The following is a 108830-nucleotide window of genomic DNA, read 5'->3' as shown; positions in this document are numbered from 1 at the left end:
CGATGATCGCCATCCGCGCGGAGATCGACCGGGTCGGCTCGGGGGCGTGGCCCAAGGACGACAACCCGCTGCGCAACGCGCCGCACACGGCGGCCGCGCTGGGCGGGGAGTGGAAGCACTCCTACACGCGCGAGGAGGCGGTGTTCCCGGCCGGCGTGTCGGCCGCGGACAAGTACTGGCCGCCGGTGCGCCGCATCGACGGCGCCTTCGGCGACCGCAACCTGGTCTGCTCCTGCCCGCCGCTGGACGAGTACGACGCGTAGTGCGACCGGGCCCGGAGACCGGGCCGGGGACTCACAAGGGTCGGCCCCGCTGTTCGCCGGCGGGGTCGGCCCTTTTCTTGCACTTCACGCCGTTCGTGTGCCTGCGGTGCTGCGGTGCTGCGGCGCCGCGGTGCCGCGGTTCATCGGGGTTATGCGGCGGTGACGACGTGCTCGCTGCCGAGCGGGCGGTGCGGGGCGATGATCTGGCCGTCGGGGAGCAGTTCACCGGTGTCCTCGAAGAGCAGGACGCCGTTGCACAGCAGGCTCCACCCCTGCTCGGGGTGGCTGACGACGATGTGCGCGGCCTCCCGGTCGGAGTTGGCGGCGGACGGACAATGCGGCTGGTGCGGGCACATGGACGATGTCTTTCGCTGCGAGTGGTGTGACACACGGCTTGATTGGGTAGGAACCTCAGTCATGGCCGTTCCCCCGTTCGTCGGTCGGTCCCAGTGTTGCTCTACTGACGGTTTTCCGCAGGGATTTCGCGCGAGCTGTGCTCGATAGTTGGTGACGCTTTCACTCTGGCGGGCGGTTGCCGGGACAATGCAACGCCTCCGTGACCGGCCGGTCACGGAGGCGTACGAGCACCGCCCCTGAGGGGAACGTCAAGCGGTCGTGCCGAGCAGCGGCGGGGGCGCCAGCCGCAGGGTGAGCACGGGCACCAGGTCGGAGAGCCGGTGCACGCGGTGCGCCGCGATTCCCGGAGGCGCCGGTGCGAGGGGGATCAGCAGGTCCGAAGCGGCCGGCTGGGCCGTTCCGGCGTCGGCGCCGGTGTCGCCGTGCAGCCACAGGGTCAGCATGTACAGGCCCGGCACCGAGAGCAGGTGCGGCTGGTAGGACGCGGTCAGGGCGTCCGCCTGGAGGAGCGCCCGCTCGGTCGAGGCCAGGTACGGCCCTTCGCAGAAGTGCGAGAACGCCCATCCGTCCGGCGTGTGGACGGTCTCTCCGGCGGCGACCACCCGCCCGCGGCTCTCCTGCGGCGGGACCGCCGCGTCGTTGCGTTCCCCGGCGTGGATGTGGAAGCGCCAGCCGGTCAGCCGCGCCCGCGGCAGCCCGTCGGGTCCGGCGATCACGGGGTCGAGCACGTGCAGCGGCAGCGGGTGCTCGGCGGTGAGCAGCCCGGTCGCGGTGCGCAGTGAGGGCGTGCGGGCCTCGCGGACGGCGGTGGGCGAGCTGAGTGCGGCGAGAACGCTCCGCAGAGCGGGAGCGGGGGCTGGAGCTACCTGCAGCGGCATGGTGGGCGGCCTCTCATGGGGAGACACGGGGTGCTCAGTGGGTGCTAACAGCGCTGTCAGCGATGAAACGGCAGGCCAGGGCAGGCCCAGCACATGGGGCGCCGGTGGGTGGCGGCGTGCGGAATCAGCGGGGGCATGCGGATCCCTTTCCCGTGGCCGGAGCGTCGCGGGCGCGCGGCGGATCGCGGAGGCTCTGCCTGTGAACAGAGGATATACGAGGTGTGTTCTGGCAGTGTTTCACCTAGCCGCCGGCGATATTGAGCGCAAGGCGGAACCAGGACATCCTGGGTGGCCGGAACATCCCTATTCGAACCGGCTCCCCGGCCGGCGAACTGCGCCTTTTCCGCCACCACGGATGGCCGAATCTCGTCGGCGTTTTTCACGAGGGTGCCGCCGATGGCAAATGAATGATGTGCCATGCCACCGGAATGTGCCGGAAGACGGTGCTCCCGCCAGCTTACCGGGTCGTGTGCGTCACAGGGGGCGTTATCGATCTCATCGCTGGGCATGCTGTGATCACGGCCCACGCGAGAAGGGACCTTCGATGGGGGAAAAGGTCGCGGCCACGGGGTTCGACCTCTCCGACCGCCAGCGCTACCGCAGGAAGCTGAAGCAGTGCCTCCTGGGACTGGAGCGGCTGCTGGAGGAGAAACGTTTCGACCGTCCCCGGAATCTCATGGGTCTGGAGATCGAACTCAATCTCACGGACCGCGACGGCCTGCCGCGCATGATGAACGAGGAGGTGCTGGAGCGCATCGCGAGCCGTGATTTCCAGACGGAGCTCGCGCAGTTCAACATCGAAGTGAACATCGCTCCGCACCGGCTTTCCGGACGTGTCCTGGACCGCCTCGCCGAAGAGTTGCGCATGGCACTGGGATATGCCGACAGAAAGGCCCGGGAGGTCGGCGCGCAGATCGTGATGGTGGGAATCCTGCCCACGCTCGGAGCGCAGGACCTGGTGGGTGCGAATCTTTCCCGCGTCGACCGCTACACCCTGCTCAACGACCGCATCCTGGCGGCCCGCGGTGAGGACATCACCCTCGACATCGCCGGCGTGGAACGCCTGACCAGCACGTCGGGCTCCATCGCGCCCGAGGCCGCGTGCACCTCGATGCAGATGCACCTGCAGGTCACCCCGGCACGCTTCGCCGCCGTGTGGAACGCCGCGCAGGTGGTCGCCGGGCCGCAGGTCGCGCTCGGCGCCAACTCACCGTTCCTGTTCGGCCGGGAGCTGTGGCGGGAGACCCGCCCGACGCTCTTCCAGCAGGCGACGGACACCCGCCCCGAGGAGCACCGCGCCCAGGGCGTCCGCCCGTTGACCTGGTTCGGCGAGCGCTGGATCGACTCCGCCTACGACCTGTTCGCCGAGAACGTGCGCTACTTCCCGTCCCTGCTGCCGATCTGCGAGGACGAGGACCCGCTGCACGTCCTGGACGAGGGCGGGGTGCCGCAGTTGAAGGAACTCACCCTGCACAACGGCACGATCTACCGCTGGAACCGCCCGGTCTACGCGGTCGTCGACGGCGTCCCCCACCTGCGGGTGGAGAACCGGGTGATGCCCGCCGGGCCCACGGTCGCCGACGTCGTCGCCAACACCGCCTTCTACTACGGCCTCGTGCGGGCGCTGGCGGAGGCGTCCCGCCCGGTCTGGACGCGCCTGCCGTTCGCGGCCGCGGCGGCCAACTTCGACGAGGCCTGCCGCCACGGCATCGAGGCCGTGCTGCGCTGGCCCCGGTCCTCGCGCGGCAGCGGGACGATCGAAGTGCCCGTCGTGGAACTCGTGCTGGAGGAGCTGCTGCCGATGGCCGCCGCCGGCCTGGACGGCTGGGGCATCGACCCGGTCGACCGGGACCGCTACCTGGGGATCATCGAGGGCCGCTGCCGCAAGCGGACGAACGGCGCCGAGTGGCAGGCCGCGGTCTTCCACCGCGAGCTGGACCGCGGGCTCGACCGGCAGCGCGCGCTGGCCGCGATGACCGTGCGCTACTGCGAGCTGATGCAGGACGGGGCGCCCGTCCACGAGTGGCCCGTGGAGCCCTGAGCCGGGCCCGCGCGCCGTCCGCCGGGCCGATGAGGCAGGATGGCGCGCGTGGAGGCCTCGGAGAACGGCAGGACGATCGACGCGGGCGGCGCGGGAACCGGCGACGCCCGCGCACTGGAGCCGCGCACGCTGCGCAGTGAGACCTTGCTGGTGCTCGCGCTGTCGCTCGGCGCCAGCGCGCTCTCGGCGCTCATCAGCTTCATCGGTTCCGTCACCAAGCCCGGCGGGCTGAAGGACCAGGCCGCGACGCTGGTCGGCACGCACGCCCCGGGGCGTCCCTGGCTGGACCTGGCCTGGCAGCTGTTCGGGATCGCCACCGCGCTGGTCCCCGTCGCGCTCGTCGCGCATCTGCTGGCGCGCGAGGGCACCGGCATGCCGGTGATCGGCTTCGACCTGCGGCGCCCGCGCTCGGACGTACTGCGCGGAGCGGTGGTGGCCGCCGTGATCGGCGGCACGGGGCTGCTGTTCTACCTGGGGGCGCGGGCCTCGGGGGCCAACCTCACCGTGGTGCCCGAGTCCCTGCCGGACGTGTGGTGGAAGATCCCGGTCCTCATCGCCTCTGCGATCCAGAACGCCGTGCTCGAAGAAGTGATCGTCGTCGGCTATCTGCTGCGCCGGCTGGGCCAGTTGGGCTGGACGCCGATGGGGGCGCTGGTGGCGAGCAGTGTGCTGCGCGGCTCCTACCACCTGTACCAGGGCATCGGCGGGCTGCTCGGCAACATGGCGATGGGCGTCGTCTTCGTGCTGCTCTACCGCCGCTGGGGGCGGGTGGGCCCGCTGGTGGCGGCCCACTCGCTCATCGACATCGTGGCGTTCGTCGGGTACGCGGTGCTGGCGGGCAAGGTGGGCTGGCTGCCCACCGCGTGAGCGCGCGCCGGGTCAGGGGAGCGCGTGCAGCGCTCCGTCGACCACCGTCACCGCCCGGCCGGTGAGCAGCACCCGGTCCGCCCGGAGCACCGTCCGCACCAGGCCGCCGCGGGCGGAGGCCTGCAGTCCGGTCAGTTCGCCGCGGCCCAGCCGCGCCGCCCAGAAGGGGGCGAGGGCGGTGTGCGCGCTGCCCGTCACCGGGTCCTCGGGGATGCCGAGGGCGGGGAAGAAGCACCGCGAGACGAAGTCGTACTCCGCCGTCGCGGACTCGGCCCGCGCCGTGACGATCAGGCCCCGCTCCGACGGCAGCGCGGCCACCTTCGCCATGTCGGGGGCGAGTGCCCGTACCGTCTTCTCGTCGGCCACCTCGACCATCAGGTCGCCCACGTCCTCACCGGTTCCGTGGGCCGACAGCACGTCGGCGCCGATCGCCGGGGCGACGCCGGCGGGCACCTCGACGGGTGTCAGCGGAGCGGCCGGGAAGTCCATCGTGATCGTGCCGTCCGCGCCCGTGCTTGTCGTCAGCACCCCGCAGCGGGCACTGAACCGCACGGTGCCGGTGGCGGCGCCACTGGAGTGCAGGGCGTGGGCCGTGGCCAGTGTGGCGTGCCCGCACATGTTCACCTCCGCCGCCGGGGTGAACCAGCGCAGCGCCCAGTCCGCGTCGGCGGCGCCGGGCGTGGGGTGCGCGAAGGCGGTCTCGGAGAGGTTGAGCTCCGCGGCGACGGACTGGAGCCACTCGTCCGGGGGGAAGGCGTCGGCGTCGGGCAGCAGCAGCACGCCCGCGGGATTGCCCCCGAAGGGGAGGTCGGTGAAGGCGTCGACGATTCGAATCCGCATGCACATGAGCCTAGGCCGGGTGTGAAGCCGCAGGCCAGGGCCAATCCGGCGGTCGTGGACCCGGGGACTGAACGGGGTCTCAGACGAAGAAGGCGTTCACGCCGTCGACGTCGGACAGGAAGCTCTCGATGCGGGCCACCTTGCCGTCCCGCAGCGCCAGGACCGTCGCCACGTGCTCGTCGAGCACGGAGTCGTCGCGGCGGGCGGTGTTGTGCAGGGACAGGGCCACATTGTCCCGGCTCACCAGGATGTGGAGCAGTTCGAAGCGCAGGCCGTACCCGGCGATGCGGCGGGCGAGCCCCGCGACCTCGTCGGGGCCCCGGGCGGTCCCGGAGATCGCGCTGTCGCCGGGGAGCGTCCAGGCCACGTCGTCGTGCAGCAGGGCCCGCAGACCGCCCCAGTCGGCCTCGGCGAGCGCGGAGTGGAACGCCTTCCCGACGGCGTACTGCCTGCTGGTCCCACTCATGTCGCACCTCTTGCCGAGCCGGTTCAGGCCTCCGCTGGCCCCGACTCCGACGATCGCGGGCCCTCGGGAAGTGCACAAGTCGGGACAGGGATGATCCGCGTCCACCGGGGTAGCCGCCCCTCAGGGACGAAATGTGGTGAAAGAGGTGATTTCGATGACCGCACGGTCGCGCGGTACGCCGGAACGGCGGGACAGGCACCTCGGCGACCTGCACAGAACTCGGGCGATCGCCGGTGACGCGACGGAGCGAGGGCCGCTCGCACCGTGCGGAATCGGGCGTCGTGACCTCGGCCAACGGAGGACATCATGATCGTACTCGGCGTCATCCTGCTGATCATCGGATTCCTGGCAGGCATATCGATCCTGTGGACCATCGGGATCATCCTCGTGGTCATCGGGCTCGTGCTCTGGGTGCTGGGCGCCCTGGGACACGCCGTCGGTGGCCGTCGCCACTACTACTAGACGACCCGGGCAGACCCGGGCAGACCCGGGCAGACCCGGGCAGACCCGGGCAGAGCCGGGGGGAACGCCAACGGCGCGCACGGAGCGCGCCGTTCGGCGTGTGCGGGGCCGGCTCAGGCGCAGGCCGGGCAGAGTCCGCGGTAGGTGACCTCGACGGCGGACACCGTGAAGCCGAAGCGTTCCTCCGCGGGGAGGTCGCCGAGCGGATCGCCGGCCGGGTGGACGTCGCGGACGGTGCCGCAGCCGGAGCACACCAGATGCTGGTGCGGGCGGTGCGCGTTGGGGTCGTAGCGCTTCGCGCGGCCGTCCGTGGCGACCTCGATGACCTCGCCCAGGGAGACCAGTTCGCCGAGGGTGTTGTAGACGGTCGCGCGCGAGATCTCGGGCAGCCGCTGCGACGCCCGGGCGTGCACCTCGTCGGCCGTGAGATGCACGTGGTCGCCGTCGAGGACCTCCGCGACCACACGCCGCTGGGAGGTCATCCGCCAGCCGCGCCCTCGCAGTCGCTCCAGAAGGTCACTCATGTCGGTTCACCTGTTCAGGTTCGATGGGATACCCGAAATTTACCAGTGGACGTCCCGGAGCCGGTGCGATCGGCGGTAGGGGGTTGGCACGCTTCTTGACTTGGACTGCGTCCATCGTAGGATCGGTTCCGGCAACAGCCAAGGGACTGGAAGCCCTCAGCGCGGCAGGAGACAGGGACGTGACGGGATCACCGCGGGCGTTCTGCGCGGTGCCGGCCCTGCCGAGTCGTGGCTGAGGCCCCTTCCGCGCGCGTCGCGGCGCGTCCCGTGCGCCGCGCCCGGCCCCCGTCGTACGAGCGCCGAGGCCCCCTGCCCCCGCTGTCCCGCCGCCCGCAGTGCCTGAGCACCGTGATCCGCCTGGTCCGGAAGGATTCCCATGTCTGAGAACCATGACGCCATCGTCGTCGACGCCAAGACGGAGGGCGGAGGTGGCTGCCCGGTCGCCCATGGACGTGCTCCGCACCCGACGCAGGGCGGCGGCAACCGCCAGTGGTGGCCGGAGCGGCTCAACCTGAAGATCCTCGCCAAGAACCCGGCCGTGGCCAACCCCCTCGGCGGCGACTTCGACTACGCCGAGGCCTTCCTGGGCCTGGACCTCCCCGCGGTGAAGCGCGACATCGCCGAGGCCCTGACGACCTCCCAGGACTGGTGGCCCGCGGACTTCGGCCACTACGGCCCGTTCATCATCCGCATGGCCTGGCACAGCGCCGGCACCTACCGCATCAGCGACGGCCGCGGCGGCGCCGGCGCCGGGCAGCAGCGCTTCGCGCCCCTCAACAGCTGGCCGGACAACGGCAACCTCGACAAGGCCCGCCGTCTGCTGTGGCCGGTCAAGAAGAAGTACGGCCAGAACCTCTCGTGGGCCGACCTCATGATCCTCGCCGGCAACGTCGCCCTGGAGTCGATGGGCTTCGAGACCTTCGGCTTCGCCGGTGGCCGCGCGGACGTGTGGGAGCCCGACGAGGACGTCTACTGGGGCCCGGAGACCACCTGGCTCGGCGACGAGCGCTACACCGGCGACCGCGTGCTGGAGAACCCGCTCGGCGCCGTCCAGATGGGCCTCATCTACGTCAACCCCGAGGGCCCCAACGGGACCCCGGACCCGCTGGCCGCGGCTCGCGACATCCGTGAGACGTTCCGCCGGATGGCGATGAACGACGAGGAGACGGTCGCCCTGATCGCGGGCGGTCACACCTTCGGCAAGACCCACGGCGCGGGCCCGGCCGACAGCGTCGGCGCCGACCCGGAGGGCGCGTCGCTCGAGGAGCAGGGCCTCGGCTGGAAGAACAGCTTCGGCACCGGCAAGGGTGGTGACGCCATCACCAGCGGTCTGGAGGGCATCTGGACCAACACGCCGATCACCTGGGACAACAGCTTCTTCGAGATCCTCTTCGGTTACGAGTGGGAGCTGTTCCAGAGCCCCGCCGGTGCCAACCAGTGGCGGCCGAAGGACGGCGCCGGCGCGGGCACCGTCCCGGACGCCCACGACGCGTCGAAGTCGCACGCGCCGACGATGCTGACGACCGACCTGTCGCTGCGCGTCGACCCGGCCTATGAGCAGATCTCGCGGCGCTTCCTGGAGAACCCCGCCGAGTTCGCGGACGCCTTCGCGCGCGCCTGGTACAAGCTGACGCACCGCGACATGGGCCCGGTCGTCCGCTACCTCGGCTCCGAGGTCCCGGACGAGGTCCTGCTCTGGCAGGACCCGCTGCCGGCCGTGACGCACCCGCTCGTGGAGGCCGGCGACGTCGCCGCCCTCAAGGGCCTCATCCGCGACTCCGGCCTGACGGTCGCCCAGCTCGTCTCCACCGCGTGGGCGTCGGCCTCATCCTTCCGCGGCAGCGACAAGCGCGGCGGCGCCAACGGCGCGCGCATCCGCCTCCAGCCGCAGGCCGGCTGGGAGGTCAACGAGCCGGACGAGCTCGCGACGGTGCTGCGCACCCTGGAGGGCGTGCAGCAGTCCTTCAACGCCGGCCGCACCGACGGCAAGGAGGTCTCGTTCGCCGACCTGGTCGTCCTCGCCGGCGGCGTGGGCGTCGAGCAGGCCGCCAAGGAGGCGGGCTTCGAGGTCGAGGTGCCCTTCACCCCGGGCCGCGCGGACGCCACGCAGGACCAGACCGACACGGAGTCCTTCGCCGCGCTGGAGCCGGCGGCCGACGGCTTCCGCAACTACCTCGGCAAGGGCAACCGCCTGCCGGCCGAGTACCTGCTGATCGACCGGGCGAACCTGCTGACCCTCAGCGCCCCCGAGCTGACCGTCCTCGTCGGCGGCCTGCGCGTCCTGGGCGCCAACTACCAGCAGTCGTCCCTCGGTGTCCTCACCACGACCCCCGGGTCGCTGACCAACGACTTCTACGTCAACCTGCTCGACATGGGCACGGTGTGGAAGGCGACGTCGGAGGACGCGAACACCTTCGAGGGCCGCGACAGCGCCACGGGCGAGGTCAAGTGGACCGGCAGCCGTGCCGACCTGGTCTTCGGGTCCAACTCCGAGCTGCGTGCGCTCGCGGAGGTCTACGCGAGCGACGACGCGAAGGAGAAGTTCGTGCGCGACTTCGTCGCGGCGTGGACCAAGGTCATGGACCTCGACCGGTTCGACCTCGTCTGACGGTCCGACCGTGTGACTGTCTGACCGTGTGACGCCCCGGCGTCCTGGCCGGCCCCGTCGGGCCGGCCGGGACGCCGGTGTTTTTTTGCGGTACGCGCGCCTAGGCTCAGGGCCATGGGACCGCTCCTGCCGTACGTGGCCCTCGCCGCCTGCCTGGCCGCGGTCATGGGCCTCTTCGCGTGGCTGGCGACGGTGATCCGCCGCAGGGGCGTGGCCGGTTCCGCCGTCCGGGCGGCGATGGCCTCCTACGAGGAGGCCTTCCAGGTGACGGCCCACGACGCGCATTACGAGATCCAGGCGCAGGCGGAGCGGAAGACGCCCGTGACGGCGCCCGGCGATCCGTGGCGGCCGGTGCGCGAGGAGGGCGCCTCCCGCCGCGTTTCCCCGACGAGGCGGCCGCGTTGGCGGTTCGGCGCCCGGTGGCGGGCGCGCCGGCGCCGATGACGTACTGATCCTGCTGATGTCAGCGGCGCCGCAGCGACGGGTCGAGCAGGGCGGGCGGCGTGTCGAACTTCTCGTGCGCGGCGAGGTCGGCGCCCGGCGGGACGATCGCGTCGATCGCGTCGAGCACATCGGCGGAGAGCGTGATGTCCGCGGCGGCCAGCTGCGCGTGCAGGTGCTCCGGCGTGCGGGGGCCGATGATCGCGCCGGTCACGGCGGGGTGCGCGGTCACGAATCCGAGGGCGAGCTGGATCATGGTCAGACCGGCCTCGTCGGCGACCGCGGCAAGGCGCTCCACCGCGTCGAGCCGGGCGCGGTTGGAGGGTACGGACAGGTCGAAACGCTGCGGCAGGAGCGCCGAGCGGTGGGTGGTGATCTCCCGGCCCGCGCGGACCGCCCCCGACAGCCAGCCGGAGGCCAGCGGGCTCCACACCAGCACGCCGAGGCCGTACTCCTCGGTCACCGGCAGGACGTGGGCCTCGGCACCGCGCTGCAGGATCGAGTAGCTGGGCTGCTCGGTGACGTACCGGCCCACGTGGTGCTCCCGGGCGGCCCACTGGGCCTGGACGAGGCGGTGGGCCGGGAAGGTCGAGGAGCCGAAGTAACGGATCTTTCCCGCGCGTTGCAGGTCGGTCAGGGCCGACAGCGTCTCCTCGTCGCTGGTCGCCGGGTCCCACCGGTGGATCTGGTAGAGATCGACGTGATCGACGCCGAGTCGGCGCAGGCTGTCGTCGAGGGCGGTGACCAGCCAGCGGCGGGAACCGCCCCGGTGGTTGCGTTCGTCGCCCATCGGCATGGCCGCCTTCGTGGCCAGCACGATGTCGTCACGGCGGCCGGCGACGGCCTTGCCGACCATCTCCTCCGACTGCCCGTCGCCGTACATGTCGGCGGTGTCGATGACGTTGATCCCGCCCTCCAGGGCGGCGTCGACGATCGCGGTGGCCTCGTCCTGGGTGGTGCGTCCGATCGGGCCGAAGTTCATCGCGCCGAGCGCGAGGGAGCTGACCTGCACACCGGTGCGGCCCAAGGTGCGGTACTGCATGACCGTGTCTCCTCTGGAACTGCTTGGTCGTAGGCCCCCTGCTCTGGCATCATGAGCAAGCGGAACCTTGTTCCGTTAACGATACGGAACGACGTTCCGTTTAGCAAGCGCGATTCGGCAGTGGAGGCACGCCGCGGTGAACGACAGCGACGCGGGCGCGGTGGGCGCGGCCCGGCCCAAGCGGGCGGACGCCCGGCGCAACAAGGAGACCCTGCTCGAAGCGGCCGCCGCGAGCTTCGTCGCGGCGGGCGTCGAAGCGCCGGTGCGCGACATCGCGGCCAGGGCCGGCGTCGGGACGGGCACGATCTACCGCCACTTCCCCACGCGGGCGGATCTGATCATCGCCGTCTACCGGCACCAGGTCGAGGCGTGCGCGGAGGCCGGACCGGCGCTGCTGGCCGGCGCGGCGAGTCCGTACGTGGCCCTGGCGCAGTGGATTGATCTCTTTGTCGATTTCCTGGTCACCAAGCACGGACTCGCCGCGGTGCTGCAGTCCGACCACACCGAGTTCGACGCCCTGCACGCCTACTTCCTCGACCGGCTGCTGCCCGTGTGCGCCCAGCTGCTCGATGCCGCGGCCGGCGCCGGGGAGATCGGCACCGGCACCGACGCGTACCAGCTCATGCGCGGCGTCGGAAACCTGTGCATCGGCGCGGAGAGCGATCCCCGCTACGACCCGCGCGTCCTGGTCGGACTCCTCGTCGCGGGACTGCGTTCGGCCCGGCTCTGAATTCGTGTGCCCCGCCGTGTCGAGAACCGGCGGCCGGCTCCGTCCCAGGGGTGAAGGCGGCCACAATGGGCCGCACCAGGAGCGAGGAGAACGACCATGGCCAAGTACCTGCTGCTCAAGCACTACCGAGGCGCTCCGTCCGCGGTCAACGACGTGCCCATGACCGAGTGGACGCCGGAGGAGATCTCGGCGCACATGCAGTACATGCACGAATTCGCGGCCCGGCTGGAGAAGACCGGCGAGTTCGTCGACGGTCAGGCGCTCGCCCCCGAGGGGACCTGGGTGCGGTACGACGGCGAGGGGCGGCCGCCCGTCACCGACGGCCCGTTCGCCGAGACCAAGGACCTCATCGCCGGCTGGATGGTGATCGACGTCGACAGCCACGAGCGCGCCGTCGAACTCGCCGGGGAGCTGTCCGCCGCACCCGGAGCGGGCGGGAAGCCCATCCACGAGTGGCTGGAGCTGCGCCCGTTCCTGACCGCTGCCCACACCATCACCGAGTGACCTCTGCCATGGACGAGGCCCTGCTCCGGAGCCTCACACCGAGCGTGCTCGCGATCCTCGTCCGCCGCGGAGCCCCCTTCGCGGCGGCCGAGGACGCCGTGCAGGACGCGCTGGTCGAGGCGGTCCGCGTCTGGCCGGACGACCCTCCGCGCGACCCCAAGGCGTGGCTGGTCACCGTGGCCTGGCGCCGGTTCCTCGACGCCGCCCGGGCGGACGCCGCCCGGCGCCGGCGCGAGGACCTCGTCGACGAGGAGCCGGTGCCGGGGCCCGCGCCGGGCGCGGACGACACGCTCCAGCTCTACTTCCTGTGCGCCCACCCGTCGTTGACGCCCTCGTCCGCGGTCGCGCTCACCCTGCGCGCCGTGGGTGGTCTGACCACCCGTCAGATCGCCCGGGCCTACCTGGTGCCCGAGGCGACGATGGCGCAGCGCATCAGCCGTGCCAAGCGCACCGTCTCCGGCGTGCGCCTGGACCGGCCCGGCGACGTCGCCACCGTGCTGCGCGTCCTCTACCTGGTCTTCAACGAGGGCTACTCCGGCGACGTCGACCTCGCCGCCGAGGCGATCCGCCTCACCCGTCGACTCGCCGCCGCGATCGATCATCCCGAAGTGGCCGGGCTGCTCGCCCTGATGCTGCTCCACCACGCCCGGCGCGCCTCCCGGACCGGGCCCGACGGCAGCCTGGTGCCGCTCGCCGAACAGGACCGCGGCCGGTGGGACACCGGGGCGATCGCCGAGGGTGTCGCGATCCTCCAGGCGGCCCTCGCCCGCGACCGGCTGGGCGAGTACCAGGCCCAGGCCGCCGTCGCGGCGCTCCATGCCGACGCGCGAACCGCCGAGGAGACCGACTGGGTGCAGATCGTGGAGTGGTACGACGAGCTGGTGCGCCTGACCGACAGCCCGGTCGTCCGGCTCAACCGCGCGGTGGCCGTCTGCGAGGCCGACGGACCGCGCGCGGGGCTCGCGGCGCTCGCGGCGGTGACCGGCTCCCCGTCCGGCTCCCCGGGCGCGGACCCCGTTCCGCGCCACACCGCGGTGGCGGCCCATCTCCACGAGCGCGACGGTGATCTCGTGACGGCGGCACGGCTGTACGCCGAGGCGGCCCGCAGGGCCCCCGACCTCGCCGAGCGTGATCATCTGACGCGCCAGGCCGCCCGGCTCAACGCCCTCCTGCGCGGCGGCTGACCGGCCGCTGCCGCCGCTACGGACGGACGGGAAACGGGCACGCGTCCGCGGGGAGCGTTCTCGTCCACCCGTTGCCGACCGCGCGGACGTTCTTGGGCGCCGGCTTGCCCTGTCCCTGGACGGAAGCATCCGCGCCGCCGGTCCCTCCCACCGAGGTGACGGACCGGGAGTCCAGCGGCACGAGCGCGTGGGTCACCGTGCACGTCAACTGGAGCATGGCCGCGTGGCTGAAGGGGCTGAGGTTCCCCGGGAGCAGGACGGAGACCGTGCCGTTGTCGGTGGTCGCATGCGGTGCCGCGATCATGCGGGGCAGCTCTGTGGTGGCGGACTCCGCGGCCTCGCTCTTGGCCGGTCCGTCGAACAGCAGGGCCAGGACGGCGCTGAGCTCCCGGGCGCCGACGACCTTGCGGCCGTAAGGTGCCGGAACCCCGTTGACGAGGAAGTACACATCGGCCGACGACGCGGGCTGCGCGTCGGCGCGGGAAATGCCGCTCGCCGGTTCGCCGGCCTGGATGACGCCGGACGGGGGGACACCGCACGCCCCCAGCGTGAGCGCGGCCGCGGCCCCGACGAGCAGCGCCGCCGCACGGGAGCGCTTCACCGGGCACCCGCCGCGGCGTCGTCGTCGGCCGTCGAGGACTCGCGGTGCAGGGGGAGTTCGACGGTGAACGCCGCCCCGCCCCAGGGCTGGTTCGCCGCGCTGATGCGGCCGCCGTGCAGGTGGACGTTCTCCACCGTGATGGCCAGGCCGAGCCCGCTGCTCTCGCTCCTGGTGCGCGAGGCGCCGGCCTTGTAGAAGCGCTCGAAGATGTGCGGCATCGCCTCCTCGGCGATCCCGGGTCCGCTGTCGGACACCTCGATGACGGCCCACGCCAAGCCGCTTCGCTCCTCCCGCACGCTCATGGTCAGCCGCACGGGCGGCGCCCCGTGCCGCAGGGCGTTGCCGACCAGATTGGCCATGACGACGTCGAGGCGGCGCGGATCCACGCGCGTCCTGAGCACGCCGGGCCCCGGCAGGTCGGTCTCCACCTGGTCCTGCCACCCCCGGGAGGCGAGGGTGCGGCGTACCGACTCGGCCAGGTCGACCTCGTCCAGGTTGGGTTCGATCGCCCCCGCGTCGAAGCGGGAGATCTCCATCAGGTCCTCCACCAGGGCGCTCAGCCGGATGGTGCCCTCACTGATGAGCCGCAGCGCGTCGCCGGTCTCCCGGTCGTGGTGCAGCGCGTTCTCGTCCAGCACGTCGGTGAGCGCCGCCATCGCCGTGAGCGGGGTGCGCAGTTCGTGGGAGACGTCCGCGGCGAAGCGGCGCGCCTGGGCCTCCAGCCGGCGCAGCTCCGCGACCGACCGCTCCAGCGCGGCCGCGGTGTCGTTGAAGGACTGGGAGAGGTCCGCCAGTTCGTCGGAGCCGTTGACGGCCAGCCGGACGTCGAGGTGCCCCTCGGCCATCCGGCGCGTCGCGCGGCGCAGCGCCCGTACGGGGCGGAGCACGCCGCTGGCGGCCAGCAGCGCCAGGACCACGGCGAGGGCGAGTGCCACCAGTGTGGCGCGCTCGATACCGCTGACCATCGCCTGGACGTAGCCGTTCTCCGCGTCCTGCGGCACCACCAGGTACATGACCATCCCCGAGAGCAGGAGGTTCTTCGACGGGGGGTTGGCGTAGGTGATCGGCATGCCGACGACGAGCCAGGGATGCCCGTCGGCGTTCACGCGCTGGAACACCGCGGCGGGAGTGGTGTGCACGGAGCGCAGGAGTTCGGGGCTCAGCCGGTCGAAGTCCGCACTGGTCGACCAGGCGCGGAGCTTGCCGTAGGTGGCCAGGACCCGCCAGTTGCGTTGCGGGTTGTCGTAGAGCACATGGTTGACGGCCGCCTGCAGGTCCTCCTGGCCCGGTGTCGAGGGGGTGTAGACGGCGACGTTGTCGACGCTGTGCCGGAACTGCTGGATCACCGAGTCCTGGCTCTGCTGGAGGACGCCCGTACGCGCCTCCCGGAAGGCGAGCGCGCCGGTGCTCAGGGAGCTGGCCACGGCCACCAGCGCGAAGGCCACCACCAGGCGGGCGCGCAGGCCCCGCAGCGGCAGCGGCGCCTTCGCCAGGGCCGCCCCGAGGAACCGCTTCGGCCGGGGAGCGGGCTCGCCGGCGGCCGCGCCGGCCTCGCGGGCCCGTACGGATCTCCTGCCGCTCACGGGGAGACGAACCGGTAGCCGAAACCGCGGACGGTCTGGATGTACTGCGGATCCCCGCCCAGTTCGCCCAGTTTGTTGCGCAGCCGCTTCACGCAGGCGTCCACGAGCCGTATGTCGCCGTGGTAGCTGTGCTCCCAGACGGCTTCCAGCAGTTGCTGGCGGCTGAAGACCTGGCCGGGCGAGGCCGACAGCGTCAGCAGCAGCCGGAGTTCGGAGGGGGCGAGCGCGACGGGGGCGCCGTGGTGCGTCACCACGAGCCCGGCCCGGTCGATGACCAGCGCGCCGTGCGACTCCGCCCTGGGGCGGATGCCGTCGGCGACCGACGCGTCCTGCCGGCGCAGTACGGCCCGTATTCGGGCGTCGAGCACCCGGGCCTGCACGGGCTTGACCACGTAGTCGTCGGCGCCGGCCTCCAGGCCCACAACCACGTCGATGTCGTCCCCCTTGGCGGTCACCATGATGATCGGCACCTGGTCGCGGTCCCTGATCCGCCGGCACACGTCGAGGCCGGACATGCCGGGCAGCATGAGGTCGAGCACCACCACGTCGGGCCGGAAGGGGCGGAGCTGCTCCAGCCCCTCTTCGCCCGTACCGGCGGCCACGACGTGATGGCCCTGGTGCCGCAGCGCCAATTGCACGGCATTGCGGACATCCGGGTCGTCTTCGACAATAAGGACTCGCGACACCTCGACAGTGTACGCAGACCGTATTCGGTGATCGGCCCGCGAAGAGCCCCTCCCGGGGCCTGTTACAGAAGGGTCATAAGGAGAGCTGCCCGTTATCTTCTTGTGACTTTCCGAACCTATGGCGATCATCTGAAATGACCAGTTTGAGCTGCCATGTATTCGGCACGAGAGCGGGAATCCGCACCGCCCACCGAGAGCGCGGCCGCCCACCGCAGTCGCCGGCAGAGCGACTCCGGGCACGGCGGGCGCCGCCGGACGTCCCATCGCCGCCGTCCGCGCCGCCGGGGCGGGCGCTGGCCGATCCTGGTCATGGCGGCCGCCGGTCTGCTCGGCTCCGCCATGTTCCTCCTCGACGGCGGGCGGAGCGACGCGTCCAGCAGTACGCAGCCCCCGCGGCACGTGACGCACCTCACCCACTCGCCCGCGCCCCGTCCGAGCCCGACGCCCACGCCGACGCCCACCCCGACACCTACCGAGATCGACGTCCCGGCGACGGGCAGTGGCATGTTCACCACCGCGCGGGCCGGCGGCGAGAAGGTCGGCCGCGGTCCGCATCTGATCCGCTACGCGGTGCAGGTCGAGACCGGGCTCGATGTCTCCCCCGACGAGGCGGCGCGGGAGATCGCCGGGATACTCGCCGCCCCCAGGGGCTGGACCCACAGCGGCAACAACTCGTTCCGGCCGGTGGGCGCGGGGGAGCCCTACGACCTCGTGATCAAGATAGCGACACCGGGGACGGCGGACGCCCTGTGCTGGGCGGGCATCCACCAGAGCACCCACGGCGAGTACAACTGCGAGATCCCCGGCGGGGTGGTGGTCAACCTCAAGCGCTGGGTGAAGGGCTCGCCCACGTTCGACGGACCGATCCACGAGTACCGCGCGCTGATCATCAACCACGAGATGGGGCACTCCCTGGGCCTCACGCACATGACCTGCGGCGGCCCCGGTCAACCGGCCCCCGTCATGATGCAGCAGATCAAGGGGCTGCACGGCTGCGTCGCCAACGCCTGGCCGTACGACAAGAACGGCCACTACGTCTCCGGGCCGCACGTGCCGTAGGGGGCCGCCCCGGCCTCCGTGACGGGCCGAGTCCCGCCGTTACAGCCCGGTCATCGTCCGGGCCGCGGGCCATCACCTGCGGACGCCACTCTTCAACCCGGCGGCACCCCTTGGTCGTCGCGGGCGTCCGCGGCTCCGGAAGCCGCAGGCGCGGGCACTGCCCCGCCGCCACGCACCACACCCCACCCTCTCGATCGGACGGAAGAGCATGTCTGGATCCCGCACTGTTCGGAAACTGGCCGTGGCGGTGAGTCTGCTGCCGCTGCTCGCGGCCTGCGGCTCCGGCGCGGCGTCGCACGCGGCGGACGGCGGCGGGAAGTCCTCGGCGGGCTCGTCCGGGGAACTCGACGTTCCCGCGGACGCCGGCGCGGACCTCAAGAAGCAGTACCTCATGGAGAACGCGGTCGCGGCCTGCATGAAGAAGCAGGGGTTCGTCTACACGCCCGTGGCCCCCGAGGACCCCTTGGCCTCCTGGGACACCGACGGGGCGGACTACCGGCTGACGGAGAAGTACCGGCAGAAGTACGGCTTCGGCATCTACGCGGCCTTCGTCTACCCCGACGATCCCCAGGCACCTGGCAGCAAGGCGGCCCAGAACGCCTCGACCGTCTCTCCCAACGCGGACTACGTCGCCACCCTCACGGCCTCGCAGAAGACCGCCTACGACAAGGCGCTGGGCGGCCCCCCGGACCCGAAGACCGGCGAAAAGGGGTGGTCGGGCTGCGAGGGATCGGCCAACCGCCAGGTCTACGGCTACGCGTCGCCCCAGGAGCGCAGCAATGCCTCCGCGGCACAGGACCAGGCGAACGCGCAGGCGCTCAACGGCGATCCGCAGCTGATCGCGCTGGCCCAGGCGTACGCCTCGTGCCTGAGCAAGGACGGCATCCACGTCACCACCACGCAGCCGACCGGCATCGGGGACATGGTCAAGTTCCAGGCGAGCATGTCCACTCCCCCCAACGCGCGGATCGGCACCGTGACCCCGGACGGGACCCCGCTGGACACCATGAGCAAGGACGAGGCCCTGCCGCTGCTCACCAAGGACATCGCCCTGGCGCTGCAGGACCTGAAGTGCGGCAAGGAGTTCCGGGCCGCCTACTTCCCGAAGTTCCTCAAGGCCCCGACCAGCGGCGGCGGTGCCGGATGAGCCGCCGCCGCGACCGGGTGGGCAGCCGCCCCCGGCAGTTGGGGATCATCGTCTCCGCGGTGGGGCTCGTCGGGGCGGGCGGCTGGTTCGCCGGCTCGCAGATGCAGTCGCCGGCGGACGCGGCGGCCGCCCATCGGCCGCCGGAGGCCGGACCGGTCACCGTCGCGGTCCAGCGGCGGGCGCTGACGGCGAGTGTGGTGGCGCAGGGGTCGGTGGAGTTCGCCTCACCGCAGAGCCTCGCGCTGGCCGGGCCGGTCGGATCCGCCGACTCCGGCTCCGGCGGGTCCGGCTCTGGGGCCGGTGACGCCGTCGTCCAGCGGGTCACCAAGGCGCTGGTCGCCGGGTCGGAGGTGAAGGAGGGCGACGTGCTGATGCAGGTGAGCGGCCGGCCGGTCCTGGTGCTGCGCGGCACCGTCCCGATGTACCGCACGCTGGGGCCCGGCACGTCGGGGGACGACGTCCGGCAGCTCGAGCAGGCCCTGAAGCGGCTGGGGTTCACCTCCGCCGGAGCCACCGGGACCTACGGGCTCGGGGACGCCACCGCGGTGAGCCGCTGGTACCGGAGCAAGGGTTTTCACGCCGAGGAGCCCAGCGTCGCGGACAAGCAGCAGCTGGGGACGCTCGAAGCGGCGGTGACCACCGCCCAGCAGGCCGTCCTCGCGGCCGCGGGTGCGGGCGGCGGTTCCGAGGGCGCCGGCAGCGGCACCGGTGACGAAGAGGCCAGGCTGCAACGGAAGGCGGCGCAGCAGCAGTTGGACGCGGCCAATGCCGCGCTCGCCGCCTTCCAGGCCGGCTACGGGACCAAGGTCCCCGCCGGTGAGGTGATCTTCCTGCCGGATCTGCCGGCCCGCCTGGACAAGGTGTCCGTGAAAATCGGTGACACGCCGTCAGGAATTCTGGGCACGGTCACCAGCTCCCGGGTCGTGGTGCAGGCCGTGGTCCCCGGCAGCGACGCCACATTGCTCCACAAGGGCATGACGGCGCAGGTGGAGACCCCCGACGGCGGAAGAGCGGTGGGGAAGCTGGTGGCACTCGGCGACGACGTGCCGAAGAACGACGCGGGGAACGGCCAGGACACGGCGGGAACCTCGGGCGGAGGTGGCGGCGACGCCGCGGCGCCGGTGCCGGTGCAGATCTCCGTCCCGTCGGGGAAGCTGACCGGCAACGCCAACGGGTCCGCCAAGGTGACCATCGAGGTGGGCTCGTCGGACGGCAAGGTGCTGACGGTGCCGATCGCCGCGCTCCACACGTCGGCCGACGGGCAGGCCAGGGTGCGGGTCCGTCGCGGCAGCACCGTGGTGGACGTCCCCGTCAAGGCGGGTCTGTCCGCGGAGGGCCAGGTGGAGGTCACGCCCACCGGCGACGCCCTGAAAGCCGGCGACTCCGTGGTGATCGGCCAGTGAACGGCCCGCGGACGCTCCTCCTGCCCGCCGTGCCGGACGCGGACACGGTGATCCAACTGGTCGGCGTCGACCGGGTCTTCGACTCCGAACCGCCGGTGCACGCCCTGCGGGACGTGAACCTGGCCGTCCGCCGCGGGGAGCACCTGTCGATCGTCGGCCCGTCCGGTTCCGGCAAGTCGACGCTGCTCAACACCCTGGGCCTGCTCGACCGCCCCACCGCGGGCGCCTACTGGCTGGACGGGGTGGAGACCAGGACGCTCGGCGACCTGGAGCGCACCTCGCTGCGCGGCAGCCGGATCGGATTCGTCTTCCAGTCCTTCCACCTGCTGCCCTACCGCACGGTGGACGAGAACGTCATGCTGGCCGAGGCCTATCGCCGGCCGCGCCCGGGACGCGGCCGCGCAGGCCGCCGCGCGCGGGCCGAACAGACCCTGGAACGCGTGGGCCTGGCGCACCGGGCCGGCTTCCGGCCGGACCGGCTCTCCGGCGGCGAGCGGCAGCGCGTGGCGATCGCCCGCGCGCTGATGAGCGAGCCCGCCCTGCTGCTCTGCGACGAGCCGACCGGCAACCTCGACAGCGAGAACACCGGCTCGGTGCTCGACCTCTTCGACGAACTGAGCGAGCAGGGCATGACGTTGGTGGTGATCACCCACGAGGAGGCGGTCAGCAGGCGGGCCGACCGGCGGGTGCGGATCAGTGACGGACGGCTGACCGAGGAGACCCGATGAGGGCCCGGCTGCGCGCCAGGGCGCGCGTGCTCGAACTGGCGGCCGCGGCGGACCGCGCGGCAGCGGGCCCCCGCAAGCCGGGCCGCGGGCGACGGGCACGGCGCCGCGGCAGGGCCGGGGGCATCGAGCGCCCCTGGATGGACCTCCGGGACCTGGGGAGCGAGGCGCTGGCCGGGGTGCTCGCCCGCCCGATGCGCTCCGCCCTGACCACACTGGGCACCGTCCTGGGCATCACCACCCTGGTCATCACCATCGGGGTCTCGGCCACCGCGGGCAACCAGATCGTCGGCCGCTTCGACGCCCTCACCGCGACCTCGGTCACGGTGGTGGTCCCGCCGCCGCCCCCGTCGGCCGACCCCGTTCCACTGGTGGACTGGTCGGGCGTCGACGCGGTCCGGCGGTTGGCCGGGGTCGAGTCGGCGGCGGCCCTCGCCGACTCCCAGGCCACCGCGAACGTCCAGGTGCGGGCGAACGACGTGGTGGCCCCCGGCGACCTCACCGGCCAGACGCTGGCCGTCCTCGCCGCGTCGCCCACGCTGCCCGCCGCGGTGCGCGGGCGGATGACGACCGGGCGCTTCTACGACGACGGGGACATCGCCCGGCACGACCGGGTGGCGGTGCTCGGCGACCAGGCCGCACGGCTGCTCGGCATCAGCTCGGTGCGCGATGCGCCGGCGGTCTTCCTGGGGGGCCAGGCCTACACCGTGATCGGGATCCTCGGCGGAGCCGAGCGCGAGCAGCAGCTCGCCGCGGCGGTGATGCTGCCGCCCACCACCGCCCAGGACCAGCTGGGCCTGGGAGCGGTGACCCGGGTCCTGATCAACACCGCGCTCGGCGCGGCGCTCCAGGTCGCGCACCAGGCGCCGATCGCGCTGGCCCCGGGTGCCGAGGACGCCCTCGCCGTCACCGCACCGCCCGACCCGGCCAAGGCGCGCAAGGGAGTCCAGGGCGACGTCAACGGCCTGTTCCTGGTCCTCGGACTGGTCTCCCTGGTGGTCGGGGCCATCGGCATCGCCAATGTGACGCTGGTGACGGTCATGGAGCGGATCGGGGAGATCGGGCTGCGCCGCGCGCTGGGCGCCTCCCGACGGCAGATCGCCGCCCAGTTCCTGGTGGAGTCGACGACCATCGGCCTCCTCGGCGGCGTCCTCGGCGCAGTCCTCGGCATGGTCGTCGTCGTGGCCGTCTCCGCCGCCAGGGACTGGACCCCGGTCCTGGACGTCCGCCTCGCGTTCGGGGCCCCGGTCGCCGGAGCCCTCGTCGGACTCCTGGCCGGCCTCTACCCGTCGCTGCGGGCGTCGCGTATGGAACCCGTCGACGCCCTGCGCTCCTGAGACACGGCGAAGCCCCGGGCGGACGGGCCGGCACCCTGTCCACCCGGGGCTTCCCCGGCCGTCGAACGTGCCCGGGCCTAGGGGATGAGCAGCAGCTTCCCGACCGTTCCGCGGGACTCGATGTCCCGGTGGGCACGTGCCGCTTCCCGCAGCGGGTAGCGACCGCCGACGAGCGGTGCGAGCCTCCCCGCCCGCACCATGGCGAAGATCTCGCCGGTGCGCCGGACCAGTGCCTCACGCGTCGGCACATGGTCGTTGAGCACCGGGTACGTCAGGAAGACGCTGCGCCGCAGGTCGGTCGGCCTGAGGGACGGGATTCCCATCATGGGGCCGTAGAAGGCGTGCACCCCGTGGGGGCGCAGTGCGAGCTGGGACGACCGGAACGTCGGGGTGCCGCCGCCGTCGTAGACGACGTGGGCGCCCTCACCGCCGGTGAGGTCCCTGACCCGGTCCTCGAAGCCGCCGCCGGACCACACCAGGACGTGGTCGGCGCCGGCCTCCCGCGCCGTTGCCGCCTTCTCCTCACGGGAGACGAGCCCGATCACGGTGGCGCCGCGCGCCTTGGCCATCTGCGTGAGCAGCAGGCCGACGCCGCCCGCCGCGGCGTGCACCACCGCCGTGGTGCCGGGGCCGACCGGGTAGGTCTCCGTGACCATGTGGTGTGCGGTGATCCCCTGCAGCATCACGGCGGCCGCCGTCCCGTCCGCGATGCCGTCCGGGACCTTCACCACCGAGGAGGCGGGCAGGGCGATCAACTCGGCGTAGCTGCCCTGGTGGTCGTACCACGCCACCCGGTCGCCGACCGCCGGCCCGTCGACGCCCTCGCCGAGGGCGACGACGCGGCCTTCGCCTTCCGCGCCCAGGACCAGTGGCGCGGTCCAGCCGGTGGCGCCGTGCTGCCGGATGCCGGTGTCCATGTAGTTCACACCGGCGGCGGCCAGCCGTACGAGCACCTCGCCGGGGCCCGGAACCGGATCCGGCAGCTCGGTCCAGGTCATCACCTCGGGGCCGCCGTGCTTCTCGATGCGGATCGCGTGCATGTGGGGAACGCCCTTTCAGTAGCCGGCGGTCAGGCCGCCGTCGATGGCGAGCGCTGCGCCGGTGATGAACGGGCTCTCGTCGCTGAGCAGGAACGTCGCGAACGCGGCGATCTCCGACTCGTCGGCGGCGCGGCCGGTCGGCTGCCGGTCGAGGAGGGCGCTCGCGGCTGCCGGGTTGCTCTTGGTGAAGCCCTGCCACAGCGGGGTGTTGACCAGGCCGGTCACCAGGGCGTTGACCCGTACGCCGTCCTTGGCGGCCTCGAGCGCCGTGGAACGGGTCAGGCCCACGACTCCGTGCTTGGCGGCCGCGTAGGCGGCCGCGGCCGGGTCGCCGACCACGCCGACCACGGAGGCGTTGTTGACGACGGAACCGCCGCCGCTGGCGACGATCGCCGGGATCTCGTACGTGAGGCTGTGGAAGACACTGGTCAGGTTGAGGGCGATGACACGGTTCCAGAAGGACGTGTCGATGTCGCGGAGCGCGCCCTGGCTGTCGCCGCCGCCGGCGTTGTTGAACGCACCGTGCAGGCCGCCGAATTCGGTGACGGCGACGTCGACCAGGTGGGCGACCTCCTCCTCGACCGTGACGTCGGTCGGGACGAACAGGGCCTTCCCGCCCTCGCGGGCGATCTCCGCCGCGGTCGCCTCGCCGCGTGCCCTGTCGCGGGCGCCGATGAGCACGGTCGCCCCCTCGGAGGCGGCTCGCTTCGCGAACGCGGCGCCCATGCCGGAGGTGCCTCCGGTGACGACGACGACCTTGGACTGAAGGCGGTTGGACATGCTTCTCCCTTGGTTGCCCGGCGTGGCGGGGCCACGGGTTGCCGGGACGGACTGGTGCGGGGGTGCGGGGGTGGGGGGGGCGGGTGCGCGGCGCGGACGGCGCCGGCGGATGCCGCCCGGGGTCAGTGGACGGGGGCGGGGGCTTCCAGGGCTTCGGCCCCGGCGGCGGCCGAACCGTGCTCCGGGCGGGGGGCGTTCACCGCGAAGAAGGAGAACAGGGCGGCCACGGCCAGGAATCCGGCCGCCCACCAGAACCCCACGCTGAAACCGTGGACCAGTGCGGCGGGGGTCGCCGCCCCGCCGTGCCCGCGGTGGGCGGCGAGATAGGCCGCGGTGGAGCTCGCGGCGACGGTGTTCAGCAGGGCCGTTCCGACCGAGCCGCCGACCTGCTGGGAGGTGCCGACCATGGCGGAGGCGACGCCCGCGTCCTGCGGGGCGACCCCGTGGGTGCCCAGGCTCATGGCGGGCATGAAAGCGGTGCCGATGCCGAGGCCGGTGATGACCTCGGCGACGGCGAGCAGGCCGTAGGAGCTGTGCTCGTGCAGGAGGGCGAGCAGCAGTACGCCGACGCCGCTGACGAGGTAGCCGCCGGCCATGAGCAGCCCGGGGCGCATCCTGGCGGACAGCCGGGTGCCCAGGAGCATGGAGCCGGCGCCCTGCGCGACCCCCAGCGGCACGAACGCGAAACCGGCCGCGACGGGGGAGTAGCCCTTGACCAGCTGCAGGTAGTAGCTGAGGAAGAGGAACATGCTGAACATGCTCATCACGCCGAAGGCCACCGAGACGTAGGCGCCGGCCCGGTTGCGTTCGGTCAGCACGTGCAACGGGAGCAGCGGCGACGCGATCCTGCCCTGCGTGATCAGGAAGGCCAGGAGCAGCACCGCGCTCCCGACGAGCATGGCGACGGTGAGGCCCGAGCCCCAACCGCGGCTCTCCGCCTCGGAGAAGCCGAAGACCAGGGCGACCAGTCCGAGGGTGGCCAGGATCGCGCCGGGCAGGTCGATGCGGCCGCGCCGTTCCGCGCCGGGGACGTCGTGCACCACGGTGAGCGCGCCGACGATGCCGACGACGGCGAACGGGATGTTGACGAACATCGACCAGCGCCAGTTCAGGTACTCGGTGAGCACACCGCCCAGCACCAGGCCGAGCACGCCGCCCGCGGTGGCGATGGCACCGTAGATGCCGAACGCCTTGGCCCGCTCCCTGGCGTCGGTGAACGTCAGCGAGATCAGGGCGAGCGCGGCGGGGGCGAGCAGGGCCCCGAACACACCCTGTCCGGCACGGGCGACCAGCAGAACGCCCAGGCCGTTCGCGGCTCCGCCGAGCGCGGACGCCAGGGCGAAGCCGACCAGCCCGATGGTGAACGCGCGCTTGCGGCCGAGCAGGTCGCCCAGGCGGCCGCCGAGGATGAGCAGACCGCCGAAGGCCAGCCCGTAGGCGGTGATGACCCACTGGCGGCCGCCGTCGGAGAAGTGCAGGGCGTGCTGTGCGGAGGGGAGCGCGATGTTCATGACCGCGCTGTCCAGGAACACCATCAGCTGGGCGATCGAGATGAAGAGCAGTGCCGCCCAGCGGCGCGGATGCGGATGACGGGGTGCAGACATGGCAGGGCGTTCTCTCGGTGCGGGAGGAGGAGACGTCGGTGCGGAGACGGGCTCCTGGACGCGACGTCGTCTTAAAGACGCGGCTCCTGGCGCTCGGGGGGCCCGGGGGCCCGGGGCGCAAGCGGACCGCGTGGTCAGCTTGACCGTAACACGTAAGCGGACCGGGCGGTCACGTTAACTGCGCCACAAACGGACCGGACGGTCATGTTCGGCTCCCGTGAAACTGACCCATGGGTCCGGTTGAGTTAGACTCGCCGCGGTACGAAGGAGGCGCCATGACGGAACCGGCAGCGGCCAGACCGATGCGCAGCGATGCCGTACGGACCCGGAAACTGCTGGTCGGCGCGGCGTCCAAGGCGTTCGCCGAGCGGGGCGCCGAGGTGTCCGTCGCCGAGATCGCGGGGCTGGCCGGGATCGGCAAGGGGACCGTGTTCCGGCACTTCCCCACGAAGGGCGACCTTCTCGCGGCGATCGTCTCCGAGAAGATGCACGCCCTCGCCGCGACCGGCGAGCGGCTGACGCAGGCCGCGGACCCCGGGCCCGCGCTGTGCGAGTTCATGAGCGCCGCGATCGAACTCCAGGTCGAGGACCGCGCCTTCTGCCAGGTCGTCGACGGGGTGGCCCGCGACCATGCCGAAGTGCGCAGGAGCCAGGAGAGGGTGGCCGCTGTCACCGACGCGCTGACCGACCGCGCGCGCCGGGACGGAGCCGTCCGCCCGGACATCACCGGCCAGGACGTCATGCTGATGATGAGCGGGATCCCGCAGACCACGTCCCGCCTGCACGCGTCCCAGCCGCACCTGTGGCGCCGCTACCTGCGCCTGGTCTTCGACGGCATGCGCGCCACCGGCGTCCCGCCGCTCCCGGGCCCCCCGCCCGGCACGGGCAGTGCGGACCCCCTCACGCCCGCGGGCCCCTGAGCCCGGTGCCGGGCGATACGCCCGGGCCGGCGGGCATCGCCCGCCGTTTCCCATGTGCGAGCATTTGCTCGTATCGTGGGAGGGCAGAGTTTGGAGGGGACGATGACCGCCACACCCGCGGACAACGACGTCGCGTGCAACAGCCTGGCCCTGCGCAAAGCGGCGCGGTACCTCGGCGCGACCTACGACAAGGCCCTGGCGCCGGTGGGCCTGCGCGGCACGCAGTTCAGCATCCTGCAGAAGCTCAGCGTGCTCGGCGAGATGACGATCACCGGCCTCGCCGACGTGATCGCCATGGACCGTACGACGATGGCCTCGAACCTCAAGCCGCTGGTCCGGGAGGGACTGGTCACCGTCGAGCCCTCGCCGGCCGACCGCCGGGCGCGGATCGTCACGCTCACGCCCGACGGGCGCTCCCGCGTGAAGGCGGCGCTGCCGCTGTGGAGAGAGGTGCAGACCCGGTTCGAGGAGAGCTTCGGCGACGCCGAGGCCGCCCGGCTGCGCACCGCCCTCGAAGCCGTCCTCCACACCGGTTTCACCCCCTGGGCCGAGTAGGGGCGGGGCTCAGGACCCGTCGGCGAGGAAGTGCTCCGCGAGGGATGTGCCGGCGAACTCCCGGTGCATCTCGCGCGAGAAGAGCAGCATCGCGTTGCGCGGCCGGTGGTTGACGACGAGCTTCTCGTACTCGCCCGCGGCGTTCCGGGCGACCGTGACGACGACGTGGAGGGGCTCGCCCTTCACCTGGGTGCGGTACTCCTCGATGAAGCCGTTGTCGCCGTAGTCGCCGGTGTACGCGAAGTCCTGGAACTCGTAGAGCCCGCGGGCGGCCGTCACCACCGCGCGCACGGCCTCCGGGCCCCGGATCGGGCCGTTGTCGATGAACGAGCCCTGGCCGGTGACGTTGTCGGCCGGCTTGTCCAGCCACCACGGGTAGTAGCCGAGTCCCTGGCCGTTGCCGCTTTCCGTGTTCGACATGGTGTGCCTCCTCGAGGACGGAGCGATGGGGATCCGGGCGCCGTTCACCGGCCGGCGGCGTCCGGCCGGGCGCCGCGCTCGTGCAGCCGTACCCCAGCAGACGTCCGGCCTGCTTCAAGGCGCTTGAGGCAGGCCGGACATGTGGGTGAGCGGGGCCGAAGTCGCTCAGCCCAGGTAGAAGTCCTTCCGGGCGGCCACGAACGCCTCGATCGACTGGGGAGCGGTGCCGGTCACCTGCTCGACACCGTCGGAGGTGCGGTCGTAGCGGTTCTCCCGGTGCAGTCGGCCCATGGCCGCGATGTGGCGCTCGATGTGCGGCGGCAGGCCCACCTTGGCCAGGACTTCGGTCTCCCACCGCTCCTGCGGCACGTCCACGTAGGACACCGTGCGGCCCAGCGCACGCGAGAACTCCGCGGCCAGCTCGTGCATGTCGACCGAGCGAGGACCGGTGAGTTCGTGCACCTGCCCGATGTGCGGAGCCGGATCGCACAGCACGGTGGCGATCACGCGGGCGACGTCGTCCACGGACACCGGTGAGGTGCGTCCTGCGCCGAACGGCAGCGCGATGGTGCCGTTCTCCTGGATGGTCCGCGCCGCGAGTGCGGTGAACAGCGGGTTGTCCAGGAACGAGGTCGGCCGGATGTGGACCACGGGCAGGGCCGACCAGTCCAGCACCTGCTCGGCCAGCCAGTGCAGCCGCTGCTGGTGGGACTCGCCGGTGCTGGTGGCCGTCATCTGCGACACCGTCATCTGCGAGAGGTCGACCAGGGCGTCCAGTTCGCCGTACTCCCGTGCCACCGAGGCCACCACGGTGGCCGCCAGGAGGTGATCGGGCGACACGCGCATGGCGAAGTACATGCGCGACACGCCTTCGAGGGCGGCCGCCACGGTCTCGGGCCGCGTCAGATCGCCGACGACGATCTCCGCGCCGAGCTCCCGCAACGCGGCCGAACGCTCGTCCTCGCGGCGGACCATGACACGCACCGGTATGCCGTGGGCACGCACATGGTCGAAGACCACGCGGCTCACGCCGCCGGCGCCGGACAGGAGCACGCGATGGCCGGCGGTCATCGGGCGGCCTCGTCGGCGAGGAAGTGCTCCGCGAGCGGGGTGCCGGCGAACTTCTCGTGCATCAGACGGGAGAAGCGCAGCAGCGCAGTGCGCGGCCGGTGGAGCACCGCGAGTTCCTGGGCCTGCCCGGCGGAGTTGCGGACCACCGTGACGACGACCTTCAGCGGCTCGCCCTGGACCGAGGCGTCGTAGATCTCGAGGAAGCCGTCGTCGCCGAAGTCGCCGGTGAAGCCGAAGTCCTGGAACTCGTACAGCTCGCGGGCCTTGACCACGATGGCGCGCACGGCGTCCGCGCCACGCGCGGTGCCGTTCATCGCCGCGCCTTCGAGGGTGGCGTCGGCGGCCAGGTTGTCGAGCCACCAGGGGTAGTAGCTCAGCCCCTGGGTGGCGGCGTTCCCGGTGTCCGGATCGGGCATGTCCAGTCTCCTTCGGAGGTCGGTCGACGGCCCGGGCGCAGGCCGCGGGCAGCCTCGGTTGATAATTATGAGCATATGCTCCTATTGGCGGGCGGGCAAACGACGCGCCGCCGACGGTGCCACAAGGGTTCGTGCAGGTGCCGGTCCGTGCCCCGGGTGAAGCCCACGTCCCCGGAGCCGAAGGGCGCCCCGCCGGGACGTAGCGGCCCGGACCGCCGGCGCCGACGGGCGCGGTGGTTTCGGGCGGCGGGGCATGCGGTCGGGGATACGTGGCCCGATCGGCCACACCCCACGCGCTGGACGACTTCGGTGCGGCCTTCGCCCGGGGTGGCTCAGGACGGATGCAGCACGGCCATGGCGATCTCCCGCACCCGCTCCCGGCTGATCCCGGTGCGCTGTTCGACGGCGAGCGGATGGCTGGTGGGCTCCAGCTCGACGAAGGGCCGCCGGCCGATCGGTCGCGTGTGGACGTGGGTCTTCAGATTGGTGGTGCCGGGGGAGTAGAGCGCGAGCTCCGTGCTGAGCCAGCCGAACGACGGCGGCTCGGCCTCGCGGCCCTCCGTGTCCCACACCTCGAGGGCGCGGGCGAAGTTGTCCCTGCTCAGGGAAACCCAGACGCCCCAGGAGAAGACGTCCTGGCCGCCGATCACCGGTATCTCGATCAGGCCCCTGACGAAGAAGTGCTGACCCTTGATCACGCACTGGTCGGAGGAGAGCATGCTGTCGGGATCACCCTCGAAGCGGCGATCCCAGGCGTCGGGGGCCATGGTCGAGTAGCCCATGGGGAGTTCCGCATGGTGTTCGCCGCAGTGCGAGCAGGTGAAACCGAGATCGGTGGACATGGCGCGAGCCTAGTGACCCCCTGCGCAGGGGTTCCCCGGGCATCGGGCGGCCGTCCGCGAACGCCGGGCTCCGGCGGCGCTCCGCGAGGTCCGTCCGCGGAGCGCCGCCCGGCGCCCCCGGGCGTCAGGTGGAGCCGAGCGCCTCGGTCGGCGGGAGCCTGCTGGCCCGGAGGGCCGGGTAGAGGCCGGCCAGGCCGCCGATGACCTGCGTGGCGGCGAAGGCCGCCGCCAGTGTCCACAGGGGGATGACCGAGGGCCAGTGCTGGGTGACGGCGAAGCCCGAGGTCGCCGCGGCGCCCAGGAGGATGCCCCCGCCGCCGCCGAGGCCCGACAGCAGGAGTGATTCGGACAGGAACTGCAGGCGGATCTGCCCCCTGGTCGCGCCCAGGGCCCGGCGCAGGCCGATCTCGGACCGCCGCTCCAGCACCGAGATGACCATGGTGTTGGCCACTCCCACCCCGCCGACCAGCAGCGCGACCGCGCCGAGGGCGAGCAGCAGGGCGCCGAAGGTCCTGTCGCCGGCCTGTTTCGCCGCCAACGCGTCGGAAGGCCGGGAGACGGAGACCTCGAAGGGGTTCTCGGGGTTGGCGGTCCGCGCGAGCACGCCGCGGACCGCGTCGACCTGGTCGTCCAGGGCGCGGGTGTAGATGGTGGTGGGGTGCCCGTCGAAGCCGAGCCGCTGCTGGGCGTCGGGCCAGCCCACCAGCACCGCCGTGTCGAGTTCGGGGGCCAGCGTGACGGGGTCGAGGATGCCGATGACGCTGTACCACGTGCCGGCGACGAAGATCTGGATCCCGGCGTCGGGGGCGGCAAGGCCGAGCCGCCGCGCGGCCACGGAGCCGAGCACCGCGGCCGGGTACCGGGAGGTCGCCGCGTTGAGCCAGGTCCCGGAGCGGACGGTGGCCCCGACCGTCGCCGGCAGATCGGTGCGCGCCGCGTACAGGGCCAGCCCGCCGCTCTCCTGCGGGGGGACCTTGTCGGAACGGTAGACCTTGGCGCCCTCGATCCGGCCGACCGCGGAGACGCCGGTCACCGGTCCGATCCGCCCGATCATCCCCACGGCCTGCTCGGGGAGGCTGCTCTGCCGCCCGTCGAGGCCCTGTCCCGGCTGGACGGTGAGGAGGTTGGTGCCCAGTTGCGCCAGCAACCGGTCCAGGCCGGCTCGCGACGAGGCGGAGACGGCCACCACGGCCACCATCGCCGCGATGCCGATGGCGATGCCGAGCGCGGACAGGAACGCCCGCAGCGGTCTGGTGCGCAGGCCCACGCTGCCGACGCGGACCACGTCCCGCGGTCGCATCCGCGCGGGGCGCAGGGGTGTGGTCATGTCCGTGCCTCCGCATGCGCCCGCCCCGGCCCGCTGTCCGGGACGATCCGGCCGTCGCGCATGCGGACTTGGCGCGGCAGGCTCCGGGCGATGCCCTGGTCGTGGGTGATGACGACGATCGTGGTGCCGCTCCGCTGCAGTTCCGTGAGCAGCGCGAGCACCCCCTCCCCGGACGCGGTGTCGAGATTTCCCGTGGGCTCGTCGCAGAGCAGCAGGGCGGGGTCGCCCATCACCGCGCGGGCGATGGCCACGCGCTGCCGTTCGCCGCCGGACATCTGCTGCGGCCGGTGGCCGAGCCGGTGGCCGAGGCCCACCCGGTGCAGCGCCGCCTCCGCCATCCGGCGGCGGCGTGCCGTGCCGACCCCCGCGTACAGCAGCCCGTCACTGACGTTGTCCACGGCGGACAGTCCCGGCGCGAGGTGGAACTGCTGGAAGACGAAGCCGATCCGGCGGGCCCGCAGCGCCGACAACTGCCGGTCCGGCAGCCGCCGTACGTCGTGCCCGTCGATCTCGACCCGTCCGCGGGTCGGCAGGTCCAGGGTGCCCAGCAGATGCAGCATGGTCGACTTCCCCGAGCCGGACGGGCCGACGACGGCCAGCAGTTCGCCGCGGTCGATCGTCATGGACACCTCGTCCACGGCGTGACGTCCCCGGGATACACCTTGGTGACCCGCTCCAGGCGGACCATGGGGGTCACTGCGGCACCCCGACCCTCGATCCGGCCCTGATGCCGGGACCGGAGACCTCCACCTTGCCGGAGGCGAACATCCCGGTGGTGACCGGCACATACGTCGACGTGGTGCCGTCCACGACCTGCAGGCCGTACCCGCCGTCGGCCAGTGCCACCAAGGCCTCCACCGGTACCGCCAGGACGTTCCGGTGCACCAGGGCGGTGAACGTGACCTCCACGCCGGCGCCGTCGAACGGTGCGGCGGCCCGCTGCGCCCCGGCACCGGACAGCGCGACCAGGACCTGCACGGTCGGGTCCCCGGCGGGTCCCGCGTCCGCCTCGCCCGGGTCGGCACCCGTACCGGTGCCGCCGTCGGCGGCCGAGCCCGAAGCCGCCATGGCCACGGTCGCCGGCACCGTCGAGCCGTCGGGCAGCGTCACCTTGATCCTGCTGCCGGGGACGGCCAGCGGCTTGTCGGCCAGTTTCAGCTGCGTGCGCACCGTCCGGGTGGTGTCGGTGGCGGCCATCACCTGCTGTCCGGCGACCGCCGCGTCACCGGTGGAGACCTTCTCGTCGCTCACCCGGGAGGGCCCGGGCAGGAACACCACCTGTCCCAGGGCCACGGCGCCGGTCACCTTCTGCCCGGTGTCCTTCTGCCACCGCCGGACGGCGGCCCCGGTCTTGGCCGAGAACGTGCTGTCCACCGTGAAACCGCCGTAGCCGAGACCGGCGAGGTTCTGCTCCAGCTCCAGCACGTCGTCCCCCACCACGCCGGACTTCAACTCCCGGTAGGCCGGCAGGAGCCCGTACAGCAGGGTCACCGGGCGGTCGTCCACGGCGAAGAGCCGCTGCCCCCGGGCGACGGTCGCGCCGACGGCGGGCAGCGCGGTGTACGTTCCCGCGAGCCTGTTGCTGACCTGGACCGGGTGGGCGAAGCCCAGCGTCCCGGGTGCTGTCGCGGTCTGCGTCAGGGTCTGCCGGGTCACCACGGCGGTGGCGACCGCGAGTTTCCGGGAGGGCGCGGGCGCCCGGTTCCCGGTGCGGATGCCGACGACCGCCACCGCGACCGCCGCGCCGGCCACCACCACCGCCACGGCCACCAGCAGGGGCCCCCGGCTCCGCGGCTGCGAGCGCCTACCCACGGGACCGTCCCGACGGCTCGCTGCGGCGGCCGCCGACCGCCGTGGCGCTGTGCCTCATGTGCTGCTCCTCATGACTGTCCTCATGGCTCGTTCACGCCGTACTGCCACCGAGGCCCGGACGCCTTGCAGTGGTCTGCGTCACAGGGGCGCCCGTCGGCGCCGTGTGAGGCGCGTCACGGGAAGGCGCCGCTGCCGGGCGGCAGTACGGGATGCCGAGCGGCCGCTCTCGCGCCGGACCCGGACACGAGGAAGACGAGGAAGACAGAGCCTTGAGAAGTCGTACATCACTGACGGTGGCCTGCATGGTGACCATGGGCCTCGCGGCCCTGGCCGCGTGCGCCGGCGGCCCGTCCGCGGGCAGCGCCGACCGGACCATTCCCACCGCCCAGGTCGCGGCCCCGTCCGCGCCCGGCACCGGCACCACCACCGCGCCCGCCCCGAGCACTTCAGCCCCTTCAGCCGTCCCGACCTTCAAGGACCGGAGCGAGGCGACGGGCACGAAATACGCGCGGTGCATGCGGAGCAACGGCGTCGACATCCCGGATCCGGCCACTCCGGAGTTCACCGTCGACTACCCGCCGACCGCCAAGGGCAAGGCGGCCTTCCGCGCCTGCTCACCGTTCCTGCCGGAGAAGTTCCACGCCCAGCTCCCCACCGCCGAGGAACTGGAACAGGACTTCGCGTTCGCCAAGTGCATGCGCGCGGCAGGACTGACGGACTACCCCGACCCGGACGGCAAGTACGGCGGCGAGGTCATCGACACCCGCTCCCAGTGGTTCCACGACCCGCGGCTCGAGGACATCAACAAGAAGTGCCACACGACCTACCCCCTGGCCGGGAGGGCGAGCGGACCGCGCGACTTCGGCCCGATGGGCTGAGTCCGGGGTGATCGGCCGCGAGCGGCCGGACGTACGGTGAGCTCCACGACGCACCGCCTCGCGGGACGACCCGCGTGTGAGCCACATCATGGGAAGGGGTGCTGTCCGGCGAGGCAGAGATGGGTATGGACGACGATTTCCGGGCTCGGATACGGGCGGGTGACGAGGGCGCTTTCGGCGTGCTGTTCCGTGAGCACGCCACCTCGGTCTACAACTACTGCTTCCGTCTGACGGGCGACTGGGCGGCGGCGGACGACTGCACGTCGCTGGTGTTCCTCGAGGCATGGCGATCCCGGGCGAAAGTGGACCGGCAGGGCGGCACCCTGCTGCCCTGGCTGCTGGGTGTCGCGACCCGCGTGGTCCACCGGCACCGACGGGTGGCCTGGAGGAATCAGCGGCTGATGAGGCGGCTGCCCGCGATCCAGCTGGTGCCGGATCTCGCCGACGAGGTGGTGGGCCGGCTGGACGACCAGGACCGGATCGCGGCGGCCATGGACGTCGTCAACCGCCTGCCACGGGCCGACAGGGACGTCCTGGCCCTGTGCGTGTGGGGCGGGCTGGACTACGAGGGCGCGGCCGAGGCCCTGGGCGTGCCGGTCGGTACCGTCGGCTCCCGGCTGTCGCGGGCCCGGCGGCGCCTGGAGAAACTCACGGAGAAGAGCACCGGCCCGGCCAGGGCGACCGGAGCCGGCGACCGGCAGCCGGCGCCGGGCGACCGAGCGGACGTGGTCCTGCTGAACGGGAGGAAGAAGCGATGAACAGGGACCTGGACCACGACGACCTGCAGGCACTGCGCCGGATGCTTCCGGCCCCGGCCGAACGGGACTTCCCGCCGGGCCGCCGACGCCAGCACGAGGAACACCTGACGGCCAGTTGGCTGCGGCTGTCCCGCGGCCCGGGCACGCGGCGCCGCCTCCTCGTCCGCATCGCGACGCCCCTCGCGGTGGCCACGGCAGCGGTCGGGGCGTTCACCGCCTTTCAGCTGTCCACGACGGTTTCGGCCGACCGCACGCCCCGCGTCACGGCGTCCCGCGACGCCTCCCCCCGACCGGCCGACAGCCCGCTCACCAACATCAGCACCGCTGCCTACACCCTGGACCGCGAGCAGGGCGACGCCGTCAGGATCACCGTCCGCGCCGGTGCCGCGCAGACGGCCGACGCCGCCCAACTGCAGAAGGACCTGGCAACAATGGGCCTTCGGACCTGGGTCACCCGCGGGCGCACGCAGACCTCCTCGCCGATCACCTACACCCTCGCCATGCGGGACAAGAACGGCGACTTCGTCGCCGTCCTCTCCCGCACGGTCCTCAGCCGGAACGGGGAGACGGTCGTGTTCTCCCGCGAGGCCGAAGACACGGACGCCCTGACCGTCACGCTCGGTGGCGCCTGACGCCACTGCCGTACCCGGGCTGACCTGCGGCCTTTCGCATCTGCGAAAGGCCGCCACCGGCACTAGGCTGGAGTGGATACGCCATCCCCGCGCCGGGTGGTGGGTCCCGTCGATCCGGGCTCGGCGAAGCTGCCACCCCGGGAGCCGTCGTGCGCCATCTGCTCTTCGCCCAGGACGAGAACTTCTGGTTCGAAACGCTCCGTTCGCTCGGGCACATCGCCTACGGCGGTGCCGACTTCGGAGAAGTGGAAGCCACGGCCGAGCGGATCCGCCCCGGGGACTACGACAGTTGGTTCGACGAGTGGTACGCCACCGCGCAACGCATCCGTGCGCTCGCCGACGAAGCCCGTGCACAGGGACATGTGAACACCGCCCGGGACAGCTACCTGCGCGCCTCCAACTACTACCGCACGGCGGAGTTCTTCCTCCACGGAAATCCTGCGGACCCCCGGATCCTGATGACCTACGACAAGGCCGTCGACGCGTTCCACGACTTCGCCGCACTGAGCGGCACCTCCGTCGCACGCGTGGACATCCCCTTTGAGGGCGCCACCCTCCACGGCTACTTCTATCCCAGCCCGCTTCCGGGCGAGCAGCCGGTCGTGGTCATGCACAACGGCTTCGACGGGACCGCGGAGGAGATGCACTTCTTCGGCGCGGTCGCCGCCCAGGAACGCGGATACCACGTACTGACCTTCGACGGACCGGGCCAGCCCGGCGCGCGCCAGCACCAGGGGCTCCTCTTCCGCCCCGACTGGGAGAACGTCGTCGGCCCCGTCCTCGACCACCTCTCCGAGTTGCCGGACGTGGACACCGGCCGGGTGGCCCTGCTCGGCGTCAGCCTCGGTGGCGAACTCTGCCTCCGCGCCGCCGCGTTCGAGCCGCGCATCAAGGCCGTCATGGCCGTGGACGGGGTCTACGACTTCAGTCAGCTGATGCTCCGCTTCATCGAGGGAGACCCGGAGAAGGTGCGGGCGGCACTGCGGGCACCGGAGGCTCCGGAGATAGACGAGCAACTCGCCGCGGCCGCCGAATCGAGCCCCACCGCGCGATGGGCCATCACCCACGGCATGTACGTCATGGGCGGCGACACACCTCGCCAGTACGCCGCACGCACCCTGGACTTCAACGTGCGCGACGGCGTGGCGGAGCGGATCGACTGCCCCGTGCTGATCTGCGAGGCCGAGGACGACCTCTTCTTCAAGGGACAACCCGAGGAAGTCTTCGGCCATCTCACGGCACCCGACAAGACGCTGCTGCGACTCACCGACGCGGAAGGCGCCGGAGCGCACTGCCATGTGGGCGGGCAGCGGTACGCCTTCGGCAAGATCCTCGACTGGCTCGCCGACCGGATCCCTGTGGCGGAGCCCGCCGCGTCCGCCGTCCCGGCCTGAGGACCCGGCGCGCGCGGAGAGCTGCGCCGGGCAGGCGGACCGAGCACGGCCCCTGACGCCGCTGTGATCCTCAGCGCCCTGCTCGCCCTCGTCTCCCTGGCCGCCGGTGTGCCCGAGGCGCAACTCAAGGGCGCGGTGCCGGACCGTCTCATCGAGAAGGGGCTCGGCTCCGGCCCGGTCCGCTTCATCGGCATCGCGGAGGCGGCCGCGGCCGTCGGACTGGTCGTCGGTATCTGGTGGCAGCCACTGGGCATCGCCGCCGCGACGGGCATGGCCGTGCTGTTCATCGGCGCCGTCGCCTTCCCCGCGGAGAAGGGCGAGTACGGCGACGGCGCGACCCGCAATGCCGCGACGGTCCCCGTCCTGCTGCTGCTCGTGGCCGCGGCCACCGTCGTCACGCCGGCCGCGTCCCTGTAAGGGCGACCCTCTTCGCCGGCGTCGCGTCCCCGGCATGTGCTTACGGGAGCAGGCCTCGCAGGACGAGGTGTGAGAGGGCGTCGGCCATGGCGGTCCTGTCCTGCTCGGCCGCGGGTGCCGCGGCCTGGTCCAGCCGTTCGGCGATCGGGTCCTGTGCCAGGGCCAGCGCGGGAGCGGTGATGGCGAAGTACAGGACGTGCGTCGGCACGCGCGGAATGCGGCCGGCCGCCATGAGGCTGTGGACGGTCGGTTCGATGCTGTCCCAGAACGGCTTGATGAATCGCTGGTGGAGGTAGTCGAGGCGGTCGGAGTCGCGGGTCGACTCGTCGCTGATCAGCCGGTTCATGCCTGAGGCGTCGGCGGCCACGCGGTAGAGCGCGACGACGACGTTCCGCAGGCGCTCGTCGTCGTCGCGGCCCTCCGCGAGCAGCCGGTCGAGCGCGGGCTGAGTGTCCCGCAGTCCGAAGTCCACCACGGCGCGCCAGAAGTTCCCCTTCGATCCGTAGCGTTCATGGACGAAGTTGTGGCTGACGTCGAGCCGCCGGGCCAGCTCGCGCATGGTGGTCGCGGCGTAGCCGAGCTCGGCGAAGGTGGCCAGGCCCCGCCGGAGGATCTCGCTCTCGTCCATGCGGACCGGAGCGAACCTCCCGCGCGCCGTCTCCTTCGTGTCCCGCGCCGGTGTTCCTTCCGTCACTGCGGCATCTCTCCGTTCGTGCCCCGTGGCCTCGTCCAGGTCGTGCCTGTCGAGCGCCGGTTCCCCTTGGTCCGTCCTCGAAGGCGCGATGCCATCATTCTCCGCCGCAGGTCACGCGACCGTTCGGTACCCAGGCCGTTCGTGCCGTCCGCAGCCGGATCTGGTGCTTGACGGCTGTCAAGCCACGACGCATGATTGACGCGTCAAGTACATCGGTGCCGTCAGGCGCCGACTCCTCCGTCTTTCAGGAGTGCCCCGTGTTCCTCAGCAAGAGCCGTGAGGCCGCGTCCACCCCCGGTGCCCGCTCCCTGGCCGCACGGCGCAGGAAGGTGATCGGTGCCGCGGCCGGCGTCGCCGCCGTCGCCCTGACCGCCGTGGCCGTACCCGCCGTCGCGCAGGGCCAGGGGCCGGACGCCGCCTCGGCCGGCCACGCGCGCCACCACTACCTGTCGCCGCTGCAGGTCACCTCGGCCTACTACGCCAGCTACAACGGCGACCTGGCCGCCGGCTTCAACCGCTACATCTCCAAGGACCTGGTGCTCCACGGCTTCAACGGCCCGGAGAACCGGGAGGACTGGCTCAACGGCGACCTCAACATCAAGGCCGGGCTGACCGGCTTCAAGATGACCGTCCTGGACCAGATCGTCGAGGGCGACAAGGTCGTCACCCGATGGAGCTTCGCGGGGCGCCACACCGGGACGGTCTTCGGCATCCCGGCCTCCGGCCGCGAGGTCCAGCTCAGCGGCATCTCCATCGACCGCGTGATTCACGGCCAGTCCGTGGAGCACTGGTCGGAGGGCAACTTCGGCGTTTTCCTGGACACGCTCCGCGGTGAGACGCCTCCCGGCACCGTTCACCCCAGCACCAAGTAGCCCGGCGACGAGCCCGTCCCGGGCGTGCCGTGCCCACGGTGGGCGCCCGGGACGGGCCGCGGTCGGGGCGCGGGGGCATTCGCACCATTGATTCGGCAGGAGAACGTTCCATGGCATCTCTTCTTGACGGCAAGGTCGTGCTGATCACCGGCACCGGCGTGGGTATGGGCCGCGTCGCGGCACAGGTGTTCGCCAGAGAAGGCGCGAAGGTCGTCGGATGCGACATCCGGGCCGACGCCAACGAGGAGACCGTCGGCCTCGTCCGCCGCGCGGGCGGTGAGATGACGGGCATCGCACCGATCGACCTCACCGACCCCGGTCAGGTGGGGCACCTGGTCGAGGACGCGGCGGCGGCCTACGGCGGACTCGACGTCGTCTACAACAACGCCGCCTCCCTGCGCTTCGGGTCCATGCCGGACTTCCCGGTCGAGGACTGGCGGGCGACCATCACCGGCGAACTCGACATCCCCTTCTTCGTCTCGAAGTTCGCCTGGCCCCACCTGGTGCGCCGCGGCGGCGGCGTCATCATCAACGTCGCGTCGATGGCGGGCATGATCGCCGGTCACAACCCCCCGATGGTCGGGCACACCGCCGCCAACGCCGGAGTCATCGGCATGACCCGGCAGATGGCCCTCGAAGGCGCCGCTCACGGGATTCGCGCGGTCGCGATCAGCCCCGGCCCCGTCCTGACCCCTGCCAGTGACCGCGACCTCGGCGACAACCAGGCGATGCGGGACGCGATCACCGGCAAGACACTGCTCAAGCGGTTCGCCCAGCCCGAGGAAGTCGTCGAGCTCGCGGCCTTCCTCGCCTCCGACCGGGCCTCGTACATCACCGGCGCCAACTACGCCGTCGACGGTGGCGCCAGCGCCTGGTGACCCGGGACGGCCCTGCTCCCACCCCCGTCTCCCCGGGGTGGGAGCAGGGCCCGTGACCCGGGGGACCGGGGTCGTCCCTCCGCTGGACGCGACCGGGTTGCCGCTCCCTCACCGGACATTAGTGTCGGGCCCATGGACTCACCGACGAGGTTCACGCTGACCGAGCACACGCCCACGTACTGGCGCGTGACCTTCGACAACCCGCCGGTCAACCTCGTGGACGCGACGATGACGAGCGAGCTGGACGCCGTCTTCACGCGTGCCGAGGCGGCCGGAGTCGCGGTCGTCGTCTTCGACAGCGCGGACCCCGAGTTCTGGATCGCCCACTACGACCTCTCCGCCAAGGACGAGTTGGCGTACGTACTGGCCCACCCGCAGGAGGTCCATCCCTTCACGGCCCTCCTCACCCGGCTGAGCAAGCTCCCCATGGCGACCATCGCCTCCGTCAGGGGCATCGCGCGCGGCGCGGGCAGCGAGTTCCTGCTCGCCGCCGACATGAGGTTCGGCAGCCGGGAGAGGGCCGTCATCGGCCAGTTCGAGATCGGGATGAGCGCGATCCCCGGCGGAGGACCCGCCACGCGCCTGCCCGCACTCGTCGGGCGGGGCAGGACCTTCGAGATCCTCCTCGGAGGCCTCGACCTCGACGGAGACCTCGCCGAACGCTACGGCTACCTGAACCGCGCCTTCCCCGACGCCGAACTCGACGGCTTCGTCGACGAACTGGCCTCCCGTATCGCCTCCTTCGACCTGCAGACGATCAAGGACATCAAGCACTTCGTCAATGTCGCGACCCTGCGGCCGGACGGTGAGTTCAAGGACCAGATGGACGCCTTCTGGGCCGCGGTGAACCGTCCGGCCCAGCAGCACGTCGCACAGCACCTGTTCGAGGCCGGCCTCCAGCAGCGCGGCGAGCTGGAACGCGACCTCCCGCACTGGGTCACGCGGTTCCAGTACCGAGCCGGCGCCGACGCCTAGACCTCCGCCGAGCCCGGCGGTCCTCGGCGGGCTGCCGTCCCCGTACGCCTGGTCACGAGGGAGCCCTGATGGCCGTTGAGATCCCGCCCCTCGTGAGCCCCGCGCGGATCCGGCGCCGGGAGGGCCTGCTCGGCGAGTGCCTCGCCGAGTTCCTGGGGATGTTCGTCCTCGTCTCGTTCGGATGCGGCGTGGCCGCCATGGCCGTCGCGGCGCTGCCCGGATCCGGCCGCACCGCGGGACCCACCACGAGCTTCGTCGGCGCGGGCGACTGGGTCATGCCCGTGCTCGGCTGGGGCCTGGCCGTGACCTTCGGTGTCTACGTCGCCGGCGGCGTCAGCGGCGCGCACCTCAATCCGGCGGTCACGCTCGCCTTCGCGGTGCGGCGCCGGTTCTCCTGGGCCAAGGTCGTCCCGTACATGTTCGCGCAGCTCGTCGGCGCCTTCGCAGGAGGCGTCCTGGTGTACGCGGTGTACCACGACGCGATCAGCGCCCTGGAGCAGGCGATGAAGGGGCCGAAGACCGACGGGCACACGCTGGCGAGCTTCTCGATCTTCGGCACGGTTCCCGCGCCGTACTTCCACGGCAGCATGTGGGGCCCGCTCGTGGACCAGATCGTCGGCGCCGCGTTCATGCTCGTCTTCATCATGGCCGTCATCGACCTGCGCAACCCGGCCGTCCGGGTCTACCTGGGGCCGGTCGTCATCGGCCTGGGGGTCGCCGCCATCGGCCTGTCGTTCGGCGCGAACGCGGGCTACGCCATCAACCCCGCCCGCGACCTCGGCCCGCGCCTGTTCGCCTGGGCGATGGGCTGGGGGCAACTCGCCCTGCCCGGCTCGCAGCCCGGCGCCTTCAGCGACTACTTCTGGGTCCCCATCGTCGGCCCGCTCGTCGGCGGCGTCGTCGGGGTCCTGGTGTACGACCTCTTCATCGGCGACGTCCTCTACATCCGCACGCGCATGGCCAAGCCCCCGGAGGTCGGCTGCACGCGCCCGGTGACCACCACGCCGGACAAGGGCGCCCTCACGCCGCGCGGGTGAGGGCGCCGGCCGGCATTCCTCGTCGGGAGCGGATGCGGATTGCCGCCGGCCCGGCCGGTGGTCCCCCCACGGGCGCAGGGCGCGACACGTCCCCCTCGGGGGCGGCACAGCGGATCAGGCGGCCCGGACGATCCCGCCGTCGACGAGCAGCTCTATGCCGGTCACGAAGCTGCTCTGTCCGGAAGCGAGGAACAGTGCGGCGGAGGCCTGCTCCTCGGGCCGCGCGACGCGACCCAGCGGGATCGAGCCGGCCAGCATGTCCTTGAAGTCCTCGTGGCTGACGCCTTCGGGAGCGGCCTCGTCCACACCAGGGGTGTCCGTCGAGCCAGGGGCGAGTGCGTTGACGCGAATACCGCGGCCCTTGAGTTCACTGGCCCAGGTACGGGTGAAGGAGACGATCGCCGCCTTGGCCGCGGCGTAGACGCCCAGTCCGGCGATGGCGGAGCTGGCGGCAATGGAGGACGCGAGAATGACCGACGCGCCGTCGTTGAGCAGAGGTAGGGCCTTCTGCACCGTGAACAGCGTGCCGCGCATGTTGAGTCCGACGACCCGGTCGAAGTGCTCCTCGGTCACCGCCTCCAGGGGCACGAACCCGCCGCCGCCGGCGTTCGCGAACAGGACGTCGATGCGACGGCCGTCGTTGCCGACCGTGGCGAACAGCGTGTCGAGATCGTCAAGGTCGGTGATGTCACCGGCCACGCCGGTGGCCGCCGGTCCAATGGAGGCCACGGCCGCGTCGAGCTCCTCCTTGCTGCGGGCGGTGAGGTAGACGTGGGCGCCTTCCTCCGCGAAGCGTCGTGCGGCGGCAAGGCCAATACCCTTGCTGCCACCTGTGACGACCGCGACCTTGCCGTCGAGTTCACCCATTTCACGTACTCCATCTGCTTCGGCATTCCGGATGACATCGGATTTCATCCGCTCTCAGCGATTACATGTCCTGGCCTGCACGGGGATCAATGACGATTTCGATCACCACCCATACCCTCGCGGTATGAAAGGCAGCCGTCCCTGCGGCGCCTGCGCGGTCCTGGACGGCGCAAGGGACATGGCGCACGGGGCGCGGCCGGGAGAGCCGGCGCTTCCGTCTGTGGTACCGGTTCCGCGGGAGCGGGTTCCCCCGTGGGGAGGAGCGGCAGGGTACCGAGGCGCCGGGTGCGGACCGGTGTCGGCTGACATCTTCTGTCGTGCCGGGTCGTCCGGCACCAGTCACTGGAGGGTCCCCGCCGGCCGCACCGGGCTGTGGGCGCACCGGCCCTCACACGATCGTCGTCCGCGGGACGGCATCGGACTGGACCGTAGGAAGTGGGGTTCCATGCGCGCGCCTGTCCGTTCGCTCGTCGCCGCCGTCGCCGCCTCCCTGATCGTGGGGGCTGTCGCGGCGCCGCACGCCCAGGCCGGCGGCCCGGTCGGCGAACTGCAGACATCCAGTGTCGTCGTGAACTCGGGGAATGCCGTGGCGGTCGACTCCTCCGGCACGGTGTCCGTGCCCGCGTCGATGTTCGTCTCCGACTGGGACGGCCTCGCCAGCGCCGGCGGGACGCTGTACCAGGGCGTCAGCACCACAGACAATGACCGGAGCGTGCAGCTCACCGGTTGTGAATGGCCGTCCAGTGCCGCCCGCGTGAGTGCCACCTGCTCCATGAAGGGCACCCTCGACGGACTGAAGCACTCGCAGGCAGGCACATGGAACATGTCCGCCGACGCCTACGGCGGCCTCTTCCTCCAGCACCGCCACATCGACACCGCGGCGACCTTCGGCGTGCTGCGGGCCAGCAAGCTGGTCGCGGGTGTCGGGGCCAGGCCGGTCAAGGGTCAGCCGGTCACTCTCTCCGGTCATCTGACCCGGGCCGACTGGGAGACCCACGTGGATGAGGACTATGCCGGCAAGCAGGTGCTCGTGCAGTTCTGCGCATCCACGTGCAGTGCCGGTGCGACCCTGACGACCGACGGCAACGGCCGCTTCCGTACCACCGTCTCCTCGGCGGTGGTCGGCCTCTGGAGGGTCTCCTCCGCGGCCACCGCCGACACCGCCGCGCCCATCCCTGCGTGGACCGCGGCCGTCATCTGGTGAGCGTGTGACCGGATCGGCGGCGGTCGCCCATGCCCTCGCGGCCGCGTCGGGCTTCGAGCAACCGGGCTTACGACCCGGCGTCGGGATCGCTTGAGCGCTGCCGGCGACCCTCCACGGGCCTTGTCAGGCGACAGGTTCCGATATATCGTTGAGGCATCGCGATCGTACGACGATGGAGGGAAGCGTCATCATGCGTTCCTACGGACACGGACACTTCGGCCCCGGCCATCACGGCCGGGGCGAGCACGAGGGGGACGGGCGGCGGGCCGCGTTCGGGCCGTTCGGGCCGCCGTTCGGCGGGCCGGGGCCCTGGGGTCCCGGGCCCTGGCACGGGGGGTGGGGCGGACGGGGCGGGCCTCGGGGGAGGGCGCGGCGCGGCGATGTCCGCGCGTCGATCCTCGCCCTGCTCGCCGACCGGCCCATGCACGGCTACGAGATGATCAGGGAGATCGCCGAGCGCAGCGGCGGCGCGTGGAAGCCGAGCCCCGGCTCGGTGTACCCGACGCTGCAGTTGCTGGAGGACGAGGGCCTGATCAGCAGTGAGTCGGAGGGCGGCAAGAAGCTCTTCACGCTCACCGAGGCCGGCCGCGCCGAGGCGGCGGAAGGGCCGGACGCCCCCTGGGAGGAGGCCGGGCGCGGCATCGACTGGGATGCCATGAACGAGATCCGCAAGGCGGGCGGCGGCCTGGTCGACGCCTTCCGGCAGGTCTGGGCGACCGGTACGCCCGAGCAGCGCGACAAGGCGCTGGCCGTGGTCAACGAGGCCCGGAAGAAGCTGTATCTGATCCTCGCCGACGAGGACTGAGGACTGAGGACCGAGGACTGGCGCAGCGCGACGGCGGCCCGGGACGCGATGTCCCGGGCCGCCGGCGTTCCCTCAGAAGCCGTCGACGTCGACGACCGCCTGCGCGAAGGCCTCCGGTGCCTCCTGCGGCACGTTGTGGCCGATCCCCTTCAGGGTGCGGTGGGCGTACGGCCCGGCGAACTTGCCGCGGTAGGACGCGCCGTCGCCGGCCGGGGTGAAGGGGTCCGTCTCCCCGTCGAGGGTGATCGCGGGCACCGTGATGACGGGGCTGGCGGCGAGCCGCCGCTCGATGAGTTCGTACCGGTTCTCGCCCCGCGCCAGGCCCAGGCGCCAGCGGTAGTTGTGGATCACGATGGCCACGTAGTCGGGGTTGTCGAAGGACGTCGTGGTCCGCTCGAACGTGGCGTCGTCGAAGGCCCACGTCGGGGAGTTGAACTGCCAGATCTGGCGCGCCAGGTCGTGCCGGTTCTGCTCCAGGCCGAGCCGGCCGCGCTCGGTGGCGAAGTAGTACTGGTACCACCAGGCCCACTCGGCCTTCGGGGGGAGCGGGGACTTGTTGGCCTCGCGGTTGGTGATCAGGTAACCGGTCACGGAGACCAGCGCCTTGCAGCGGTCGGGTCGCAGCGCCGCGACGATGTCGGCGGTGCGCGAACCCCAGTCGTAGCCGGCCAGGATCGCCTTCTCGATCCGCAGCGCGTCCATGAGGGCGATGATGTCCTGGGCGATGGCGGCCTGTTCGGCGTTGCGGAACGTGCGGCCGGAGAGGAAGCGGGTCGTGCCGTGGCCGCGCAGGTGCGGGACGATCACGCGGTAGCCCTCCGCCGCGAGCAGGGGCGCGACGTCGACGTAGCTGTGGATGTCGTACGGCCAGCCGTGCAGCAGGATCACGGCGGGGCCGTCGGCCGGACCGGCCTCGGCGTATCCGATGTCCAGGACGCCCGCGTGGATCTGCTTCAGCGGCCCGAACGACGTGCGGCCGCCCGGCCCGGTGCGGGTCGCGGCTTCCGGCCGGCCGGGCGTCGCGGCGGAGGCCGCCGCCGCGGGGAGCGCGCCGGTCAGTGAGGCCGCCGCCGCTCCCGTGCCGAGGACCTTGCCGAAAGTGCGCCTGTCGATCATGTGGAACCTTCCTTCACGTCCGCGTGCCGCGGAAGTTCGCGCGCGGTGGCGACGGCGGGATGCCGTGCCTGCGCTGCTGCCCTGCGTGGTCGCAACCCTCGCACGGATAATCGTCACCGGTCAAGATGGTGACGCAATGAGGGCGGCACGGAACTCTCCGGGACGGGATGTCCGGTCAAAGGCGTTCGGTGGAACGGCTGTTGGCGGCCCCGTGCGGGGCCGCCCACCGCTCAGAGCTCCGAGGCGAGCCGCCGCAGGATCCGCCCGGCCGGCTCGGCCACGGCTTCGCGGTAGCCGGTGCCCGCCCACAGATTGATCAGCTCGGGGTCGCCCGCGGCGGTCGCGGCCTTGCGCATCGGGCTCGTCAGATGGTGCAGCGCGGGATAGCCCAAGGGGGCGGCTGCGGTGTGCCGTTCGGTGAAACCGTTGCGCAGCGCACGGGCGGGACGGCCGGTGAAGGCCCGCGTCACGACCGTCCCCTCCCGTGCGGGGTCGGTGAGCGCAGCCCGGTGCGGGCGCGAGGTGCCCGCCTCGTCGGCCAGCAGCAGGGCGGTGCCGACCATGACCGCCTCCGCTCCGGCGCGCAGCGCCTCGGCCGCGGCCCGCGGGGTCGACACGCCGCCCGCGGCGACGAGCGGCAGGGGCGCGGCATCCCGTACCCGGCCGACCAGTTCGGGCAGGGGCACGGACTCCGGTGTGCGCTCGGGGGTGAGGGTGCCGGAGTGGCCCCCGGCCGCAGAGGCCTGCACGGCCAGCGCGTCCACGCCCGCTTCCGCGGCCAGCCGGGCCTCGGCGGGCGAAGTGACCGTCTGGACGACCAGGCTCCCGGCGGCACGCAGCGCGGCGACCACCGCCGCCTGAGGTATGCCGAACGTGAAGCTCACGACCGGTACGGGATCGGACAGCAGCAGCCGGAGCTTCTCGTTCCACTGGTCGTCGTCCTCGACGACCCCGGTCGCCAGGACGTCGATGCCGTGGGCCCGGGCGTCGGGGGCGACCGCCCGCGCGTAGCGGCGGTATGCCTCCGCGTCGACCGGGACGGGATTCGGCGCGAAGAGGTTCACCCCGAAGCCCACTCCCGCCGAGCGGACCTCGGCGATCTGACCGGCAAGCGCCTCCGCGGTGCGGTAACCGCCGGGGAGGAAGCCGAGACCGCCGGCCTCGGCCGCCGCGACGACCAGCGCGGGCGTGGTGGGACCGCCCGCCATGGGGGCGGCGAGGACCGGGAGGCCCGTACCCAGGGCGGCCAGGGGGGAGTGGGTCATGGTTGCTTTCCTCCTGCGGGGACGGCGCGGCACGGGGACCGGCGGGGCGGGCCCGGTGCCGCGGCCGTCGTCAGACCGTGGCGGGCTCCTGTGGTGCGTGGGCACCGAGAAGTGCCAGGCAGTTCGCCCAGAGCATGCCGAGCGGGGACGTGTTGTTGTAGAGCTTGGCGAACAGCACCTGGCCCTCGAGCTGCGCGACCACGGAACGGGCGGCCTCGTGGAGGTCGGCGACGTGCACTTCGCCGCGGTCGCGGGCCTCGGTGACGACCGCCTCGACCATCGCGACCTGGGCGTCGAAGATGTCCTGCAGCCGGGCGCGGATGGCCTCGGTCTGGTTGCTCATCTCCAGGGTGAGGTTGCCGAACATGCAGCCCGACACGGTTCCGCAGCTCTGCTGCCCGGCCCGCTGCTCGGCCTCCGTCTCCTCGAAGAGCTGCCGCAGCCGCTCCAGCGGAGGCGCGTCGCCGTTCATGATGCGGGACCAGCCGGCCCGCTGGATCGCCCAGTGCTCGTCGATGACGGCGAGGGCCAGGGCCTCTTTGGACTCGAAGAAGTAGTAGAAACTGCCCTTGGGCACCCCGGCCGTCTTGCAGATCTCGGCCACACCCAGAGCTGAGTAGCCGCGCAGTTCGATGAGCGATTGCGCCGCCGTGAGGATTTTCTCTCTGGCATCACTGGTCCGTCCCATGTTTGCCAGTATACGACCGCTCGACTACGGTCTACTAGACCGGTCGGCTATTTACTTCGGCCGTGTTCCAGGCCGCGCCCGCCGCCCGTCCGTCCGGGAGGGAGCCGGCACCCGTTCCGCCGTCCCCGAGGAGACCCCTACCGTGAGCGCCGACACCGAGACCCACCCCCTGCACGACGTCCTGACCCGCTGGAAGGCCGCCTTCGACACCCACCAGAACGACGCCATGGCAGGCCTGTTCACCTCTGACGCACTCTTCCAGGGGTTCGGTCCCGAGGTGCTCGCCGGCCGTGACGCCGTGCGCGACTACTACGCGGCCGTGCCGGAAGTGCGCCGGGCCCACATCGGAAAGGTGCACGCGTACGGCATCGGCGAGGAGGTGGCCGGCGGATTCGCCGACGTCACGTTCCAGGACCCGGACGGCTGGGCGGCTTCGGTCCACCTCTCGCTGGTCCTGCGGCGCGAGGGCGAGGACTGGCGCATCCGCCAGTACCACGTTTCCCGCGTCGCCACCGACCACTGAAACCCCGTCCCCCCGCACCCCCCCTCATCGGCACTCGTTCACGAGAGGCAGGACCATGCAGGAGTTCCTGGTCGAGCTCACCACCACCGTTCCCGAGGGAACCGACCCGGCCGAGGTCGACCGCCGGCGCGCGGCCGAGGCCGTTCGCGCCGCCGAGCTCGCCGCGACCGGCCACCTGGTCAGACTGTGGCGTCCCGTGGGCGAACTGCGCAGCATCGGGCTGTGGCGCGCGGACGACGAGGCCGACCTCCTCGAGAACGTCCTCGGCACACTGCCGCTCGCGCCCTGGATGACGCGGGTCGTCACCGCCCTGCAGTCGCACCCCAACGACCCGGGCCGGACCGCCGCGGCGGGCTGACCACGCGTCCCGTTCCCCCCACCCCGCGCTCCACGCCGCCGCTGCTCACGCCGGCCACGACCGCCCCCCCGTGGCCGGCGCGAGCAGCGGTTTCCGGTATGCCCGGAGCAGGACCACCCGAGGATCCCCGTCATGTACGAGTCCGCCCTCCGTCCGGCCGCGGCACGCGGCGAGCCGTCCCGTTCCCCCTGGGCCCACGTGCTCGCCGTGGCGGCGGCACTGGCCGCCGCCATGGGTGTCGGCCGTTTCGTCTACACCCCGATCCTGCCCCTGATGCAGGCGCAGGCGGGGCTGACCGCCGCAGGCGGCGCACATGCGGCCACCGCGAACTACGTCGGCTACCTGGTGGGCGCCCTCGCGGGCATCTGGCTGCCGCGGCTGCTGCGCTCCTCCGCCGTGCTGCGCGGCTGCCTGGCCGTCCTCGTGGCGAGCCTCGCCCTGATGCCGGCGACGGACAGCACCGAAGTGTGGCTCGCGCTGCGCCTGGTGGCGGGCGCCGCCAGCGCGCTGGTCTTCGTCATCGCCGTCAACTCCCTCCACGGCCACCTGCGCGGACACCCGGCCCATCTGCCCGGCTGGGCCTTCGGCGGCGTCGGTGCCGGTATCGCGCTGTCCGGCCTGCTCGTCCTCGCGCTGCGCGGGCTCGGCGACCTCGGTGACTGGCGGGCCGCGTGGTGGGTGTCCGCCGCGCTGGCGGCGGCGCTCTCCGTGCCCGCGTGGACGATGCGGCCCGAACCCGTGCCGGAGCCCTCCGGGCCCGGGACCGCGGCGGCCGCTCCGGCGGGCGGGCGCGGCCGCCGCAGTTTCGCCGCGCTCTTCGCCTCCTACACGCTGGAGGGCATCGGCTACATCATCGCCGGAACCTTCCTGGTGGCGGCCGTCGGCCAGGGCGCGCCCGGCTGGCTCGGCAGCGGTGCCTGGGTGCTGGTGGGCCTGGCGGCCGTACCGTCCTCCGCCCTCTGGGCGGCGCTCGGGCGGCGCTGGTCGCGCCCGGGCCTGCTGCTCGCCGCGCTGATCGTCCAGGCCGTGGGGATCGCGCTGCCCGCACTGGTCGGCGGTACGGCGGCGGTCCTCGTCTCCGCACTGCTCTTCGGGGCGACCTTCCTCGGGGTGAGCTCGCTGGCGCTGGCGACGGGCACGCAATTGCGGTTCCCCCGCGCTGTGGCGCTGCTCACCGCGGGGTACTCGGTCGGCCAGATCGCCGGCCCGCTGGCCGCCGCGCCCCTGCTGCACCACGGGTACCACCGGGCGCTGATCCTGGCGGCCGTCGTGGTCCTGGCGGCAGCGGTCGCGGCCCTCGTGCTCCGTATCGGCTTTCCGCGTGAGAACGGCACCGAGGGCCTTCGCGGTCCGGGGTCCGGCCCGCGCCGCGAGCCCGCGGCGGCCGAGCGCGGGTAGGAGTGTGGGGCCGAATGGCCCTTTGACGATTGTGGACCGGTCGTCTACCTTGTAGATGACCGGTCGGATAACACCGGTTGAACCCCTTTTCCACCGTTAAGAGAGGGACACCATGAGCAACCAGGGTCAGAAGGTCGCGGTCGTCACCGGCGCCTCGCAGGGCATCGGCGCCGGCATCGTCGCCGGGTACCGCAAGCTCGGATACGCCGTCGTCGCCACCTCGCGGAACATCCCCGAGTCGCACGACCCGGAGATCGCCACCGTCCGGGGCAACATCGCGGTCCGCGACACCGCCGAGCGCGTCATCGCCACCGCCATGGAGCGCTTCGGCCGTGTCGACACCCTGGTCAACAACGCGGGGATCTTCGTCGCCAGGCCGTTCCACGAGTACACCGAGGAGGAGTACGACGCGGTGCTCGGCGTCAACGTGGACGGCTTCTTCCGGATCACCCAGCTCGCCGTCGAGCGCATGCTGGAGCAGGGCGGCGGCCACATCGTGCAGATCACGAGCGCGCTGGCCGACGCCGCCAACTCCAACGTGCCCTCCGTGCTCGCCTCCCTGACCAAGGGCGGCCTGCAGTCCGCCACCAAGTCCCTGGCCATCGAGTACGCCACCCGCGGCATCCGCAGCAACGCGGTCTCTCTCGGCACCATCAAGACCCCGATGCACGCCGTCGAGCACCACGAGGCCCTGGCCGCCCTCCACCCGGTGGGCCGGATGGGCGAGGTGGACGACATCGTCGACGCGGTGGTCTACCTGGAGAACGCCCCGTTCGTCACCGGCAACATCCTCTACGTCGACGGCGGCCAGAACGCCGGCCACTGAACGAAGGGGGGCTCGCTGTCCGTCACGGGGGAGCGGACAGTCCCCGCCCCCACCCGCACATGCGTGAACTCCACCGACCCCAGGGGTCGGTGGAGTTCACGCATGTGCGGGTGGGGGCGGCGTCAGCTGCCGGGGACGGCGCCCACGGGGTGCGACAGCATGGCCTTGACCTGCCGGGTGTGATCGTCGGCGAGGACCTCGGGCAGATCCGCGGCCAGGGCGTCCATGGTCAGTTCCGCCACGGTGGCGGCGCTGATCTTCGGTGCGTCCGTCCAGGCGCTCAGGTCGGTGTCCACGTAACCGGAGTGCACGCCGACGACCAGGGTGCCCTGCGCCGCGAGCCCCTTCCGTATGGCGTCCGTCAGCGACCACTGCGCCGCCTTGGAGGCCGCGTAACCCGGGGACGCCGCCTGACCGATCCAGGAGGCCAGCGAGAGCATGTTCACCACCGCTCCTCCGCCGTTGCGGGCCAGGACCGGCGCGAACGCCCGGGAGACCCGCCAGGTGCCGAAGTAGTTGACCTCCATCGCCTCGCGCGGGCCGTCCAGGGGGCCTTCGAGGAGACTCGCGGTCGCTCCGCCGACACCGGCGTTGTTGACCAGGATGCCGACGTCACCGGCGACGTCGGCGGCCGCCGCGACCTGGTCGGGGTCGGTCACGTCCAGGCGCAGCGGGACGACGTCCGGGTCGACGACGCTCTCCGGGTCGCGAACCCCCGCGTAGACCTTCGCGGCGCCGCGGTCGAGCAGCGCCCGGGCGAACGCCCGGCCGATTCCGCGATTGGCGCCGGTCACCAGGGCGACAGAACCTTCGATGTTCATGGGGGCTTCCTTTGCGACGGGCGCCGCCCGGGGGCGGAGCGCGGTATCGGCCGAGCGCGGGGCGGGCGGCGGTTTCGGCGGCCGCCGGCGTGCCGCCCGGCACGGCGGCGGTGGCATCGAGTCCGTCCGGGGCTCGATCGCAGGCGCGAACGCACCTTGTGGTGCCAGGCTAGGCATCTAACTTTAGTTATGCAAGTCAGATGGGCCGGTGCCGCCTGCGAGGCGGCACCGGCCCGTGGGAACCTCTCGGCGCACTCGCGCCGAGGGTCAGGCTGCCTTGACCCGTGCGGCCAGCCGCACGACGCGCTCGGCCTGGATGCGGGCGGCCGTGCGCGTGATGTCGTCGATGGGGTTGCTGCCCTGGCCGTCCACGTGGGAGGTGCCGTAGGGGTTGCCGTCCACGAACTTGCTCGGGTCGGTGAAGCCCGGGGTGACCGTGATCCCGCCGAAGTGGTGGATGGAGTTGTAGAGCGCCAGCAGCGTCGACTCCTGGCCGGCGTGCGCGGTCGCGCTGGAGACGAAGCCGCTGTAGACCTTGTCGGCCAGCTTGCCCTGGCTCCACAGGCCGCCGAGCGTGTCGATGAACTGCTTGAGCTGCGAGGAGACGTTGCCGAAGCGGGTCGGGGTGCCGAAGATCACGGCGTCGGCCCACTCGACGTCCTCGGGGGTGGCGTGCCGGACCCCGGCGGTCGCCGCGTGGTTGGCGGCCCAGGCGGGATTGCTGTCGATCGCGGACTGCGGGGCAAGCTCGGCGGCCTTGACGAGGCGGACCTCGGCGCCGGTCTTCAGGGCGGCGTCGTACAGCTCCCTGGCGATCTCGGTGATGGTGCCGGTGGAGGAGTAGTAGACGATCGCGAGCTTCACGGGGGTGGCCACAGGGGTGCTCCGTTGGTGTGTGCGGGGTTGGGGGGTGGCGACCGTACTAGTCGACCGGTCGCCTATAAAAAACTAGACGACCGGTCTACAAGTGTCAAAGGTGGTGAGTGAACGCCGGGGGAGAGGAATCGCACAGCACGGAAGTACGGAAGTATGGAAGCGCAGGCCGGCGCGAGGGTGGACTCGGCCGAACGCCATGCCGTGGCGGCGGGCAGGCCCCGCTGCCGGCGGGCGGGGGATCAGGCGCGGGCGCTCTTGTCGCCCAGCAGGGTCACATCGGTGCCGGGGACCTCGTGGCCGTTCTCGTCGAGGAAGCCGACGTGGACGGGGCGGCTGGTGGAACGCGTCCGCCGCTTCGCGGACGGGCCCGAGGGGCGCGGACGGTGGCGGTCGCCCCACTGCTGGAGTGCGGCCAGCACCACCTGCAACTCCTCCCCGGCCTCCGTGAGGTGGTAGCTCTGCCGCGGCCTGCTGCCGGGCTCCTGGTACGTGCGCGTGCACAGCACACCGGCGTCGACGAGCAGCTTGAGCCGGGTGCTGAGCAGATTGGGTGCCACGCCGAGCGAGGACTGGATCTCGGCGAACCGGTGCCGCCCGCCGAAGATGTCGCGCAGCACCAGCAGTGACCAGCGCTCGCCGAGGATCTGCAGGCTTCGCTCGATGGAGCAGCTCGGGTCGTCCTCCGTGGGACCGGAGACCTGCCTTCCGGACGGCACTGCGCACCTCCTGCGTGATGTGCGCCCGCGCGCGGGATCGCGGCACGGCGCGATGGTCAGTGTACGCCTGACTTTCCTCCCGCTATCCAGCGGTCCGCTCACGCCGGCCCGGTGAACGTGGCCGACGGGAAGGGCCCCGGGCCTGCGGGCACTTCGACCCGAACGCAGATCCGAATCCGCCCAACACGGCCGATGTTCCCCGCCGCCGGTCTCGCGGCCCGGTTCGCGACGTCCGAGGATCCCGGGCGGCGTCCCCTCGCCCTGCGCGATCCCGCGCTGACCGCGGAAGCCCTGGAGGCGTTCACCCGGGACCCGGAATGGGAGTGCTGCCGGCGCGCCGCCCGCGACCCCCGCATGCCCCTGGCGCGGGTCCGTGTGCTGCCGGCCGACCTCGACACGGCCGGCCACGCCGCAGGGAACCCGGCGCTGCCGGTCGAGGACATGCACCGGCTTCTCGACGCCGCCGGAGTGGCCGCGCAGCGCGGCGGTGGCCGGACCGGCGGGGGCGCGACCCGCGCCGGTACGGCCTGCGACGGTCGGCGCTTGACTTGGAGCGCTCCAAGTTCCTGATACTCGATGCATGAACGAAGCACGGGCGGTCGGGGGCGAGCACACCGCGCAGCCGGCGGCGGAGACGGTCCTGAGCGTCCAGGAGGTCTCCCGGATCACCGGGCTGAGCGGCTGGACACTGCGGTACTACGAGAAGATCGGTCTGATCGACCCGGTGACGCGCGACCTTTCCAGCGGCCACCGCGCCTACACCCGTGCCGACCTGACCCGCATCGAGTCACTGGCGCACCTGCGGGCCGCGGGCCTGGGGATCGAGGAGATGCGCGCGCTGATGGCGGCGCGCGGGCACTCGCCCGAGACGGTCGCCATGAAGATCGACATGCTGGCCGGGCACGGCGAGGCGCTCGCGGCGGAGATGCGGCGCCTCGCGGCCCGCAAGCGCTACATCGACAACCGGGTCGCGTACTGGCGCGCCGTGCAGGCCGGCGACGACGCCGAGGCGCAGCGACTGGAGTCCGAGGGCGAAGTCCTCGGCGGCCGGTTGGGCTGACCACCCGGAATCCCTGACGGACGAACCTCGTGACGACGCGGGGCGCCCGACCGCTCCCTTTACTTCCCGCTTCCGAGTGACGCCGTCGGAAGCCCCCTAGCGAGGACTGTGTCATGACCATGTCTAAAATCAGGGCTGCTGGCCCCTGGGCGGTGTTCGCCTTGGTGGCGACGGCCCAGTTCATGGTGGTGCTGGACACCGCGATCATCAACGTCGCCCTGCCCGTGATCAAACGAGAACTGGACTTCGGCGACAGCACCATCCAGTGGGTGGTCACCGCTTACGTCCTCGCGTTCGGCGGCTTCCTGCTGCTGGGCGGCCGGGCCGCCGACCTGTTCGGCCGCCGCCGCACCCTGATCGCCGGCATGGCGGCCTTCACCGCGGTCTCGTTCCTGATCGGGATCAACTCTTCGGTGCCGCTGCTCATCGTGCTGCGCGGCCTGCAGGGCCTGGCCGCCGCCGTCATGTCCCCCGCGGCCCTGTCCACCGTCCTGGTGCTCTTCCCGGACGGGCACCAGCGCGCCCGCGCCCTGGGCCACTGGTCCATGGTCGCCACCGGCGGAGCCGCGGTCGGACTGCTCCTGGGCGGCGTACTGACCCAATACGCCGGATGGCGCTGGAACTTCTTCATCAACGTCCCCGTCGGCCTCGCCGTCCTGGCACTCGTGCCCCGCCTCGTCCCCGACCACCGGCCCGCGCGCAGCGGGCGCCGCGGCCTGCCGGACGCACCCGGCGCCGTGCTGGCCACCGCCGGCCTGATGGCGGGGGTCCTCGCCTTCAGCCAGGCGCCCGCGTGGGGCTGGACCGACGGGCGCACCCTGACCGGGTTCGCCGCCTGCGTGGTCCTGCTCGCCGCCTTCGTCATCAATGAGGGGCGCTCCCGCGAACCGCTGGTGGACCTCGGCATCTTCAAGATCCGCAACGTCCGCGGCGCCAACGGCATGATGGCCGCGGTCTTCGCCGGCAACCTCGGCATGTTCTTCCTGCTCACCCTCTACCTGCAGGACGTCGAGCACTACAGCGCGGTCCGCACCGGTCTGGCCTTCCTGCCCTTCCCCGTCGTCCTGGGCCTGACCTCCACCCGCATGGCCGGCCTGGTCCGCCGCTTCGGCTTCCGGCGGTTCCTGATCCTCGGCCCGGCCCTGGTCGTCGCCGGGATGCTGTGGGTCAGCCACCTTCCCGTGCACGGCGGTTACCTCGTGCACGTACTGCCGGGGCTGCTGGTCATGCCGCTCGGCTACGGCATGAGCTTCGCCCCGATGTACGCCGCCGCCACCGCCGGAGTCCCGGCCCGCTGGGCAGGCGTCACCTCAGGGCTCATCGCCACCTCCCAGCAAGCGGGAGGCGCACTCGGCCTGGCTGTCATCTCCGGCGCCGCCGCGACCGTGACCGCCTCCCTCACGCACGACGCCCTGCCCCAGGCACTGACCTCCGGCTACAACGCGGCCATGACCGTCGCGGCCGCCATCACCGCCGTCGCCGCCCTGCTCGCGGTCCTCGTGATCCGCGCGCCGCGCCGGGAGGATCAGCCTCCGGCCGTCGTGGAGGCCCGCGTCGAGATGCAGCCGTGACGGATGCGCGGGCTCAGCGGCTTGGGGGCCCTTCACTGCCTGCCGAGCAGGCCCGTTGACCGGGTGTGGACACGGTGGGACCATCCGGCACGACTGGACATCGCGCTGGGGGTGGGGCATGGCCGGGCAGGTGGTAGAGGACATCGAGAGGTACTGCCGTCGCTGCGAACAGCGGGTGCCGCCGGTGGTGCGCAAGAAGGCCGGCAAATCCGCCGGAAGCCTGGCGGTGAAGCAGGCCGGAGCGGTGGTCGTGGCGATCGTGATCCTGTTCCACCAGGTCCGCGTCCTTCGGTCACTCCTGGAAGTCACCGACCTGAGCGTCCTCGTCATCTGGCCGCTGTTCGTCAAACCCACGTGGCTCGGCCTGGTGGGCGCGCTGGCCGTCCTCGCGGTTTCGACGATCGTCTGGATTGAGGCGCCCGCGCGGGCGCAGCGGGCGGCGACATGCCCCATCTGCCTGCTCCCGTTCGACGCGGAGTAGCGGGCCGTCCCGCCCTCCGCCCGCGCGTTCACCGGGACGGTGCGGTCAGCAGTGGTCGATCCTTGGCGCGGGCTTGTGCAGGGCCGCTTCCATCTCCCGCTCGCGAAGGGCTCCGTTGAGTCTCCGACGTGCGTGAACATCCGTAAGTGCGCGCTCCGCGAGTTCGGGTAGCCGTCCCGCGCGGGCAAGCAAATCCATGTGCCGCAGATGGGTCGAGTAGCACTCGGCGTGGGCGCTCACCAGCGCGATGGCCGTGTCCTGATCTCGCCGCTGTTCCGCAGGCTGGGCCTGCTCGAACCACGCCACAGCTCAAGTATCGCGCAGGGTTGTCCTGCCCTCCCCGCATCGCGGATGCCGGCGCACCCTCCACGACGGCCCTTACCGCGATGGCCCTGGTGGGCTGGGGCCACGCATAGGGCTTCGACGCAGTCTCGGTCCGGTCTCAGTACGGGGTCCGCAGCGGTGAATGCGACATTCCCGGTGAACGCTGCGCATGTGAGTGACGCGTGGAGACGCTACGGCAAGTGGTTCGGAGACGCGGTTGTCGCTGTGATCCTGGTGGTTTGCGAAGCCGCGACCATGCTCGGGACGGGCCTTGTGCTGATGCTGATCGAGTTCGGGGGAGCGCACGCGGAGTGGCTCGGACCGACAAGCTACGGGCTGGTCACCGCGAGTGCCGGAATCATTGCGGCGGCGGCCTGGAGCGAGCGCATGTGGGTCACGGCGGTGACGCAGTTCCTCGTCGCGGGCTTTTTGATTGTCCAGTTGATCCGCTTCGGTCTTGAATGACTGCGGGGCGCACCGCTGCATCACGGACTACGTTCCGTTCCAACCGGATATCGCTGGATGCCGTATCGAGGTGAGAGGCCAAGCAGTCTCACGGCCGGCTGTCGACGCCAAGTAACCGGTAAGGCTCAGAACTCGTCCGCGACTATTGACAATTACTCGTGAAGTAGTAGCGGCGACCCATGAGAACAGCCTTCTATCGCGTGACGTCGAGGATCTACCCGCCTCGCAGCTCTACGGGCAACCGGTGGACGGAAGGGCCCCGGGCCAGTCTTCACCGGCAAGCGTGGCGGTCAGGCGTCGACCGGACAGAGAAGTGACGACATCCATGCCTGTCCTGACTGCCTCGGTGAAGCAGGCCGGCGGCGTCCGCCGCAGCGCGAATACGAAGTGAAGGGCGAACCGCGGCGTTGTCACGTCCGCCATCCCGTCAGCGTCGAGTCGGAGATTCGCCTGCCATGCCGCCTGGCACAGCACCGACACGAACAGGCCGAGAAAGTCGGCGTCCAGCAGGCCATCGGCGTCATCGATGACGACGGCGACGTCCAGTTCACCGTGGCCCGGGCCGTGCCAGTCCTGCAGGCAGTCTGCGAGCGCGTCCCAGTTGTGGCCGAAGTAGTCGGCGAACGAGAGCTCACGAGCGAACACCCGGAACAGCGCCATCGGATGTATCAGTTCGCGGCCGTCGATCCTGAAGACGAGGCCTCCGCGTTCCACGAGCTCGGAGAGCTCATTGGTCAACCACGAGTCATTCCCGTAGGCAAAGACCACCCACGGCGGTCTCGGCGAGCTCAGGGACGTGGCCTCCACAGCTGTGATCCTCCCATGCCCTTGTTCCCCTGGGACAACTCGGCAACGTGGACGGTCTGACCGGGCTCCGGTTGCCCGGCCAGTGGGACAGCCGTGCTGCCGCGCGCGGTCGGAACTGGACATGTACTTCCGGAAGGCAGAGCACCGGGCAGTAGCTGGAGGTGCAGGACCGGGTTCCGGCCCGCGGGAGCCCCGAATGACGACCGTCCCGCGCCCGCGGGCTTGCCCGGGCGGTTGCCGAACGGCGCCGCTGTCAGCAGCCGCGGAAGGTGCCGGTGTCGTCCGTGGAGTCGGCGAAGTCGGCGAAGTCCATGTTGGCGATGCTCAGGTTGGCGGAGATTTCGAAGTACCACTCGGCCGGTACGCGAAAACTCCGGCCGGGCTCGTCGTAGAGGTCGACGGCGAGAAGAGGGTGCGCCGGATCGGTCATGGTGCGGGCATCCGCGAGGAACACGTACGTGATCTTCTCGTCCTCGTCGGCTGCGGCATCTTCGCCGACCAGGGCTTGCACGCTCACGCCCGCGTAACGTGGGTCGTCGACGTAGGTTGCGGCTGTTTCGTCCGCGGCATCGATCGTTCTTCGCAGGGCGTACCAGGCGGAGTCGTCGCTGAAGTCGGTGCGCAGCACCAGAGATGCCAGATCGGCGGGGTAGGGCAGCGGCATGCGCACATGGTCGCACTTGCGATCAGTCGGGATCGTGGCCGAAGAGTGAACTGCCTGTCCCGACCGATCGTGGTGCCTTGTGGGCCCGTTGGTCACGGGAGCCGAGAGTGCGCAGCCCTGAAGGGACAGGGCGCGAGAGCCCGGCGGTCCTCGCGCGGGGTCAGTCGTCCAGCAAGTCCGTGTCGTACTGGTCGTGCTTGATCCGGAAGGCCTTCAGTTCCGCGCGGCTGCGCTGCGCGTACTCCGCGACCTTCTCGAAGTACTCGTCCCGGGGAGCGCCCGGGGTGAAGAGCAGCAGCAGCGACACCGGGTCGGCGCTGTCGTTCCGGAAGGCGTGGAGTCCGCCCACCGGTACGTGGAGGAAGTCGCCCTGGCCCGCGGTGAGCCAGCGGTCGCCGTTGTAGAGGCGGACCTCGCCGGACAGGACGTAGAAGGACTCGGAGATCGTGCGGTGGAAGTGTTCGGCGGCGCCCATGCTCCTCGGGGGCATGTCGATCTTGTAGAGGCCGAACTCTCCGCCGGTGTCCTTCTGCGTGGCCACGTAGCTGACGACCCCGGTGTCGGGCGCCGGGGACGCGGGGCGGAACGCCGCGCTGACCTGGCCTTTCGCGCCGAAGTAGCGGGGGTCTGGGTAGGACATGGCGACTTCCCTGGGGGTAGGCGGGCTTCAGCGGTCCTTCCCTCTGATGATCCCTCCACGGGGCCGTGCGAACCCCTCAGGCGCGTGCTCGTCGTCCAGCCACCGCGGATGCAGCCGCCGGGCCCAGGTCCGCTCCACGTACCCCGTGCGCATGCCGAGGCGGGCCTGCGGGTCGCGGAAGGCCATCCGCATGTGGCCGAACAGGACGGCGACGGCGGCCCAGGCCAGGATGTCGTGCACGAAGATCGCGCTGGTGCGGGAGACGGAGGGGAGCACGCCCGTGAACCACATCAGCAGGCCGGTGGCCATCATGGTCAGGACGGCGCCGGCGATCCAGCCCGCGTAGATCTTCTGCCCGGCGTTGAACTTGCCGGCCGGCCGCGCCTCCGGTGAGGTCAGGCGCTTTCGGACCGCCCGCAGCCACTGCCTGTCGTACCGGGCGAAGCGGTTCAGCCTGCGCAGGTCGGCGCGGAACGCCGGCGAGGCCAGGCCGAGCAGGAAGGGCAGCGGCAGCAGGATCCCCGACCACTCGTGGACGGTGACGACCAGGTGGCGGCGGCCGACCAGCTGGGCCAGCGGGGCCAGGTAGAGGCATGCCGCGCTCGTCACGCAGAGCAGCATCAGCCAGCCGGTGGCCCGGTGGACCAGGCGTTCGGCGCGGGTGAACCGGGCGACGAGTCCGGCGCGTTCAGGCCGCGGCAGCGTCGCCGCGCTGGTCGGCTCCGTCGAGCCAGCCGTCGACGGCATAGCCGTACTCCTCCCAGTAGCCGGGTATCACCCGGTCGGTCACGGTGATCCCGGACAGCCACTTGGCCGATTTGTAGAAGTACATGGGCGCCACGTAGAGCCGGACGGGGCCGCCGTGCTCGTGGCTGATCGGCTTGCCCTGCATGGTCAGCGCCACCATGACGTCGGAGCGGCGGGCCTGGTCGAGGGTGAGGCTCTCGGTGTAGACGCCGTCGAAGCAGGTGAAGTGGACCGCGGCGCCGTCCGCGTGCACGCCGGCCGCGTCGAGGAGGTCCGCGAGCCGCACTCCGGTGAACGGGGTGTCGGCCACCCGCCAGCCGTCCGTGCACCGCACGTCGTGGACGATCCGGGTCTGCGGCAGGGCGCGCAGGTCGCCGAGGGTGTACGTCCTCGGGCGGTCGACGAGGCCGTTCACTCGCAGCCGGTAGTTCGTGGCGTCCTTGCGCGGCACGGATCCCACGACGCTGTAGTAGCGAAAGCCCCCGGGGTTGGGCAGCACCCCGGTGAGCCCGGTGGGGTCGACCTGGGAGGCCGCGCCGAGGAACTTCTCCCACCCGCGCTGCGCCCAGGGGGCGGCGGCGAGGCCGGCGGCTCCCGCGCCGAGCATGGCGAGCATGGTGCGTCGCGCCACCGGCGGGCCGTCGGCCTCCGCGGCGCGCTTCCGTCGTTCAGCCATGCCTCACGAAGCCTCTCCTCGCCCATCACCTGCTGGAAGAGTGACGACCTTCGCATGCATGTGCGTCACCTGTCAAGGTGGTGATGGGTGGGAGGGGGGTGTCAGGGGCAGCGCTCGCCGAATTTCACGGCCTTGAACGAGACGGGCTGTCCGTGCAGCGCGGCGCCGGGCGCGGGGGTCTGCGAGCACACCTGCCAGTTGCTCTCCAGGAGGATGTAGCGCTTCTTGCCGGACACGTCCTCCGCCGTGATGCTCGTCATGGAGGGCAGGGCCCGGCGCGCCACGTTCAGGGAGGTGCCCGTCAGGTCCGGCATCGTGCTGCCGGCCGTCGGGGGCGCGCTCGCGTCGCTCCCGGGGCAGGTCTCGGCGAGCTTGACCGTGCCGAGGTCGACGGTGGTCCGCGTGGGGCGGCGGCCCGGGGCGGGGCTCTGGAAGCAGACCTTCCAGTCGCGGTCCCAGATCTGCTCGCGCCCCCGGCCCGCGGAGTCGTGCGAGTCCAGCCGATGGAAGCCGAGTGACTGCGCCCGGTCCTGGGCGGCCTGCAACTCCATGCCGCGCAGGTCGGGCAGGTCGGCGACCGCGGCGGGGGTGGTGGTGCGGTTCCCGGAGGGCCGGTCGCTGGTGCCGTCGTCCGCCGGGTCGCACGCGGTGAGGGCGGTCACGGCGGCGACGGCGAGGATCGCGGCCAGCGGGCGGGCGGCGGGGCGGCTCGGGCTCATGACGCATACGTACCCGGGCACACCGTGTGAATGCCGCAATCACGACGGAAGGGTGACGTGCGGTCAGGTCGAAGCGGCCCCGCAGCTGCCGCGGACCACCAGGCGGGTCGGCACGACCGAGGAGGCGGGATGCTCCGCCGGGCCCGGGCCGAGCAGGTCGCGCAGCGCGGCGACGGCGGCGGCGCCGAGGGCGTTGCGGTCCTGTGCGACGGTGGTCAGCGCGGGGCTGACGAGGGTCGCGGCGTCGATGTCGTCGAAGCCGACCACGGCCAGGTCGCGCGGTACGGACCGGCCGGCCTCGGTGGCGGCGCGCAGGGCGCCGACGGCCATGAGGTCGCCCGCCGCGAACAGCGCGGTCGGGGGCTCGGGCAGGGCGAGCAGGCGGTGCACGGCGCGGCGGCCGCTCTCCAGGAAGAAGTCGCCGGTGACCACGTACTCCTCGGGTGCGGGGAGCCCGAGGCGGGCGCACGCGGAGCGGAAGCCGGCCAGTCGCCCGGCGGCGGGCGGGAGTTCGGGCGGCCCGGTGACGGTGGCGATCCTGCGGTGGCCGAGGGCGTGCAGATGGGCGACGGCCGTTTCGGCGCCGGCGGCGTTGTCGGAGGCGACGCTCGCGGTGCGCGGGCCGTCGAGGGCGACGTCGAGCCCGGCGCAGGGGGTCCCGGAGGCGGCGAGCACACGCAGGGCGCGGTCGTCGGCGGGGCGCCCCATGACGATGACGCCCTCCAGACTGTGCCGGCGCACGGCCTGGACGTACACCCCGTCGGGATCGCCGGGGCCGGCCGTCGTCAGCAGCATCAGGTGGTAGCCGGCGTCGGACAGGGCGGTGCGCACCGAGCTCAGCAGCCCTTGCAGGAAGGGGTGGTGCAGTCCCTGGGACTCGTGCCAGGTGTCCCACAGCAGGCCGATGGTGTCCGAGCGGCGGCGGACCAGGGTGCGGGCCGGTTCGTTGGGGGCGTAGCCGAGTTCGCCGGCGAGCCGGCGGATGCGTTCGCGGGTGGCCCGGCTGACGTCGGCCCGGTCGTTGAGCGCACGGGAGACCGTCGCGGTGGACACCCCGCTGCGCCGGGCCAGTTCGCGCAGGGTGACGGCGGTGGCGCCCTGGGGCGGGGGGACGGGGGTCTGGTCTCCGGGATTTCGCGGCACGCTCACGTCTTGACGGTATGTCATGTCAGCGTCAGGCTCTAGGGGCGACAGCAGCCGGAAACGTTTACGGCCAGTGCCCCCGACGGGGCCGGACAGGAACGGGATGCCTGCGATGCCTGCGAACGAACCGCGCACACGCCTCACTCGCTCACGACTGAGAAACCTCGTCGTCCTCGTGACGGCGGCCGCCTGCGCCGCTGCCGTCGCGTCCGTGCCCGCCCAAGCCGACGGCCCGCTCTACACGCGGGCCGGCGCCCCGGTGGACCTGCGCGTGAAGGACCTCCTCAAGCGCATGACGCTGGACGAGAAGATCGGCCAGATGGACCAGATCGCCGTCGCCCGGATCCAGGGCGACTGCGAATGGAGCGGCGGCGCGCTCAACGAGAGCTGCATGAAGACCGTCCTCGCCGACTACCCGGTCGGCTCGGTGATCTCCGGCGGCGGCATGGCCCCCGCCAAGAACACCCCGCAGGACTGGGCCACGATGGTCAACGCCGTGCAGAAGTACGCCATCACCAACTCACGGCTGCACATTCCGATCGTGTACGGCGTGGACGGGGTGCACGGGCACAACAACGTGCTCGGTGCCACGATCTTCCCGCACCAGATCGGCCTCGGCGCCACCTGGGACCCGGGCACGGTGCACGACTCCTCCGCCGCCACGGCCCGCGCCGTCGCCGCCACCGGCATCGACTGGAACTTCGCCCCCGTCGCCGACCTCGCCCGCGACCAGCGGTGGGGCCGCTACTACGAGACGTACGGAGAGGACCCGCTGCTCGCCGGCACCCTGGCCGCCGCCGCGGTCGACGGCGCCGAGCACGCCAAGGGCGCCAAGCGGGTGGCCGCCACCGTCAAGCACTTCGGCGGCTACTCCGAACCGGCCAACGGCCACGACCGCGTGCCCGCCGACGTCTCGATCCGCTATCTCCAGGACACCCTGCTGCCCTCGTACAAGCAGGCCGTGCAGTCCGGCGCCAAGTCCGTCATGGTCAACTCCGGCGCCGTCAACGGCGTTCCGGCCACCGCGTCGACGTATCTGCTCACCAAGGTGCTGCGGCAGCAGTGGGGCTTCAAGGGCGTGACCGTCAGCGACTGGGAGGACGTCCGCGCGCTGCAGACCCGCTACAAGATCGCCGCCGACTACCCCGAGGCGATCGCGCTGGCCGTCAACGCGGGCCTCGACATGGCCATGGAGCCGTACTTCGCCAAGGAGTGGAGCCAGGGCCTGCGAACCGCCGTGGACCGCCGCCTGGTATCGCAGCGGCGGATCGACGAGGCCGTGAGCCGCATCCTCAAGATGAAGTTCGAACTCGGCCTGTTCGAGCACCCGTACGTCGACGCCGCCAAGGCCGACGCCGCGGTGAACGGCGCCGACGCGGGCCTGGCGCGCACCGCCGCCGCCGAGTCGCAGGTGCTGCTGCGCAACGAGGGCGGCGTGCTGCCGGTGAGCCCCTCCGCCAAGCGGATCGTCGTCGCCGGTTCCTACGCCGACGACATCAACGACCAGGCGGGTGGCTGGACCATCGGCTGGCAGGGCGTGCCCGACGGGGTGACGCTGCCCGGCACGACCATCCTCAAGGGCATCCGCGAGGCCGCGCCCGCCGGTACCGAGGTGGTGCAGGCCAAGACCGCCGACGACGCCGTCGCCCAGGCGAAGAACGCGGACCTCACGATCGTCGTGGTCGGCGAGAAGGCCGCCGCCGAGGGTGCCGCGGACAGCCCGCGGCCGGAGCTGACGGCCGATCAGCAGGCGCTGGTGAAGTCCTTGAAGGCGAGCGGCAAGCCGGTCGTCACGGTCGTCGTGGCCGGGCGCCCGCTGGTGCTGGGCGACGCCGAGGGCACGCAGGGCCTGCTGATGTCCTGGCTGCCGGGCACCGAGGGCGGCCACGCCGTCGCCGACGTGCTCTTCGGCAAGGTGAACCCGAGCGGCCGGATGCCAGTGTCCTGGCCGCGGAACATCGGCGACGAGCCGATGTACTACCAGCAGCTGCCGGGCACCAACGGCGGTCCGGAGTCGTCCTACGACCCGCTCTACGCCTTCGGCGCGGGCCTGTCCTACACCACGTACAGCTTCGACGCCCTCACCGCCGACACCAAGGGCGTCAAGGTGACGGTCTCCAACACCGGTGCGCGCGACGGTGACCTGGTGGTCCCGGTCTACGCGTCGCGGCCGGTCAGCGACGTGCTGGCGCCCGCGCGCAAGCTGGTGGCGTTCACGAAGGTCCACCTGAGGGCGGGCGAGCACCGCACCGTTCGGCTGGACTTCGCCAAGAGCGCGCTCGCGGTGACTCCCGGGGACATCGACGGCTCGGGAACGCCGCGCGTCGAGCGGGGCACGTACACCTTCACCGCGGGGGACAAGAGCGCCGACGTGGTGCTGCGTTAGGTGCGGCGCGCCGGGGACCGCGGGCCGCACCGCCCCCGTGGTCCCCGGCGTCCGGCGTGTCGGCGCGGGTCAGCGCGTGTCGTCGTCGTACGCGGCCCGCGCCTCGTCCACGTCGCCCATGTGCTCCTGCGACCAGTGCGCGAGCGACGCGAACAACGGGGCCAGGCTGCCGCCCAGTTCGCTGATCTCGTACTCGACGCGGGGCGGCACCTCGGGGTGGTACGTGCGGATCACCAGGCCGTCGCGCTCCAGTTGGCGCAGCCGCTGTGTCAGGACCTTCGGGGTGACCGAGCCGATGCGGCGCTGGAGTTCCACGAAGCGCTGCCGGCCGTGGGCGTGCAGGGTCCACAGGATCGGGGTGGTCCAGCGGCTGAAGACCAGGTCGACGACCGGGCTGATCGGGCAGGCCAGCGCGGGGTCGGCGGCCGGGGACGGGGCGCTGCGGGCGGACGGGCTGCTCATCGGGGCGACTCCGTGAGGACTCGGCAGCGTTCGGCATAGTCACTATCTTCTAGGTACCTACTATACCTGCGCTGTTAGCTTCGTCCCGTCGCAGTCAACTCGTCGATACGGAGCTGAAGATGATCGCAGTAACAGGTGCCACCGGGAACGTCGGACAGCCGCTGGTCCGCGCCCTCGCCGCGGCGGGGGAACAGGTGACCGCGCTCTCCCGCCGGAGTCCCGCGCTCGGCGCACTCCCCTCCGGAGTACGCCATAGGAAGGTCGACCTGACGGCCCCGGAGGAACTGCGCGAGGCGCTGGACGGCGCCGAGACGCTGTTCCTCCTGCCGGCCGGGGAGCTTCTGAGGCCCGGCGGCCGGCCGTACGACCTCGTCGGCGCCGCCAAGGCGGCCGGGGTGCGCCGCGTCGTGCTGCTCTCCTCGCAGGCCGCCGGCACCCGCCCGCAGGCGGTCTCGCACGAACCGCTGCGCGCCTTCGAGGCCGCGGTGCGCGAGTCCGGCACCGATTGGACGATCCTGCGCGGCGGCGGTTTCGCCTCCAACGCCTTCGCCTGGGCGGAGTCGGTGCGCACGGCGCGCACGGTCGCCGCGCCCTTCGCGGACGTCGCGCTCCCCGTCGTCGACCCCGCCGACATCGCCGCGGCCGCGGCGGTCGTCCTGCGCGACGGCTCCCACGCGGGACGCACCTACGAGGTGACGGGCCCCGTGCCCGTCTCGCCGCGCGAGCAGGCGGCGGCGATCGGGGAAGCGCTGGGCACGCCGCTGCGCTTCGTCGAACTGGGCCGGGAGGAGGCCCGGTCGGGCCTGCTGCGCTTCATGCCCGAGGCCGTCGCGGACGGTACCTTGGACATCCTGGGCGAGCCGCTGCCCGGGGAGCGGCGCGTCAGCCCCGACACCGAGGCACTGCTGGGCCGCCCCGCGGCGCCGTTCGCCGCCTGGGCGGCGCGCAACGCCGCCGCCTTCCGCTGAGGCGGTGTGCGGGAGCAGGCCTCCGGCCTGCGGGATGTTAGCGTCCGGCCATGGACGACAGCGTGTACGTGGGCAACGCGGGCCGGGACGCGGCCTTGGACCGCGGATGGCTCCTGGGCCACTTCAAGGAGGCCGGCGACCCCCGGCACAGCACGGACGTGGAGATCAAGTGGGGGGTGCACCCGAAGGGCGACGAGCGCGCGGCGTGGGTGCGAGGTGAGGCCCGCACGGCCCTGCTGGTGCTGATCAGCGGGCGGTTCCGGGTCGAGCTGCCGGGGCGCACCGTGGTGCTCGCCGAGCAGGGCGACTACGTGGTGTGGGGGCGCGGGGTGGACCACTCCTGGCACGCGGAGGAGGAGTCCGTCGTGCTGACGGTGCGCTGGCCGTCCGTACCCGGTTACGGGGTACGGACGGCCTGACGCGACCGCCCGGTGTCAGGACCGGGCGGTCAGCTGGAAGGACTGCGCGGCGGTGCCGTTGCAGGTGTACTGCTGCATGCGCGCGGCGTCCGCGGTGGACGCCGACGGCACGTCGAGGCACTTGCCGCTGTTGCGGTTGACGAAGTGGAAGGTGCCGCCGGTCTCCTCCACCGGCAGCCACTGCTGGTTGGCGCCGCCCGAGTACGACCAGAGCTGGATCTTGGCGGCGTCGGCGGTGGAGACGTCGGTGACGTCCCATGACTTGGTCGCGTCGTTGCGGTTGTTGATGCGGTAGTAGCCGCCACTGGTCGCCTGGAACTGCCAGTCCTGCGCGGTGGTGCCGTTGCAGGTGTACTGCTGCACGGCGGTGCCGTTGGCGGTGGCCGCCGCGGCGGCGTCCACGCACTTGCCGCTGTGCTTGGCGGCGACGGTCGCCCAGCCGCTGGGCAGGGTGCCGGTGGGCGGTGTCGGGTCGCCGGTGGAGCCGGTGCCGAGCCACTTGAGGCCGTCGAGCAGGAAGGTGTTCTGGGTGGCGCTCGCGAAGGTCGACGACAGTCCGGTGTTCGTGTCGTAGTTCATCGCGTTGTGGCCGAAGTTGGCGTACAGCATCCGGTACTTGTTGTTGGTCCACAGGATCGGGTAGTAGCCGCTGTACCAGGACTGGTTGGGGTCCGTGCCCAGCGGGAAGCTGACCGGGTCGACGGACGCCAGGATGTCGATGTCCGGGTTGGTGCGCAGGTCGTTGCTCCAGCTGTACCACTCGCTGACGGCCGAGGTGAACGTCGCGGGCAGGTGCACGGTCGAGGGGTGGGTGCGGTCCTCGACGCGCAGCACGGCGGTGGTGGGGCCCCAAGTGTTCGTGGCGAAGTTCCCACTGCCCAGGAACTGGTTGTAGTACCAGGGCCAGCTGGACGCGCTGGTCGTGAACGCCGAGACGTGGAAGCCCAGCCAGCCGCCGCCGCCGCGCATGTAGGACTCGAAGCCGGCGCGCTGGGCGGCCGTCTGCGGTGCGTCGTCGAGGAAGAGGACGACCTGGTACTGCTTCAGCGCGTTGCTGTCGGCCAGCAGGTTCCAGTTGTTGGTCGAGGTGTACGTGAAGCCGTTGGCGGCGGCCTGCTGCGGGAACCAGCGGTTGGCCTCGCCGACGAAGTTGATGTGGGCCGCGTCGTAGGTGCCGTTGTAGAAGGCGATCACCTTGAACGGGGTGGCGGCCGCGGCGCCGTGGCCGGTGACGGCGGGGGCGGCGGTGACGCCGAGGAGCACGGCGAGCAGCAGTAACAGCCGGCCGGCGGCGCGCCGGCCTGCGGTGGTGAGAGCGGTCATGGGGGGTCCTTCCCGTGTCGGCGTGCGTGGGTGGGGGCGCCGGTGAGGGTGAAGGGCGGGGCACGGCGTTGAACGGTGGCGCGGTGGGGGGATCCGTGGGGAGACCTTTGTCAACGTTGTGATTTAAGGAGTGAAAGAAGGTCCCCGTCAAGACTTTGGTACAGACCAGTCGGTGCGGTACCGGTCGCGGGCGCCGGAGCCGCGCGTGACGCCGCGCGGGGGTCTGTCTTCAAGTGTTGATCAGCGTGCGCCGACGGCCGGCGCTGCCGGGGGACCCCCGGGTGCCCGGTGTTTGGGCTGCTCAAACACCGCGTGTGCGGGGGGAGTCGAGTCTTTACCACGGATCGGCGCGAGTTCGGAATCCGTAGCGCCACCTCTTGACGTGTCCCTTCCATGAGCCTAACTTCACGCCGTGAAGAAAGGTTGTCCAGACCTTTCAGCCGCTGTCGCAGCCGGACGTTGCCCGTCCGGTGAAGCCCGTGTCAGTTCTTCGCACCCCGCACAGCACCTCACACTCCTGCATGCCGCCGCCCGATTCGGCATGCCCGCCCCCCACGGCGCCGCGCCCCGCGCGGCACAGGAGCATCCATGAGAATCCTCGGAGCACCGTCTCCGGACGCCCCCGGCCGCAGCCGGATCCGGCGCCGCGTCATACCGTTCGCCCTCGGCGCGCTGGTCGCCTCGGGCCTGTCCGCCGTCGTACTCGCCCCCCAGGCCCAGGCCGCCGTCCCCACCGGCTGGGTGACGGTCGCCGCCAAGCACAGCGGCAAGTGTGTCGACGCGGCCGCGGCGGCCACCGCCAACGGCACCGCCGTGCAGCAGTACGCCTGCAACGGCACCACCGCGCAGCAGTGGCAGTTCCAGGCCACGAGCGACGGATACGTGCGGGTCAACAACCGCAACGACGCGACCAAGTCGTGGGACGTCACCGACGTCTCCACCGCCGACGGCGCCCCGATCCAGCTCTGGTCCTACTCCAGCGGCGCCAACCAGCAGTGGCTGCCGGTGGAGGAGACCGGCGGCACCTTCCACTTCGTCAACCGCAACAGCGGCAAGTGCCTCGACGTGCCGTCGGCGTCCACCGCGGACGCCGCGCGCATGCAGCAGTACACCTGCAACGGCACCGCCGCCCAGTCCTTCAGCCTCGGGTCCACCGACGGCCCGCAGAACCCGCCGGGCACCCCCGACTTCGGCCCCAACGTCTCCGTCTTCGACCCGTCGATGTCCTCGGCCTCCATCCAGAGCAGGCTCAGCCAGGTCTTCGGCCAGCAGGAGTCCAACCAGTTCGGCTCGCAGCGCTACGCCCTGCTGTTCAAGCCGGGCAGCTACAACGTCGATGCCAACGTCGGCTTCTACACCCAGGTCGCGGGCCTCGGTCTGTCGCCGGACGACGTCACCATCAACGGCGCGGTCCACGCCGAGGCCGACTGGTTCCAGGGCAACGCCACCCAGAACTTCTGGCGTTCGGCCGAGAACCTCTCCGTCAACCCGTCGAGCGGCACCGACCGCTGGGCGGTCTCGCAGGCGGCCCCGTACCGGCGCATGCACGTCCGCGGCAACCTGCAGCTGGACGACGGCGGCTGGTCGAGCGGCGGTCTGATCGCCGACTCCAAGATCGACGGACAGGTGCGCTCCGGCTCGCAGCAGCAGTGGCTGTCGCGCAACAGCCAGTGGGGCAGCTGGACCGGTTCCAACTGGAACATGGTCTTCGTCGGGGACGTCAACGCACCCGCGAACACCTTCCCGAACCCGCCCTACACCACGGTCGCGCAGTCCCCGGTGACGCGTGAGAAGCCGTTCCTGTACGTGGACTCGGCCGGTGCCTACCAGGTCTTCGTCCCGGCGCTGCGCACCAACACCCAGGGCACGAGCTGGGCGGGCGGCAGCCCGGCGGGCAGCTCGCTGCCGATCGACCAGTTCTTCATCGTCAAGCCCGGCGCCACCGCGACCGACATCAACGGCGCGCTCGCCCAGGGCAAGAACCTGCTGTTCACGCCGGGCGTCTACCACCTCAACCAGACGCTCAACATCAACCGGGCCGACACCGTGGTGCTGGGCCTGGGCCTGGCGACCATCGTCCCGGACAACGGCATCACGGCCGTCAACGTGGCCGATGTGGACGGCGTGAAGATCGCCGGTCTGCTGATCGACGCCGGCACGACCAACTCGCAGACATTGATGCAGGTCGGCCCGGCCGGCTCCGCCGCGCGGCACACCGCCGACCCGACCTCGCTGCACGACGTGTTCTTCCGCATCGGCGGCGCGGGCGTCGGCAAGGCCACGCAGAGCCTGGTGGTCAACAGCTCCGACGTCATCGGCGACCACATGTGGCTGTGGCGCGCCGACCACGGCAGCGGCGTCGGCTGGACCAGCAACACCGCCACCAACGGCCTGATCGTCAACGGCACCAACGTGACGATGTACGGCCTGTTCGTGGAGCACTACCAGCAGCACCAGGTGATCTGGAACGGCAACGGCGGCCGCACGTACTTCTTCCAGAACGAGATGCCGTACGACCCGCCCAACCAGGGCTCCTGGATGAACGGTTCGGTGCGCGGCTACGACGCCTACAAGGTCAGCCCCTCCGTCACCAGCCACGAGGCATGGGGCCTGGGCAGCTACTGCTACTTCAACGTCAACCCGTCCGTGGTCGCCGACCGCGCCTTCGAGGCGCCGGCCGTGTCCGGGGTCCGCTTCCACGACATGGTGACCGTCTCGCTCGGCGGCACCGGCACCATCAGCCACGTGATCAACAACACCGGAGGACCGTCCAACTCCGGTACCAACGTGGCCAACCTGGTCTCGGGTCCCTAGCCAGGAGGGACCCGGCCGAGGCGGGGCCGCCGTGCGCACGGCGGCGGCGGCCCCGCTCCCCGGCGCGCCCGCGTCCACCCGGCGGTGCCCTGACGGCCCGTGGATTCCCACGGGCGCAGGGGGTTGACGCGGAGCTGGTCTAGTCCATACCGTCATCGGCCATCAGCTGTTCATGTAGTGGGGTGTTGTTCACCTACATGAACAGCTGGCAAGCCCCCCACGCCGTCCCCGCGGCGCACCACCCCCCACAGCGCGCACCCCACCCGCGCCCACGACAGGAGTCGTCCTGTGCTGAAGACCGCCGTCAGAGCCCTCGCAGCCGCCCCCGCCGTCCTGGCCATGGCCGCCACCGCCGTCGTCGCCACCGGCGGCTCGGCGAGCGCCGCCGCCAACCCCGGCCCCGGCTTCCCCGCCCAGTACGCCGCGCCGTACGTCGAGACCTGGAACTCGCCCTCGGCGATGGCCAACGCCCGCAACGCCACCGGCCTGAAGTACTTCACGCTGGCCTTCGTCATCGACGGCGGCGGCTGCAACGCCATGTTCAACGGCGACACACCGGTCACCGACGCCGGCTGGACCTCGGCGATCAACTCCCTGCGGTCCGCCGGCGGCGACGTCATCGCCTCCTTCGGCGGCGCCTCCGGCACCGAGATCGGCGTCTCCTGTACGAGCGTGGCCTCGCTGAAGGCGCAGTACAAGAAGGTCGTCGACGCCCTCAACCTGACCCGCATCGACCTCGACGTCGAGGGCGGCCAGCTCGACAACACCGCTGCCAACGACCGCCGCAACAAGGCGCTGGCCCAGCTCCAGCAGGAGTACGCCGCCGCCGGCCGCAAGCTCGACGTGCAGTACACGCTCCCGGTCAACCCGACCGGCCTGGAGTCCAACTCGATCAGCCTGCTGAACAACGCCAAGAGCAACGGGCTGAACGTCAACCTCGTCAACATCATGACGATGGACTACGGACCGGCCATGGACATGGGCAAGGCCGCCACCGACGCCGCCACCGCGCTGCGCAACCAGCTCGGCGCGATCTGGACCACCAAGACCGACGCGCAGCTGTGGGCGATGGAGGGCAACACCCCGATGATCGGGGTCAACGACACCACCGCCGAGACCTTCAGCACCGGCAACGCCACCACGCTCGCCAACTTCGCCAAGTCCAAGGGCATCCAGGAACTCGCCTTCTGGGCGGTCGGCCGCGACAAGGCCTGCGCCACCAACGGCCAGCTGTCCGACTCCTGCAGCGGCACCCCGCAGAGCGCCTGGCAGTTCTCCAGCATCTTCAACACCGTCACCGGAGGCGGCACGACCCCGCCGCCCACCGGCTCCACCGGACAGATCACCGGCCTCGGCGGCAAGTGCGTCGACGTCGCCGCCGCGAGCAGCGCCAACGGCACCGCCGTCCAGATGTACGACTGCAACGGCACCACCGCCCAGCAGTGGACCGTGGGCACCGACGGCACCATCCGCGCCCTCGGCAAGTGCATGGACCTCACCGCGGCCGGCACCGCCAACGGCACCAAGGTGCAGCTGTACGACTGCAACGGCACCGGCGCCCAGGTCTGGCAGCGCGGCACCGGCGACACCCTGGTGAACCCCGCGTCCGGCAAGTGCCTCGACGTCACGGACAAGTCGACGGCCAACGCGGCCCGGCTGCAGATCTGGACCTGCGCCGGCGGCACCAACCAGCAGTTCCACCTCCCGGCCTGACAGGGGGACAGGCGCGCGGCCGCCCGGTGCACCGTGTGTGCGCCGGGCGGTGGCGTGTGAGGATCACGACGTGACCGACGACAAGCCCGGCGTCCGCGGCGAGACCGGCCAGGACGACCCCGTGACCGCCGACTCCCTGCGCGAACGCATGCGTTCCGCCCCCGTGCTGGCGGGCCCGCTCCCCGGCTTCGACCCGGCCGGCGCCGGGCCCGCGCCCGGACCGGTGTTCGCCCGCTGGTTGGCCCGCGCCCTGGACGACGGGGTGCCGGAGCCGCATGTCATGACCCTTGCCACGGCAGGTGCCGACGGCCGCCCCTCGGCCCGGGTGCTCCTGCTGCGCGGCGTCGACGTCGAGCGCTGCGCCTTCGACTTCGCCTCCGAGGCGGTCAGCCGGAAAGGCCGCGACCTGGCGGAGCGCCCGTACGCCGCGCTCACCTGGTACTGGCCCCGGCACGGCCGGCAGATCAGGGTGGCAGGGCCGGTGGAGATCCTGGACCGGGACACCGCACGCCGTGACTTCCTCGGCCGCCGCGAGCCCTCCAGGGCCGCCGGTTTCACCGGCGTGATGAGCGCGCCGCTGGACGGCCCGGAGGCGTACGAGGAGGCCAGGCGGCGCGCCACCGCGCACATCGCCGCCGCCCCGGAGGACGTCCCCGAGGGGCACACCGTCTACCGGCTCGCCGCCGACGAGGCCGAGTTCTGGCAGGCCGGACCCGCGGGCCGCCACATCCGGCTGCGCTACGCACGCGATCCGGCGGCGCCCGGGGTCTGGACGCGGGGTCTGCTCTGGCCCTGAGACGCCGGCCGCCGCCGTCATCCCTCAGGAGGACCGGTCGCCCGCGTGTGCCCACCCGCGGGAGGAGTGACGAATGGCCCCGCGCGCCGATGCCGCGCGACGGCAGAACTGATGGGGTGGGAACCGTGCACAGGGACGACTTGCGGCTCACGGTGGAGCTGCGCTCCGTGACCGCCGGGGCGCGGCGCCGCGCGGTGCGCGACGGCGACGACCGCGTCGACACCGCGCATCTGCTGCACTCCCTGCTGGAGAACGACCCGCGGGCCCGCGAGGCGGTCGACGGAGCGGCGGGCGGCGGGCAGGCGGCCCGCGTCCTGGGCTACCTCGTGCAGCGCAGCATCGGTTACGGCATGCGGTGGCGCGACGCCGTCGAGGACTCCGGCGCCCTGTCCGTGCTCACCCCCCTCGGCGCGCCCGGCTGGAGCCCGGCGGCCACCACGGCGATCGGCGCCGCGGTCGCCCGCGCCCATGAACGCGGTGTGGCGCAGGCCGACGGCGGCGACCTGCTGGCGGCACTGCTGGCCGACCCCGCCTGCCGGGCCGTGGAGGTGCTGCGCGCCGCCGGAGTGGACCCCGAACGGCTGCCGGCGCGTCCACCGGCCCAACGCGCCGGTGACGACAGTCGCTACTGGGGTGACGGTCCTGTCGTGAGCTGACATCATGGCCCGATGCATGTGTCTCAGGGGAGGAACACCGGGCTCGGACTCGCGCTCGTCTCGGCGTTCGCGTTCGGTGGTTCGGGGGTCGCGGCCAAGCCGCTGATCGAGGCGGGGCTGGACCCGCTGCACGTGGTCTGGCTGCGCGTGGCCGGCGCCGCGCTCATCATGCTGCCCGTCGTCCTGCGCCACCGCACCCTGCTGCTGCGCCGCCCCGCGGTGCTGGCCGGCTTCGGGCTGCTCGGTGTCGCGGGTGTGCAGGCCTTCTACTTCGCGGCCATATCGCGCATCCCCGTCGGCGTCGCGATCCTCGTGGAGTTCCTTGGCCCCGCGCTGCTGCTCGGCTGGGTGCGCTTCGTGCAGCGCAAGGCGGTCAGCAGGGCCGCGGCCGTCGGCGTGGTGCTCGCCGTGGGCGGCATGGCCGCCGTGGTCGAGGTGTGGTCGGGGCTGGCCTTCGACCCGCTGGGCCTCGCGCTCGCCTTCGGGGCCGCCTGCTGCCAGGTCAGCTACTTCGTCCTGGCCGACCACGGCAGCGACGGCGAGGACGCCCCCGACCCCGTCGCCGTGATCGCGTACGGGCTGCTCATCGGCGCCCTCGTCCTGACCGTCACCTCCCGCCCCTGGCGGATGGACTGGACCGTGCTCACCCACCGCGCCGACATGGGCGAGGTGTCCGTGCCCGCGCTGCTGCTCGTCGGCTGGATCGTGCTGGTGGCCACCGTCGTCGCCTACCTCACCGGCGTGCTCGCCGTGCGGCGGCTGTCGCCGCAGGTCGCCGGTGTCGTCGCCTGCCTGGAAGCGGTCGTCGGCACGGTCCTCGCCTGGATCCTGCTCGACGAGCACCTGGGCGTCCCGCAGGTCCTCGGCGGCGTCCTCGTCCTCGCGGGCGCCTTCGTCGCCCAGACCGCGAAGAAGCGCGGGGCGACGACCGTGGTCGCCGCCGCGGTCCCGGCGGCCGGCGAGGACGCCGCCGACGCGCCCCAGGACACGGCGCGGCTCGTATAGGGTCGGTGCCGTGCGACACACCGTTCTCCCCCCGCCGCCCGCCGCTTAAGGCGGACGGCGCACCCACGGAAGACCCGGCCCGGGCACGTCCCCGGGCAGGTGGCCGCTGCCCGCACACGGGAGCCCACGACCACCTCATTCCTTCCGCGGGAGCACCCTCGTGTCCATGTCCCCTGCCCTGCCGGTCCGGCGGGGCCTGCTCTACGTCACCCTCGCCGCCACCGCGTGGGGCACCGCGGGCGCCGCCGCCTCCGTGCTGTACGACCGCACCGGGCTCGGCCCCTTCGCCCTCACCTTCTGGCGCTCGGTCGGCGGCTGCGTGCTGCTGCTCGCCGCCCGCGCGGCCCCGGGCGCGACTCGGCCGCGCCGCCCCGGCGCGCGCACGCTGCTCATCGGTCTCGGGCTGACGGTCTTTCAGACCGCGTACTTCATGGCCGTCGCCGCCACCGGCCTCGCCGTCGCCACGGTCGTCACCCTTGGATCCGGGCCCGTGCTCATCGCGCTCGGCGAGCGGCTGTGGACCGGCGAACGCATCGGCCGCGGCGGCGCCTGGGGCGTCACCGCGGCCCTGGCCGGACTCGCCGTCATCGTTCTGGGCGGAGGCGGCGACGCGACCGTGCGCCCGGGCGGCGTCGCCCTCGCGCTGGCCTCCGGGGCGGGCTACGCCGCCGTCACCCTGCTGACCCGGCACGCCGCCCGCCGCGGGCAGGCCGAGGACCCCGCGTCGGCGTCGCTGTGGTCCTTCGCGGTCTGCGCCTCGGTGGTGTTGCCGCTCGCCGCGGCCGAGGGGCCGCTGCCGCGCCACGACGCGCTGACCGTCGCGCTGCCGCTGCTGCTGTACGTCGCCGCGGTGCCCACCGCGCTCGCGTACGGGCTGTACTTCGCGGGCGCGGCGGTCCTGCGGCCGGCCACGGTCTCGGTGATCGCCCTCATCGAGCCCGTCTCGGCCACGGTGGTCGCGATCGCGGTCCTCGGCGAGCGGCCGGGGCCCGCGACCGTGCTGGGCACGGCGATCCTGCTGGCCGCGGTCGCGGGCATGGGGGCGGCCGAGACCCGGCGGCCGTCGGCGGCCGGTCAGCGGCCGGCGTCGAAGGTGATCAGCGCGGCCAGCTCGGCGGGTGCCGACAGGAAGGGGGAGTGACTCCACGCGCGCCGGTGCGACCGCTCGGCGCGCAGGGCCATCGTCTCCTGGAAGGCCGGAGCCAGCGCGTTGTCGTCCTCGCAGACGATGTAGCTGGAGGGCACCGACTTCCACCCGGCTTCGGTGAGCGGCTCGCTGAAGGACTTCAGGGTGTGCGGCGTCAGCCGGGCGGCGGCGCGGTCGGCGTCCTGCGGGGCGACGCCACCGTAGAGGACGCCGCCCGCATCCTCGGGCGGGGGCACGGTGCCGCCGGCGCCGGGGGTGAGCTGCCCCTTGCTCACTGCGGCGAGCGAGACACCCTCGTCGACCAGGAAAGCGGCCAGGTACACCAGGCGGGAGACGTTGGACGCGTGCGCGGCGGCCTCCGTGACGGGCAGGCCGCCGTAGGAGTGCGCCAGGACGGTCACCGGGCCGTCGAGGGCCGCGAGCCGCTCGCGGACGGCGCGCGCGTCGTCGTACATCCCGGCGTTGTCCGCGGGGTCGGCGGACGCGCTCGGCAGGTCCACGGTGGCCGCACGCCATCCCAGCGCGGTGAGCTCGGGAACGAGCGCCTCCCAGCACCAGGCCCCGTGCCAGGCGCCGTGGACCAGGAGGATCGCGGGCTTGCTGAGGTCTTCGGTGGTCATCGATCGGCTTTCGTGAACGGCTGTGTCAACGAGTGTGGCGCGCCCGGACGCCGGACGCAGAGGAACGGGGCGTCGCGCGCTCCGCCCCACCGCCGCCCCCGCTGTCCGGGTGCGGCGCCGTGACGGGGCGTGCAGGCTGGAGGCCTCGCCCCAGCGACGAACCCGAGGAGCACTGATGCCCCGCACGGTCGATGCCGTCGTCGTCGGTTCCGGTGTGAACGGCCTCGTCGCCGCCACCGAACTGGCCAAGGAGGGCTGGTCGGTGGCCCTGGTGGAAGGGGGCGAGCGGCTGGGCGGCTTCCTCGCCACCGAGGAGCGGACCGTCCCCGGCTTCCTGCACGACACCTATGCCTCGTGGCAGCCGCTCTTCGTGTCCGGACCGGCCTACGCCGCCCTCGGGGAGGATCTGCACCGGCACGGTCTGGAGTTCCGCAACACCGACGGCTTCGTCACGGGCACCGTCGCCGACGACGGCCGCGCCGTCCTCGCCCACCGCGACGCCGTGGTGACGGCGGAGGCGTTCGCCCGCGCCGAGGACCGCGCCGCCTACCTCGCCATGCTGCGCCGGTTCCTCGACAACGCCGACGCCATCGGCGGCATGCTCGGCGGAGAACCCCGCTCGCCGGGGATGCTGAAGAACATCGCGAAGATGGTGCGCCGGGAACGGTTCACCGGCACCGAGGCCTGGCTGCGCGCCGCGCTCACCAGTGGCCGCTCGTACTGCCGCAGTACGTTCCACGGCGACGAGGCGGACCTGCTGTGGACGCCGTGGCTGCTGCACACGGGCCTGTGCCCGGACCACGCCGGCGGCGGCCTTCTCCTGCCCGTGGTGGCGTCCTCGCTGCACGGCTTCGGCCTGCCGGTGGTGGCGGGCGGCGTCCGCAACCTCGTCCGCGCCTTCGAGACGCTGCTCGCCGAGATGGGCGTCGACGTCCGCACCGGGCAGCCGGTGCGGCGGCTGCTCGTGACCGGCGGCCGCGTCACCGGGGTGATCAGCGGTGACGAGACCATCCACGCGCGCCGCGCCGTCCTCGCCTCGGTGACCCCGACCGCGCTGTACGGGGAGCTGCTGCCGCAGGACGTCCCGCTGCCGCCCGCGGTCCGCGGGCAGGCGCGGCGCTACCGCTACGGCCGCGCCGCGATGCAGATCCACGTCGCGCTCTCCGCCCCGCCCGGCTGGCGGGACGACCGCCTGGCCGGGCTGCCGGTGCTGCACCTGAGCGACGGGTCCGCGAGCACGGGAATGGCGTGCGCGGAGGCCGAGGCCGGGCTGCTGCCGCGCAGGCCCACGGTGGTCGTCGGCCAGCAGTACGTGCTCGACCCGTCGCGGGTGCCGCAGGGTGCCGCGGCCCTGTGGATCCAGCTCCAGGAACTGCCCTACGCGCCGGTCGGCGACGCGGCCGGTGAACTGGACGTCACCGGCGGCTGGACGAAGTCCCTGACCGAGGGCTACGTCGACCGGGTGCTGGAGCGCATCGCCCGGCACGCACCCGACCTGCCCGGCAAGGTGGTCGCCTGGGACGCCGTCACCCCCTCCGACCTGGCCGCGTACAACCCCAACGCGGTGGCCGGCGACCCGTACGGGGGCTCGGCGGAACTCGACCAGAGCCTGCTGTGGCGCCCGCTGCCCAGTGCGCCCCGGCACGCCACGCCCGTACCCGGGCTGTGGCACATCGGCTCCTCCACCCACCCCGGACCCGGCCTCGGCGGCGGCTCGGGACACCTCGCGGCCCGGCAACTCGTCCGCGGCGCGCGTCGCCGCGTCCGTCGTTGACCCGCCGGGGCGCGGCGGGTCGACGACGGACGCTCATCCTTCCTGATGGATTGTCAGACGCGGTCGGCCGCGATCAGCAGGTACTGGAAGCTGCCGTTCTTGTAGGCCGTCACGAACGCGTCCTCGATGCCCGTGACCAAGTGGTCCGCCTCACTGCGCAGTTCCCAGTACGGGAGGGTGGCGGGGGTCAGGTCCTCGACGTGGACCGGGACCAGCCGGTTGCGGGCCATGGCCCGGAAGTACTCCGAGCGGGGGTGGATGTCGCAGATGTAGTGGGCGTTGATGAGGGAGACCTCGCGCGAGGCGCGCCCGTACGTGTCGTTGTAGCAGCCGGTGATCACCACGTACCGACCGCCGCGGCGCAGCAGCCGGGCGTGCTCGGCGAAGAGCAGGTCGAGCTCGACGTACATGGTGGACTCGTTGTTCCACGAGGCCGCGTACCCGCCGGTGGCGAGCCCGGTGTCGAGCATGTTGCGGTGGTGGTAGCGCACCTTGGCGTCGATGCCGCGCTGCCGGGCCTGGTCGTTGGCGAAGTCGGCCTGCTTGGCCGAGATGGTCACGCCGTCGGTGTGGCACCCGTACCGCTGGTGCGCGACCACGCTGCCGCCGCCCCGCCCGCATCCGGCGTCGAAGACCCGGTCCTCCGGTGACAGCGGTCCGAGACGGGAGGCGAGGAGTTCCGCCTGAGCCTGTTCCAGCCGGTGCAGTTCACGGGTGATCAGCTCGCGGCGCAGGCCCGGGTCCGGCTCGTCCAGCACCGAGCGGTCGGCGTCGCCGATGCCGTAGTGGTGGTGGTACAGGTCGTCGAGCTTGCCGAGTTCGAGATTGACCGGGTTCTCCTCGGCGTTCCAGTAGTCCGCGACGCGGCTCTGGTACGTGGACTGCGTCGGGAGCGAGACGGACGTGGTGCCGGGGTGCACAGTGGTCAACGGTGACTCCTTGCTTGGGACATCCGATGGTCAGGCAGTGGTCGGACAGCGGTCGGCGCCGGATGGCCGGCGCCGACCGGGCGCCTACCAGTAGTGCGGCAGGTGGTAGCGGTGGGTGTTGGTGGCGTGCCACTCGTGGTTGCCGGACACCCAGTCGGCCAGACCCTGGGCGTAGCGCTCGATCAGCGGCGAGGCGGCGGACACCGCCGCGGACTCCCTCTCGAACGCCTCCATGATCTGGTTGTGGATCTCGACGCTGCGGAGATAGGCGGCCTTGAGGCCGCACTTCTCGTTCGCGGCGACCACTTGGGGCAGATTGAGGTGGTCGGGATCGCTGGCCAGCTCCTTGGTGAAGGAGTACAGGTCGTTGACGATCGTCGTGGCGTTGCAGGCCAGCGCGGTGATCCGCTGGACCTCCGGCCGGGCGTACAGCGGCTCGGGCAGTTCGTAGCCGTCCACCGCGTCGACGATCGACAGGCAGGGGCGGAAGTTGTTGAACTGCCGCATCACCAGGTACTCCCAGACCTCGGGCATGTGCCGTGTCTGCGCCCAGGAGGCCTCGGCGAGGTAGCCCAGGTGCAGCCGGGCGGCATCGTGCACGAACCTGTTCGTCTGGCTCGGGGTGGCGAGGACCGCGTAGTCCCGCAGCGCGCAGTGGTAGGCGCGCAGCGGATCGCCGGCGTCGACGGCGCTCCGCCACTGCGCCTCGTGCTCCGGGGTGCTGTGCAGGGGGTCGAGGGCGGACTGCGCGACGACCAGCCTGCCGCCCAGATGGCGCCGGGACGCCCCCTTGCCCTCGTCCTCCTCGCAGTAGCAGCTGTCGACGATGTTCTCGGCGAGCAGCAGTTTGCCCGCGGCGGTGAGCCGTTCCAGGTCGGCCGCCGCGGGGTGCTGCAGGGTCACGGCGCGGCCGCACTGGAACTGCGCGAAGTCCCCGCTCCACTCGGGAGGGAAGAGGTCCAGTTCGCGGGCCCAGGTCTCCACCCGCCGGTCGACCTCCGCCGACTTCTCCGGGTCGGCCGGGACGGCGGGACGGTGTCTCAGCCCGGGAATCGCGCCGTGGCGGCGGGCCGCCGTGGCCGGCGCGGGGTGGGGCGGGCCCGGCATGGTGAAGCCGGCGGCGGTGTTCGCGGACGTGCTCATCGATGTGTGCTCCACCGGGTCGTCAGGGCGGGTCAGTCCGCGGTCCGGCCGAGCTGGACGTTCTCCAGGATCCCGGCCGCGTCGGGGACGAGGATGGCCATCGAGTAGTAGGCGGTGAGCAGGTACTTGGCGACGGCGGCCTCGTCGATGCCCATGAACCGCACGTTCAGCCCCGGCTGGTACTCCTCGGGGATGCCGGTCTGGTACAGGCCGACCACCCCCTGGTCCGCCTCGCCGGTGCGCAGCGCGATGATGCTGCTGGTCTGGTCGTCGGAGACGGGGATCTTGCCGCACGGGAAGATCGGGACGCCGCGCCAGGCGGGGACCTCGTGCCCGTTCACCTCGGCCGTGCCCGGGGTGAGACCGCGCCGGTTGCACTGCCGGAAGAAGGCGGTGATCGCCTTCGGATGGGCCAGGAACAGCCGTGTCTTGCGGCGCATCGACAGCAGCTCGTCCATGTCGTCGGGGGTCGGCGGCCCGGTGAAGGTGCTGATGCGCTGACCGTGGTCGACGTTGCTCAGCAGGCCGAACTCCCGGTTGTTGACCAGCTCCCACTCCTGCCGCTCGCGGATCTCCTCCACCGTGAGCCGGATCTGCTGCCGGGTCTGGTCCATGGGGCCGTTGTAGAGGTCGGCGACCCGGGTGTGCACCCGCAGCACGCTCTGGGTCAGGGAGAGTTCGTACTCGCGCGGCCGCAGCTCGTAGTCGACGAACCCGCCCGGCAGCGCCGGCTCACCGCTGTGGCCGGCCCGCACCGGCACGTCCGCCTCACCCTTGCGGTTCGCCGGCAGCCGCTGCCGCTCCGCGTACGCCGCCAGGTGGGCGGCCAGCGACGGCACGCGGTCCGCGAACTCCCTCCCCGCGGGCGAGGGCAGCGCGAGCACCACCCCCGCCGTCTCCGCCCGCACGGAGTGCGGCCACAGCGGGTCGGGTGTGGTGAGGGACTCGTCGCCCATCGGGGTGCCGTCCGTGAGGACGCCGAGCGCCGCCTCGTCCCCGTACCGGCCGGCGGCGAAGCGCGTGAAGCGGCCGCGGACGACGAGGTACACCTCCGTGACGGGCTGCCCCGCCTCGGCGAGGACCTGCCCGGGAGCGACCTCCCGGGGCGTGAAGCGGCCCGCGAGCTCCTGGAGGACGTCGAGGTCCGGGTAGCCGCGCAGCGCCGGCAGTTCGGTCAGGGTCCTGGGGATCACCCTGATGTCGTCAGCGCCGTTGTGCTCGAAGTCCACCCGGCCGCGCCCGGCGCGCAGTTGCAGTCGCCGGTTGACCCGGTAGGTGCCGCTCCTGACATCCACCCACGGCAGCATCCGCACCAGCCACCGCGAGGAGATGGCCTCCATCTGGGGCTCGGACTTGGCCGTGTCCGCCAGCCGGCGCGCGGCACGGGTGCCGAGACTGGTGGGCAGGCGGTCCGCGGGCGGGTCGAGTACGGATCCGTCGGTGCCGGGACCGGCGGCGCTGTCGGGTACGGGCACGAGGCCTCCAGAGGAGTCAGCGGTGTGCGAACGGACAGGCGGAACACCCACGTCACCACTGACGCCGGGCGGCACCTGCGGCCACACCAGCCAACAGCACCTCAGGACGTACGAGAAGTGCGTGAAGGGGTCGCTTTCATGCGCAAAGGGTGCAAACCTCTTGATCGAGGATCATGGAGGGAGCGTGGACGGAAGCACGCCGCCCGCGTGATCCCGTCCGCCGGTTTGGACCGGTGAACCCCGAAGGCGCCTACGCCGCGGCCGGGTCGGCGACCGCCGCCGGGCCGCCGGCGGGCGCGGCCGCGGGGCGCGCGGGCAGCCGCCGTACGGCGGGCACGCAGAGCAGCGCGAGCGAGGCGGGGACGGCGATGACCGTCATCGCGAACAGCGTGGGCCGCACACCGAGGGACGCCGACACCGGCCCGGCGAGTGCCAGACCGAGCGGCATGAGCCCCGACGACAGCAAAAAGTCGTACGAACTCACCCGGGACAGCACCGCTTCGGGCACATGCGTCTGGAGCGCGGTCTCCCACAGGGTGAAGAAGACGGAGACTGCGACGCCGGTCACCGCTTCGAGCACCGCGATCAGGGCGAGCGACCCGCCGGAACCGATGATCACGGCCTGGCAGGACGCCACGGCGAGCGCCGCCGCGGCCAGGGCCATGGGGCGCGCGACGTCGAGCCGGTAGGCGCACACGTCCCCGGCGATCGCACCGGCGCCGAAGGCCGCGACGACGACCGACCAGCCCGCCACGCCGCCCCACTCGCGGGCGGCCAGCACCGGCCCCAGCACGAACACCGAGGGCAGCACGACGACGTGGTACACCCCGATGGCCGCCATTCCCGACCACACCCACGCGGTGCCGCGCACATGCGCCCAGCCGGCCCGCAGTTCCGCCAGGAAACTGCCGCCCGCGGGCGCCGCCGCCGCTCCCGGGGCCGCCTCGCGAGGTCTCAGCCGGGCCAGGAAGGCGGCGCTGAGCGCGAAGGTCAGCGCGTCCACGGCCAGGGCGCCCCCGGGTCCGGCCAGGGCGATCAGGCCACCGGCCAGCGCGGGGCCGAGCACGAGCCCGGACGACTGCACGAAGCCGCGCAGCGCGTTCGCCTCCCGCAGCCGGCCGGCCCCGACGACCAGGGGCAGCAGCCCGGTCGAGGCGGGCATGAAGAACGCGTCCGCCGTGCCGAACACGGCCATCAGCAGGACGAGATGCGTCACCTCGGCGGCTCCGGTGAGCAGGAGCACGGCGATCGCCCCCTGGACGGCGCACCGCACCACGTCCGAGACCAGCATGATCCGGTGCCGCCGGAAGCGGTCCGCCCAGACCCCTCCCACCAGCGTGAACAGCAGCGTGGGCAGCAGCCCGGCGGCCGCCACGAGCCCGACGTCGGAGGCGGAACCGCCCACCGACAGCACGGCGAACGGCACGGCCACGAACGACACGCGGTCGCCCAGCACCGACAGGGACTGCCCGGCGAAGAGGCGGGCGAACTGCGGTTCGTCACGCAGTACGGCGGGGACCAGGGATTTCACGGGGGACCGACCAGGGACATCGGGGACACGGGGGCGACGGCCGATAGTAGGCGGGCCGGGCCGCGCGAGTCGCCCGAATATCCGGGGCTCCGGTCAGCCGCGGTCGGCAACCGTGTCGAGCACGCCCACGGCCGCGACGACGTGGGCCGAGCCGCCGCCCGGCCGCTCTCCCGCGCACCACCAGGACAGATGCCCGTCGGCATCCCGCGGATGCATCCCCCGGTCATGCGCGGCGCACACGGGCCACGCCCGCGACAGACATTCGGTGACGGTCTCCTGCGCGGCGTCGGCGACGGCCGCCAGCGCGGCTTCCGGGTCGTCCGCCGTGTCCGGGAGCAGGTAATTGCCGTGCCACTCGCCGTCGGCCATGGCGACGTAGAAGTACTCCGTGCCGTGGCCCGGGTGGGCCAGCAGCCGCAGCGGGCCCTGTTGGGGGAGGGTCGCCGCCAGGTCCCGGTTGAGCAGGGCGAGAGCCCGGTTCCACCACGGGTGCTCGCGCGGCGGGACCTGACGGGGCTCGGGACGGTCGAGGACGTGGGACATGGGCACCATCCTGCATCACGCGGGTGGCCGGCCGCACCGGCGTTGTGGCCCGGTCGCGCGACCGGGCGCTCAGTCCCTGTCCGCCGCGAGGCGCCGCAGTTGCTGGGCGCGGGCGGCGGCGTCGCCGGGACCGCCGCGGGCGGCCAGCAGGTCGCTCACGTGCCGGCGCGTCTCCGGCGGCCTGTTGCCGCCGAACTTGAACTTCGCCCGCACGCCGGTGACTTCGAGGCGCAGGCCGCGGATGCCGGGCAGTTGCCTGCCGTAGGGCGCCTCGCCCGGGGCGACGTGGCCGTGGTCGCCCTCCGGCTGGAAGTGGGCGAGCTGGCGGAGCAGGAGGTCCGCCTTCTCCTGCGGGTCGTCCACGATGCGGGCGCGGCAGACCAGCTGGACGGCGGCGTAGTAGCTGGTGGGGGTGCCGTGCTCGGGCGGGCCGTCGGCGGGGGCGTGCCAGGGGGCGGGGATGTACGTGTAGTCGTCGACGACGCTGAGGACCGCCTCCGGGCGTGCCTCCAGCGCGCGCCACAGCGGGTTGGGGCGGGCGAGGTGGGTGACGGCCTCGCGCCGCTCCGCGTCGTACGCGAAGTGCAGCGGCTGCACGTAGGGCGGTTCGCCGGGGAGGCCGTTGACCGCGAGCTGCCCGAAGTCGTGGGCGGCGAGCCAGTCCTGCCACTCGGCGTCGTCGCGGGCGGAGTCCCAGGGGTGGATGAGCACGGGGTGCCTCCTTTCAGTGCCGGGTCAGTGCCGGTCGAGGTAGCCGGGGAGGCCGATCGAGGGGTCGAGGTCGTCGGCGGGGACGGGCGGGCCGTAGCCGGGGGATACGGGCAGGACGCCGGTCCAGTGGGGGAGGGACAGGTCCTCGGGGTCGTCGGACGGGCCGCCCGTGCGGATCTTCGCGGAGACCTCGGTCAGGTCGAGGGCGACGACGGCGGTGGCGGCCAGTTCCTTGGCGTTCGCGGGGCGGCAGTCGGCGGCGCGGCCCGGCAGGACGTGGTCGACCACGGCGTCGAGGGCGGTGGCGCGCTCCGCGGGGTCGGTGACCTGGCGGGCGGTGCCGTGCACCATCACGGAGCGGTAGTTGATGGAGTGGTGGAAGGCGGACCGGGCCAGGACGAGCCCGTCCACGTGCGTCACGGTCAGGCACACCGCGAGCCCGGGGTCCTCGCCCGCGCCGCGCAGCGGCCGCGAACCGGTGGAGCCGTGCACGTACAGCCGCTCGCCGACGCGGGCGTAGAGCGTCGGCAGGACGACCGGCGCGCCGTTCCGGACGAAGCCCAGGTGGCAGACGTAGCCGGCGTCGAGGATCGCGTGCACGGCGTCGCGGTCGTACGAGGCCCGCTCACGGCTGCGGGTCGGGACCGTCCGGTCGGTGGCGGGGTAGGGGGCGGCCTCGGGCGAGGGGGCGGAGGACGGCGGCGGGGCGGCCATGGCGCGATCCTTTGCACTAGTGCATACTGTCGTTTGTGCTAGGAGAGTACATGTTCACCGGTCAGGGCGCAGCCGAGATCGCGGCCGATGTCGAACGAGCCGTCGGCCAGGGCGCGTTGGCGCCCGGGGCCGCCCTGCCGCCGCTGCGGGAACTCGCCGCCCGGCTCGGGGTCAACCCCAACACGGTCGCCGCCGCCTACCGGCTGCTGCGCGACCGCGGAGTCATCGAGACCGCCGGACGGCGCGGCAGCCGGATCCGGCCCCGCCCGGTGACGACGGCGCGCGACGAGATCCGCCCGGCCGTGCCGGCCGGTGTGCGGGACCTGTCCACCGGCAATCCCGACCTCGCGCTGCTGCCCCCGTTCGGCGCGGCGCTGGCCGCGGCCGCCGCCCGGCACGCCGAACGGCCGACGCTCTACGGCGCCCCGCCCGTCGACGAGGAACTGGAAGAACTGGCCCGCGCCGCCTTCGACGCCGACGGGGTGCCCGGCGGGCCGGTCGCGGTGACCTCCGGGTCGCTCGACGCGATCGAGCGCGCGCTGGCCGGCCACCTGCGGCCCGGCGACAGCGTCGCGGTGGAGGACCCCGGCTGGGGCAGTGTCTTCGACCTCGTCCCGGCCCTCGGCATGCGTGCGGTGCCGGTCGGCGTCGACGACGAAGGACCGCGCCCGGAGGACGTGGACCGCGCGCTGCGGCAGGGCGCCCGGGCCCTGATCGTCACCGACCGGGGGCAGAACCCCACCGGCGCGACGATCTCCGCCGGGCGGGCGCGGGAGCTGCGGGCGGTCCTCGCGGCGCACCCCGAGGTGCTGGTGGTCGACGACGACCATGTGCACGGGCTGACCGGACTCCCGTTGCACCCGCTGTCCGGCAGCACCCGGCACTGGATGCTGGTCCGCTCCACCGCCAAGGCCTACGGACCCGACCTGCGGCTCGCCGTGCTCACCGGCGACCCGGTCACCGTGGACCGGGTGCGCGGCCGCCTCCGGCTGGGCCCCGGCTGGGTCAGCCATCTGCTCCAGCACACCGTCGCCCACCTGTGGCGCACCGGCGCGGTCGACGTCCCCGCCGTCTCGGCCGCCTACGCGGCGCGGCGCGATGCGCTGGTCGGCGCGCTCGACGGCCTCGGGGTGGCCGCGCACGGCCGCAGCGGCATGAACGTGTGGGTGCCGGTGCCCGACGAGACCGGCGCGGTCACCCGCCTGCTCCACGCCGGCTGGGCGGTCGCGCCCGGCGCCCGTTTCCGCCTCGCCTCCCCGCCCGGCATCCGGATCACGGTCTCGCCGGTCGCCGCGGCGGAGGTGCCGGCCCTGGCCGACGCCGTCGCCGGGGCGGTACGCCCGCGCCGGACCGGCCGCTACGGCTGAGCGCGCCCCCGCCCGGCCGTCACGCCTTCGGGCGGCGCTGGGTGAGCGCGGCCCCGGCGAGCACGACGACCGCGCCGACCGGCTCGTTCCAGCTCAGCCGCTCGTCCAGCAGCGCGACGCCGGCCGCGGTGGCGATGACGGGGATGAGGTACGTGACCATCGTGGCGATCGTCGGGCCCTTCTCCGCGACGATCCCGTACTGCAGCAGGAAGGCTATGCCCGTGCCCAGCGCGCCGAGCGCGACGACCGACAGTGTCGGCCACAGCGGCCAGCGGTCCGGCGCGGAGGTGAACAGCGGCGTCAGCACGGCCAGTTGGACGGTGCCGAGCAGCAGCTGCGAGAAGGACATGGACAGCGCCGAGTGGCCGCTGCCGCTGAGCGTCCGGCGGACGTAGATCCAGCCCACCGCGTAACTCGCCGACGCGCCGAGCGCCATCGCCGTGCCCGACGGGTCCGTCCCCGAGAAGCCCTGCCACGCGCCGAGCACGGTCAGCACACCGGCGAAGCCGATGCCGACGCCCGCGACGCGCTGCCGGGTGGGCTTGTCGTCCGACAGGGCCACCACCGAGAGCAGCATGCTCCACAGCGGGGTGGTGGCGTTGCAGATGCCGGCCAGCGTCGAGGGGATGGTCAGCTCCGCGTACGCGAAGAGCGAGAACGGCAGTGTGTTGAGCAGCAGCGCGGCGACGGCCATGTGGCCCCAGGTCCGCGCGCCGCGCGGCAGCCGCTGCCGCCGCGCCGCGAAGGCCACGGCCAGCACGGCGGTGCCGAAGACCATCCGTCCCAGCGCGACCTGAAGCGGGGCGTAGGCCTCCGTGCCGACCTTGATGAACAGGAAGCTGAAGCCCCAGATGAGGGCGAGGACCGCCCAGCTGACCCGCCAGTCGAGCGCGGGACGGCGGGCCGGTGCGTCGGGGGAGGGGGAGCCGGCGGGGGTGAGGCCGGCGTCGGCCGGGCGGGCGGTAGCGCTCATGGCCCACACGATGACGGAAGCAACCTCTTAGCACAAGGGAGATTCGCTGCGCGGCATCCCGTAGCATCACTTACATGTTGAATCTGGAGCGGCTGCGCATCCTGCACGCGATCTCCGCCTACGGCTCGGTGAGCGCGGCGGCCGACGTCCTGCACGTCACGACCTCGGCGGTCTCGCAGCAGATGACCAAGCTGGAACGGGAGACCGGGCAGGCGCTGCTGGTCAAGAACGGCCGGGGGGTACGGCTCACCGACGCCGGCCGCCTGCTGTCCGGGCACGCCGGACGCATCCTGTCCCTCGTCGAACTCGCCCACTCCGACCTGGAGGCGCACCGCGGCGCGCCGGTCGGCGAACTGCGCATGGGCGCCTTCCCGACCGCCGTCCGCGGCCTCTTCCCGCAGGCACTGAAATCACTGCGCGGCGACTACCCCACGCTGCGGGCCATGGTCCAGGAGATGGAGCCGCAACCCGCGCTGGGCCTCCTGGTGCGCGGCGACATCGACCTCGCGGTCGTCCTCGACTGGTACAACAAGCCGCTCTCCCTGCCCGGCGGACTGGCCAAGGAGCCGCTGCTCGACGACATCGCCGACGTCGTCGTCCCGGTCGGGCACCCGCTCGCGGCGCGCGCGGAGGTAGACCTCGCCGAGTTCGCCGACGACGACTGGATCGCCTGGCCCGACGGCGGCTTCTGCCACGAGTGGCTGCTGTTCACCCTGCGCGGCAAGGGCGTCGAACCGCGCATCGCGCACCACGCCGAGGAGCACCCCACCGTGCTCGCCCTCGTCGCGGCCGGCCTCGGGGTCGCCGTGGTGCCCCGCCTCGGCCGCGGCCTCCTGCCGGCCGGCGTCCGGGCCCTGCCCGTCCGGCACACCATGCGCCGCCACATCTACGCCGTCTGGCGCGCGGACGCCGACCGCCGCCCCGCGATCCGCGCTGCCGTCGACGCCCTCCGCGAGGCGGGCACGGCCCTGGCGGCGGCGGACGCCTGAGATCCTTCCCCCATGGCCGATTGGGCGACGTACGTCATAGCGCGCGAGGACGGTGGGCACGAGGTGTACGAGGCCCGCTTCGGGGCGGTGGGCCTCGACCTGGACCTGCTCGCGGGACCCGAGGTGCTCGTTCCGCTGCTCCGGTCCCGAAGCACCGCGCAGTGGCGGGACGAGGGCCTGTGCCAGGCCGCGGCTCTGGTCGATCTGCCCGGCAGGACGCTGCTGTTCTTCGCTTGGGAGGGCCCGATCACGCAGATGCGCCACCGGGCCGTGCTGTGGGAGGCGCTGCGGCGCGCGTGGCCGGGCTGGGAGCTCCGCTGGACGTACGACGGCCCCGCCGCACTCCGTGCCCACCTGGGACTCGACCCGGAAGCCGTCCGGTACCGCGGCCGCCGCGTGTATCCGGACGCCGCCCTCGCCGCTGACGACGCGGAACTTACGGAACGCGACCCGATGGTCCGTGTCGTCACCGTCGGCGCGGACCGGTGCCATGTGCTGTCCGCCGGCAACGACCATCCGGTGGCGGAGGGGCCGGCCGTGCTCGACCGCCTCGTGGGAGCCCCCGACCACGGCCGCTGTGGGCTCGCGGCGGAGTCGGGTCTCCACGTCGACCCAGGTCGGCGGCGGGTGGGCTGGTGGCTTCTCGGCGCCGCCGCGGGCGCGACGGAGATGGCCTCGCGGTGGCCGGGGTGGACGGTCGAGTTCTGGCAGGACCGCTGGGGCGAGCACGTCCGGGCGTCGGCCGGGCGCTTCTCCCCTCCCGTCGAGGCCCGGCGGCTCGCGCTCGCGGAACTGCGGGCCGCGGCACGCGAACACCGGTCGGCGCTCGGGGAATTCGTGCTGCGCACACCCTGACCCGACGGGGCGCACCGCAGATGCCGCCGCGGGTGTGCCGGCGTGCGGCACACCCGCGCGGGGAGGTACGCGGCAGGGGTCAGGCGAGGGTGATCGAGTCGCCCTGGACCTTGACGTTCGCGGCCGGGAGGGGCTGGGTGGCGGGGCCGGCGGCCACACTGCCGTCGGCGACGTTGAACTTGCTGCCGTGGCACGGGCAGTTGATTGTGCCGTCCGCCACGTCCTTGACGGCGCAGCCCTGGTGCGTGCAGATCGCCGAGAAGGCCTTGAACTGGCCCGCCGTCGGCTGGCACACGACCACCTTCTTGTCCGCGAAGACGGTGCCGCCGCCGACCGGGATGTCGGTCGTCTTCGCCAGCGCCTGAGCCGCGCCGTCGCCGCCCCCCTGGCCGCCGGTGGCGGTGCCGCCCTGCGGGGGCGCGGCGGGGCTGTACGCGCCGGCGGAGTCGTTCGAGTCGCCGCACGCGGCCAGCGCGGCCGCCAGCCCCGCCGCACCCACTCCGGCGACCACGGCGCGGCGGGTGGGAGCTCCTGCGATGCCAGTCGTCTCGGCCATGCCTCACACTTCCTGTTGCCTCGTCCGGTCCGGACCGGCGTCGCGCCGGCACGGCGGCGTGAGATCACGCCCTGCGAAGGCATACGGACCGGCCCCGGAGGTGGTTCAATGCGCGACGAAATTATTCTTCCGTGACCCTTCCGCCCCGCGCGGCGGCCTCGTGCCGGAGCGCGACCGTGACGGCGGCGACCGCGCCGGCGGAGAGCACGGCCCCGAAGCCGATCATGGTCGGCACGAGGGCGGCGTGCCGGACGACGATGCTGAACGCGATGGACGGCAGCCCCATGCCGATGTAGGCGATGACGAAGAACGCGGCCAGCACCCCCGCGCGCGAGGCGGGAACCGCCGCCCGGGCGCTCTGGGTGACCGCCCCCTTGAACAGCAGGCCCGCGCCGCCGCCGGCCAGGGCGGTGGCGAAAAGGAAGAGCCCGAGCGCCGGGTCGTGCAGGGCGAGCGCGGTGACGGCCAGGCCCGCGGGGAAGGCCACCACGCCGATGACGAGCTGCCGGCGCTGCGAGAGGGCGCCGAGGGCGAGTTGCGCGACCGCTGAGGCGGCGAACGCCGTGAAGGGGGCCAGCCCGATGACGAACGTGGAGGTGATGCCGAGTTCGCCGCGGACCATGACGGCGCCGAGCGAGGAGAAGAGCCCCATCAGGGCGAAGGCGAAGAAGCCCAGGCTCGCCGCCGCGGCGAAGGCGCCGCCCTGGCCGGGACGCAGCGCGAAGCGGGTCGGCCGGTCCTGGGCGGTGAGCCGGGTGTCGACCGTCTCGGGAGTGAGGAGGACCAGCAGGAGCAGCACCGCCATCGCGGCGGCGAAGACGAGGTAGGAGGTGGCCAGGGGCGCGGGCGCCCATTGCGCGAGGGCGCCCGAGGCGAGCGGACCCAGGGACAGCCCGCCGAGGTTCACGGCACTGGCGACCAGCGCGGGCAGCGGCGAACCGGCCCGGTCGGGACGGGCCCGGTGGTGGAGGTCGGTGAGGTACGCGGTGGCCGTGGAGGCCATCATGCCCACCGCGACGCCGGTGAGCACACGGCCCACCACGAGGCCCGGCAGGTCCGGCCGGGCCGCGAGGACGCCGGCCGAGGCGATGGCGACGAGCAGCGCGGGGACGATGACCCGGCGCCGGCCGAGGCGGTCGGAGAGATGGCCCAGCAGGCTGAAGCCGAAGGCGGCGCCGACGACCATCACGGCGAAGGCGACGGTGACCGCGGTCGCGCCGAAGTGGTCGCGTTCCTGGTACAGCGGCCACAGCGGGGTCGGGACGGTACCGAAGGCCATCAGCACCAGGAAGGCCGCCGCGACGCACCAGAAGCCGCGGGCGTGCCGGCCCGGGGAGGTCGTGGCCGAGGGAGCGGCCGCGGCCGTGAGGGCGGGAGGGTGAGTGGTCATGTGCGTCCTTCGGTGCCTGATCGGAGCGGTGCCGCGGTCACGGGTGCCGTGCCGCGTACGACCACAACACGTCCCGGCCGGAACCCCGTGTCAGCTCCCGGACATGTGGAACAGATGGTTTCCATCTCCACGAGAGATGATGTCCCCATGGAGCTTCGCAACCTGCGCCACTTCGTCGCCCTCGCCGACGAGCGCAGTTTCACCCGGGCCGCGGCCCGTGAACTGATCGTGCAGTCGGGACTGTCGTCCTCGGTCCGCGCGCTGGAGAAGGACGTGGGGGCCCTGCTGTTCGTGCGCGGTACGCGTCCGGTGCGGCTGACGTCCGAGGGCGAGGCGCTGGTGCCCGTGGCGCGGCAGGTCCTCGACGCCGCCGAGTCCGCGCGGCAGGCCGTGCGGGACGCGCGCGGTGTGCTGTCGGGGCGGCTGCGCATCGGCGCCATGCACACCATCGGGCACACGCTGCCCTTCACCTCGTGGATCGCCCGGTTCGCGCTGGCCCATCCGGGTGTGGACGTGACCGTCGGCCAGCTGCCCGCCGTCCGGATGCTGGAGATGGTCGGCGCCGGTGAACTCGACTGCGCTGTCATGCCGTTGGTGCCCCCGTACAGCGAGGGCCTCGAGGTCGTCCCGCTCCTGGAGGAACCGGTCGTCCTGGCCTGCGCGCCGGACCACCCGCTCGCGGACGGGGAACCCGTCACGCTGGAGCGCCTCGCCGCGGAGCGCTTTGTCGACACGCCGCCCGGCTGGGCGATCCGTGTCCAGGCCGACCGGGCGTTCCGCGACGCCGGCCTGGCCCGCCGGACCGTGTGCGAGGTGGGGGAGTGGCCCATGCTGCTCGATCTCGTGGCTGCGGGCGTGGGCGTGGCGCTCGTGCCGGAGGGGCTGGACTTCTCCCTGCACGCGCGGCCCGCCGGCCCGCTGCGGCTCGTCCCGCTGGCGGATGCCGGCCTCGGGCGCCGCGTCGACCTGCTGCTGCCCACGGGCCACGCGGCGAGCCCCGCCGCCCGCCGCTTCGCCGCACTGGTCCGGGCCGACTGCGCCGCCGCGGAGGGGGAGTGACGTCGGCCGCGACCTCAGGGGCCTCTTAGGATGCGGGCATGGAGGAAGTGACCGGGATACGGTACGTGACGCCGCTGCGCGAGGGCGGATCGGTGCCAGGGGTGGTCGAGGCCGACGACCTCGGCACCTATGTCGTGAAGTTCGTCGGCGCCGCGCAGGGCCGCAAGGCCCTCGTCGCCGAGGTGATCGCCGGGGAACTGGCCCGGCGCCTCGGGCTGCGGGTGCCGGTGCTGGTGCGGTTCCAGTTCGACCCGGTGATCGGGCTCGGCGAGCCGGACCAGGAGATCCAGGACCTGCTCAAGGCCAGCGGCGGCCTCAACCTCGGCATGGACTTCCTGCCCGGCGCGCTCGGCTTCGACCCGCTGGTCTTCGACGTGGAGTCCGGCGAGGCGGGCCGGATCGTGTGGTTCGACGCGCTGATCGGCAACGTCGACCGCTCGTGGCGCAACCCGAACATGCTGGTCTGGCACCAGGACCTGTGGCTGATCGACCACGGCGCCGCGCTGATCTTCCACCACAACTGGAAGGGCGCGGACCAGGCCGCCGACAAGCCGTACGACGCCGCCGACCACGCCCTCGCCCGGTTCGCCCCCGACATCGGGGCCGCCGCCCGCGACCTCGCCCCGCGCGTGGACGAGGCGCTGCTCCGCGAGGTCACGGCGCAGATCCCGGACGAGTGGCTGGTGGACGAGCCCGGCTTCGACGGCCCCGACGACGTGCGGCGCGCGTACGAGCGGGTGCTGCTGGCCCGGGCCGGCACCGTGGGGGAGCGCATCAACCTCGCCCCGAAGCAGCAGGAGAAGCAGGCGCCGCCGGAGTGGCTGCGCACCTGGGTCGAGGGGAAGGCCGCGAAGTGAGCACGGCGAACGGGCGCGACGTCTTCGAGTACGCGCTGGTGCGTGTCATGCCGCGGATCGAGCGCGGGGAACTGATCAACGCCGGCGTGCTGGTGTACTGCCGGGCCAAGTCCTTCGTCGGCGCCCGGGTCCACCTGGACGAGACCCGGCTGCGCTGCCTGGACCCGGACGTCGACGTGGCCGGCGTGCGCGCGGCGCTGCGCGGCTACGAGGGCATCTGCGCGGGCGGCGAGCGCGCCGGGCAGGCCGCGGAGGACGACCCGGGCCGCCGCTTCCGGTGGCTGACGGCGCCGCGCAGCACCATCGTGCAGCCCGGCCCGATCCACACCGGGCTGACCTCCGACCCGCAGGCGGAGGTCGACCGCCTGCTGGATCTCCTGGTGCGCTGAGCCACATCGGCGTGGTGGGCGTTGACACAGGGTCACGGCACTCCTACGGTTTCGGCAGCGGGACGTACTAAGCGGTCGCTCACCTGCGCGACCGGACCCACAGGGCTGAGGAGAACAGATGTCGACCACCGAGCAGCGGGTAGCGATCGTCACCGGGGCGGCACGCGGCATCGGCGCCGCCACCGCCGTACGCCTGGCCGCCGAGGGCCGCGCCGTGGCCGTGCTGGACCTCGACGAGGTCGCGTGCAAGGACACCGTCGAGCAGATCACCAAGGCCGGCGGCCGGGCCGTCGCCGTCGGCGCCGACGTCTCCGACGAGGAGCAGGTCGCGGCCGCGGTCGCGCGTGTCTCCGAGGAGCTCGGCGCCCCGACGATCCTGGTCAACAACGCCGGCGTGCTCCGCGACAACCTGCTCTTCAAGATGAGCGCGTCCGACTGGGACACGGTCATGAACGTCCACCTGCGCGGCGCCTTCCTGATGACTCGCGCCGTCCAGAAGCACATGGTGGACGCGGAGTTCGGCCGCGTGGTCAACCTCTCCTCGTCCTCCGCGCTCGGCAACCGCGGCCAGGCCAACTACTCCGCCGCCAAGGCGGGTCTGCAGGGCTTCACCAAGACCCTCGCGCACGAGCTCGGCAAGTTCGGCGTCACCGCCAACGCCGTGGCCCCCGGCTTCATCGCCACCGACATGACAGCCGCGACCGCCGCCCGTATCGGCATGGGCTTCGAGGAGTTCCAGGCCGCCGCCGCCACCCAGATCCCGGTGCAGCGCGTCGGCAACCCGGACGACGTCGCCAACGCCATCGCGTTCTTCACCGGCGACGCCGCCGGCTTTGTGTCCGGCCAGGTGCTGTACGTGGCCGGCGGCCCGCTCGACTGACCGGCGACAGGAGACCAGCACCCATGAGCACCCAGCCCGACAGCGGCCGCGTCGCGATCGTCACCGGCGCCAGCCGCGGCATCGGCTACGGCATCGCCGAGGCCCTGGTCGCCCGCGGCGACCGCGTCGTCGTCACCGGCCGCAACGAGGAGGCGCTGAAGGAGGCCGTCGAGCGGCTCGGCGCCGACCGCGCCCTCGGCGTCGCCGGCAAGGCCCACGACGAGGCGCACCAGGCCGAGGTCGTCGAGCGCGCGATGGAGGCCTTCGGCCGCGTCGACTACCTCGCCAACAACGCCGGCACCAACCCGGTCTTCGGTCCGCTCTCCGACCTCGACCTCGGCGTCGTCCGCAAGGTCTTCGAGACCAATGTGATCTCCGCGCTCGGCTTCGCCCAGCAGACCTACAAGGCGTGGATGAAGGACAACGGCGGCGCGATCGTCAACATCGCCTCCATCGCCGGCGTCAGCGCCTCCCCCTTCATAGGCGCCTACGGCATGAGCAAGGCCGCCATGGTCAACCTCACGCTGCAGCTCGCCTCCGAGATGGCCCCCGGCATCCGCGCCAACGCCATCGCGCCCGCCGTCGTCAAGACCAGGTTCGCCGCGGCGCTCTACGAGGGCCGCGAGGAGCAGGCGGCGGCCGCGTACCCGCTCAAGCGGCTCGGCGTGCCCGAGGACATCGGCGGCGCCGCGGCGTTCCTGCTCTCCGACGCGGCGGCCTGGATCACCGGCCAGACCCTCGTCGTGGACGGCGGCATCTTCCTCAACGCCGGCGTCGGCCACTGAGCCCGCGCCCGGCACGCGACGCCCCGGTGCCGGCCCCGGAAACGGCGGCCGGCACCGGGGGCTCGCTCCCTCCGCGGCCGCGGATCCCCCACGCGCGGCGACTGTCGGAGGGGAACGGTACGTTCGTCCCAGTAACGGATCGCGTACCGGAGGTTCCTGACGTGCCCATCACGCTGCCCGAGTCCTGGCAGGCCGTCCTCGGCGAGGAGTTGGCGAAGCCCTACTTCGGCCGACTCACCGAGTTCGTCGAGGAGGAGCGCGGGAGCCACCGGATCTACCCGCCGCGCGAGCAGGTCTTCGCCGCGCTGGAGGCCACGCCGTACGACAAGGTCAAGGTGCTGGTCCTCGGCCAGGACCCGTACCACGGCGAGGGCCAGGGACACGGCCTGTGCTTCTCGGTGCGGCCCGGGGTGAAGACCCCGCCCTCCCTGCGGAACATCTTCAAGGAGCTGAAGGACGAGTACGGCCACCCCGTCCCGGACAACGGCTACCTCATGCCGTGGGCCGAGCAGGGCGTCCTGCTGCTCAACGCGGTGCTGACCGTGCGCGAGGGCGAGGCCAACTCGCACAAGGGCAAGGGATGGGAGCAGTTCACCGACGCCGTCATCAAGGCCGTGGCCTCCCGTCCCGACCCGGCGGTCTTCGTCCTCTGGGGCAACTACGCCAAGAAGAAGCTGCCCCTGATCGACACGGAGCGGCACGCCGTCGTGCAGGGCGCCCACCCGTCGCCGCTGTCGGCCAAGCTCTTCCTCGGCAGCCGGCCCTTCACCCAGATCGACGAGGCGCTCAAGGCCCAGGGCCACGACCCCGTGGACTGGCGCATCCCGGACCTCGGCGGCAACTGAGCCCGCCCGGCCGTCCGTCCTGACGGCTCAACGGCCGTACGTGCCACGGCAGATGCGCGCCGCGTCGCCGCCCGTCGCCCAGCCGCCGTACCGCTCCCCCCAGGCGCACACATCCGCGCCGTCCACGGCCCGTGGCGCGGCCGGGGCGGAGGTGCGGTGCGGGGGCGGTGCCGCGGGTGCGCGGCGCCGCTCCGGCGCGGCGGGGTGGGCAGGGCGGTGGGTGCGCGGCGCCGGGGAGGAGGGGGACCGCTCCGGGGGCACGGTGGTCAGGGCCTCCAGTACGGGCGCCTGGACCACGGGCACTTCGCGCACGGTCACCGGCGGCCGTGACGGGACGGGCGCCGGGAGCGGCGCCCCCGGCCGCGCCTCGGACACGGTCACGCAACCCGGGACGGCGGCCATCGCCACCAGGGCCGCCACTGCCGCTGCATATCGACGCACCCGTACAACTCTCGCGCAGCGCCGCGCCGTTGACCATTCCCCGCAGGGGTGACCGGTCAGTCTCCGGTCACGCCGTCGATGCGCTCGCGGATGAGGTCCGCGTGCCCGTTGTGGCGGGCGTACTCCTCGATCATGTGGACGTAGATCCACCGCAGCGAGACGTCGTTCCCGCGGCGGCGGACCAGGCCGACCTCGTCCAGGGAGCGGCCGCCGACCAGCTCGCGGGCGTGCGCGATCTCGGCACGCCAGGTGGCGAACGCCTCGGCGGTGTCGGCCTTGTCGAGGTCGAGGAAGTCCCCGTCCGGGTCCTGATCGGTGTAGTAGAGCGGCTGTACCCCCTCGCCGGCGAGGGTGTTGCGGAACCAGCCGCGTTCCACCTCGGCCACGTGGCGGACCAGGCCGAGGAGGGTGAGTTCGGACGGCGGCGCACTGGCGGTGCGCAGTTGCTCGTCACTGAGGTCCGCGCACTTGAGTGCCAAGGTGTCGCGGTGGAAGTCCAGCCAGGCCTCGAGCATCGTGCGCTCGTCGGCGACGAAGGGCGGATCGGTGCGTTCGGGCGTCGTCGTCATGGCGGCCATGATGACGGGCACCCCCACGGGCGTCGACGCATTTATCCGCCGGATCAGCTCCCGAGCATGCCGCGCAGCACGTCGAGGAGATTGACCCGCACCTCCGCCTCGGTCGGCGGCGACGCGGATCCGGCGCCCGCGACGGCGTGGAAGTGCACGCCGTCGCACCAGGCGAGCAGCGACCGCGCGTGACGCTCGGGTTCCGCGGAGCCGACGGCGCGCAGCATCACCTCCAGCTGGTCGCGGAAGGCGTGCCCGGCGGTGTCGTACACCGCGCGCAGTTCCGGGCGGCGGGTGGCCTCCAGGGCGAGTTCCAGCCGGGCGAGCGTGAGGTCGCGGGACTGGGTGACCGAGCGGTGCAGCGCCGGCGCGAGCAGGGCCGCCAGCGACTCGGCGCCGGGGCCCGGGGCGGGTGTCTCCGCCTGGGAGATCGCCTGCGCGTCGAGGGCGGCCAGGCGCAGGACCGCCGCCTCCAGGAGGGCGGCACGGGTCCGCGCGTAGTTGGACGTCGAGCCCAGCGGCAGTCCCGCCGCCTTGTCGACCGCGCGATGGGTCAGGCCGCGCATGCCGCGCTCCGCGAGCAGGGAGAGTGCGGCGTCGGCGATCAGTTCGTGGCGGGAAGTGGGCGTGCTGCTCATAGTGGCAACCTACCTGCCGGAACGATGCCCTCCGCGCCCTCTCCGGCCGCGACCACCGCAGTTCGGGCGCGGCAACGCTCCCGGAACCGGGTCCGGACGCACCTGTGGGCGGACGGCCGGAATGCGCCGTCCATGACGACCGCCGCACGCCGTCGTCATCGGTGCCGGAATCGGCGGGCTCGCCGCCGCCGTCGCGCCACGCCCTGGAGCCGCGCCCCGGCCCGCGAGGACGTCGGCGCGGGCATCGCGCCGCGCACCCTGGAGGTCCTCGGCGCCGTCGACGAGGTTTCCGCACAGTGGCGAGCCCGTGGTCATCACCCACCGCGCGGAACTGCTCACCCTGCTCGCCGGACCCCTGCCGGACGGCGCGCTGTGCACCCACCTGGGGCCGCAGCCGGCTGCGGGGCACCGTGCCGCTCACCGGCGACCGCCTCTGCTGCCGGACCACCGCCGTCACCGCGTCCCGGCGGCCGTTCCGTCGACGGTGACGAACCCACCGAGCTGCGACGCCTGTTCGGCGACTGGCGCCACCCCTACCAGAGGTGCCGGCCGCCGCCGAGCCCGGCACCGTTCTGCGCAATGACGTCCATCACCTGCGCGTTTCGCTGCCCGCCCTTCGCTCTGCTCGGCGAGGCGGCTCACGCGACGACCCCGAACCTCGGCCAGGGGGCTGCCAGGCGGCACCCACCGCCCCACCGGCGCCGATGTGCTGCCCGAATGCTTCGGCGGTCGGGCGTCGGCCCACCAGCGCCCGAGGGCCGCGACACGGTCCTCCCGGCCCGTTGCCGCCCCGCGCGGCGTGCTCCTCGCCGCCGTCGACCGTCTCGGCCCGCGCCGGCCGCCCCCGCGGGACCCGTATGCTGCCAGCGGAAACGACCGGGCACCGCAGGCGGGAGAGGCACATGGAACCCCTGAAGATCGGGGTGATCGGACTCGGCGACATAGCGCGCAAGGCGTATCTGCCGGTGCTCGCCGCGCAGCCGGGACTGGAACTCCACCTCCACACCCGCACCCCCGCCACCCTCGACGAGGTCGGCGACCGCTACCGCCTGCCGCACCGCCACACCGCCCTTGACGCGCTGCTCGACCAGGGCCTGGACGCCGCCTTCGTGCACGCTCCCACCGTCAGCCACGTCGCCATCACCGAGCGGCTGATCGAGGCAGGGGTGCCCGCGTACGTGGACAAGCCGTTCGCCCCCGACCTCGCGGGCGCCGAGTACCTCGTCCGCCTGGCCGAGCAGCGCGGCGTCGGTCTCATGGCCGGCTTCAACCGCCGCTACGCGCCCGGTTACACGCAGTGCCTGGAGCACCCGCGCGACCTGATCGTGCTCCAGAAGAACCGCATCGGCCTCGCGGAGGAACCGCGCGGCGTGGTCTTCGACGACTTCATCCACGTCGTGGACACCCTGCGCTTCCTCGTCCCCGGCCCGATCGAGCACACCGACGTCCGCGCCCGGGTCCGCGACGGACTGCTGCACCACGTGCTGCTCCAGCTCTCCGGCGACGGCTTCACCGCGATCGGCGTCATGAACCGCATGAACGGTTCGACGGAGGAGGTGCTGGAGGTCATGGGCCAGGACACCAAGCGCCAGGTGGTCAATCTCGCCGAGATCGTCGACCACAAGGGCCAGCCCACCCTGCGCCGGCGCGGCGACTGGGTGCCGGTCGCCCGTCAGCGCGGCATCGAGCAGATCACCCTGGCCTTCCTCGACGCCGTGCGGTTCGGCAAGCCGCTCGACGCCCGCGACGCGCTGCGCACCCACGAACTGTGCGAACGCATCGTCACCGCGGTGACCGAGCAGACCTCCTGAGCGCGACGAGGCCCGCCCCGGCCAGCAGCAGCACCGCGAGCCGGGGCACCCAGTCGCCCAGCCGGTCGTACAGGGTGCGCCCGTCGGCCAGCGGCACCTCGTAGACCTGCGCGGCGCTGCGCGACGTGCCCAGCCACGGTCCGGTCCGCCGCCCCTCGGCGTCGTAGGCCGCGCTGATGCCGGTGAGCGTGGCATGCACCGCCGGCCGGCCGGTCTCGGCCGCCCGAAGCGCCGCGAGCGAGGCGTGCTGCGCCGGGGCCCAGCTGTGCTGGAACGACGAGGTCGAGGACTGCGCCACCAGCAACTGCGCGCCGTCGTCGGTGAGACGGCGGCTCATGTCGGGGAACGCCGACTCGAAGCACACCAGCGGGCCCAGCCGTACGGGGCCCGCGTCCATGACCACCTGGCGGTCGCCCCGGACACGGTCCTCGCCCGCCGCCCGGCCCACCGAGGTCGCCCAGCCCAGCAGCCCGCGGGCCGGCACGTACTCGCCGAAGGGCACCAGCCGCATCTTGTCGTACGCCTCGCCGACCGGGCCGTCCGGGCCGATCAGCAGCGAGGTCTTGGAGATGCCGCGGCCGTCCGTGCGGCGCGCGTCCACATTGACCAGCACGTCCGAGCCGACCAGCGAGGACAGGGCGGCCAGCCGGCCGGCGAGGTCGGGCCGCGCCGACAGGTCGAAGCCGACGCTGCTCTCGCCCCACACCACCAGGTCCACGTCCCGGCCCGCGAGCGTACGGGTCAGCCGCTCACCCGCGTCGAAGCGCTGCTGCGCCCCCACGACCACCCCGGGCTGCACCACCGCCACCCGCACCGTCGTCCCCGTGCGCGAGGGCTGCGGCGCCCACAGCCACACCGCCGCCGTCGCCACGGCGCACACGACGAGCGCCGCCCCCGCCCGCGTCCGCCACCGGGGCACGGCGACGAGTGCCGTCAGCGCCGTGTTGACCGCGACGAGCAGGAAGCTGACCAGCCACACACCGCCGACCGACGCCAGCCTCAGGGCAGGCGCCACCTGCCACTGGCTCGCCCCGAGCAACCCCCAGGGCCCGCCCAGGTACTCCCAGGAGCGCACCAACTCGACCAGCAGCCACGCGCACGGCACCAGCACCGTCGCCGCGACCACCGAGCGTGCGCCGGGGCTTCCGCCGAGCAGCCGCCGCACCAGCCACCCCCAGGGCGCCCACAGGGCACCGAGCAGCAGCGCGAGCAGCACGATGAACACATGCAGGCTCGGCATGAGCCAGTGGTGCACCGCCACCATGAACCCGGCGCCGCCGAGCCAGCCGTCCAGCGCCGCCCGCCGTGCCGTCGGGGCCGACCGGGCGAGCAGCATCCACGGCACCAGCGCCCCGTACGCCAGCCACCACAGCGACGGAGCCGGGAAGGCGAGCGCGGGCAGCGCCCCCGCCGCCACGGCGGCGGTGCCCCTGCCCCAGGACGGAGCACGCCGGGTGGCCCGGACCGGCGGGCTGTCAGCCTTCGGCTTCGCCTTCACCGTCACCTGCGCTCCTCATGGTCGTCTGCCCCCAGTCTCGGCCGTCCGCCCCGCCTTGGACAGCGGACGACACGGCGGGGGCCGGAGGAACGCGGCCGTGACCACCGGGAGGACGATCCGGCCGGACACGTGCCGCGGCGGGCTTTTCTGAGGGTGCGTCAGGAGGAGGTGGCGCACGGCGCCGCCCGCGCTCTCAGGCGTTGTCGCCGCTCTGGCCGCCCGGGCGCTCGCCGCCCCCGAAGCCCATGCCCTTGCCGTTTCCGTGGCCCTGACCCTGGCCGGCGCCGAATCCCGAGGAGTGCTGCTCGTGGCCGCCCATGCGGTGCCGGCCCTGGTGCTCGCCGTGCCCGTGGCGGTGGTGCGCGGAGGCGGCGCGGAGGACCGCCTCCTGCCAGTCCTGGCTGTCCCAGGTGCCGTTGGGGCGTGCGTGACGGGGGGTGTCCTTGGGGCCGTCCTGGTCGCCGGAGGCGTGCTCCACGGCGTCCTGCACGGTGGTGGTGCCACCCGCGCCGGTGGCGGTCTTCGTCACCGCGGCCGTCGCCACGGTCGTCCCGGTGTCGCCGTCGGTCTCCGTCGCGCGGGCGGACGCGGTGGCCCCGGCGGCCGGGGGCGCGACGGCGTCCTTGACCTCGGTGTCCGGCAGGGCGACGACCGGCTCCTGCGCCCCGCCGGCGACGGTGCCCGCGGCACCGTGCGGCATCAGCATCGACAGCCCGGCGACGGCGCCGGTCGCGGTCAGCACCGCGGTGCCGATCGAGCCCCGTCCGGGAGTGCGGCGGGCGCCGCGGTGGCGGCCGCCGACGACCTCTCCGCTGATGATCCTGACCGTGTCGGCCTCACCCGCCTCGACCGGCTGCGGGCGAAGGATCACCTCGGTGGGGTCCAACGCCGCGGTGTCCGGGAGCGGCACCTCGGGGGGCAGGGGGAGAGATTCGGCCATGGGTCCCGATCATTCATACAAGACCCCTCGCTGTCCAGTTGTTCCGATCATCCAACTCTGTGTTCACGTTGCGGTATTGGGTGGTAAACCGGACAGAGCGGGGCGGATGCCGGTCGCATGCCGCCACCGGTCGCGGCACACTGGTCGCATGCCGGAACTGCCGGAAGTGGAGGCCCTGGCCGGATACCTCGCCGGCCGGATGACCGGGCACGCCGTCGGCCGGGTCATGCCGGTCGCGGTCAGTGTCCTCAAGACGTACGACCCGCCGCTGGACGCCCTCGTGGGACGCACCGTCACCGCGGTCGGCCGGCGCGGGAAGTTCCTCGTGTGGACCACCGACGACGGCGACGGGCCGTACCTCGCCGTCCACCTCGCCCGGGGCGGCTGGCTGCGCTGGAAGGACGACCTGCCCGCGCTCCCGCCGCGCCCCGGCAAGGGACCGCTCGCCCTGCGGCTGCTCCTCGCCGAGCCCGAGGGCGCCGGCTTCGACCTCACCGAGGCGGGCACCCAGAAGCGCCTGGCCGTCCACTGCGTCCGCGACCCGCAGGACGTCCCCGGCATCGCCCGGCTCGGCCCCGACCCCCTCGACGCCGCCTTCACCCGGGACGCCTTCGCCGCGCTGCTCGCGGGCGAGCGCCGGCGCATCAAGGGCGTCCTGCGGGACCAGGGCGTCATCGCAGGCGTCGGCAACGCGTACTCCGACGAGGTGCTGCACGCGGCGAAGATGTCGCCCTACGCGCTCGCCGCCGGCCTCTCCGAGGAGGACGTGAGCCGTTTGTACCAAGCCCTGCGCACCACTTTGGAGGACGCCGTCGAACGCTCCCGCGGCCTGGCCGCCGGCGAGCTGAAGAGCGAGAAGAAGACCGGCCTGCGCGTGCACGGCCGCACCGGGGAGCCCTGTCCCGTCTGCGGCGACACCATTCGCGAGGTCTCCTTCAGCGACTCCTCCCTGCAGTACTGCCCCACCTGCCAGACCGGCGGCAAACCGCTCGCCGACCGCCGGATGTCGCGTCTGCTGAAGTAGCCGCGGCCCGCGCGGTGTCCGAGGATCGCGGTGACCGGACGACACCGAGAGGGGCCGCCATGTCCGACGCAGCCGGCGACCGGGCCCACGACGGGCCGAGCGCGATCCGCCCCGCGTGCGCGATGCGGGAGCGCCGCTGACATGCGCCTCGCCGTCTTCGGAGCCGGCGGCCACCTGGGGCGCCGGCTCGTCCCCCTCGCGCTGGCCGCCGGCCACGAGGTCACCGTCCTCGTACGGAACCCCGTCGGCCTGTCCGGGCGGGAGGGCCTGCGGATCCTGCCCGGCGACGTGCGCGACCCCCGCGACGTCGACCGGGTCGTCGAGGGCGCCGACGCGGTGCTCAGCGCCCTCGGGACGCGGCCGCCGCGCGGCGGCACCATCTGCGCCGAGGCCATGCGGCGGATCCTCCCCGCGATGCGCGGACACGGTGTCCGGCGGCTGGTCGTCGTCGGCGCGTACGGCACGGGCCAGAGCCACCGCGGCGCCTACCGCGCCGTGATGTCCCTCGCGCTCCCCGCGATCATGCGGGACAAGGACGAGCAGGACGCCCTGGTCCGCGCCGAGGGCGATCTCTGGACGATCGTGCAGCCCGCGGTCCTCACCACAGGCCGCTACTCCGGCGTCTACCGGACCGGGACCGACCTGCGGCTCGGACTCGCCTCCCGGGTCAGCCGCGCCGACGTCGCCGACTTCATGCTCCGCGCGGCCGGCTCCGAGGAGTGCGTGCGCCGGGCCGTGGCCATCACGTCCTGACGGCCGACGACGTCCGGACGGCCCAGCGCGGACGGCGCCGCGCCCCGCGCCCCCCGAGAATGGGGAGGAGCCATGCTCCGGCCCGCCGGGGCGCGTCACCGCCGTGAACAGGAGCCGGCCATGCCGCTGAACCACCGCAAGGACCTCGCACTGCTCGCGCTGCGCCTGGGACTCGGCGGAGTGCTCGTCGCCCACGGCTCGCAGAAGCTCTTCGGCTGGTTCGGCGGCCAAGGCCTCGAGGGCGCCACGGGATTCATGGAGTCCATGGGCTTCGAACCGGGCAGGGCCAGCGCCCTGGCGTCCGGTCTCGGCGAGGCGGGCGGCGGCACCCTGCTCGCCCTGGGCCTCGCCACCCCGGCCGCCGGAGCGGCGGCGGCCGGGGCGATGGCCGGAGCCGTCTCCGTCCATGTGCCCGCCGGCTTCTTCTCCGCTTCCGGCGGTTTCGAGTACCCGTGCTTCCTCGGCTTCACCGCCGCCTGCATCGGCGTCGCCGGCCCCGGGCGCTGGTCCCTCGACCACGCCACCGGACATGTCCTCGACCGCCCGTGGACGCTGGCCGTCGCCTTCCTCGGCAGCGCGGTCGCCGCCGCGACGGTGATCACCCGCCGCAATTGCGTCGTGCGCGCCCGGATGGCCCGCGAACTGCCCGAGGCCTGACGGGACGGTGGACGCCGCGGCCCCGCCCTGACACAGTCCTCACGCGGACGAGAGACGGGACCACGCATGGCCGACCGGGCGGACTACCAGTACGAGATCTACCTCAACGGGATGGCGGGCCTGCGGCCGTCGCTCCCCACGGACCTGACGCGGCTGGAGGAACTGGCCGCGCAGCGGCTCGGTCCCGAGGCCTTCGGCTACGTCGCCGGCAGCGCCGGCAGCGGACGCACCGCACGTGCCAACCGCGAGGCGCTGGACCGGGCGCGGATCGTCCCGCGCATGCTGCGCGACGTCACCGGGCGCGATCTGACGACCGAGGTCCTGGGCCGCCGGATACCGGCGCCGCTCGCCCTCGCCCCCGTCGGCGTGCTCTCCATCGTCCACCCCGACGCCGAACCCGCGGCGGCGCGGGCCGCGGCCGCGCAGGGCGTGCCCTTCGTGGCCTCGTCGGCGTCCAGCACGCCCATGGAGCAGGTGGCCGAGGCGATGGGCGACGGGGAACGCTGGTTCCAGCTGTACTGGGCCAAGGACCGCGAAGTGACGGCCAGTTTCCTGCGGCGGGCCCAAGCGGCGGGCTACACAGCCCTGTTCGTCACGCTCGACACCCCGCTGCTGGCCTGGCGGCCGCGCGACCTCGACCAGGCGTACCTGCCGTTCCTCCAGGGCATCGGCACCGCCAACTACTTCACCGACCCCGCGTTCCGCGCGGGGCTCGCCAAACCGGTGGAGGAGGACCCCAACGCCGCGGTGCTGCACTTCGTCGGCATGTTCGCGGACCCTGGCAAGAGCTGGCCCGACCTGGCGTTCCTGCGCGAGCACTGGGCCGGCCCCATCGTGCTCAAGGGCATCCAGCACCCCGACGACGCGCGCATGGCCGCCGACGCCGGCATGGACGGAGTCGTCGTCTCCAACCACGGCGGCCGCCAGGTCAACGGCGCGATCGGCGCGGCCGACGCCCTGCCCGCCGTCGTCCGGGCGGTCGGCGACCGCCTCGACGTCCTCTTCGACAGCGGCGTCCGCACCGGCGACGACGTCTTCAAGGCCCTCGCCCTCGGCGCCCGCGCCGTCCTGCTCGGCCGCCCCTACGCGTACGGACTCGGCCTCGGCGGCCAGAGCGGCGTCGAGCACGTCATCCGCTGCCTCCTCGCGGAGTTCGACCTCACCCTCGCGCTGTCCGGGCACCGCACCCCGGCCGACCTCGGGCCCGAGGCGCTGTCAGCGGGGGACGCGGCCCGGGAGACGGCGGGGCCGATGGGCTGAAGATCGCGGGGTCCGGCGGCGGGCGGGGCCGCACAGCGGGTAGACCGGTGGCGTGCCGGAGGACGTGGAGGCCGCCACCGAGCGGCTCAAGGAGCGGATCTACGCCGCCATCACCATGATCTCCGTCGTCGTCGGCCTCTCCGCGAGCGACGAGGTCGACGCGGCGGGCGCCGCGGCCACGGTCGCCACGGCCGCGCTCGGCGTGTGGCTGGCCGCGGTGGTCGCCGACCAGCAGGCGCACCACACCGTGACCGGCCGCCTGGCCACGGGGCGCGAACTGCGCCGGCTGCTGCACGTCAGCAGCCCGCTGCTGCTCGCCGCGGTGGGCCCGCTCGTCCTCGTCGGCGTGGCCGCGCTCGGGCTCATGCCGCTGACGACCGCGCTGCTGACCTCGGCCGCCGTCGACATCGCCGCACTCTTCGGCTGGGGCTGCCTCGGCGGCCTGCGCATGGGCGGCGGACTGCCGACCGCGCTGATCGCGGGCGTGGTGGACGCGGGGATCGGTGTGGCCGTCGCGACGGTGAAGGTGCTGGCGGGCCACTGAGGCGGCTTCGCCGCCTGGGCCGCCTGGGCCGTGTGGGGTGCGGTTGTGTTGTGCGGCGCGGGTGTGTGGGGGCTGGTCGCGCAGTTCCTCGCGCCCCTTGGGGGGTGGGCGTTGTGTGTTGCGTGCGGGTGTGTGGGGGTTGGGCGCGCCGTTCCTCGCGCCCCTTGGGGGGTGGGCGTTGTGTGTTGTGTGCGGGTGTGTGGGGGTTGGGCGCGCAGTTCCTCGCGCCCCTTCGGTGCGCATGGTGGGGCTGGGCGCGCCGTTCCTCGCGCCCCTTGGGGGGTGGGCGTTGTGTGTTCGGTGCGGGTGTGTCGTGGCTGGTCGCGCAGTTCCCCGCGCCCCTTTGGGGTACGTGGTGGGGTGCGGGTCAGGGGTGGAGGTGGAGGGTGAACCAGACGGTCTTGCCGTCGCTGGAGGGGCGGGTGCCCCAGCCGGCGGCGAGGGCTTCGACCAGCAGGAGGCCGCGGCCGGACTCGTCGGCGAGGTCGGCGGGGCGGCGCTGCGGGATGTGCGTGCTGTGGTCGGAGACCTCGACGGTGACGTCCAGCGCCGTGCGGTGCAGGCGCAGGCGCAGGGGGCCCTGGGCGTGGCGCACGGCGTTGGTCAGGACCTCGGAGGTCAGCAGGCAGGCCGCGTCCGACACGTGGCCGCACTCCCAGGCGTGCAGGGCCTCGTGGACGAAGCGCCGTCCGTCGGCGACGGCCGACGGCACCGCGTCGACCTCCGTCGCGGTGGCCGCGAGCGGGGCCTCGGGCAGCCGGGCCAGGAGCAGGGTGACGTCGTCGGCGTGCCCGTCCGCGTCAGGCCGCAGCGCGGCCAGCACCAGGTCGGCGGCCTCCTCCAGCCCGGCGGAGCGTGCGAAGGCGTTGCTCAACTCCGTGCTGAGGCAGGCAAGTTGCTCGTCGATGTCGGAGCGCGGGGTCTCCACCAGGCCGTCCGTGTACAGCACCAGCGTGGAACCGGCCGCCACCGGTACGCAGACCTGCTGGTGCGGCACGTCGCCGACGCCGAGCGGCACGCTGATCGGCGCGGGCAGCTGCCGTACGGGCGCCTCCGGTCCGGGGCCGACCAGCAGCACGGGCAGGTGGCCCGCCGAGCACACCGTCACCTCGCCCGCGTCCGGGTCGACGACCAGGTAGCAGCACGTGACGAACTGGTCGGGCAGGTCGTGGACGAAGGCGTCCAGCGCCTGGATCAGCTGGCGCGGCGGGATGCCGGTCTTGGCGAGGGCCCGTGCCGCCGAGCGCAACTGGCCCATCACGGCGGCGGCTTCCAGTCCGCGCCCCATCACGTCGCCGATGAGCACACCGACCTGGCCGCCGCCGAGCGGGATCAGGTCGAACCAGTCGCCGCCGACCCCCGCGCCCTGGGTCGCGGGGAAGTAGCGGCTGGCCGTGTGCATACCGGGCGGCTCGGCGGGCGAGCCCATGAGGCTGCGCTGGAGGGTGAGCGCGATGTGCTGCTGCTGCCGGTACAGCTCCGTCAGCTCCTCCTCGGCGCGCCGCAGGTCGGCGATGTCGCGGACGATGGAGCAGGCGCCGACGATGGCGCCGTCCCGGTCCCGGATCGGCCAGAGGGTGACGTCGACGTCGAGCATCCGGCCCGAGCTGGTGACCCGCAGCGTCTCGAAGTGCTCGATCCGCTCGCCCCGCGCCAGGCGGCCGAGCAGGGTGGCGATCTCCTCCTTGAGCTCCGCCGGGGCGAGCATCGACACGTGCTGCCCGATCGCCTCCTCGGCCGCGTAGCCGTACAGGCGCTGCGCCGCCGCGTTCCAGTAGGTGATCCGGCCGTCGAGGGTCTTGGCCAGGATCGCGTCCTGGGACGACTCGACCAGGACGGCCAGTTCGTTGATGCGCTCCTCGGCCGCCTTGCGCTCGCTGACGTCGCGCACCGCCGCCGAGATGAGCAGGCCGTCGGCCGTCTGCAGCGGGCTCAGGCTGATCTCGACGGGGAACTCGCGGCCGTCCTTGCGCAGCCCGTACAGGTCGAGCCCGGCGCCCATGGGCCGCACCTGCTGGTTGCCCGCGTAGCCGTGGCGGTACGCCGGGTGGTGGCCGCGGAAGCGCCGGGGGACCAGCACCTCCACCGGGCGGCCCAGCAGCTCGTCGCGGGTGTGCCCGAACAGCGACTCGGTCTGGGCGTTGACCAGCCGTATCGTGCCGGTGTCGTCCACGATGACCATGGCGTCGGGGGCCGACTCCAGCAGGGCCCGGAACATCTCCTCGGCGGCGCTGTCGCCCTCGGCGGGGCGAACGGCCGCCCGCTGGTCCCCGGTCGTGTGCATCGTGCTCTCCCCTGTCCCTCTCGCGGTCCGTACAGGGCCGTTGCCGGGACGTTAGGGCCTGTCGGCGGGCCGCTGCCGGTGATGAGCCGAAAGCGGTCCTGTTCGCACGGAACTGCTCAATCGGCGGTCTCCGATGTCGTTCCGGCAGCCGGTCGCCACCGGATCACCCGCCGCGTCCGAACGCGCGGGCGGCTCCGGGACGACACGCGGCCTCCGCCGTGTCGCAGTCGCGCGCGGGACCGGCGGGGCCCGAGGGTGGACGAGGACATCCCGGCCACCCCCCACACCCCCGAACCTTCGGAGGACCGCCATGCGCGACGAGGAGCTGCGGGCGCTGGACGCCCACTGGCGCGCCGCGAACTACCTGGCCGTCGGCCAGATCTACCTGATGGCCAATCCCCTGCTGACCGAACCCCTGCGCCCCGAGCACATCAAGCCCCGGCTGCTCGGCCACTGGGGCACCTCACCGGGCCTGAACCTGGTGCACACCCACCTCAACCGCGTCAT

General features: G+C 72.7%; 115 protein-coding genes and 1 pseudogene (1 of these 116 running past the window's edge). 62 read left to right on the top strand and 54 right to left on the bottom strand.

Going from position 1 to position 108830, the window contains the following annotated elements; genetic code table 11:
• Positions 1-263: the final stretch of an aminomethyl-transferring glycine dehydrogenase gene (gcvP, locus tag ACIP9H_RS35925; RefSeq protein WP_401594638.1), read on the top strand. The gene continues 2632 nt to the left of window position 1, outside the view; only the last 263 of its 2895 coding nucleotides appear in the window; its start codon lies off the left edge, out of view; it ends in the stop codon at positions 261-263.
• 149 nt (positions 264-412) lie between these two features.
• Here gcvP and ACIP9H_RS35920 read toward each other — a convergent pair whose 3' ends face one another.
• A complete protein-coding gene (locus ACIP9H_RS35920; protein ID WP_401963241.1) occupies positions 413-619 on the bottom strand; it encodes a DUF5999 family protein in 207 nt (68 codons plus the stop codon).
• Between the two features lie 249 nt (positions 620-868).
• A complete protein-coding gene (locus tag ACIP9H_RS35915) occupies positions 869-1498 on the bottom strand; it encodes a hypothetical protein (RefSeq protein WP_401594641.1) in 630 nt (209 codons plus the stop codon).
• Between the two features lie 544 nt (positions 1499-2042).
• On the opposite strand from ACIP9H_RS35915, the gene ACIP9H_RS35910 reads away from it, so the two are divergent.
• Both ACIP9H_RS35910 and ACIP9H_RS35905 read left to right on the top strand, forming a co-directional pair.
• Positions 2043-3539, top strand: coding sequence for a glutamate--cysteine ligase (locus ACIP9H_RS35910; protein ID WP_401594643.1), 1497 nt, complete (start codon positions 2043-2045; stop codon positions 3537-3539).
• A 39-nt stretch (positions 3540-3578) separates the two neighbouring features.
• Positions 3579-4406, top strand: coding sequence for a CPBP family intramembrane glutamic endopeptidase (locus ACIP9H_RS35905; RefSeq protein WP_401963238.1), 828 nt, complete (start codon positions 3579-3581; stop codon positions 4404-4406).
• Positions 4407-4418: 12 nt separating this feature from the next.
• Here the strand turns inward: ACIP9H_RS35905 and ACIP9H_RS35900 are convergent, their stop codons facing one another.
• Both ACIP9H_RS35900 and ACIP9H_RS35895 read right to left on the bottom strand, forming a co-directional pair.
• Positions 4419-5246, bottom strand: a complete 828-nt coding sequence (locus tag ACIP9H_RS35900) for a PhzF family phenazine biosynthesis protein (RefSeq protein ID WP_401963237.1) — start codon at positions 5244-5246, stop codon at positions 4419-4421.
• 79 nt (positions 5247-5325) lie between these two features.
• On the bottom strand, positions 5326-5712 hold the full coding sequence (locus tag ACIP9H_RS35895) for a nuclear transport factor 2 family protein (RefSeq protein WP_401594652.1): 387 nt from the start codon (positions 5710-5712) through the stop codon (positions 5326-5328).
• 306 nt (positions 5713-6018) lie between these two features.
• On the opposite strand from ACIP9H_RS35895, the gene ACIP9H_RS35890 reads away from it, so the two are divergent.
• On the top strand, positions 6019-6174 hold the full coding sequence (locus ACIP9H_RS35890) for a DUF6131 family protein (protein ID WP_360912659.1): 156 nt from the start codon (positions 6019-6021) through the stop codon (positions 6172-6174).
• Between the two features lie 113 nt (positions 6175-6287).
• On the opposite strand, the gene ACIP9H_RS35885 is transcribed toward ACIP9H_RS35890, so the two are convergent.
• On the bottom strand, positions 6288-6698 hold the full coding sequence (locus tag ACIP9H_RS35885) for a Fur family transcriptional regulator (RefSeq protein WP_401594656.1): 411 nt from the start codon (positions 6696-6698) through the stop codon (positions 6288-6290).
• A gap of 376 nt (positions 6699-7074) precedes the next feature.
• On the opposite strand from ACIP9H_RS35885, the gene katG reads away from it, so the two are divergent.
• Positions 7075-9306, top strand: a complete 2232-nt coding sequence (gene katG, locus ACIP9H_RS35880; RefSeq protein ID WP_401963234.1) for a catalase/peroxidase HPI — start codon at positions 7075-7077, stop codon at positions 9304-9306.
• A 114-nt stretch (positions 9307-9420) separates the two neighbouring features.
• Positions 9421-9750, top strand: a complete 330-nt coding sequence (locus ACIP9H_RS35875; protein WP_401963232.1) for a hypothetical protein — start codon at positions 9421-9423, stop codon at positions 9748-9750.
• A gap of 19 nt (positions 9751-9769) precedes the next feature.
• Here the strand turns inward: ACIP9H_RS35875 and ACIP9H_RS35870 are convergent, their stop codons facing one another.
• On the bottom strand, positions 9770-10789 hold the full coding sequence (locus ACIP9H_RS35870; RefSeq protein WP_401594664.1) for an aldo/keto reductase: 1020 nt from the start codon (positions 10787-10789) through the stop codon (positions 9770-9772).
• A 136-nt stretch (positions 10790-10925) separates the two neighbouring features.
• Between ACIP9H_RS35870 and ACIP9H_RS35865 the strand changes: the two genes are divergently transcribed.
• From ACIP9H_RS35865 to ACIP9H_RS35855, 3 genes are all read left to right on the top strand, one after another.
• The gene (locus ACIP9H_RS35865) at positions 10926-11519 is read left to right on the top strand and encodes a TetR/AcrR family transcriptional regulator (RefSeq protein WP_401963230.1); all 594 of its coding nucleotides are present in this window, start codon (positions 10926-10928) and stop codon (positions 11517-11519) included.
• A 96-nt stretch (positions 11520-11615) separates the two neighbouring features.
• Positions 11616-12023, top strand: a complete 408-nt coding sequence (locus tag ACIP9H_RS35860) for a YciI family protein (protein WP_401594670.1) — start codon at positions 11616-11618, stop codon at positions 12021-12023.
• An 8-nt stretch (positions 12024-12031) separates the two neighbouring features.
• Positions 12032-13207 carry an RNA polymerase sigma factor gene (locus tag ACIP9H_RS35855; protein ID WP_401963247.1) on the top strand — a complete coding sequence of 392 codons (1176 nt, stop codon included), beginning with the start codon at positions 12032-12034 and terminating at the stop codon, positions 13205-13207.
• 16 nt (positions 13208-13223) lie between these two features.
• On the opposite strand, the gene ACIP9H_RS35850 is transcribed toward ACIP9H_RS35855, so the two are convergent.
• The 3 genes from ACIP9H_RS35850 to ACIP9H_RS35840 form a co-directional block, all read right to left on the bottom strand.
• Entirely contained in the window at positions 13224-13808 is a 585-nt protein-coding gene (locus ACIP9H_RS35850) for a hypothetical protein (protein ID WP_401594673.1), read from the bottom strand.
• Positions 13805-15301, bottom strand: coding sequence for a sensor histidine kinase (locus ACIP9H_RS35845; RefSeq protein WP_401963245.1), 1497 nt, complete (start codon positions 15299-15301; stop codon positions 13805-13807). Before ACIP9H_RS35845 ends, ACIP9H_RS35850 begins: the two co-directional genes overlap by 4 nt.
• 86 nt (positions 15302-15387) lie before the next feature.
• Positions 15388-16077, bottom strand: coding sequence for a response regulator (locus ACIP9H_RS35840; RefSeq protein WP_401594676.1), 690 nt, complete (start codon positions 16075-16077; stop codon positions 15388-15390).
• Between the two features lie 153 nt (positions 16078-16230).
• On the opposite strand from ACIP9H_RS35840, the gene ACIP9H_RS35835 reads away from it, so the two are divergent.
• The 5 genes from ACIP9H_RS35835 to ACIP9H_RS35815 all read left to right on the top strand — a co-directional run bounded on the left by ACIP9H_RS35835 (position 16231) and on the right by ACIP9H_RS35815 (position 21748).
• Positions 16231-17136 carry a DUF3152 domain-containing protein gene (locus tag ACIP9H_RS35835; protein ID WP_401963228.1) on the top strand — a complete coding sequence of 302 codons (906 nt, stop codon included), beginning with the start codon at positions 16231-16233 and terminating at the stop codon, positions 17134-17136.
• A 241-nt stretch (positions 17137-17377) separates the two neighbouring features.
• Positions 17378-18283: a hypothetical protein gene (locus tag ACIP9H_RS35830; protein ID WP_401963227.1), complete on the top strand. Its 906-nt coding sequence runs from the start codon at positions 17378-17380 to the stop codon at positions 18281-18283.
• Positions 18280-19686 (top strand): Tat pathway signal protein, encoded by a 1407-nt coding sequence (locus ACIP9H_RS35825; RefSeq protein WP_401594685.1) that lies wholly within the window; start codon positions 18280-18282, stop codon positions 19684-19686. Before ACIP9H_RS35830 ends, ACIP9H_RS35825 begins: the two co-directional genes overlap by 4 nt.
• Positions 19683-20414, top strand: a complete 732-nt coding sequence (locus ACIP9H_RS35820; protein WP_401963225.1) for an ABC transporter ATP-binding protein — start codon at positions 19683-19685, stop codon at positions 20412-20414. The genes ACIP9H_RS35825 and ACIP9H_RS35820 overlap by 4 nt, the downstream gene beginning before the upstream one ends.
• Positions 20411-21748, top strand: a complete 1338-nt coding sequence (locus tag ACIP9H_RS35815) for an ABC transporter permease (RefSeq protein ID WP_401594690.1) — start codon at positions 20411-20413, stop codon at positions 21746-21748. The genes ACIP9H_RS35820 and ACIP9H_RS35815 overlap by 4 nt, the downstream gene beginning before the upstream one ends.
• A gap of 77 nt (positions 21749-21825) precedes the next feature.
• On the opposite strand, the gene ACIP9H_RS35810 is transcribed toward ACIP9H_RS35815, so the two are convergent.
• From ACIP9H_RS35810 to ACIP9H_RS35800, 3 genes are all read right to left on the bottom strand, one after another.
• Complete coding sequence (locus ACIP9H_RS35810) at positions 21826-22788, bottom strand: quinone oxidoreductase family protein (RefSeq protein WP_401594693.1); 963 nt, start codon at positions 22786-22788, stop codon at positions 21826-21828.
• A gap of 15 nt (positions 22789-22803) precedes the next feature.
• Positions 22804-23568: an SDR family NAD(P)-dependent oxidoreductase gene (locus ACIP9H_RS35805; protein WP_401963223.1), complete on the bottom strand. Its 765-nt coding sequence runs from the start codon at positions 23566-23568 to the stop codon at positions 22804-22806.
• A 122-nt stretch (positions 23569-23690) separates the two neighbouring features.
• Entirely contained in the window at positions 23691-25172 is a 1482-nt protein-coding gene (locus tag ACIP9H_RS35800) for an MFS transporter (RefSeq protein ID WP_401963221.1), read from the bottom strand.
• A 275-nt stretch (positions 25173-25447) separates the two neighbouring features.
• On the opposite strand from ACIP9H_RS35800, the gene ACIP9H_RS35795 reads away from it, so the two are divergent.
• Positions 25448-26092: a TetR/AcrR family transcriptional regulator gene (locus tag ACIP9H_RS35795; protein ID WP_401594702.1), complete on the top strand. Its 645-nt coding sequence runs from the start codon at positions 25448-25450 to the stop codon at positions 26090-26092.
• Positions 26093-26194: 102 nt separating this feature from the next.
• Positions 26195-26647 carry a MarR family winged helix-turn-helix transcriptional regulator gene (locus ACIP9H_RS35790; protein ID WP_401963219.1) on the top strand — a complete coding sequence of 151 codons (453 nt, stop codon included), beginning with the start codon at positions 26195-26197 and terminating at the stop codon, positions 26645-26647.
• A gap of 9 nt (positions 26648-26656) precedes the next feature.
• Here ACIP9H_RS35790 and ACIP9H_RS35785 read toward each other — a convergent pair whose 3' ends face one another.
• From ACIP9H_RS35785 to ACIP9H_RS35755, 7 genes and pseudogenes are all read right to left on the bottom strand, one after another.
• Complete coding sequence (locus ACIP9H_RS35785; RefSeq protein ID WP_401963218.1) at positions 26657-27067, bottom strand: hypothetical protein; 411 nt, start codon at positions 27065-27067, stop codon at positions 26657-26659.
• Between the two features lie 165 nt (positions 27068-27232).
• On the bottom strand, positions 27233-28138 hold the full coding sequence (locus ACIP9H_RS35780) for an NAD(P)H-binding protein (RefSeq protein WP_401963216.1): 906 nt from the start codon (positions 28136-28138) through the stop codon (positions 27233-27235).
• A complete protein-coding gene (locus tag ACIP9H_RS35775; RefSeq protein ID WP_401963215.1) occupies positions 28135-28554 on the bottom strand; it encodes a hypothetical protein in 420 nt (139 codons plus the stop codon). Before ACIP9H_RS35775 ends, ACIP9H_RS35780 begins: the two co-directional genes overlap by 4 nt.
• Positions 28555-28886: 332 nt before the next feature.
• On the bottom strand, positions 28887-29336 hold the full coding sequence (locus ACIP9H_RS35770; RefSeq protein ID WP_401594935.1) for a DUF2199 domain-containing protein: 450 nt from the start codon (positions 29334-29336) through the stop codon (positions 28887-28889).
• Positions 29337-29520: 184 nt separating this feature from the next.
• Complete coding sequence (locus ACIP9H_RS35765; RefSeq protein WP_401594714.1) at positions 29521-30723, bottom strand: ABC transporter permease; 1203 nt, start codon at positions 30721-30723, stop codon at positions 29521-29523.
• A pseudogene (locus tag ACIP9H_RS35760) lies at positions 30720-31411 on the bottom strand (ABC transporter ATP-binding protein). The gene ACIP9H_RS35765 and the pseudogene ACIP9H_RS35760 overlap by 4 nt, the downstream one beginning before the upstream one ends.
• A gap of 5 nt (positions 31412-31416) precedes the next feature.
• Complete coding sequence (locus ACIP9H_RS35755) at positions 31417-32535, bottom strand: peptidoglycan-binding protein (protein WP_401963213.1); 1119 nt, start codon at positions 32533-32535, stop codon at positions 31417-31419.
• Between the two features lie 302 nt (positions 32536-32837).
• On the opposite strand from ACIP9H_RS35755, the gene ACIP9H_RS35750 reads away from it, so the two are divergent.
• From ACIP9H_RS35750 to ACIP9H_RS35730, 5 genes are all read left to right on the top strand, one after another.
• Positions 32838-33413, top strand: coding sequence for a hypothetical protein (locus ACIP9H_RS35750; protein ID WP_401963212.1), 576 nt, complete (start codon positions 32838-32840; stop codon positions 33411-33413).
• Positions 33414-33538: 125 nt separating this feature from the next.
• A complete protein-coding gene (locus ACIP9H_RS35745) occupies positions 33539-34171 on the top strand; it encodes an RNA polymerase sigma factor (protein WP_401594721.1) in 633 nt (210 codons plus the stop codon).
• Positions 34168-34803 carry a hypothetical protein gene (locus ACIP9H_RS35740; protein WP_401963210.1) on the top strand — a complete coding sequence of 212 codons (636 nt, stop codon included), beginning with the start codon at positions 34168-34170 and terminating at the stop codon, positions 34801-34803. The genes ACIP9H_RS35745 and ACIP9H_RS35740 overlap by 4 nt, the downstream gene beginning before the upstream one ends.
• A gap of 149 nt (positions 34804-34952) precedes the next feature.
• Complete coding sequence (locus ACIP9H_RS35735) at positions 34953-36197, top strand: alpha/beta hydrolase family protein (protein ID WP_401963208.1); 1245 nt, start codon at positions 34953-34955, stop codon at positions 36195-36197.
• Between the two features lie 63 nt (positions 36198-36260).
• A complete protein-coding gene (locus ACIP9H_RS35730; RefSeq protein WP_401594730.1) occupies positions 36261-36614 on the top strand; it encodes a DoxX family protein in 354 nt (117 codons plus the stop codon).
• Positions 36615-36654: 40 nt separating this feature from the next.
• Here the strand turns inward: ACIP9H_RS35730 and ACIP9H_RS35725 are convergent, their stop codons facing one another.
• Entirely contained in the window at positions 36655-37242 is a 588-nt protein-coding gene (locus tag ACIP9H_RS35725; protein WP_401594733.1) for a TetR/AcrR family transcriptional regulator, read from the bottom strand.
• A gap of 323 nt (positions 37243-37565) precedes the next feature.
• Here ACIP9H_RS35725 and ACIP9H_RS35720 point away from each other — a divergent pair, with 323 nt between their 5' ends.
• The 4 genes from ACIP9H_RS35720 (at position 37566) to ACIP9H_RS35705 (ending at position 41070) form a co-directional block, all read left to right on the top strand.
• Positions 37566-38180 carry an ester cyclase gene (locus ACIP9H_RS35720; protein ID WP_401594735.1) on the top strand — a complete coding sequence of 205 codons (615 nt, stop codon included), beginning with the start codon at positions 37566-37568 and terminating at the stop codon, positions 38178-38180.
• A 110-nt stretch (positions 38181-38290) separates the two neighbouring features.
• Entirely contained in the window at positions 38291-39058 is a 768-nt protein-coding gene (locus tag ACIP9H_RS35715; RefSeq protein WP_401594738.1) for an SDR family NAD(P)-dependent oxidoreductase, read from the top strand.
• Between the two features lie 132 nt (positions 39059-39190).
• Positions 39191-40033, top strand: coding sequence for an enoyl-CoA hydratase/isomerase family protein (locus ACIP9H_RS35710; RefSeq protein WP_401963205.1), 843 nt, complete (start codon positions 39191-39193; stop codon positions 40031-40033).
• Positions 40034-40101: 68 nt separating this feature from the next.
• Positions 40102-41070, top strand: a complete 969-nt coding sequence (locus ACIP9H_RS35705; RefSeq protein ID WP_401963203.1) for an MIP/aquaporin family protein — start codon at positions 40102-40104, stop codon at positions 41068-41070.
• Between the two features lie 114 nt (positions 41071-41184).
• Here ACIP9H_RS35705 and ACIP9H_RS35700 read toward each other — a convergent pair whose 3' ends face one another.
• Positions 41185-41937 (bottom strand): SDR family NAD(P)-dependent oxidoreductase, encoded by a 753-nt coding sequence (locus ACIP9H_RS35700; RefSeq protein WP_401594940.1) that lies wholly within the window; start codon positions 41935-41937, stop codon positions 41185-41187.
• Between the two features lie 445 nt (positions 41938-42382).
• Here ACIP9H_RS35700 and ACIP9H_RS35695 point away from each other — a divergent pair, with 445 nt between their 5' ends.
• Both ACIP9H_RS35695 and ACIP9H_RS35690 read left to right on the top strand, forming a co-directional pair.
• Positions 42383-43141, top strand: coding sequence for a hypothetical protein (locus ACIP9H_RS35695; RefSeq protein ID WP_401963201.1), 759 nt, complete (start codon positions 42383-42385; stop codon positions 43139-43141).
• Positions 43142-43331: 190 nt separating this feature from the next.
• Positions 43332-43946, top strand: a complete 615-nt coding sequence (locus tag ACIP9H_RS35690) for a PadR family transcriptional regulator (RefSeq protein WP_401963199.1) — start codon at positions 43332-43334, stop codon at positions 43944-43946.
• Positions 43947-44018: 72 nt separating this feature from the next.
• On the opposite strand, the gene ACIP9H_RS35685 is transcribed toward ACIP9H_RS35690, so the two are convergent.
• The 3 genes from ACIP9H_RS35685 to ACIP9H_RS35675 all read right to left on the bottom strand — a co-directional run bounded on the left by ACIP9H_RS35685 (position 44019) and on the right by ACIP9H_RS35675 (position 47015).
• Positions 44019-45062 (bottom strand): alpha/beta fold hydrolase, encoded by a 1044-nt coding sequence (locus ACIP9H_RS35685; RefSeq protein ID WP_401963197.1) that lies wholly within the window; start codon positions 45060-45062, stop codon positions 44019-44021.
• A gap of 230 nt (positions 45063-45292) precedes the next feature.
• Complete coding sequence (locus tag ACIP9H_RS35680; RefSeq protein WP_401963195.1) at positions 45293-46327, bottom strand: nitronate monooxygenase; 1035 nt, start codon at positions 46325-46327, stop codon at positions 45293-45295.
• Between the two features lie 70 nt (positions 46328-46397).
• Positions 46398-47015 carry a TetR/AcrR family transcriptional regulator gene (locus ACIP9H_RS35675; protein WP_360912587.1) on the bottom strand — a complete coding sequence of 206 codons (618 nt, stop codon included), beginning with the start codon at positions 47013-47015 and terminating at the stop codon, positions 46398-46400.
• 142 nt (positions 47016-47157) lie between these two features.
• On the opposite strand from ACIP9H_RS35675, the gene ACIP9H_RS35670 reads away from it, so the two are divergent.
• The 4 genes from ACIP9H_RS35670 (at position 47158) to ACIP9H_RS35655 (ending at position 50120) form a co-directional block, all read left to right on the top strand.
• The gene (locus tag ACIP9H_RS35670) at positions 47158-47538 is read left to right on the top strand and encodes an SgcJ/EcaC family oxidoreductase (protein WP_401594757.1); all 381 of its coding nucleotides are present in this window, start codon (positions 47158-47160) and stop codon (positions 47536-47538) included.
• Positions 47539-47593: 55 nt separating this feature from the next.
• Entirely contained in the window at positions 47594-47896 is a 303-nt protein-coding gene (locus tag ACIP9H_RS35665; protein ID WP_401594760.1) for a muconolactone Delta-isomerase family protein, read from the top strand.
• A 132-nt stretch (positions 47897-48028) separates the two neighbouring features.
• Positions 48029-49294 carry a YbfB/YjiJ family MFS transporter gene (locus tag ACIP9H_RS35660; RefSeq protein WP_401963192.1) on the top strand — a complete coding sequence of 422 codons (1266 nt, stop codon included), beginning with the start codon at positions 48029-48031 and terminating at the stop codon, positions 49292-49294.
• 112 nt (positions 49295-49406) lie between these two features.
• Positions 49407-50120 carry an SDR family NAD(P)-dependent oxidoreductase gene (locus ACIP9H_RS35655; protein ID WP_401963190.1) on the top strand — a complete coding sequence of 238 codons (714 nt, stop codon included), beginning with the start codon at positions 49407-49409 and terminating at the stop codon, positions 50118-50120.
• Positions 50121-50242: 122 nt separating this feature from the next.
• Here ACIP9H_RS35655 and ACIP9H_RS35650 read toward each other — a convergent pair whose 3' ends face one another.
• The 3 genes from ACIP9H_RS35650 to ACIP9H_RS35640 form a co-directional block, all read right to left on the bottom strand.
• Positions 50243-50941, bottom strand: coding sequence for an SDR family oxidoreductase (locus ACIP9H_RS35650; RefSeq protein WP_401963188.1), 699 nt, complete (start codon positions 50939-50941; stop codon positions 50243-50245).
• A gap of 267 nt (positions 50942-51208) precedes the next feature.
• Positions 51209-51817 carry an NAD(P)H:quinone oxidoreductase gene (gene wrbA / locus ACIP9H_RS35645; RefSeq protein ID WP_401594771.1) on the bottom strand — a complete coding sequence of 203 codons (609 nt, stop codon included), beginning with the start codon at positions 51815-51817 and terminating at the stop codon, positions 51209-51211.
• 239 nt (positions 51818-52056) lie between these two features.
• Positions 52057-52533: a winged helix-turn-helix transcriptional regulator gene (locus ACIP9H_RS35640; protein WP_401594773.1), complete on the bottom strand. Its 477-nt coding sequence runs from the start codon at positions 52531-52533 to the stop codon at positions 52057-52059.
• Positions 52534-52725: 192 nt separating this feature from the next.
• On the opposite strand from ACIP9H_RS35640, the gene ACIP9H_RS35635 reads away from it, so the two are divergent.
• The 4 genes from ACIP9H_RS35635 (at position 52726) to ACIP9H_RS35620 (ending at position 55645) form a co-directional block, all read left to right on the top strand.
• Entirely contained in the window at positions 52726-53103 is a 378-nt protein-coding gene (locus tag ACIP9H_RS35635) for a hypothetical protein (RefSeq protein WP_401963186.1), read from the top strand.
• Between the two features lie 10 nt (positions 53104-53113).
• On the top strand, positions 53114-53593 hold the full coding sequence (locus ACIP9H_RS35630; protein WP_401963184.1) for a MerR family transcriptional regulator: 480 nt from the start codon (positions 53114-53116) through the stop codon (positions 53591-53593).
• A gap of 113 nt (positions 53594-53706) precedes the next feature.
• Complete coding sequence (locus ACIP9H_RS35625) at positions 53707-55164, top strand: MFS transporter (RefSeq protein ID WP_401594782.1); 1458 nt, start codon at positions 53707-53709, stop codon at positions 55162-55164.
• Between the two features lie 118 nt (positions 55165-55282).
• Positions 55283-55645 carry a hypothetical protein gene (locus ACIP9H_RS35620; RefSeq protein WP_401963182.1) on the top strand — a complete coding sequence of 121 codons (363 nt, stop codon included), beginning with the start codon at positions 55283-55285 and terminating at the stop codon, positions 55643-55645.
• A gap of 45 nt (positions 55646-55690) precedes the next feature.
• On the opposite strand, the gene ACIP9H_RS35615 is transcribed toward ACIP9H_RS35620, so the two are convergent.
• The gene (locus tag ACIP9H_RS35615) at positions 55691-55951 is read right to left on the bottom strand and encodes a hypothetical protein (protein ID WP_401963180.1); all 261 of its coding nucleotides are present in this window, start codon (positions 55949-55951) and stop codon (positions 55691-55693) included.
• A 189-nt stretch (positions 55952-56140) separates the two neighbouring features.
• Between ACIP9H_RS35615 and ACIP9H_RS35610 the strand changes: the two genes are divergently transcribed.
• Positions 56141-56434 (top strand): hypothetical protein, encoded by a 294-nt coding sequence (locus ACIP9H_RS35610; protein ID WP_401963178.1) that lies wholly within the window; start codon positions 56141-56143, stop codon positions 56432-56434.
• A 231-nt stretch (positions 56435-56665) separates the two neighbouring features.
• Here the strand turns inward: ACIP9H_RS35610 and ACIP9H_RS35605 are convergent, their stop codons facing one another.
• The 7 genes from ACIP9H_RS35605 to ACIP9H_RS35575 all read right to left on the bottom strand — a co-directional run bounded on the left by ACIP9H_RS35605 (position 56666) and on the right by ACIP9H_RS35575 (position 61836).
• The gene (locus tag ACIP9H_RS35605) at positions 56666-57172 is read right to left on the bottom strand and encodes a barstar family protein (protein WP_401963176.1); all 507 of its coding nucleotides are present in this window, start codon (positions 57170-57172) and stop codon (positions 56666-56668) included.
• Positions 57173-57494: 322 nt separating this feature from the next.
• A complete protein-coding gene (locus ACIP9H_RS35600) occupies positions 57495-57905 on the bottom strand; it encodes a DUF6924 domain-containing protein (protein ID WP_401963175.1) in 411 nt (136 codons plus the stop codon).
• A 160-nt stretch (positions 57906-58065) separates the two neighbouring features.
• Positions 58066-58545, bottom strand: a complete 480-nt coding sequence (locus tag ACIP9H_RS35595) for a cupin domain-containing protein (protein ID WP_401963173.1) — start codon at positions 58543-58545, stop codon at positions 58066-58068.
• 27 nt (positions 58546-58572) lie between these two features.
• Positions 58573-59292: a cytochrome b/b6 domain-containing protein gene (locus ACIP9H_RS35590; RefSeq protein ID WP_401594803.1), complete on the bottom strand. Its 720-nt coding sequence runs from the start codon at positions 59290-59292 to the stop codon at positions 58573-58575.
• Positions 59234-59968, bottom strand: coding sequence for a molybdopterin-dependent oxidoreductase (locus ACIP9H_RS35585; RefSeq protein ID WP_401594806.1), 735 nt, complete (start codon positions 59966-59968; stop codon positions 59234-59236). The genes ACIP9H_RS35590 and ACIP9H_RS35585 overlap by 59 nt, the downstream gene beginning before the upstream one ends.
• Before the next feature lie 101 nt (positions 59969-60069).
• Positions 60070-60687: a hypothetical protein gene (locus tag ACIP9H_RS35580; protein ID WP_401963171.1), complete on the bottom strand. Its 618-nt coding sequence runs from the start codon at positions 60685-60687 to the stop codon at positions 60070-60072.
• 63 nt (positions 60688-60750) lie between these two features.
• Positions 60751-61836 (bottom strand): LacI family DNA-binding transcriptional regulator, encoded by a 1086-nt coding sequence (locus ACIP9H_RS35575; RefSeq protein ID WP_401963169.1) that lies wholly within the window; start codon positions 61834-61836, stop codon positions 60751-60753.
• A 205-nt stretch (positions 61837-62041) separates the two neighbouring features.
• On the opposite strand from ACIP9H_RS35575, the gene ACIP9H_RS35570 reads away from it, so the two are divergent.
• A complete protein-coding gene (locus ACIP9H_RS35570; RefSeq protein ID WP_401594815.1) occupies positions 62042-64216 on the top strand; it encodes a glycoside hydrolase family 3 N-terminal domain-containing protein in 2175 nt (724 codons plus the stop codon).
• Between the two features lie 69 nt (positions 64217-64285).
• Here ACIP9H_RS35570 and ACIP9H_RS35565 read toward each other — a convergent pair whose 3' ends face one another.
• Positions 64286-64678: a winged helix-turn-helix transcriptional regulator gene (locus tag ACIP9H_RS35565; protein WP_401594817.1), complete on the bottom strand. Its 393-nt coding sequence runs from the start codon at positions 64676-64678 to the stop codon at positions 64286-64288.
• A gap of 119 nt (positions 64679-64797) precedes the next feature.
• On the opposite strand from ACIP9H_RS35565, the gene ACIP9H_RS35560 reads away from it, so the two are divergent.
• Together ACIP9H_RS35560 and ACIP9H_RS35555 are read left to right on the top strand one after the other, a co-directional pair.
• On the top strand, positions 64798-65646 hold the full coding sequence (locus tag ACIP9H_RS35560) for an NAD(P)H-binding protein (RefSeq protein WP_401594819.1): 849 nt from the start codon (positions 64798-64800) through the stop codon (positions 65644-65646).
• A gap of 50 nt (positions 65647-65696) precedes the next feature.
• Complete coding sequence (locus ACIP9H_RS35555) at positions 65697-66065, top strand: signal peptidase I (protein WP_401963167.1); 369 nt, start codon at positions 65697-65699, stop codon at positions 66063-66065.
• 15 nt (positions 66066-66080) lie between these two features.
• Here the strand turns inward: ACIP9H_RS35555 and ACIP9H_RS35550 are convergent, their stop codons facing one another.
• The gene (locus tag ACIP9H_RS35550) at positions 66081-67388 is read right to left on the bottom strand and encodes a ThuA domain-containing protein (protein WP_401963165.1); all 1308 of its coding nucleotides are present in this window, start codon (positions 67386-67388) and stop codon (positions 66081-66083) included.
• A gap of 588 nt (positions 67389-67976) precedes the next feature.
• On the opposite strand from ACIP9H_RS35550, the gene ACIP9H_RS35545 reads away from it, so the two are divergent.
• The 6 genes from ACIP9H_RS35545 to ACIP9H_RS35520 all read left to right on the top strand — a co-directional run bounded on the left by ACIP9H_RS35545 (position 67977) and on the right by ACIP9H_RS35520 (position 75513).
• Entirely contained in the window at positions 67977-70202 is a 2226-nt protein-coding gene (locus ACIP9H_RS35545) for an RICIN domain-containing protein (protein WP_401963163.1), read from the top strand.
• A gap of 288 nt (positions 70203-70490) precedes the next feature.
• On the top strand, positions 70491-71915 hold the full coding sequence (locus ACIP9H_RS35540; RefSeq protein WP_401594831.1) for a ricin-type beta-trefoil lectin domain protein: 1425 nt from the start codon (positions 70491-70493) through the stop codon (positions 71913-71915).
• A 70-nt stretch (positions 71916-71985) separates the two neighbouring features.
• Positions 71986-72711, top strand: a complete 726-nt coding sequence (locus ACIP9H_RS35535) for a pyridoxal 5'-phosphate synthase (protein WP_401594833.1) — start codon at positions 71986-71988, stop codon at positions 72709-72711.
• Between the two features lie 89 nt (positions 72712-72800).
• Entirely contained in the window at positions 72801-73367 is a 567-nt protein-coding gene (locus ACIP9H_RS35530; protein ID WP_401594836.1) for a Clp protease N-terminal domain-containing protein, read from the top strand.
• A 12-nt stretch (positions 73368-73379) separates the two neighbouring features.
• A complete protein-coding gene (locus ACIP9H_RS35525; protein WP_401594839.1) occupies positions 73380-74372 on the top strand; it encodes an EamA family transporter in 993 nt (330 codons plus the stop codon).
• Positions 74373-74538: 166 nt separating this feature from the next.
• Positions 74539-75513, top strand: a complete 975-nt coding sequence (locus ACIP9H_RS35520; RefSeq protein WP_401594842.1) for a DMT family transporter — start codon at positions 74539-74541, stop codon at positions 75511-75513.
• On the opposite strand, the gene ACIP9H_RS35515 is transcribed toward ACIP9H_RS35520, so the two are convergent.
• Positions 75447-76139 carry an alpha/beta fold hydrolase gene (locus tag ACIP9H_RS35515; protein WP_401594845.1) on the bottom strand — a complete coding sequence of 231 codons (693 nt, stop codon included), beginning with the start codon at positions 76137-76139 and terminating at the stop codon, positions 75447-75449. The genes ACIP9H_RS35520 and ACIP9H_RS35515 overlap by 67 nt on opposite strands.
• 175 nt (positions 76140-76314) lie before the next feature.
• Here ACIP9H_RS35515 and ACIP9H_RS35510 point away from each other — a divergent pair, with 175 nt between their 5' ends.
• A complete protein-coding gene (locus ACIP9H_RS35510; protein ID WP_401594847.1) occupies positions 76315-77913 on the top strand; it encodes a phytoene desaturase family protein in 1599 nt (532 codons plus the stop codon).
• A gap of 53 nt (positions 77914-77966) precedes the next feature.
• On the opposite strand, the gene ACIP9H_RS35505 is transcribed toward ACIP9H_RS35510, so the two are convergent.
• The 7 genes from ACIP9H_RS35505 to ACIP9H_RS35475 form a co-directional block, all read right to left on the bottom strand.
• Positions 77967-78842 carry a geranyl diphosphate 2-C-methyltransferase gene (locus tag ACIP9H_RS35505; RefSeq protein ID WP_401594849.1) on the bottom strand — a complete coding sequence of 292 codons (876 nt, stop codon included), beginning with the start codon at positions 78840-78842 and terminating at the stop codon, positions 77967-77969.
• Between the two features lie 84 nt (positions 78843-78926).
• Positions 78927-79985 carry a family 2 encapsulin nanocompartment cargo protein terpene cyclase gene (locus tag ACIP9H_RS35500; RefSeq protein ID WP_401594852.1) on the bottom strand — a complete coding sequence of 353 codons (1059 nt, stop codon included), beginning with the start codon at positions 79983-79985 and terminating at the stop codon, positions 78927-78929.
• Between the two features lie 32 nt (positions 79986-80017).
• A complete protein-coding gene (locus tag ACIP9H_RS35495; protein ID WP_401963159.1) occupies positions 80018-81460 on the bottom strand; it encodes a family 2B encapsulin nanocompartment shell protein in 1443 nt (480 codons plus the stop codon).
• 250 nt (positions 81461-81710) lie between these two features.
• The gene (locus ACIP9H_RS35490) at positions 81711-82991 is read right to left on the bottom strand and encodes an MFS transporter (RefSeq protein ID WP_401963157.1); all 1281 of its coding nucleotides are present in this window, start codon (positions 82989-82991) and stop codon (positions 81711-81713) included.
• A gap of 93 nt (positions 82992-83084) precedes the next feature.
• A complete protein-coding gene (locus ACIP9H_RS35485) occupies positions 83085-83534 on the bottom strand; it encodes a hypothetical protein (RefSeq protein WP_401594859.1) in 450 nt (149 codons plus the stop codon).
• Between the two features lie 69 nt (positions 83535-83603).
• On the bottom strand, positions 83604-84245 hold the full coding sequence (locus tag ACIP9H_RS35480; RefSeq protein WP_401963155.1) for an FMN-binding negative transcriptional regulator: 642 nt from the start codon (positions 84243-84245) through the stop codon (positions 83604-83606).
• Between the two features lie 24 nt (positions 84246-84269).
• Positions 84270-84959: a pyridoxamine 5'-phosphate oxidase family protein gene (locus tag ACIP9H_RS35475; RefSeq protein ID WP_401963153.1), complete on the bottom strand. Its 690-nt coding sequence runs from the start codon at positions 84957-84959 to the stop codon at positions 84270-84272.
• Between the two features lie 50 nt (positions 84960-85009).
• On the opposite strand from ACIP9H_RS35475, the gene ACIP9H_RS35470 reads away from it, so the two are divergent.
• The gene (locus tag ACIP9H_RS35470; RefSeq protein ID WP_401963151.1) at positions 85010-86326 is read left to right on the top strand and encodes an aminotransferase class I/II-fold pyridoxal phosphate-dependent enzyme; all 1317 of its coding nucleotides are present in this window, start codon (positions 85010-85012) and stop codon (positions 86324-86326) included.
• 19 nt (positions 86327-86345) lie between these two features.
• Here ACIP9H_RS35470 and ACIP9H_RS35465 read toward each other — a convergent pair whose 3' ends face one another.
• Positions 86346-87299: a DMT family transporter gene (locus tag ACIP9H_RS35465; RefSeq protein ID WP_401594868.1), complete on the bottom strand. Its 954-nt coding sequence runs from the start codon at positions 87297-87299 to the stop codon at positions 86346-86348.
• 74 nt (positions 87300-87373) lie between these two features.
• Here ACIP9H_RS35465 and ACIP9H_RS35460 point away from each other — a divergent pair, with 74 nt between their 5' ends.
• Positions 87374-88288, top strand: a complete 915-nt coding sequence (locus ACIP9H_RS35460) for a LysR family transcriptional regulator (protein WP_401594871.1) — start codon at positions 87374-87376, stop codon at positions 88286-88288.
• Positions 88289-88300: 12 nt separating this feature from the next.
• Entirely contained in the window at positions 88301-89143 is an 843-nt protein-coding gene (locus ACIP9H_RS35455; RefSeq protein WP_401963148.1) for a hypothetical protein, read from the top strand.
• Between the two features lie 79 nt (positions 89144-89222).
• Here ACIP9H_RS35455 and ACIP9H_RS35450 read toward each other — a convergent pair whose 3' ends face one another.
• Together ACIP9H_RS35450 and ACIP9H_RS35445 are read right to left on the bottom strand one after the other, a co-directional pair.
• Positions 89223-89699 (bottom strand): Rieske (2Fe-2S) protein, encoded by a 477-nt coding sequence (locus ACIP9H_RS35450; RefSeq protein WP_401594876.1) that lies wholly within the window; start codon positions 89697-89699, stop codon positions 89223-89225.
• A 121-nt stretch (positions 89700-89820) separates the two neighbouring features.
• A complete protein-coding gene (locus ACIP9H_RS35445; RefSeq protein WP_401963146.1) occupies positions 89821-91089 on the bottom strand; it encodes an MFS transporter in 1269 nt (422 codons plus the stop codon).
• Between the two features lie 147 nt (positions 91090-91236).
• Between ACIP9H_RS35445 and ACIP9H_RS35440 the strand changes: the two genes are divergently transcribed.
• From ACIP9H_RS35440 to ACIP9H_RS35415, 6 genes are all read left to right on the top strand, one after another.
• Entirely contained in the window at positions 91237-92148 is a 912-nt protein-coding gene (locus ACIP9H_RS35440; RefSeq protein ID WP_401594882.1) for a LysR family transcriptional regulator, read from the top strand.
• Between the two features lie 38 nt (positions 92149-92186).
• The gene (locus ACIP9H_RS35435; RefSeq protein ID WP_401594885.1) at positions 92187-93005 is read left to right on the top strand and encodes a HipA family kinase; all 819 of its coding nucleotides are present in this window, start codon (positions 92187-92189) and stop codon (positions 93003-93005) included.
• Positions 93006-93052: 47 nt separating this feature from the next.
• Positions 93053-93394, top strand: coding sequence for a DUF3037 domain-containing protein (locus ACIP9H_RS35430; protein ID WP_401594942.1), 342 nt, complete (start codon positions 93053-93055; stop codon positions 93392-93394).
• A gap of 118 nt (positions 93395-93512) precedes the next feature.
• The gene (fabG, locus tag ACIP9H_RS35425) at positions 93513-94274 is read left to right on the top strand and encodes a 3-oxoacyl-ACP reductase FabG (RefSeq protein WP_401963143.1); all 762 of its coding nucleotides are present in this window, start codon (positions 93513-93515) and stop codon (positions 94272-94274) included.
• A 23-nt stretch (positions 94275-94297) separates the two neighbouring features.
• Entirely contained in the window at positions 94298-95059 is a 762-nt protein-coding gene (locus ACIP9H_RS35420; RefSeq protein ID WP_401594891.1) for an SDR family oxidoreductase, read from the top strand.
• A gap of 161 nt (positions 95060-95220) precedes the next feature.
• Entirely contained in the window at positions 95221-95904 is a 684-nt protein-coding gene (locus tag ACIP9H_RS35415; protein WP_401594894.1) for a uracil-DNA glycosylase, read from the top strand.
• Positions 95905-95931: 27 nt separating this feature from the next.
• On the opposite strand, the gene ACIP9H_RS35410 is transcribed toward ACIP9H_RS35415, so the two are convergent.
• Genes ACIP9H_RS35410 through ACIP9H_RS35400 form a run of 3 tightly spaced genes read right to left on the bottom strand, consistent with a single transcriptional unit; the run spans position 95932 to position 97552 of the window.
• Positions 95932-96345, bottom strand: a complete 414-nt coding sequence (locus ACIP9H_RS35410; protein WP_401963141.1) for a hypothetical protein — start codon at positions 96343-96345, stop codon at positions 95932-95934.
• Between the two features lie 56 nt (positions 96346-96401).
• Positions 96402-96914: a DinB family protein gene (locus tag ACIP9H_RS35405; protein ID WP_401963139.1), complete on the bottom strand. Its 513-nt coding sequence runs from the start codon at positions 96912-96914 to the stop codon at positions 96402-96404.
• A 53-nt stretch (positions 96915-96967) separates the two neighbouring features.
• Entirely contained in the window at positions 96968-97552 is a 585-nt protein-coding gene (locus ACIP9H_RS35400) for a TetR/AcrR family transcriptional regulator (RefSeq protein WP_401594903.1), read from the bottom strand.
• A gap of 911 nt (positions 97553-98463) precedes the next feature.
• Between ACIP9H_RS35400 and ACIP9H_RS35395 the strand changes: the two genes are divergently transcribed.
• Positions 98464-99363, top strand: a complete 900-nt coding sequence (locus tag ACIP9H_RS35395) for a Gfo/Idh/MocA family protein (RefSeq protein ID WP_401594945.1) — start codon at positions 98464-98466, stop codon at positions 99361-99363.
• Here ACIP9H_RS35395 and lnt read toward each other — a convergent pair.
• Both lnt and ACIP9H_RS35385 read right to left on the bottom strand, forming a co-directional pair.
• Positions 99335-100867: an apolipoprotein N-acyltransferase gene (gene lnt / locus ACIP9H_RS35390; RefSeq protein WP_401594905.1), complete on the bottom strand. Its 1533-nt coding sequence runs from the start codon at positions 100865-100867 to the stop codon at positions 99335-99337. The two genes, ACIP9H_RS35395 and lnt, sit on opposite strands and share 29 nt — an antisense overlap.
• A 187-nt stretch (positions 100868-101054) precedes the next feature.
• On the bottom strand, positions 101055-101801 hold the full coding sequence (locus tag ACIP9H_RS35385; RefSeq protein WP_401594908.1) for a hypothetical protein: 747 nt from the start codon (positions 101799-101801) through the stop codon (positions 101055-101057).
• A gap of 148 nt (positions 101802-101949) precedes the next feature.
• Between ACIP9H_RS35385 and ACIP9H_RS35380 the strand changes: the two genes are divergently transcribed.
• From ACIP9H_RS35380 to ACIP9H_RS35360, 5 genes are all read left to right on the top strand, one after another.
• Complete coding sequence (locus tag ACIP9H_RS35380) at positions 101950-102825, top strand: Fpg/Nei family DNA glycosylase (protein WP_401594910.1); 876 nt, start codon at positions 101950-101952, stop codon at positions 102823-102825.
• A 141-nt stretch (positions 102826-102966) separates the two neighbouring features.
• Entirely contained in the window at positions 102967-103578 is a 612-nt protein-coding gene (locus ACIP9H_RS35375) for an NAD(P)-dependent oxidoreductase (protein WP_401594913.1), read from the top strand.
• 120 nt (positions 103579-103698) lie between these two features.
• Complete coding sequence (locus ACIP9H_RS35370; RefSeq protein WP_401594916.1) at positions 103699-104235, top strand: DoxX family protein; 537 nt, start codon at positions 103699-103701, stop codon at positions 104233-104235.
• Between the two features lie 66 nt (positions 104236-104301).
• Positions 104302-105495: a lactate 2-monooxygenase gene (locus tag ACIP9H_RS35365; protein WP_401594918.1), complete on the top strand. Its 1194-nt coding sequence runs from the start codon at positions 104302-104304 to the stop codon at positions 105493-105495.
• Positions 105496-105547: 52 nt separating this feature from the next.
• Entirely contained in the window at positions 105548-106039 is a 492-nt protein-coding gene (locus tag ACIP9H_RS35360; RefSeq protein ID WP_401594921.1) for a hypothetical protein, read from the top strand.
• A gap of 367 nt (positions 106040-106406) precedes the next feature.
• On the opposite strand, the gene ACIP9H_RS35355 is transcribed toward ACIP9H_RS35360, so the two are convergent.
• The gene (locus ACIP9H_RS35355) at positions 106407-108323 is read right to left on the bottom strand and encodes a PAS domain S-box protein (RefSeq protein WP_401594924.1); all 1917 of its coding nucleotides are present in this window, start codon (positions 108321-108323) and stop codon (positions 106407-106409) included.
• Between the two features lie 310 nt (positions 108324-108633).
• On the opposite strand from ACIP9H_RS35355, the gene ACIP9H_RS35350 reads away from it, so the two are divergent.
• Positions 108634-108830: hypothetical protein (locus tag ACIP9H_RS35350; protein WP_401963135.1), on the top strand; the 197-nt coding region annotated here is incomplete at its 3' end.

The sequence above is a fragment of the Streptomyces sp. NPDC088732 genome (genome assembly GCF_044751205.1).
Classification (GTDB): Bacteria; Actinomycetota; Actinomycetes; order Streptomycetales; family Streptomycetaceae; genus Actinacidiphila.
The sequence above is the reverse complement of the archived record's forward strand: the minus strand, read 5'-3'. Positions and strand labels throughout refer to the sequence as shown.

What these genes read in the sequence shown, in the direction of transcription:
- ACIP9H_RS35400 (WP_401594903.1), bottom strand. Translation starts at nt 97,552, where the DNA reads ATGAGCAGCACGCCCACTTCCCGCCACGAACTGATCGCCGACGCCGCA.
- ACIP9H_RS35355 (WP_401594924.1), bottom strand. Translation starts at nt 108,323, where the DNA reads ATGCACACGACCGGGGACCAGCGGGCGGCCGTTCGCCCCGCCGAGGGC.
- ACIP9H_RS35870 (WP_401594664.1), bottom strand. Translation starts at nt 10,789, where the DNA reads ATGCAGTACCGCACCTTGGGCCGCACCGGTGTGCAGGTCAGCTCCCTC.
- ACIP9H_RS35435 (WP_401594885.1), top strand. Translation starts at nt 92,187, where the DNA reads ATGGAGGAAGTGACCGGGATACGGTACGTGACGCCGCTGCGCGAGGGC.
- ACIP9H_RS35675 (WP_360912587.1), bottom strand. Translation starts at nt 47,015, where the DNA reads ATGGGACGGACCAGTGATGCCAGAGAGAAAATCCTCACGGCGGCGCAA.
- ACIP9H_RS35595 (WP_401963173.1), bottom strand. Translation starts at nt 58,545, where the DNA reads ATGTCCTACCCAGACCCCCGCTACTTCGGCGCGAAAGGCCAGGTCAGC.
- ACIP9H_RS35785 (WP_401963218.1), bottom strand. Translation starts at nt 27,067, where the DNA reads ATGTCGAACACGGAAAGCGGCAACGGCCAGGGACTCGGCTACTACCCG.
- ACIP9H_RS35775 (WP_401963215.1), bottom strand. Translation starts at nt 28,554, where the DNA reads ATGCCCGATCCGGACACCGGGAACGCCGCCACCCAGGGGCTGAGCTAC.
- ACIP9H_RS35665 (WP_401594760.1), top strand. Translation starts at nt 47,594, where the DNA reads ATGCAGGAGTTCCTGGTCGAGCTCACCACCACCGTTCCCGAGGGAACC.
- ACIP9H_RS35520 (WP_401594842.1), top strand. Translation starts at nt 74,539, where the DNA reads ATGTCCCCTGCCCTGCCGGTCCGGCGGGGCCTGCTCTACGTCACCCTC.
- ACIP9H_RS35600 (WP_401963175.1), bottom strand. Translation starts at nt 57,905, where the DNA reads ATGCCGCTGCCCTACCCCGCCGATCTGGCATCTCTGGTGCTGCGCACC.
- ACIP9H_RS35800 (WP_401963221.1), bottom strand. Translation starts at nt 25,172, where the DNA reads ATGTCTGCACCCCGTCATCCGCATCCGCGCCGCTGGGCGGCACTGCTC.
- ACIP9H_RS35430 (WP_401594942.1), top strand. Translation starts at nt 93,053, where the DNA reads ATGCCGCGGATCGAGCGCGGGGAACTGATCAACGCCGGCGTGCTGGTG.
- fabG (WP_401963143.1), top strand. Translation starts at nt 93,513, where the DNA reads ATGTCGACCACCGAGCAGCGGGTAGCGATCGTCACCGGGGCGGCACGC.
- ACIP9H_RS35860 (WP_401594670.1), top strand. Translation starts at nt 11,616, where the DNA reads ATGGCCAAGTACCTGCTGCTCAAGCACTACCGAGGCGCTCCGTCCGCG.
- ACIP9H_RS35815 (WP_401594690.1), top strand. Translation starts at nt 20,411, where the DNA reads ATGAGGGCCCGGCTGCGCGCCAGGGCGCGCGTGCTCGAACTGGCGGCC.
- ACIP9H_RS35750 (WP_401963212.1), top strand. Translation starts at nt 32,838, where the DNA reads ATGGTGACCATGGGCCTCGCGGCCCTGGCCGCGTGCGCCGGCGGCCCG.
- ACIP9H_RS35905 (WP_401963238.1), top strand. Translation starts at nt 3,579, where the DNA reads ATGGCGCGCGTGGAGGCCTCGGAGAACGGCAGGACGATCGACGCGGGC.
- ACIP9H_RS35625 (WP_401594782.1), top strand. Translation starts at nt 53,707, where the DNA reads ATGACCATGTCTAAAATCAGGGCTGCTGGCCCCTGGGCGGTGTTCGCC.
- ACIP9H_RS35420 (WP_401594891.1), top strand. Translation starts at nt 94,298, where the DNA reads ATGAGCACCCAGCCCGACAGCGGCCGCGTCGCGATCGTCACCGGCGCC.
- ACIP9H_RS35580 (WP_401963171.1), bottom strand. Translation starts at nt 60,687, where the DNA reads ATGAGCCCGAGCCGCCCCGCCGCCCGCCCGCTGGCCGCGATCCTCGCC.
- ACIP9H_RS35770 (WP_401594935.1), bottom strand. Translation starts at nt 29,336, where the DNA reads ATGGGCTACTCGACCATGGCCCCCGACGCCTGGGATCGCCGCTTCGAG.
- ACIP9H_RS35680 (WP_401963195.1), bottom strand. Translation starts at nt 46,327, where the DNA reads ATGACCCACTCCCCCCTGGCCGCCCTGGGTACGGGCCTCCCGGTCCTC.
- ACIP9H_RS35805 (WP_401963223.1), bottom strand. Translation starts at nt 23,568, where the DNA reads ATGTCCAACCGCCTTCAGTCCAAGGTCGTCGTCGTCACCGGAGGCACC.
- ACIP9H_RS35705 (WP_401963203.1), top strand. Translation starts at nt 40,102, where the DNA reads ATGGCCGTTGAGATCCCGCCCCTCGTGAGCCCCGCGCGGATCCGGCGC.
- ACIP9H_RS35620 (WP_401963182.1), top strand. Translation starts at nt 55,283, where the DNA reads ATGGCCGGGCAGGTGGTAGAGGACATCGAGAGGTACTGCCGTCGCTGC.
- ACIP9H_RS35690 (WP_401963199.1), top strand. Translation starts at nt 43,332, where the DNA reads ATGCGTTCCTACGGACACGGACACTTCGGCCCCGGCCATCACGGCCGG.
- ACIP9H_RS35700 (WP_401594940.1), bottom strand. Translation starts at nt 41,937, where the DNA reads ATGGGTGAACTCGACGGCAAGGTCGCGGTCGTCACAGGTGGCAGCAAG.
- ACIP9H_RS35765 (WP_401594714.1), bottom strand. Translation starts at nt 30,723, where the DNA reads ATGACCACACCCCTGCGCCCCGCGCGGATGCGACCGCGGGACGTGGTC.
- ACIP9H_RS35915 (WP_401594641.1), bottom strand. Translation starts at nt 1,498, where the DNA reads ATGCCGCTGCAGGTAGCTCCAGCCCCCGCTCCCGCTCTGCGGAGCGTT.
- ACIP9H_RS35715 (WP_401594738.1), top strand. Translation starts at nt 38,291, where the DNA reads ATGGCATCTCTTCTTGACGGCAAGGTCGTGCTGATCACCGGCACCGGC.
- ACIP9H_RS35745 (WP_401594721.1), top strand. Translation starts at nt 33,539, where the DNA reads ATGGACGACGATTTCCGGGCTCGGATACGGGCGGGTGACGAGGGCGCT.
- ACIP9H_RS35450 (WP_401594876.1), bottom strand. Translation starts at nt 89,699, where the DNA reads ATGGCCGAGACGACTGGCATCGCAGGAGCTCCCACCCGCCGCGCCGTG.
- ACIP9H_RS35875 (WP_401963232.1), top strand. Translation starts at nt 9,421, where the DNA reads ATGGGACCGCTCCTGCCGTACGTGGCCCTCGCCGCCTGCCTGGCCGCG.
- katG (WP_401963234.1), top strand. Translation starts at nt 7,075, where the DNA reads ATGTCTGAGAACCATGACGCCATCGTCGTCGACGCCAAGACGGAGGGC.
- ACIP9H_RS35795 (WP_401594702.1), top strand. Translation starts at nt 25,448, where the DNA reads ATGACGGAACCGGCAGCGGCCAGACCGATGCGCAGCGATGCCGTACGG.
- ACIP9H_RS35560 (WP_401594819.1), top strand. Translation starts at nt 64,798, where the DNA reads ATGATCGCAGTAACAGGTGCCACCGGGAACGTCGGACAGCCGCTGGTC.
- ACIP9H_RS35635 (WP_401963186.1), top strand. Translation starts at nt 52,726, where the DNA reads ATGTTCCCCGCCGCCGGTCTCGCGGCCCGGTTCGCGACGTCCGAGGAT.
- ACIP9H_RS35780 (WP_401963216.1), bottom strand. Translation starts at nt 28,138, where the DNA reads ATGACCGCCGGCCATCGCGTGCTCCTGTCCGGCGCCGGCGGCGTGAGC.
- ACIP9H_RS35590 (WP_401594803.1), bottom strand. Translation starts at nt 59,292, where the DNA reads ATGCCGTCGACGGCTGGCTCGACGGAGCCGACCAGCGCGGCGACGCTG.
- ACIP9H_RS35565 (WP_401594817.1), bottom strand. Translation starts at nt 64,678, where the DNA reads ATGAGCAGCCCGTCCGCCCGCAGCGCCCCGTCCCCGGCCGCCGACCCC.
- ACIP9H_RS35380 (WP_401594910.1), top strand. Translation starts at nt 101,950, where the DNA reads ATGCCGGAACTGCCGGAAGTGGAGGCCCTGGCCGGATACCTCGCCGGC.
- ACIP9H_RS35740 (WP_401963210.1), top strand. Translation starts at nt 34,168, where the DNA reads ATGAACAGGGACCTGGACCACGACGACCTGCAGGCACTGCGCCGGATG.
- ACIP9H_RS35545 (WP_401963163.1), top strand. Translation starts at nt 67,977, where the DNA reads ATGAGAATCCTCGGAGCACCGTCTCCGGACGCCCCCGGCCGCAGCCGG.
- ACIP9H_RS35485 (WP_401594859.1), bottom strand. Translation starts at nt 83,534, where the DNA reads ATGTCCCACGTCCTCGACCGTCCCGAGCCCCGTCAGGTCCCGCCGCGC.
- ACIP9H_RS35465 (WP_401594868.1), bottom strand. Translation starts at nt 87,299, where the DNA reads ATGAGCGCTACCGCCCGCCCGGCCGACGCCGGCCTCACCCCCGCCGGC.
- ACIP9H_RS35385 (WP_401594908.1), bottom strand. Translation starts at nt 101,801, where the DNA reads ATGGCCGAATCTCTCCCCCTGCCCCCCGAGGTGCCGCTCCCGGACACC.
- ACIP9H_RS35790 (WP_401963219.1), top strand. Translation starts at nt 26,195, where the DNA reads ATGACCGCCACACCCGCGGACAACGACGTCGCGTGCAACAGCCTGGCC.
- ACIP9H_RS35460 (WP_401594871.1), top strand. Translation starts at nt 87,374, where the DNA reads ATGTTGAATCTGGAGCGGCTGCGCATCCTGCACGCGATCTCCGCCTAC.
- ACIP9H_RS35470 (WP_401963151.1), top strand. Translation starts at nt 85,010, where the DNA reads ATGTTCACCGGTCAGGGCGCAGCCGAGATCGCGGCCGATGTCGAACGA.
- ACIP9H_RS35695 (WP_401963201.1), top strand. Translation starts at nt 42,383, where the DNA reads ATGCGCGCGCCTGTCCGTTCGCTCGTCGCCGCCGTCGCCGCCTCCCTG.
- ACIP9H_RS35500 (WP_401594852.1), bottom strand. Translation starts at nt 79,985, where the DNA reads ATGAGCACGTCCGCGAACACCGCCGCCGGCTTCACCATGCCGGGCCCG.
- ACIP9H_RS35655 (WP_401963190.1), top strand. Translation starts at nt 49,407, where the DNA reads ATGAGCAACCAGGGTCAGAAGGTCGCGGTCGTCACCGGCGCCTCGCAG.
- ACIP9H_RS35445 (WP_401963146.1), bottom strand. Translation starts at nt 91,089, where the DNA reads ATGACCACTCACCCTCCCGCCCTCACGGCCGCGGCCGCTCCCTCGGCC.
- ACIP9H_RS35375 (WP_401594913.1), top strand. Translation starts at nt 102,967, where the DNA reads ATGCGCCTCGCCGTCTTCGGAGCCGGCGGCCACCTGGGGCGCCGGCTC.
- ACIP9H_RS35405 (WP_401963139.1), bottom strand. Translation starts at nt 96,914, where the DNA reads ATGACGACGACGCCCGAACGCACCGATCCGCCCTTCGTCGCCGACGAG.
- ACIP9H_RS35835 (WP_401963228.1), top strand. Translation starts at nt 16,231, where the DNA reads ATGTATTCGGCACGAGAGCGGGAATCCGCACCGCCCACCGAGAGCGCG.
- ACIP9H_RS35530 (WP_401594836.1), top strand. Translation starts at nt 72,801, where the DNA reads ATGCCGCGCGACGGCAGAACTGATGGGGTGGGAACCGTGCACAGGGAC.
- ACIP9H_RS35525 (WP_401594839.1), top strand. Translation starts at nt 73,380, where the DNA reads ATGCATGTGTCTCAGGGGAGGAACACCGGGCTCGGACTCGCGCTCGTC.
- ACIP9H_RS35920 (WP_401963241.1), bottom strand. Translation starts at nt 619, where the DNA reads ATGTGCCCGCACCAGCCGCATTGTCCGTCCGCCGCCAACTCCGACCGG.
- ACIP9H_RS35550 (WP_401963165.1), bottom strand. Translation starts at nt 67,388, where the DNA reads ATGACCGCTCTCACCACCGCAGGCCGGCGCGCCGCCGGCCGGCTGTTA.
- ACIP9H_RS35455 (WP_401963148.1), top strand. Translation starts at nt 88,301, where the DNA reads ATGGCCGATTGGGCGACGTACGTCATAGCGCGCGAGGACGGTGGGCAC.
- ACIP9H_RS35900 (WP_401963237.1), bottom strand. Translation starts at nt 5,246, where the DNA reads ATGCGGATTCGAATCGTCGACGCCTTCACCGACCTCCCCTTCGGGGGC.
- ACIP9H_RS35370 (WP_401594916.1), top strand. Translation starts at nt 103,699, where the DNA reads ATGCCGCTGAACCACCGCAAGGACCTCGCACTGCTCGCGCTGCGCCTG.
- ACIP9H_RS35650 (WP_401963188.1), bottom strand. Translation starts at nt 50,941, where the DNA reads ATGAACATCGAAGGTTCTGTCGCCCTGGTGACCGGCGCCAATCGCGGA.
- ACIP9H_RS35725 (WP_401594733.1), bottom strand. Translation starts at nt 37,242, where the DNA reads ATGGACGAGAGCGAGATCCTCCGGCGGGGCCTGGCCACCTTCGCCGAG.
- ACIP9H_RS35585 (WP_401594806.1), bottom strand. Translation starts at nt 59,968, where the DNA reads ATGGCTGAACGACGGAAGCGCGCCGCGGAGGCCGACGGCCCGCCGGTG.
- ACIP9H_RS35810 (WP_401594693.1), bottom strand. Translation starts at nt 22,788, where the DNA reads ATGCACGCGATCCGCATCGAGAAGCACGGCGGCCCCGAGGTGATGACC.
- ACIP9H_RS35440 (WP_401594882.1), top strand. Translation starts at nt 91,237, where the DNA reads ATGGAGCTTCGCAACCTGCGCCACTTCGTCGCCCTCGCCGACGAGCGC.
- ACIP9H_RS35890 (WP_360912659.1), top strand. Translation starts at nt 6,019, where the DNA reads ATGATCGTACTCGGCGTCATCCTGCTGATCATCGGATTCCTGGCAGGC.
- ACIP9H_RS35660 (WP_401963192.1), top strand. Translation starts at nt 48,029, where the DNA reads ATGTACGAGTCCGCCCTCCGTCCGGCCGCGGCACGCGGCGAGCCGTCC.
- ACIP9H_RS35855 (WP_401963247.1), top strand. Translation starts at nt 12,032, where the DNA reads ATGGACGAGGCCCTGCTCCGGAGCCTCACACCGAGCGTGCTCGCGATC.
- ACIP9H_RS35365 (WP_401594918.1), top strand. Translation starts at nt 104,302, where the DNA reads ATGGCCGACCGGGCGGACTACCAGTACGAGATCTACCTCAACGGGATG.
- ACIP9H_RS35910 (WP_401594643.1), top strand. Translation starts at nt 2,043, where the DNA reads ATGGGGGAAAAGGTCGCGGCCACGGGGTTCGACCTCTCCGACCGCCAG.
- ACIP9H_RS35825 (WP_401594685.1), top strand. Translation starts at nt 18,280, where the DNA reads ATGAGCCGCCGCCGCGACCGGGTGGGCAGCCGCCCCCGGCAGTTGGGG.
- ACIP9H_RS35685 (WP_401963197.1), bottom strand. Translation starts at nt 45,062, where the DNA reads ATGATCGACAGGCGCACTTTCGGCAAGGTCCTCGGCACGGGAGCGGCG.
- ACIP9H_RS35510 (WP_401594847.1), top strand. Translation starts at nt 76,315, where the DNA reads ATGCCCCGCACGGTCGATGCCGTCGTCGTCGGTTCCGGTGTGAACGGC.
- ACIP9H_RS35885 (WP_401594656.1), bottom strand. Translation starts at nt 6,698, where the DNA reads ATGAGTGACCTTCTGGAGCGACTGCGAGGGCGCGGCTGGCGGATGACC.
- ACIP9H_RS35895 (WP_401594652.1), bottom strand. Translation starts at nt 5,712, where the DNA reads ATGAGTGGGACCAGCAGGCAGTACGCCGTCGGGAAGGCGTTCCACTCC.
- ACIP9H_RS35475 (WP_401963153.1), bottom strand. Translation starts at nt 84,959, where the DNA reads ATGGCCGCCCCGCCGCCGTCCTCCGCCCCCTCGCCCGAGGCCGCCCCC.
- ACIP9H_RS35630 (WP_401963184.1), top strand. Translation starts at nt 53,114, where the DNA reads ATGAACGAAGCACGGGCGGTCGGGGGCGAGCACACCGCGCAGCCGGCG.
- ACIP9H_RS35555 (WP_401963167.1), top strand. Translation starts at nt 65,697, where the DNA reads ATGGACGACAGCGTGTACGTGGGCAACGCGGGCCGGGACGCGGCCTTG.
- ACIP9H_RS35710 (WP_401963205.1), top strand. Translation starts at nt 39,191, where the DNA reads ATGGACTCACCGACGAGGTTCACGCTGACCGAGCACACGCCCACGTAC.
- ACIP9H_RS35515 (WP_401594845.1), bottom strand. Translation starts at nt 76,139, where the DNA reads ATGACCACCGAAGACCTCAGCAAGCCCGCGATCCTCCTGGTCCACGGC.